Here is a 115343-nt window from a genome sequence, read left to right as displayed (position 1 = left end):
GAAATAATATGTTCTGGCAGTTGAACTATCAGAATTATTTCTTTTACAATAATGTCGAAATGGCGGCAACAATCAATAAATTGATTAAAGAATGCATGAGCACATCTATAACCAAAGATATTTTGGCCGATTTAACTTTAAAAGAATTATTGATTCGAATTATTCAAACGCAAACGGTAAAATCTCTAGACGAAGGAAAGTTTATAGAAAACAATAATCCCATTAAAGAGGTTACAGAATATATCAAGCAAAATCTAAAGGAGAATATAAGCTTAAAAACGTTGAGCGAAAAAGCCTGTATGAGTACCACTTCTTTCTATCGTTTCTTTAAACGTGAACTCGGCATGAGTCCGATTGAATATATTTTGAATGAAAAAATAAAATGTGCCAAAAATCTATTGAAGAATCCATCACTTCAAATTAATGAAGTCTGTTATTTAGCAGGTTTTGAAGACGCTAATTACTTCATCAGATTATTCAAAAAATACGAAGGAATTACTCCGAAACAGTATCAGTTACTTTATATTAATTAAAGGTGCTAAGGTGTTAAGGTTCTGAGATACTGAGATACTGAGATACTGAGATACTGAGATACTGAGATACTGAGATACTGAGATACTGAGATACTGAGATACTGAGATACTGAGATACTGAGATACTGAGATACTGACATACTGAGATACTGAGATTCTAAATTTTCAAACTTGAAAGCTGAAAACTGAAAACTGAGACTGAAAACTCTACTCAATCCTAGTCACTGGTTCCAAATCCTTTTCTTCTTCTGGAGTAAAAATTCGGTATTCAATTTGGAAAGTTTTCTTTAACGGTGTTTCCAGCGAAAAACCTCCAACACCAAAGGCATCGATTACGGTTAAAGTAAAATGAGCATGTTTCCAATATTCAAATAAATCTTTGTCTACCCAAAACTCTGTATCTTCAATAACACCAATACAAACGTCTCCCATTCTCTGGTAGTAACCTCCTTTTTCAAAACATTGCGGCTGCGTGCCTTCACAGCATCCGCCAGCTTGGTAAAACATTAGATCTCCATGTTTTTCCTTTAGAATTTTTATCAATTCTACTGCTTTTTCTGTGGCATCAATTCGTTTAATCATTGTTTTGTTTTAAATTTAAAAAAAGCAGCAAATTCAATTAAGAAATTTACTGCTTTGACATAACCAACTATTTAAGCTTTCCCTTTGCAATCAAACAGTAATTCGATTATATTTATAAATCAAAATTGCCTGGAGAAAGCTCGTTTAATGCCATTAAGATCTTATCTTAACGCCCCATACATTTCACTAACTCTATTCCTAAGAATTCTCCAGGGTTTTGATGTGTTATTCTTAGAAGAAACCTAATTTCTTTTTGTCATAAGAAATAAGCATATTTTTGGTCTGACGGTATTGACTCAACATCATTTTGTGGTTTTCACGACCAATTCCAGATTGCTTGTAACCTCCAAATGGCGCACCAGCAGGATAAGAATGGTACTGATTAATCCAAACACGGCCGGACTGAATTGCTCTTGGAACCTGATAAATTTCGTGAGCATCTCTAGTCCAAACCCCTGCCCCTAGACCATACATTGTATCATTGGCAATTTCGATTGCTTCTTCAGTAGTTTTAAAAGTAGTAACAGCCAAAACTGGCCCAAAAATTTCTTCTTGAAAAATTCTCATTTTGTTATGACCTTTAAACAAAGTTGGTTTAATGTAATAACCGCCTTCTAATTCACCTCCTAGTTTATTTTCATCACCTCCTGTTAGAACCTCTGCCCCTTCTTCTTTTCCTAATTTAATGTAAGACATGATTTTTTCTTTCTGAACAATTGAAGTCTGCGCACCAATCATAGTCGATTTATCCAATGGATTTCCAGCTACGATAGCTTCTGTTCTTTCAATTACTTTTTTGATGAACTTGTCGTAAATGTCTTCGTGAATTAATAATCTCGAAGGACACGTACAAATTTCACCTTGATTTAAAGCAAATAATACTGCACCTTCAACCGCTTTATCAAAGAAATCATCATCATGATCTGCTACAGATGGGAAGAAAATATTTGGTGATTTTCCGCCCAATTCTAAAGTAACAGGAATAATGTTTTCAGTCGCATACTGCATTACCAAACGTCCTGTAGTAGTTGAACCTGTAAATGCCGCTTTAGCCACTTTTTTATTGGTTACTAACGGACGACCTAATTCTGCTCCAAAACCATTAACAATATTTAAAACTCCCGGCGGAAGAATATCTCCAATTAATTCCATCAAAACCATAATCGAAATTGGCGTGCTTTCGGCTGGTTTTAAAACAATTGTATTTCCTGCTACCAGTGCTGGAGCAATTTTCCAAACTGCCATTAAAATCGGGAAATTCCACGGAATAATTTGTGCTACAACACCAAGAGGTTCACTTAAAGCAATAGAAACTGTCTGCGAATCTAATTCTGCAATCGAGCTTTCTTCGGCACGAATTACACCTGCAAAATATCGAAAATGATCTATAGCAAGCGGAATATCAGCTGCAAGTGTTTCGCGAATTGGTTTTCCGTTATCAATCGTTTCAACCGTTGCTATATATTCTAAATTGTCTTCAATCTTTTGTGCAATCTTATTTAGTAAAATACTTCTTTCAGTAACAGAAGTTTTTCCCCAAGTTTTAAATGCTTCATAAGCTGTATCTACTGCTAATTCTAAATCTTCTTTGCTAGAATGTGCTGCTTTTGTAAATACTTTTCCATCAATTGGAGAAAGCACATCAAAGTATTCTCCGTTAATTGGGGCAGTAAACTTCCCTCCAATATAATTATCGTATTTTGCCTTAAATTCAGGTCTTTTTGCTGTGGTGCTCATAATATTCTATTTTTGATTTATACCAAATTTAGGTGCATAAAAAGAAACAGAATAGCACTTTTCATTCATGTTGTAGCACAAAAATTACACATTTGATTTTTTTAGTTTATTATAATATTTAATTAGTAAAATTTTAGTAATAATTTTATCAAAAAAGCAGTAACAAGTATTTTTTTATAGATAAAAAACAGCAAGAAAAAACCAAATAATTTTTTCTTACTCCACGGCGCAATCCTTATATTTGTAACCTTATTCAAGAATAAAAAAGTTACAATGAAAATATCTTACAACTGGTTAAAACAATTTATTAAAACAGATTGGACATCTGAGCAGACTTCAGAATTACTTACAGATCTTGGTTTGGAAGTTGAAGTTGTCGAAAAATACCAATCAATTAAAGGAGGATTAGAAGGAGTTGTTGTTGGGCACGTTCTGACTTGCGAAAAACATCCTGATGCAGATAGATTGAAAGTTACTACAGTCAATGTAGGTTTAGAAGCTCCCATACAAATTGTATGCGGTGCTGCAAACGTGGCTGCAGGACAAAAAGTACCAGTTGCTACAATCGGAACTATTTTATACGATAAAGACGGTGCAGAATTCACCATTAAAAAAGGAAAAATCCGCGGGCAGGAAAGCCACGGAATGATCTGTGCTGAAGATGAATTAGGATTAGGAAACAGCCATGATGGAATTATGGTTTTGGCTGATGACCTTGTTCCTGGAACTCCTGCTTCTCAAGTTTTTCAAGTTACAAATGATGAAGTTTTTGAAATTGGATTGACACCAAACCGTGCCGATGCAATGAGCCATTATGGAACGGCTCGTGATTTAAGAGCGGGAATGCTGCAACGCGGCGTAAACGTAGAATTGATTACACCTTCTGTAAGCAATTTTAGAGTTGACATGCGTACGCTTAAAATTGATGTGAATGTTGAAGACAATCATTTAGCACCAAGATATTGCGGTGTAACTATTTCTGGAATTTCTGTTCACGAATCTCCAAGCTGGTTACAAGATCGTTTAAAAGCTATTGGATTAACTCCAAAAAATAATATTGTTGACGTTACGAATTATGTTCTTCATGAACTAGGACAGCCTTTACATGCTTTTGACGCTGCGAAAATCAACGGAAAAATCATTGTGAAAACTGTTGAAGAAGGAACTAAATTTGTTACTCTTGATGATGTTGAAAGAACATTACACAAAGAAGATTTAATGATTTGTGACGAAAAAGGACCACTTTGTATTGCTGGTGTTTTTGGCGGAAAAAAATCTGGAGTTTCAGAAGGAACAACGACTATCTTCCTAGAAAGTGCTTATTTTGATCCTGTTAGCATTCGTAAAACAGCAAAAAGACATCAATTAAGTACAGATGCTTCTTTTAGATTTGAAAGAGGAATTGACCCAACAATTACAGAATATGCTTTAAAACGTGCTGCCCTTTTGATTCAGGAAGTTGCAGGTGGAAAAATTACTTCTGATGTTGTAGAAGTGTATCCTAAAAAAGTAGAAGATTTTTCTGTTTTATTGAATTTCAGCCATGTATCTAAAATTATTGGACAGGAAATCTCAAAAGATACTATCAAAAAGATTTTAGTTTCTTTAGATATTAAAGTAAACAGCGTTTCAGATTCTGGTTTAGGTTTAACGATTCCTGCATACCGTGTTGATGTTCAGCGCGAGATTGACGTAATCGAAGAAATCCTAAGAGTTTACGGTTATAACAACATTAATTTCTCTAAGAAATTTAATGCGACAGTAGCGAATTCACCAAGAACTGAAGATTATAAAGTACAAAACGTAATTGCTTCTCAGTTGAACTCGCAAGGTTTCCACGAAATGATGGCAAACTCATTGACAACGGCTGCTTATGCAAAATTATCGACTTCTTTAAAAGAAGAACATAACGTTTCAATGCTTAATCCGTTGAGCAGTGATTTGGCAACACTTCGTCAGTCTTTATTGTTTTCTGGATTAGAAGCGGTTTCTTATAATATCAACAGAAAAAATTCGGATTTAAAATTATTCGAATTCGGAAAAACATATCATAAATATTTAAACGGATATGAAGAGCATAAACATCTTTCTTTATTAATTTCTGGAAACAGAAACAAAGAAAGCTGGACAAGTCCACAAAAAACAACAGATTTCTTCTTGTTGAAAGGATATGTAAAAGCGATTTTATCTCGTTTAGGAATTGAAAAGATTTCAAATACACCGGTTCAATCTGATATTTATTCTGAAGGAACTGCGATTACTTATAATAATGATATTTTGGTTGAAATGGGTGTTGTTAAAAAACCTATTTTGAAACATTTTGGAATCAAACAAGATGTTTATTATGCTGATTTTAACTGGGATTTGGTTTTAAAAATCATTACTGGAAAAATTAAGTATACTGAAATTCCTAAATACCCAGAAGTTCGTAGAGATTTGGCTTTATTAATTGATCAAAACACTTCTTACGAAAGCATTTTTAACTTGGCTAAACAAACTGAAAAAGCGCTTTTAAAAGATATTAATTTATTTGATGTTTATCAAGGTGATAAATTACCAGAAGGTAAAAAATCGTACGCTTTGAGTTTTACAATTCAAGATAACAGCAAAACGCTAACCGATGCTCAGATTGACAAAATCATGTCTAAATTACAACAAACTTTTGAAACGGAGCTTGGAGCAAGTTTGAGATAAGTTTTCTCTTCATATAAAATAAAAAACCCGACAGATTTAAAAGATCTTGTCGGGTTTTGTTTTTTTTTTGTTTCAAGTTTCAGGTTTCAGGTTTACTTTGAATAGGTTATACAGCAAAGAGCACTAAGGGTTTTTCGCAAAGGTTCACAAAGGCTTATTTAGCGTTAAATTTTTAATTTTTAATTGTAATTCTAAATTTTTAATTCTCATAAGTATTTGTGATAAGCTCTCATTAACTTCTCATCGTATTTATTGGTTTTATAAGCTGGACCATTATATTTTAGAGCGAAAGATGCCCAATTTTTATTTCTTAAAAGTGATAATAGATTATTTTTTTCAAGGAATAATCCGAAAGCTTTTAAATGTTCGCCTTCATTTTGATCCATTTTTTCTACAAATTCATCGATGCTTTGGTAACCAATTGAAAGTGCATTAAAACCCATTATCTGAAACAATCCCCACGAAGCCGAACTGTTGGCCGCATCTTTGATTTTTTTATCCTGACTTAGATTTCTAGCTTTTTCTAATCGCGTGTATTCTGCCGTCCCTCCAACATAATATTTTCTAGTATAGTTTTCAAATAGAATATCTTGATTATTGGAATTCATATAAGATCTCGGATTAATTCCTCTTTTCTCTAGTTCACGCCAAAAAATATGTCCTTCAAACAGAATCTTCGGACGCCCATCAATTAAAAACCCTTTTCCGTTGCTTTCGACTTCATTAACTGCTTTTACAACTGCCAATTCAAGATTAAACTGATTCGAAAAATCGATTAGATTTTGTTCTGAAAGTAATTTGGTATTTGGAGATAAACTATTCGTGTTCTTCGCAATAATTGCCGACCATGTTTTGAGCCCGACAACGCCGTCAACAACCAGATTATTTTTCAATTGAAAATCCCTGATTGCTTTATCTGTTGCTGTTCCGAAATAATCGGAAACAACTACATCATATTTTAATTTGGCTAAAAGTTCATTTAAGTAATAAACTTCTGGAGACTTTACTCCTGCTTTTATAGTTCTCATTATTTTTTATTTATGGTAATTATTGATGCTTTTGAGAAATCAAAAACTTCATTTTTTGTGGCCGTTAGATTGTCATTTTTGTCAAAATAATTGACTTTATATAAAATCAATGTATTATTGTTCGTTGTATTTTTAATAATAAAATTGAACAATATTGGTGTCGAAAACTCCGCTTTTAAACGTTCTATAGAAAATTTACTTCCCGTTTCCTGAACCGTTAAATCAATTGTAATTCTGCTTGTTGCAGCTGTCTGACTTTTGATTTGAACTTGGATGTATCTATTATACGCTGTTGACTGCGAAACAACCTGACTAAACTCGGAACTAATATTTTCTATGTTTTCAAAATCAAAATAAACATTCTTTAATTCGCTGGAAGCACTCGGATCAATTGCCGAAAAATCTAAAAGTTTGGTATCATTACTAATAAGCTGCGGATAATTTTTAAAAAACACACTATTCAGATACGTTGCGTTCTGATAGTAAACCAATAAAATAGAATTGAGTTTACAATTTGAAATCGATTGGTTGTTAATTTGTATTTTCTTTGCAGTATTATCAATTAACGTTTCTAAGATTTCGCCAATAGTCTGCTCAATATTTAATTCGATAATGCTGGAATCTTTAATTTCTTTGTATTTGAAATTAATATTGGCATATTGCGTAATCGTATTATTCAAGGCATTGATCATAATGCTTGCTTCAGATAAATTTTCGGTTGAAAGATTGAATAAAAAGTGCTTTCCATCTGTTGTAATATCGGATTGCTGCAAAAAATAATTGCCGCTTACTTCGTAATCTGCCGAGATATCATTTGGATAGAGAAATTGCACTTTATCAAAGTAATCAGCTGCATCGCCATCAATAAAATTATTCTGCAGCAAAGCAATTTTCAATTTTGCCAAATCAAAATCGGAAAGGTTTGGACCAATGGCAAACTGAAAACTGATTTTTGAAATTTCTTCTTCCGTGCCTGCGCCTTCTTCATAAGCATGAAAAATAGTCGAAATACAAGGCTTCATTGTATTTAAATCTTTCGATAAACTATAAATCTTAGAGATCAACAAAAATGTATTCGGCTGAACCATAGATTTGTAAATTGATAGTTTACTAAAATTAAAGCCTGTGACAAAAATTTGTTTGAACTGAGAAAAGTCTTCGTTTAGATTAAAAGGAATATTAACAAATCCGCCGCCAATAGTTTTGTACAAACTTGACGCAGGATCTGCACCAATTGGATAACTTACTGTTTTATTGATTTTGAGCAGAAAAGTACTTTTTACATATTCTTCCTGAACATCGGCTTTTATACTGTTTTCTCGTTGTATTTCAGATATAGCGACTTTAGGAGCGACTTTTATTCCTAAATCTGATCGTACCATTAACGGACTGCTTATAAGTGTCGCTTTAGGCTGTAAAACGGTTTTAGGCGAAGTAAAATCTTTTTTGATAACATCCTGACTTCTTAGGATTGAAATATCTCTCGCAAATAGAAAGTTTCTCTTTATTTTGGAATATCCTTTAAAATCAAAAAAAAGATCAATATTACATTTTAAGTCATTTAGGTTTGAAACTAAATTCAAGAAAGCAATTTTAACGGCTTCATCAATCAAATAAAATTGAATTTCTTGCGTTGCAGTGTTTACTATTCCATTTATTTTTATAAAATCACGATTTACTTTTAGGTTTAAAACTGCTTCTCTGAGGTTTAAAGTAATACTTTTTTGATTGGCCTGTAAAGTCTTGTTTTTGATGCTGTATTTCAAAGTTACTTTTCCCAAAAGTCCACCTTTATTTCCTGATTTGTCTGGAACATTTTCATAATAAAAAACGGTTCCGTTATTAGGTTCTATTTCAATTTGAGGAAAAAATAAAGTGATTTCATTTTTAAAATAATCCTTAAAGGAATCGTTCTCTGTAATGGCATTATCTCCTTCAATAAGAGGAAAATAATTTTCAATAATTGGAAAAACCAAAATAGGTTTTATGTCTATAGAATGAATGATAGGATGTTCGATTACCCTAAATTCATTTTCTTTTTTAATCGTCGCAGCAGTAAAAGCTGTACTCGGTTTGGAAGGTTCGAGATTGAATCGATTTAAGGGCACCAATTTGGTTCCTTCGAGTTTAAATGTATTTAAATCTGGCATGACTATTTGGTTTAATGATTAGTGACTTATGAAACAAAAGGGACGTAATGTCCCTTTTGTAAAATGTCTCAAAAAAATTATTCCATAAATGGAGCTCTGATTTTCTCGATATCAGCATTTTGAGCGTCAGTTCCCGTTGGAATTTCAAACAAAACATCTCCTTCTTGATAATCAATTTTGATGTAATCTGTTGAAATAGAAACTTTTTTAGATTTTTTTCCGATTTTGCCGCTACAAGTGTATTTCACTTTATATTCCGTTGGTTTAATAGTATAATCTAATTCATACCACGCTCTATACGGAATTGCATCTTCGAAATTATCAACAGTAAACTTGAATTTTTTAGACGACATTTTGTCAACTTTAAACGTTACTTCCATAGTATCACAATCATACAATTCCTCTGTTGACAAAGTGTAATTGATCATATTTTGGATTGGAAGCGGTACGAAGACTTTTGTTCCTTCAAATTCAAACTCTCTTGTTGTGTCTTTCAACTTGATTCTCTTGTCTTTTTCGTACATTACTTCCTGACGAACTTTAATCTTAGAAGAACCGTTGTTTTTTACAAAATCAAATACAAAAGCATTCTTTTCTTTTGATTTATCATTCCAAGTTGCTGGGAAAATTGCATCGATTTCTTTACCAGATCTGCTCGTATTTAATACGTACGGAGTTCCTTCTGGAGCGATCATTCTGCCAGAACTTTTCCAGATTAATTTTCCTTTAGAATCAGGATATCCAACTTCTATAGAAACTTGACTTACTGGGCTGTCATTGACAATATCGCTGTCTTTGTCCAATTTTATCAATCCTCCATTTAATGAAGCAATAACCTGAACTTTAGAAAAATCTTCGTCTAACTGAATTTCAGTAATATAATTTTTCAAATCTGCTTTTGCTTCTGCACCCGATTTTAAAGTCAGAGGAGTTAGATTCCCGCTGATTTTAGAATCTAAAACCTGAATAGCAGAGAATTTAATTTCATCTGTAAATTTAATTGCACGAATCTGGCTTCCAGACTTAAGATTCATTCCTACGCTGCCAAGTCCCATAAATAAACGGAAGAAACCATTTGGTTTTTCGGGAGATGAAACTGGTGTAAATTGTTTTTCAGGAGCGTCAAATATTTGTTTTTTTACTATTTCAAAAGCAAATTCTCGCTGTTTTTGCAGTAAGGAATCTTCAACCTTTTTCTTTTCTTCATTTGAAAACTGTTCATCTGTTATTACTTCACTTGTAATACCTCCTTCTGTAAGGATTTTTTCGTACTCATGTTCCCAGTTTAAATCAACAAATGACCAGCTTACACTTGTTTTAGCAGAAAAATAAGTATGTACTTTTTTAACGTCAACCGTTGTTTTAATAACTGTAGTTGGCATGTAAGCTTTGTACTTGATATTATTTTCTATAACAAGATTATTACTTCCAATTTCTAAGGCATTTTTTACCAATGAAGCGCTGTTTCTTCCCATTAAAATAGAAAGCGCATTATCTCCTAATCCAAAAGTAGTTCCTGCTCCTTCTCCTTGAATGTTAAAAGTCCAGGGATTGGCGCCTCCAAAAGGATTATTTGGTGATTTTTCGCCCACAACGTGCATCGCAATGTTGTTTTGTGTCAATTGAATTGGACGGACATTGGTCGAATTAAAATCTTTATCAACTCCAATTAAGAAAGAAAACAAGCCAAAAAGTGTTGAATTTCTGTGGTTTTTATAATCACTATTAAGTCTTGCTTTTAATTTATCGATTGCTTTTTTCAATAAAGCTTCAGGTAAATCAATTGTACTGGTCAAAGTCGTATAAGCGCCTGCTTCTTCTTCCAATCCTTCTGCACCAATTACTGTCGAAGAATCTCCTTCTGATTTAAATACCTGCATGGCAAACTTAAATCTCCCATCTGGATGTTTAGATAGTCTTGGGTACTTTGGGTAATAGTAAAACTGCATTGGCAATCCAGCATCTCTTAATAATATATTATTCGGATCTGGCGAAAAAAGAACTGCGAAATCTGCTCCATCTTCTTTTTCTAAAAGAATTTCTACTGTTCCGGCTCCTGCATGAGGATAACCTAGGGGTGTTGGTTGTGACATAATTTAAAAATTTAGTTAATTACTTAATAAGGTTTACATTTTTGAGTGCCTGTTTTTTACACGAAAACTGACGATGTAAAATTCTATTTTTATAAAATGTTACGTAACAGCACTTTAACCCATTTTTTTGAATAAATTTACCTAACGAAAAAAGGGTATATTTCCCCTTGTTCCAATTTTAGGTTTCAAATAATTTTGTCCCCAACAGAACTTCAAAATCCTGTTAACTAAATCCATAACCAATAAATTAATAAAAATCATGAAAAATCCTCCCGCAAAACCAAGTCAGTTAATTACTAAAGAATTTGCTAGACAATTAAATGTGAATTACAACAACAAAAGAGCTTCGCTTACAGCAAAAAAAACGCAGAAAGAAGATGCAAATGCTATTTGGTATTCTTTGGAAGAATTAGAAAACTACATTCACTACATCAAAACAAACGGAGCAAACGATGGATATAATGTAGACGGAATTCGTTTTTATTTTGGAGTTTATCCAGATGATGAAAAGCATGGCGAAAAAGCTGGATTAACAACTTTATTTTTGGTTCCAACTGGAAAAAAGATAGAAAACAATACAGCAAAAATTCAAAGTTTTGCTTTAGTACAAGAAGCCTCTTCTTCTGACATTCAAAGCCTTGAACCAATGAATTACGGAAACATCGGAAGACCACCAAGTTTATTATATTAAAACTATGTTTGAATTTTTAAGATCTTATATCATTTATCTGGCTTTATTATCAGGAATAGTTGGCTTGTTTTCAATGCCAAAACTTCCTGGTAATAAAGCTAAATTTTTAGTACTTTTAATCTGGTTTTCAATCATAACCGAAATTGTAGGCTACTATTTTACCCAATGGACGGGTTTGCTGAACTTTTATGTTTACAATTTCTACATGTTCGCCAGTTTTTCTGCCTATATTTTACTTTTAAGAGCCTTATTGACAAAAATTAACAACAGAACCTTAGCTGTTATTTTTCTAATCTTGTTTATAGTTTCTTTTTTCTTAAATATATTATATTTTAAAGAAGACATAAACCGTTCATTTACATACAGCTTTGCAATTGGTGTTTTATTAGTATTGATTTTATGCTGTTTATATTTGATTGAGATTTTTAATTCAGAAAAGATATTAAATTTTAAAAAGTCGGTTTTTTTCTGGTACATTTTAGGAATACTTGTTTTTCATGTTCCTTTTACTCCTTTTATGCTGGCTATCAATTGGTTTTTAATCAAACAAGACGAATCTATATTTAGCTTAGTATTATTCATTTTAAATTTTCTAGCACATAGCTGCTTTATAATCGGATTTATATGGAGCGAAAAGAAATACAATTATTAGTCATTTCCCTTGGTATTGTTTTCTTTACCTTGATTATCGTTATAGTTGTTATTTTCTTCTATTTTTTTAAGAAGAAAAACAACTTTGTGGTAGAGAGAATGGAAGCTGAATTGTATTTCCAATCTGAACTTGTTAAAACCAGAATAGAGATAAAGGATCAGACTTTATCTGAAATTAGTAAAGAACTGCATGATAATATTGGCCAGATTATTTCGGTCGCCATTATGCAGCTTAATATTTCGATAAGCAATAAAAACGTTCAGATTAGTGAACTTAAAGACATGAAAGTCGTTTTGGCTAAAGCTTTAGACGAATTGAGAATTCTTTCCCGCATTATAAACAAAGATAATTTACTTCAAAACAATTTTTTAGAAGCTATTCATCAGGATTTAGAAAGAATTAAGAAACTTAAAAAAATCAAATACAATTTTAATCAAATTGGAACAGTTCCAGCAATAAATGAAGAACATGAATTAATCATTTACAGAATTTTTCAAGAAGCGCTTCATAATAGTTTAAAACATTCTAGAAGCGATTTATTTGATGTGAATATTGAAACTACCGATTCCGTTTTTAAGTTACAATTGAAGGATTTCGGAATTGGATATGATCTCAAAAAATCAAATTCAGGATTAGGATTGAATAATATGAAATTGAGAGCCAAACTAATTGGTGCTGACTTAATTATGAATTCTGATAAAACTGGAACTAGTGTAACTATCGAATATCCTTTAACGCAAGACCATGAAAACTAACCCAAAAAATAAAATCATAATTGTAGACGATCATCTGCTTTTTTCGCAGTCTCTCGAATTGTTAATTAAAAGTTTTGGCGATTATGATGTAATCCAGCGTTTTGAAAACGGAAAAGTGTTTATTGATTATCTGGAAGAAAATAATACTGCAGAAATTGATCTTATCTTACTCGATGTCAATATGCCCGTTCTCGATGGACTGAGCACTATGAAATGGCTAAAAGACAATAGACCCGATCTCAAAGTAATTGCTTTATCTGTGAATGACGACGAGGAAATTATTATAAAAATGATTACGAATGGTGCCAAAGGTTATTTACTAAAAGATACTTCTCCCGAAATATTTAGGGAAGCAATAGAATGTGTAGTCGAAAAGGGCTTTTATTTCACAGAATTAGTTTCTGGAATGCTTATTAATAAGGTCAATAGCGACAATAGAAAAATCAATTTAAAAGAAAAAGAGATTGTTTTTATCAAACATGCCTGTACCGAAATGACCTATAAGGAAATTGCATCACAGATGTGTTTGAGTCCAAAAACTATTGACGGCTACCGAGAAATACTCTTTGATAAACTTGAAATAAAAACCCGAATCGGACTTGTACTTTATGCCATTAAGCATAAAATTGTTTTTGTATAGCTTAATAAGTTAATGCTGCAAAGAATGGATATTCTTTAATTTTTTCTCTTCCGTTAAGAAAAGTCAGTTCCATTAGAAAATTGCATTGTACAATTTCGCCTCCCAGTTTTTCGACCAATTCACAAACCGCCTTTGCAGTTCCGCCTGTAGCTAAAACATCATCGTGAATTAATACTCGATCGCCTTTTTGAATAGCATCTGTATGCATTTCTAAACTATCAAAACCATATTCTAACTCGTAAGAAGCAGAAATTGTTTCAAAAGGAAGTTTTTTAGGTTTTCTAACAGGGACAAATCCAGCATTTAATTCCTGAGCCAGCAACATTCCGAAGAAAAAACCACGAGATTCTGCTCCTACAACCTTATCAATTTTTTGTCCGTTTAAAGAATCAACCAAGATTCGCAGGCAATTTGTTCGTGCTTCGGGATTAATTAGTAACGGAGTGATGTCTTTGAATAAAATTCCTTCTTTAGGAAACCCCTGAATATCACGCACATAATTTTCAATCTTCATTTTTTTTTATTTTTCTGTTATTTTTTGCTTGTTTATCTCACATTTATACCTATATTTGCACCCGCAATAAGCAATCAACAAAGCTACAAAAAAATAGCTAATTGATAACAAAAAGGCCTCGTGGCGCAACTGAATAGCGCATCTGATTACGGCTCAGAAGGTTACTGGTTTGAATCCAGTCGAGGTCACTACTCGGGACAAAAGAAAAATATCATCTTTTGTCCCGTTTTTTTTTGCTCGTAATCTATTGTTTACCAAGTAGATACAGTTGACCATTTCATTGATCCGGGCGGTGCGGATTTTATTTTCTTGAAATGTGAAATTTTCGGGAAAAATTAAACCAATTAATTCTCTACAATCAGCTAAAGTCGCACTATCAAAGGCCTCACCTAGCTTTATAAGGTTTTCCAATCCTGTCGTCGTTAATTGCTCTATGCTGACCCTATCGTCCTCTACATTTCCAATGTCTTTTTCCAGCTTACTGATAACTGCATTGTATTCAATTTTCATTAAATTATAATCCTCAGCATCAATTTTCTCGGTAACTAATAAATTTCTTGCCACAGATAGTTTCTTCTCATAAACTGCAATCTGCTCAAGGGACTTCTTTTTTTCACTAGCTATTACTCCAGTATGCTCTCTATAACCTTCAAGCAAGACTGCTGTATACAGTTTCTTTACTTCTGCTAAAGGTTTAAATTTATTTAAATGCTCTTTAAATACTTTATTAGCTACTTCTGAGTTTATTCTCCATTTGCAATCTTTATCACAGTGATAATAGTAATAATATTTACTCCTTCCTTTGCATTTGCTTCCTGTTAACTTTTGACCGCACTGTGGGCAAAGAAAAAAACCCCGCAAGGGAAAATTCTCAATAGTTTTAACTTTCGGTCTGTATGTCCGTGCTTTACTGTCAAGAACATCCTGTACCCGATAAAACAATCCTTCGCTGATAATCGCCTCATGTTGTCCATTAACCCATTTTTCTTCTTCATCCTTGTATTTAGGAACAACTATTTTGCCGCAGTAAAGTGGATTTCTAAGAATCACCCACAAATTGCTCTTAGACAGCACAAGCCCTTTATCTTTTGCCATCTGATAAATAGATTCGGTACTGAAGACATTTCTTGCAACCTGTTCGAATATCCAAATAAGTTTTACCGCTTTCTCTGGTACAATCGCAATATATTTTTTTCCATCCTCAGTAATCTTATTTGCATATCCATAAGGTGCCATCCCCATATGTCTGCCTTCTTTCTTTCCGCGTCTAAGACCTTGAAAGGTGTTTAAAGCTCTGCGGTCATTTTCAACCTCGGGTGCAGCCAGATAAAATGCAAGCATCATTTTATTTTCCGGAACGCTTAGATCAAGAGGCTGTTCAATTGCCTGTGGTTCTACTCCTAATTTTCTTAGCTGATTAATCATCTGGTATGCGTCACCGGCATTACGGCTGAATCTGTCCCACTTCATAAAAAGAACCATATTAATTTTATTTTTATATTTTTTCAAATCAGCAAGAAATTTTTTCCATTGAGGCCTGTTAAAAGTCTTTGCTGAATGATCTTCATAAATTACATTGCGTATCTGTATTTGGTTTATGCTGCAATATTTTCTTAGCATTTCCTCCTGATTCCGTTGGGAGAATCCTTTTTCTGCTTGCTCGTCAGTACTTACACGAATATACAAATCTGCTATCTTACTCATTTTGTTTTATTTAAATGTTTCAACACAGCGATATTAGCAATTATTCTTAAGAAATACAAGATTTCCTGTGCTTGCTCAATTGTAACATCAAGCCCCTCAGATCGAAGCATTTGTAAAGCTTTTTCGGGCGTCAACTTTGAATTACTGTAGTCAATATCTTTCTCCATAATCACACTTTTGAAAATTCAAAAAATGTAATTTAAATACAGAAATGCTTTTAAAATACTGACTGAGGATATTTGGCATTAATTGGAAGTTTATTTCCTCCTTTAAGTAAAAATTGCATAAGTGAAATACTATATTCACTACATTAAAATCGATGGTATTCCAGAATTAAAAAAATCCATATTTTAATTCTTTTGTCCAGTAAATTTTATTTAAAACTTTCATAAATTAATTGATGCTTATAATAAGTTCTTGTCTTTGAGATCTCGAAAATGATCCGGCACGAAATACATCAAATTATTCAAAAAATAAATATAAATTCTCTCAACCTAAAATGTTTTACAATTTTAAAATAATGTCTTTGCTTTTTTGTAGTGTTTTATTTAATAACTTAGGAACTTAAATCACCTTAAATATGTCTGAATCAATTCTACCTAAATTGGAAGCATCTCGTAAAGAACTTTTAGATCTTGGATTGCGTAATACATTACTTAATTATAAGACTTCTAAAGTTAAAGGATTGCAGATTGTGCAAGAACAATCCTCATCCATTTATGACATTTTAGTGAGACAGAACAAAGGAATGACTTTTTTAGGACGCCCAGGCAAAGATGACGATGATGAATTATTAGAACTTCCGGAACTTACTGAGCCGGAAATGCAAGATGCTTATAATGATACCAGATTACAGACCAATGAAACAGAAGCCAAGCTTCAGACTAAAATACTAAATACGTATTATTTTGCTAGAACAAGCATTGAAGAGCAAGGTGTCAACACGTTATATCTTGCATTAGGAATACTGAATTGGTATGAAAAAGGAAATAGTGAAGATACAAGAAAAGCACCATTAATTTTACTTCCTGTAGTTTTGGAGCGTTCCAGTGCAAATGAACGTTTTCGTTTAAGGTACAGTGGAACTGAAATTGGAGCAAATCTATCATTGCAGGCAAAAATGATGGTAGATTATAACATTACTATTCCTGATCTCCCAGAAGAAGAAGAACTGGATCTTAAAACATATTACAACATTATAAAAGAACGGATCAGCCACATTGAAAATTGGAAAGTTGAAGAAGATACCATAGAATTAGGATTCTTTTCTTTTGGTAAATTTATGATTTATCATGATTTAGACAGTGAAAAATGGCCAGAAGATAAAAAACCATTCAACCATAATATTTTACAATCTTTATTCAATACTGGATTTAATGAACCTCAACCGTCAATTGGTGAAGAACATCATCTTGACAATGATACGAATGCGGATGAGCTTATGCAAGTCGTAGATGCCGACAGTTCGCAAGTTATTGCAATGCTTGCTGTGCATGAAGGGCGTAACATGGTAATACAAGGCCCGCCAGGAACAGGGAAGTCACAAACCATTACAAATCTTATAGCAAATGCTGTCGGAAATGGAAAAAAAGTGCTTTTTGTTGCTGAAAAAATGGCTGCTTTAGAAGTTGTAAAACGACGATTAGACAGTGTTAATTTAGGAGAAGCTTGCTTAGAATTACATAGCCATAAAGCAAACAAAAGAGAATTACATAATGAATTAAAACGAATACTTGATTTAGGTAGGCCAACAATGACTCGTTTGGAAGAGGAAATTAGATTTCTTCATCCTATGATAAACGAACTTAATCAATATTGTGCTTCTGTAAATTCTGAAATTTCAAAAAGTGGTTATTCAGCACAAGAAGTAATGGGAAATTTACTAAAAATAACAACTAATAATAAAGATTATAAATTTCCTAAAATACAAGTTGAAAATATTAGTGTATGGGATTCTACAAAGATGAAAGAAGTTGAACAGTTGGCTGAAAAAATACAGGTAAGACTAGAAAAAATTGGACAACCTGAGAACTTGCTGTTTTATGGAACTGATATAAAAATTTTCCTCCCAATAGATGAAGAAACCTCAAAAGATTTATTAGAAATTGTACTTAAAGATACAAATGAAGCAATAACTCTTATTACTTCCATTTCAAATTATGTTGAAATTAATCCGTCCACAGAAATAGATGATGTTAAGCTATTATTAAAAACTATAAGAACTGCAGCTGAGAATCCAGGCCTCACATCGATGAATATAACCGATTCTGCCTGGCTCAATAATCAAGCTGATATTGCCGAATTATTAGAAACTGGAATTCGACTAGAGGAACTGCATACACAATATGATAATTTAGTTATTCCAGAAGCTTGGGATTATGATCTGCTTGAAATAAGGCAAAATTTAATTGTACATGGCAGTAAGTGGTATAAATTTTTAATAGGAGATTATAAAAATAGTGCAAAAAAATTATCGGCACTTCTCACAACTCAGGTACCTTCAGATCTAAACACAAAATTAGAGTATGTTAATGCTTTAATGGAAGGAAAGCGTCTTACAGCCTCTCTCCTATCTTTAGAACCTTTAGCGCAAAAATTATTTGATATCAGATATCAAAAAAAACGAACAGACTGGCAGACTGTTAAAAAAGCAGTTCAATACCTACAAGAGGTACACCTTCTTATTCAGGATGACGTAATATCAAATACATTTCTATCCTTCCTTAGCAAAAATCAGGAGTCTTACGTTGCGGCTGACTTTTTAATTAATTTAGAGAATGCTTTAGAAAAACAAAATATTTCATTAAAGTCGCTTTTAGAAAAACTGGATTTAAAAGATAATCAAATACTAAATAAAAGTTTAGCAAAACAGCAAAGCTTAATAAAAAATTGGTTCGAAAATCTACCTGAGATCCATCAGGCTGTATCTTGGAACGTAATGAAAGAAGAGATTGAAAGAAATGGAGCCGATTATTTGATTAGAGCAGTTTATAACTGGCCCGACGCTGTTTTGCATTTAAAAACAGCTGTACAAAAAACTTGGTACGAACATTTGATTGAGCAGGCAATGAATAATAGTGCAGAACTTCGAAAATTTGAAAGATCAAGTCATGAAGAAGTCATCGAAAAATTTAAACGACTTGATGTACTTAATCAGTTCTATAATCGCGCCAAAGTTGCTTTTAAACATTGGGAAAGTTTACCAAAACAGGAAGGCGGCGGACAAATTAATGTACTTAAAAGCGAATTCAACCGCAAAGCCAGACATATGCCGATTAGGAAACTTATGCAGGAAGCGGGACTGGCAATTCAAGCAATTAAACCTGTTATAATGATGAGTCCAATGTCAATTGCAAATTTTCTCCCTCCAAATAGTATTGATTTCGATCTGGTTATTTTTGATGAAGCCAGCCAAGTACGTCCTGTTGATGCTTTGGGTGCTATTTTACGTGGAAGACAAATAGTTGTTGTGGGGGATACAAAGCAAATGCCTCCAACAAGTTTTTTTGACAAACTAAATACCGATACTGAAGATGAAGAAAACGTAACTGCTGATATGCAGAGCATCCTTGGAATGTGTGATGCTCAAGGTGCTCCTCAACGTATGCTGCGCTGGCATTATCGCAGTAGACATGAATCCTTAATTAACTTGTCAAACCAGGAGTTTTACGAAAATAAATTAATAATTTTTCCAAGTCCCGGATCTAAAAGCAAAATGGGTTTAGCATTTAATCACCTGCCAGATACTTATTATGACAAAGGTAAAACACGCACCAACCCTAAAGAAGCTGAAAAGGTTGCTGATGCTATTATTAACCATGCTATAAATAATCCGAAGTTGAGTCTCGGCGTTGTTGCTTTTAGCACTGCGCAAATGCAGGCTATTCAAAATGCACTTGAAGTAAAAAGAAGAAAAAATCCTGAAGTTGAAAGTTTCTTTAGGAGCCACCCTACTGAACCTCTTTTTATCAAAAATCTTGAAAATGTTCAAGGAGATGAACGAGATGTTATTTTTATTAGTATTGGTTATGGAAGAACGGAAGACGGTAAAGTACCTATGAGTTTTGGACCTCTAAATAATGAAGGTGGTGAACGAAGACTAAATGTTTTAATTACAAGGGCAAAAAGTAGATGTGAAGTATTCACAAATATTACAGCCAGTGATATGAATCCTGGACCAAATGCAAAATTTGGTATTCGGGCATTAAAAAGTTTTCTTTATTATGCACAGCATGGGAAGTTTGAAAGCGACAAGGAAGAAATAATAACTAAACCCCAGCCATTTGAGGAAATTATTGCTCAAAGTCTTCGCGATAATGGTTATATCGTGAGAGAAAAAGTCGGCTCTGCAGGATTTTATATTGACTTGGCAATAGTGGATAACGATAATCCTGGAAGATATATTCTTGGAATATGCTGCGACGGAAAGTCTTATGAAACTGCAAAATCAGCGAGGGATCGAGATAGATTAAGAACTATAGTCCTTGAAGGCATGGGCTGGAAATTATTTAATGTATGGAGTACTGATTGGTTCCGCAATCCCCAAGGAGAGCTAAGACTTTTAATAGAAAACATTGAAAATGCTAAAAATCAAGTTGAACATAATGATGCACTTGAAGAAGAATTAATGGAAGATTTAAAAAATCTTGTCCGAGAAGAGCCTGAAGAAATTGATAATTCAATCCCCCGCTATTTAAAAGCTTCTCTTCCTATTGAGGTTTGCCATCAAGAAATTCATACTTATTCCCTTGGAAAACTTGGAGCGTGGATACATGAAGTTGTCAAAGTAGAAAGTCCCGTTCATTTTGAAGAAATGGCTCGTCGAATTGCAGATGCAAATGGCATTTCAAAAATAGGAAGCCGTGTCAGAGCATCTATTACAGATGCAGTAAACTATGCTATTAGAACTGGCTTAATTAAAAAGAAAGATGAATTTCTTTGGAATTTTGAAGATCATTTACCAGTAATAAGAGATAGAAGTTTACTTAGCCCAAATTCAAAAAAATTAAGTCTTATTTCTGATGAAGAGATGAACTTGGCAATCATTAAAGTTGTTGAAAGTTCTATCGCTATTCAGCCGGATAATGCTGTTATCTTAATTGCGAAACTTTTTGGATTTGCAAGAGTTACTGAAGATATGCGAAACCATATTTTACTATCCATTATAAAATCAGTTAAATCTGAAATTGTAAAAAAAGATGGAGAGTTTTTAAAATTGATATAACAATTTAATTTAAATCTTAAAAACAATGCAAACTAGAATCATATAAACTGCAACCTAGATTATCCACTTGTAAAATTAACACCACTTTAATTTATCAAATATCATCTTGCATTCACTTAATCCGGCAATGTTAATTAATTCTTTTATATTTGTCTAACTTATTAAATTTAATAATGAAAATTTTTATTTCTCATTCGTCAAAAAACGCGAATTACGGACAAGCACTCGTAGATTTGTTGGTAGCGGTTGGTGTTAATAACGAACAAATTATATTCACCAGTAACGACGCATTTGGAATTCCTACTGGTCAGAACATATTTAATTGGTTGAGAGCTAGAATTACTGAAAAGCCATATGTAGTTTATCTCCTTTCTTCAGACTATTATTCGAGTATTGCCTGCATGAATGAGATGGGAGCCGCTTGGGTTGTCGAAAATGAACATACAATTATATTCACACCTGAATTCAAAGCTTCAAGCCCTGAATTCCAAAACGGAGCTCTAGACCCTAGGGAAATGGGATTCAAAATAAATAATCACGATAGAGTAACAGGCTTTATTGAAACTCTTCGCGTTTTATTTCCAATTTCGACCAAAGCCGTTTTTGTAAGTCAAAAAATACGAGAATTTATCGAAAAGGTCAATTCGTTCGAAGTTCCCAGACAAAGTTTACCAATTACACAAATTGTAAAAAATGAGAACCACGTAAATCCAATTATAACAACCATAAAAGAAGAAAAAATAATAGTTGAAAATTCTCCAAATAAAATAATTGACAGCAACAGCAAAACTTCACAAGTTGATAAGCTATTTAAGGATCTACAAGAAGGAAAGTTAAAGGATGAGGAGATAATCTTACTTCATTATTCTATTGACACCGCAAGATTCAAACTAGGAGTTGGATGGAAAAGTTCAGGTGAAATTGAAAATATCAAGACTTGGGAAGATGTTAATTCATTAAATTCAAAATTATCATTAGGATATGACGAAGTTATACGTCGTTTCGAGTTAAAAAAGTTAACTAAAGTTACTGAATTAACAAGTAGCAATAATCCGAGAGAGGTTGCGTTTATATCAGATTTAACAAATTTATTACTTGGACTACCTGAAGAAGGCAATTTAAAAATTAAAGAAGCTTTAGCGAGAAATGAAAGTGTAATTCCTAAATCTTGGAATATTTTTGAAAAGGAAGATGATTTACCATTTTAAATAGAAACTGCCTCTAATAGCACCTAATCGAATTCCTATTCTTGCATATTTAGCTTGATATAGATTCGGATTATCTTTATGATTTTGTTGAGTACAAAAACGATAAAAAACCTTTCCCTGAGGAAATTCTTTTAGAATTGGTTAATATAATAATAATGAAAACGAACTTAGAAAAGCTCAATATTTTGAATTATCAGATAACGATGAAAACTTATAGAGTGGCATCTGCGGATTTTCTCGTCTTTAACCATCAAACGCAGATAATCTCTCCGCAGAAGATAAACTTTCTTGTGAAACTTATCTAATCTCTATTTCTTCATCTTTTTGCTCATCGCTATTTATTTTTTCCAATAACCCAGTATAACTAGTCATTACGAAAACAACAAACAAACTGCAGGTTAAGAATATTGTTCCAAAAATCCAATTGAAGTTAAAAAAGATTGACGCAATTCCAGATATAGATAGAAAGCAACCAAAAAAATTACAAATCCACAAATACCAGATGTGAGCTCTAATTTTATATAGCCTTTCTAAATAAAGTGCAGCAATACTTCCAACTAAAAGTGGAATTGATATTGCGAAGCAATATAAGGCGATTGAAAGTTGTAGTGTATCTATTCTCTCATTAATTAACTGAATGATAATTACCATCGACGTACTTATTAACGCTGTAGCAATAAATAAGTTTTCTTGTTGATGTTTTTCTTTTACCTGATATTTTTTCATCTATATAATAAAGAATTTTATTAAACCTTAAATCGTTGAATAACTTTACGATCGTTATCAAACTTTATCAATTTGTAATTCGAATAGGAGCTAACATATTTGCAAAATGGACTCCGTGTTTATAATTATTTGTTTTTGTTGTAAATACTTGGTATTCCTAAAAACACTATAGCCACTCCAATAAAAAATAAAGTTTCAATTAAGACTGATTTTTATTTAATTTTTCCATTATTTAATTATCTGATATAGTTATTTTTTTTTGATTCTTTTTTCTCCAGATTGTGGATCGCTTGGCAGGAACGTTTGCAACTTGGCGAAGTTGTGAACTTCATAACTGGCTTATTTCGGCTCAGATAAAATTTCTTGCCAAACGCCCAAATGAATTTCCACAAAATTCACAATCTTGCCAAACGGCTGTTAGAGTAGTTATTTTAGTACGTGCACCAAATGATCTTTTATATCATAAAGATTCATTCCGAAATTTTGAGCATCTTCAGGTCGAACAGCAATAATCAATTTACTTGAAAATTTATGTTGCAAAGACGCTTTTGCAAATGATTCTGCAATTAAAGCAATCATCTTCTTTCTAGAAATTTTTACCCGCCCTCTACCAGTACCTATAACAGGTACAATAAGTTCTTGAAGCTGACCACTATTTCGTACATAATCCCATAATCCGTTTAATGAAGCATCTATTTCTGAAATAGTTGATGAAGCATTTCCACCTTCTCCCAGGGTGGACATCGCTGTAAAATAAAAAGTTTTCCCATGAGTATGAATTGGAATTGTAGTTCCAATCGGGTAAGGGGTTGTAGTGTTTAAAGCTGCAAGTTTTTCTTGTAAATTTTTAATTAATTCTATCTGATTTCCCGTAAAATACTTTGCAGTAAATTGACCTTGCAGACTATCAACTGCTATTCTTCCGCCTGCTACATCAGCTTCAAATTGAGTATTTGTACTTATCATAGTCGCGCCGCTGAGACTAAATAAGTCAGCAATACGAACATCAATTGAAAAGTCGTACTCTGGAAATGAAACTGAAATTGATTTAATGGGTCTTTTTAATAGAATCGAAAATATTACTGAAAGAACCATGAAGATAAAGAAAGCGTACGAACCATATTGATCACGGGTATACACTTTAAAAAAATCTAATGTTTCGGCAATAAGCCAAATAGTACCAAAAATGGCGAATATAGATTTAAGTCCCTCGAATGAAAAAATATAACGCCAATAGGCCGTGCTCAATATTGAGTTAAGAATGTATTTCATTTAATTTAGCATTTGTAGAAATAATGTCCAGCGTTACATTTTGTGTCAATCATGAAATCAGGATCATTAAGAGCCGCTTTTATTAGATCTTTTTTATTCGGTATATGCATGGTTGGAATGGCTTTCATGGAATCTCTAAATATGGGTAAGTTGTCCCATAAATCAGTTATCCTTTTATTTAGAACGTTCTGGTTGCAATTAATTATATCACTCTTCTCAGTGAAATCTGTATAAACAACTATGATAGGCAATTTCTGCGAATTTATTGCATAGTCTATTTCTTCTCTTATAGCACGAGAACTTTTCGTTAATGAACTTAAAAATAGAATAATGTTTTTTGAGTTTCTTATTCGTTCTCGAATTCGCGGTTTTAATGTTGTCTCCCAGTCACTGCTATCTCTTACACTATAAGTTGTATCATGCGCATTTTTAAAAGGAAAAGATGAATCATTTCCTTTCCAAGCCCTTAGCATATTATAATAAACAAAGTCTTTTGTTGCGTGTGCTCCAAGGCTACACTCGTCAAATGGCTCACTTACGTAGAAGGCCGAATAATTTTTGTCTCTCATGGTTAATGGTTTTGGTTGTTTTTAATGCACCTTAATATTATTCTTGCCATAAATGGATTACTGACATATGATTTCAGATACATGTATATCATTTATAAGTTTAAACATCAAACTTACGGAACCACTCTCCTTTTCTTTTACGGTTTTCCATAATAGCCTCATAATGCAAATTAGTTTTTTAACAGATATATAGACCCCGTATAAATACGTGTTTTTATAATTCAACTAAATAAAAAAAGATGCTTAAGCATCTTTTTTAAATCTTTCATCATCAAAAAAATCTTTCAATGTTATATCTAACATTTTACAAAATTTTTGAATTGAATATATTGTAACACCTCTTTTATTGTTTATGCTTTCCCATCTATTGATTACCTGCCTATCGATGTGATGTTTTTGAGCAAAATCTGTTTGCGAAAGACCAGTTTTTAGACGTAAAAACTGTATTCTTTCTGCAATTTTTTTTTGTAGTATAGTATCTTCTTTTGTTAATTCTGCCATACTGCAATTTTGGTAAATTTTCATAATATTCTGTAAACCACTTGGATTACAAAAAATATTTTTTATCTTTGGATAAGATTTGATTATTTATTTTAAATAATACATAATCATTTATTAAATTTGCGATTCTTCATAAAAAAAATTGAAGCATTCGCTTTGAATCTCGTATCAAAAAACTGGCGTTTTACATACCACGAGAGGATAAGTAAGATGCTCACGTCTTATTGGCGTGGGCTCACTTATTTGTGGTTGGGTGCCGCCAGTGCCTTTGATACGATAAGCTGAGTTCCGCGCCTTTTTTATGCCTTAAACTCTCTTATTATTCTTAGCAGTACTTCTTAATATTTAAGCTTTCGCATTTAAAGTCGAACTCTTTAAAACTTTATTCCGGTGTATTAAACAATTCTTCTTATGCTATTAAGCCGTTTACTTAATACATAAAAATGGCCCTCTACCAGCGACAAACTTGTATAGAGGACCGTAGCCAATCAAATCATATTTAACTAACCAATCCCAAAATTATGAATATTTTTTCATTTTCCATGGGTGGAAGAGCTTGTTATTGCCTAATTTTTATAGGTTTTCTTATGTCTTTTTCACCAATGTCTGCCAAAAATATCTCTCGGCAAGGCAATTCACTTTCCCAACAGCATATGGTTCAAGGCACTGTCACAGACGGTACTAATCCCCTGCCCGGTGTAACCATTGCTATTAAAAACAAAAAAAATAATGCCGTAATCTCCGATTATAGTGGTCAGTTTTCACTCACCTCCTCTCCTAATGACACACTTGTAGTATCTTATATTGGTTTTAAAACAATGCTTGTTCCTATTCAAGGACGCTCAGTTGTAAACATTATACTTTTCTATGATTCTACTACCCTTAAGGAAGTAAAAGTGAATGCCGGATATTATTCAGTCAAAGAAAGTGAACGAACAGGTAATATATCCCGTATTACCTCCAAAGATATCGAGACACAGCCTGTGACCAACGTGCTTGCTACTATGCAGGGCCGAATGGCGGGTGTGAACATTACACAAAATACTGGTGTTCCAGGAGGTGGATTTGACATTCAGATCAGAGGAAGAAATAGCATAAGAACAGATGCCAATGCTCCTTTATACATCATTAATGGCGTACCTTATGCTTCGGATGCTATCGGTTATACACAGACCTCAACAGTTTTTCCAACTGTAACAAGTCCATTAAACAGTATCGACCCCAACACAATTGAAAGTATTGAAGTGCTTAAGGATGCTGATGCAACTGCAATTTATGGCTCTCGCGGTGCCAATGGAGTTGTACTTATAACGACCAAAAAAGGAAAAGAGGGAAAGACTAAGTTTGATTTTAGTGCCTCAACCGGAGCAGGTTCAGTTACCCGTTTTATGAAATTAATGACCACAGACCAATATCTAGACATGCGGCGTCAGGCTTTTCGCAATGATGGAATAGCTAACTACCCTGCAGGAGATTATGACATCAACGGAACATGGGATCAAAATCGGTATACTCATTGGCAAAAGGAACTTATCGGCGGTACATCATTAATAAACGAACTGCGCGGAAATATTAGTGGAGGATCCCAGTACACGCAATTTCTATTTAGCGGAAGCTATTACACACAATCGACCGTATTTCCGGGGGATTTTTTATATAAAAAGGGAAACTCGCACGTGAATTTGAACCATAAGTCTAAAGATAACAAGTTTCGCCTTGTATTTTCTGCCGGATACACCATACAAAATAATGACCAACCAGCATTTGATCTGACTGCAACATCTACAACACTCGCGCCAAATGCCCCAGCCCTATACGATTCCTCAGGAAATCTTAATTGGGAAAACGGAACATGGAACAATCCTTTGGCCAACCAGCAGGCCGAGAATAAATCCACCACAAAAGATCTTGTAGCCAACACGGTTCTATCTTATGAAATAATTCCAAATTTGATTCTCAAAAGCAACTTTGGCTATACAGATTTACAGCATGTGGAAAGCCGTACGAACCCTTCCACGATTTATAATCCTTCTTTTGGAATAACAAGTGCCAATTCAACTTTATATCTCAATAACAGCAAACGAAGCTCATGGATTATCGAACCACAATTAAACTGGGAAAAAGAATTAGGTAAGGGAAAACTTGGAATTCTTTTAGGAAGTACTTTTCAGCAAAGGAACGCTTCGCGCTTATTTCAATCGGGATCTGGTTTTAGCTCCAATGCTCTTATTTATGATTTGGCCTCAGCAGCTAACCGTCAGGTTCAAATGAGTGATGAAACCATTTATAAATATCAGGCATTCTTTGGCAGAATCAATTACAACTGGAATGACCTATATATTGTGAACCTGACCGCAAGACGTGATGGATCAAGCCGTTTTGGTCCCGGAAATCAATTTGCGAATTTTGGCGCTGTTGGTCTAGCATGGCTTTTTTCTAATGAGAACTTTCTTAAAAACAGTTCCTGGCTGAGTTTTGGAAAAATTCGCAGTAGTTACGGGATAACTGGTAATGATCAGATTGGAGATTATCAGTTCTTGAACACCTATAACTCCTCGGGAGTCAATTATCAAAACATAATAGGGCTTCAGCCAACCCGTCTCTTTAATGCTGATTTTGGCTGGGAAGTCAATAAAAAATTGGAAGCTGCTTTGGAATTAGGCTTTTTAGCAGATAAAATTTTTATTACTGGGGCATGGTATCAGAATCGTTCTTCAAATCAATTGGTTGGTATTCCGCTTCCCGGAGCAACTGGATTTACACAACTGCAGGCCAATTTAGATGCTACAGTGCAGAATACAGGATTGGAGTTCACATTACGCACCGTTAATTATTCGAATAAAAATTTTAACTGGACCAGTAATTTCAATGTTTCCTTTTCTAAAAATAATCTAGTATCGTTTCCAAACTTAGCCAGTTCCAGCTATAAAAACACTTACCGAATTGGTGAACCACTCAGCATTTTACTGCGTTATAAATACACAGGGCTTGATCCCGTAACTGGAATTTACCAGTTTAAAGATGAAAATAACGATGGAAAGATTTCTTCTCCAGATGACAAACAAACTGTCATAAATCTTAATCCTGATTTTTTTGGAGGGTTTCAAAACCAACTGAGTTACAAGAACTGGAAATTGGATTTTCTTTTTCAGTTTGTTAAACAACAGCGTGAAAGTTACGCCGGAGTTGCAGGAATGATCAATCATCCAAATAGGTTCGTGAACAGTTGGCAGCAACAGGGAGATACAAGCCCTTATCAAATGCACACTGCCGGATACAATGCTGTTGCATTGACGGCACAATCCCTTTATAGTACCAGTGATGCAGTTGCTACTGATGCTTCTTTTATTCGTTTAAAAACTATAGCAATAAGTTATAATCTTCCTTTAAAATCGAAAGAGTTACAGTGTCTGTTTACAATAAATGGCCAAAACCTCTTGACTTTTACGCCTTATGAGGATGGAGACCCAGAAAGTACCATTGGATTTTTACCCCCATTAAAAGTAATTACTGCCGGAATCCAACTCACTTTTTAATTGATAAAACATGAAAACAATAGCAACAAAAAACATAGCACAACTTAAAATAGCCTCTAAAATAAATTTTTATATACTTATTTTAATGCTTTACTCCTGTGATTCATTTGTCGAAGTAGATCTTCCAAAATCGCAATTAACCAATACTGCCGTTTTCCAGAATTACACAACAGCCAATGCAGCAATGGCTGATATTTATGCCAAAATTCGCGACAAAGGTCTTCTTACCGGAACAGTTTCTGGTATTTCCAATCAACTGGGTTATTATACAGACGAACTTACTTTTTATGGTACATCTACCAATCCTGCTTTTGCGTTTTATAGTAATTCTGTTTTGCCTTCTAACACTACTGTAAGTACAATGTGGAATAATGCATACAATCAAATTTACGCTGTTAATTCAGTATTAGAAGGTATAGCTGTATCTGATTTTAGTACTACAGAGAAAGCTCAATTACAAGGAGAAGCATTTTGTATTCGCGGTTTGCTTCATTTTTATCTTACACAGCTTTTTGGAGACATCCCTTATATCGAAACGACCGACTACAAGCTGAATAGTACTGTAAAACGTTTACCGATCGATCAGGTTTACATTCATATCATAAATGATCTAAAAAATGCTGAACAGCTTCTTCCCTCCTCTTATTTAAGCTCAGAAAGAGTTCGTGTCAATTCATTTGTGGCAAAGGCATTGCTTGCCAGAGTCTATTTATATACAGGTAGATGGAATGATGCTGTTAAAATGAGTAGTGAAGTAATAGATAATAATTCACTTTATCTTTTTGAGGAAACAATAGGCAAGGTATTTTTAAAAGGCTCAACAGAGGCCATTTGGCAGTTTATGCCTTCGATAGCGGGAAAAAACACAGATGAAGCTATTCTGTTTACATTCACTTCAGGTCCGCCTCCAATGGTAGCTATGAGTGAATCTCTAATGAATTCGTTTACAGCAAACGACCTTCGCAAAACAAATTGGACAACAGCAATTACTACTGCAGGCAAAACCTGGTATTACGCCTCTAAATATAAAGAATCTAAAAATACTTCAGCGGCAAAGGAATATTCTATCATCCTACGCTTAACTGAACAATATCTTATTCGTGCAGAAGCAAATACACAACTTAAAAATTATCAAGGAGCCAGAGAAGACCTGAATAAAATCAGAAAACGTGCAGGTCTTTCTAATTCTGCTGTCAATACAAAGGAAGAATTTATGCAGACTATAATTGAAGAAAGACGAAAAGAACTTTTTACGGAATATGGTCACCGCTTTTTCGATCTCAAACGTACCAATAATGTCGATGCGGTTTTATCTGTAAAACCTGGTTGGGACAACGCTGATCGTTCATTGCCAATTCCAGAAAGTGAATTTATCGTAAACCCCAATTTATAGATTAAACCCAGATTAGCAATTGAATACTAGACACAATGAAAAAAGACTTTTATATAAACAATATATTACCCCGCCGAAAGGCATCTTTATTTTTAGTTTTTATTTTGCAATTAGCCGCCTATCCCTTCTGGGGACAGGGATTGCAAAAAAAAGTGTTGAATGTAAATGATTATTCTAAATGGGGCCAATTAAATCTGAATGAATTAAACGAAAACGGAAGATGGGTCAGTTATACTTTATCATACGAAAATGGTACTGATACTTTATTTCTGAAAAATACCAAATCAATGCTAACAAAGAGCTTCCCAGCCGGAACTAATGGTCGTTTTGTAAATTTTGATTGGTTTATTTTTCAAACTGCTAAGGAAGTGCAACTTGTAAATCTCAAAACAGGTTTAAAAGAAATAATTAAAAATGCGATACAATATGACTATTCGCCTAATACAGGAAAACTATTGCTTCTTTTGAGTCAAAATGAAAACCAAAGAACATTGCTTATTCGTAAACTGGATGGTACTGGCAAAGAGCAGATTGCATCAGTTGATAACTTTATGATGGATCCCGCGTTGCAAATGGTATTATACACTTCAAAAGCAGATACAAAGCATACAATTACACTTTTAGATTTTTCTAAAAAAAACAAAAGAACAATTTTAGGTAACAGTTCAGGTTCGTTTGATAATCTGGCTTGGCATCCAAAAGGAAAATCAGTTGCTTTTATGGAAATGCCTTTAAATCCATCAGAAAGCAAAATGGTTTTTTATTATGACTTACACGGCAATAAAATTTACAAACTTGATATTGATGTACAGCATGAACTGGGAGATTCATTGTCTATCACTGATAAAAGCCACAAACTAAAGATATCAGACGACATGCAAAAGGTCTTTTTTTCTGTAAAGCGAAAAACAAAACTACAAACAACTAAAGTAAGCTCTGAAGTACAATTATGGAACGGAAATGCTAAATGGATTTATCCTCTGGAAGAAAAAAGAAAGCAGTCTGAACAAACTTACCTTGCCCTATGGGAGCCTTTCAAAGATAATACAAGACTTCTTTCCAATGATACTCTACCTCAAATTATGCTGACGGGGGATCAGCGTTATGCCATACTTTCCAATAAAAAGCAATACGAGCCTCAGTATGATTATGAGAGTCAGCGAGATTTTTATATTATGGATTTATCTTCTGGAAAAAGTGAAGTGTTACTGAAGCAACATTCCGGCAATATGTTACGTACAACAGCCTCGCCAAACGGCAAATACATTGCTTATTTTGAACAAAAAAACTGGTGGATTTATGACATTTCAAAAAAGTCGCATACCAATATCACCAAAAATCTGAAATCTTCTTTTTTTCATAATGAAAAACAGTATCCAAATAATTCAGATGTTGATTCTAGCATTTTCTGGACAATGGATGGCAAAGAAATCCTGTTATGTGACAAATATGATATTTGGGCGATTAACACGGATGGATCTTCTGCTCGAAGATTGACATCTGGTAGAGAAACACAAACAAAATTCAGGTTAGCAGGTTACTCTTTAGTTCTTCCTGCAAGATCGAACTATGATGGGATAATATTTGATTCAGTCGATCTTAACAAAGGGTTATTATTAGAAGCGAGCAGTGTGAGGGGATATTCCGGCTTTTATAAATGGTCACCAAAATTAAATAAAAATCTTGTATATTCAACATCAACGCTTCTCAATCAATTTACTCAGTCGGCCGACGGAACTACATTTGTTTATTTAGAACAGAGATATGACGTTTCACCCAGATTGATGATTAAAAATCAATCTAATGATTCTTCAAAACTTTTAGTGCAAAGTAATCCACAGCAGGAAGAATTTTATTGGGGAAAAGCAAAACTAATCCACTATAAAAATACAAAAGGAGATTCGCTGAGTGGCATCATATATTATCCAGCACAATATAATAGTCAGAAGGAGTATCCCATGATTGTTTACATTTATGAAAAATTATCAAACGATTTTTATAAATATATTGCGCCTTCTGAATTAGAAGATAGAGGATTTAATATAACGACTTTTACTACTCAAGGTTATTTTGTTCTTCTGCCCGATATCTCATATCAAATAGGGGAACCTGGATTATCCGCAGCCGATTGTGTTGTCTCTGCAACAAAAGAAATGATAGAAAAAGAAAAAGTGCTACCTGATAAAATTGGTCTTATCGGACATTCTTTTGGCGGATATGAAACGAATTTTATTATTACACAAACTGATCTATATGCAGCTGCTGTTTCAGGAAGTGGCGCTTCAGACCTGAAAAATTTCTATCTTACAGTTGGAGCTACAGGCAGATCTAATATATGGCGTTTTGAAAATCAGCAGTGGCGTATGGGAAAATCATTGTTTGATGACCGTGAAGGTTATAATAGCAATTCACCCATTGAACATGCAGAAAACATAACAACCCCACTTCTTTCCTGGACAGGAGAAAGCGATAAACAAATGAACTGGAATCAAAGTGCAGCACTTTATTTGGCTCTGCATCGATTAAATAAAGAGCATATTATGTTAGTTTATCCAAAAGAAGGACATACTATTTTAAAACCTTTAAATCAGAAAGACTTATCGATGCGAATACATGATTGGTTTGACTATAAACTAAAAGATTTACCTCCTGCATCATGGATAAAAGATGGCTTGCAATAATGTATAAAATAGTAATGCAGTTCCAAAAGAACTGCATTACATTCCTATAATATACATTCCTAAAATAATTAATTATTAAGGACGATATACTACTTCTGAACAAGTGGTTTGACTTTGTTCATCCTTTGCAAATACCTGCTCTCCGGCAGGAAGATAAGAAACACGACAAACCTCATTTTCCTGATCTGAACAGGTAATAGGCATACTACATGGATTTTGAGGTGTATCTCGATATCCTAATATGATATCATCTGCTTTCTCTGCACTCTGCATCGATGAAGTGAAAAATGCTCCAGAAATTCCAAGTACAAAAATGGCCATCGGCACAGCTTTTTTTACAATTGTTTTCATAATATTAAATTTTAAAAATTAATGTGATCTACTTTTTTCTACAGGTGTTCGATCTGATTCCTGATACATGCGCTAGTATATTTTTAAGTGTATCATCATCCTTCTTCAGGTATATTTGTCATCTCATTTTTTAATTTATTGTTTACTTTATACATCACTAATTTGGTATCAATAAGAGCATATATATAGTCTGGAGTAACCAAGAAATTCCTAATTTTTTTTCCATCAATTCCATAAATATGGAAACTAAACAGGTATGTCTTTTTAATTAGATCATATACATCAATAACAGATGCCTGATCCCAGACTTTTCTTTTTTCATATCGACCTGGAACATTGGAATTCACAAAAAGAAGATGACCGCAGATGCTGCTAGCAGCATTTACACTAATGGTTGGAATTCCCATTGTACGTTCTGTTTTGTTTTTGAGATATGCTACTTTAATTTGTGCATGTGAAACGGTATCAATTGTGTTTCCTCGATAGTCCAATACCCCGTTTTGATCTGCCACTATATATTCATTTCTATAGCTGTATATGTATACAATTCTTTTCAGCTCTGTACTGTAATGTAACATACCATCCGTATCGAAAATGCCATCAATTTGCTTTTGCAATAACTGTGGCGCCATATTTGTCTTGGCTTTCTCTCCTGTCGTGAAAAAACCTAATATATTAGTATTGTTGCTGATTCCCCTAAATGCAATTGTACCACTATCAATCGGTATGGCGATATTGAAGTATGGCGATTTAGGCTTTTGTAATCTAGCCTTCCAATCACTTATATGACCTCTAAAAATCACTCGGGTTTTACCATCAATTACATAAAAGAAAGGAGGACGAACAGCTAGCCTGATCGATTTAAAAGTAAAACTGTCCCGATCTAATTTTACATGTATCTTTTGCTGTTGGAGTTTGAAATTCATAGATAATAAATATAACGGCACTGTTGAATTTCCTAAATATACTTGACTGTTTCCCGATCCTGCAAAATAATAAGAATTGTATTTTAAATCCACTGTATGTTTTAATGTAATAGGATGATGTGGATAACGCCGAATAAAGGGGTTTTGGCGCTGCATTATTTGCTCTGAAGACAGAAATAAAATTAGAACAATGACACTGTTTGCTAAAGCAACTAAAACTAACTTAATATTGTAGAATTCAATGAAATTGCTTTTATCTTTTACAAAGCTATTATGTAATGAAAGTGCTATGCCCCCTATTATCAAAAAGAAAACATTGAAGAACAAATGTTGCTGCCAACTCATTTTCTCCAGTATCCCACCACAGGAACATGGAAGAAATGAACTATAATTTAACATTATAAAAATGTATGCAGTAAACATTGCCATCAAGCAAAATCCAGCATATAATGCTTTCATTCTTGTCTTGGTAATTAACAGAAAAAAAACTATTAGAAACTCCACAATTAGTACCGTCCAAGAAATCCAGTCTGCAAACGCGCTCAATAAAGGAGACTGCCCAAGCTCCACCTGGAACTTTTCGAAATCCACGGCTTTATTTGTGGCTGCATATGCAAACAATAATAGATACAGCAGGCAAATTATCTCTACAAATTTTTTTTTCAATCCGATTTTCGTATTCAGTATCATAAGTAGTCGATTTGAATTCAACAATGTAAAATTCTGAATTCCAAAACCATAACACTTATACTATCGGGATCAAAAATTAATTATGAAGGATTAAAGTGATCCAATGGCAAAAAACCACCGGCTTTACCTCTGCCGAGTTCTTTAGGAGAAAATCCAAACTGCTTCTTGAATGATTTAGAAAAATTAGGATAGCTGTTAAAACCATTCATAAAGGAAATATTCTTCAGCGGAATATCGGTCTGCTCTATCATAAGGTAAGCCCTTTTTAGACGCTGCTCTGTATAAAACTTGTAGACGCTTGTATGGAAAAAATGCCTAAATCCGTCTTTGAGTTTAAAATCATTTGTACCGAACTGTCTTGCCAGTTCCTTAACAGATGGTAATGGTTCAGTCAAATTCGCCAGTACATAATCATAAACCCGCTGTATAAGGCGCGCATCAGTTTGTTTGAAATTAGAATGCCTGCTTAAATTAATTTCAAATGCTTCAGAAGCAGCTTCATTAACCTTGAGAAAGGGAGCCACAAAACTAAGTACGGTAAACTTACCATCCGATAATCTCGATACCGAACACTCGGCAGTTACAATCAGCTTTTTGAGTGTTATAAAATTCAGTGTAATGATTTCACCCGATAAAAGCATCTCTTCCAGTTCTTTTCTCTCAATGTCAGACATACTGCTGAAGTCATCGCTTAAGAAATCCTGTATCGGGCGTCTTAGCATTTCTGTTGCATTATAACCCAAAATTTCCAAGGCGCCTTGATTTACATTTTTTATAGAATGATTTTCATCTAAAATAAAAGTTGCAGGTGTTACCATCCTATGAGTAACATAGGGATTTACAAAACCGGAATGAAAGGCAGACTCTTTAAGTTCTTCTGCAACCATGTTTACAAGAACCACCAGAGTTTCAATTTCGTCGTCATAACTGCTAAGGGGAATATGACCATTGAAGTTGCCCCGTGCTATCTCAAATAACATCTTGTGCATGGATATTAGCCGCTGGCGATTGTGGGGTCTCTTCATCGGTCCTGATTTTATATATTTACTTCTGCCTAGTTAGATCTGTTTCTATAGAAAACTTTTAAGATAATCCATTGCCTCCTGCTCAACAGTAAAGATTCGGGTAGGTACAGAGGGCTTGTTGATTTCCAGATAAAAAGTGCTCATCGTCATTGAAACGTTTTCACTGCCAATCAATGCAACTGCTTTTGCAAGCAGAGATCCGGATTTAGCCAGATAGTCTCTGGCTGCTTTGTCAATCGAGACTATGCCCCTAGTATCACAAAACACTGGTAATTGTCTCTCATTTTGAAATGCGATCCTGTCAGCTACAACACGCATAGCTACTTCTAAATCAATTGCAGTATTGGGCTTGTATTCGAAAAAAAGAATTCCCTTTTCAATCCAAAATCTCGCATTTCGATTCTCATAAGATTCATGTGCCGCAATCATGTCCTATCAGTTTTTAAATAAAGGGTTGTAATTTAACAAAAATATAAAGATTAAGAAACATTGTAATTGTCAATTGTGGATTATTTCTTGCAAAACACACTGATTTGTTGTTAAATCGGGAATTACCCTTGCCAAATTGGGAGTAAAATATCTGTAAATAAAAGTACTTTCAATTTTTATAAGGAATTTTAGATGTCTGTTTTTCAGATATTTAAAAAATAATGATTGTAAAACTTAAAAACCTTATAGAAAATGGCAAAAATAAAGCACAACAATTTTATTGATACAGTTGACACCGTTTTTTCAAATGCAAGAGAAAAAGGCATATTACACCTTTACGCTGAAGGTGAATATCTTAATGGGCGAAGCATAAAAATTAACGGAAGCGAAATGCTCCATTTCGGAACTACAGGATATCTTGGACTGGAACAGGATAAAAGACTGAAAGAGGCCGCAATAAGCGCCATTACTAATTATGGAACTCAGTTCCCGCTTTCTAAAACTTATCTTTCCCATCCCTTATATGCTGAACTGGAAAGCAAGATTGAGCAGATGTACAGTATACCGCCAATCATAACTAAGAACAGTACCCTAGGACATATGGCAATCATCCCAACTCTGATAAGAGATGAAGATGCCGTAATTATAGACCATCAGGCGCATTGGAGTGTGCAGAATGCCTGTCAGGTTCTTAAGCTTAGGGGAATACCAGTGGAGATGATACGCCATAATAACCTCGAAATGTTGGAGGACAAAATTCGAATGATGCACCGCAAATCAGGGAAAATCTGGTACATGGCGGATGGTGTTTATTCAATGTACGGCGATTATGCGCCGGTACAGGAGCTGTTGAACCTTGCCAGAAAGTATCCGCAACTCCATCTCTATTTTGATGATGTCCATGGAATGAGCTGGAAAGGAAAAAATGGGACAGGTTTTATCTTTGATACTATTGGAACGTTGCAAGAAAATATTGTAGTTGTCAGCACGCTGAGCAAGACATTTGGTGCAAGTGGTGCCACATTTTTCTGCACCGATCGTAAATTACGTGAAAAGATTAAAACTTTTGGCGGTCCCCTTACCTTCTCAGCTCAGCTTGAACCTGCATCAGTTGCCGCTGCAATCGCATCGTGCGAAATACATCTCTCTGCCGAAATATATGAGCGCCAGGCTGAACTTGCCAAAAAAACAACACATTTCAGCGAGCTCCTTTCAAACAGCAGTCTGCCCCTAGTCTCTGATAACGACTCCCCCGTTTTTTTTCTGGGAATGGGGACACCCGCTACTGCTTATAATTTTACCAAACGCCTCTATTCAGAAGGTTTTTATCTCAACCTTGGTATCTATCCAGCAGTTCCTATAAAGAATACAGGAATCCGTATCACGATATCTGCGCATAATAAAATTGAAGATATAACAGATCTTGCCTGTGCAATGGATCACCACTTTCACAAAGCAGTTGAAGAAACCGGAAGCAGCGACCAAAAAATACGTCAGGCTTTTAGAATCGATATCAAAACTAAGCTTCCTGCTGTAAAACAGCAAACTGAAATGCTGCAGATTGACGAGACAACAACAATAGCGAACATAGACAAGCAGGAATGGAACAAATATCTGGGTGCTCATAATATTTTGGATTGGGAAGGAATACAGTATCTCGAGCAGACTTTCGCAAACGTTCAGAATCCAAGCAATAAATGGGATTTTTTCTATTATATTATCCGTGACCAGAACATGAAAGTGGTTTTAATGACCTACTGTACGTTGGGGATCTGGAAAGATGATATGCTGGCTACAGAATCTGTATCAAGGCACCTGGAAGAAATTAGAAAAACCGACCCCATGCATATGACTTCCAAAGTATTAAGTACCGGCTCATTATTTACTGAGGGGCTGCATTGCTATATCGACAAGGATCATCCTCTGGCAGAGCATTCAATGAGAATGCTATTAAATAAGCTTGAGGAATCATACAATTCGCTGGATGCCGACATGCTCGTTCTGCGTGATTTTGAAACTGAATTCCGCTGGGATGAAATGATAAGAAACCAGGGGTATTTTAGAATCGATATGCCGGAATCATGTGTTATTGAAAATAAAAACTGGCCCAAAATTGAGAATTATGGTTCCCTGCTTTCTACTCGTTCACGCCAGCATTTCAATCGGGAAATACTGCCATACGAAAAATTCTATGCTGTTGAAATAAAAGATTGCCTCAACAAAGAAGAACTAAACAGGGCGTACCAGCTATACTGCAACGTAAAGGAGCGCAACCTTGCTATAAATACCTTTACATACAAAAGGGAAGTATTTAAAAATATGAACAGCTGTCCAAACTGGGAGTTTATAATTCTTACCCTCAAAGATGCCCCTGAAAAGAATTTCGTTGGGATAATGTTCTGCTATAAAAATTCAGGAAAAGTATATGTACCAGAACTTATCGGGATGGACTATATTGCCGGAGACGGCTTTAACTTGTACAGACAGCTTTTGTACCAAACAATAAAAAGAGCACGAGAGCTTGAAATTGCACGAATCGATTTCGGCATATCAGCAAGTTTTGAAAAGAAAAAACTTGGCGCTTCTATAATACCGAAGGTTGCTTACATACAAGCCCGGGATAACTACGCTATGGAACTTATGCAGACACTGCAGAATGAAACCAATACCGTGCGCTGATATAATACATTTTAATTTTCAACGAAAAGTAACGTCATAATGTTTGTGGGCAGCAATGTCCATGCTTTTCCTTGTTCAAATAAATCTAAATTCTGTTGCCATGATAAGATCTACATGTGAGAACGCACTTCAGGTTATTCGAAAAGCAGAACAGGAATTCAGCTTAGATCCTGAACATATAATTGAAAAATCCTATCACATGACTACCGTGCTCCGAAACCTGCTTAGTACGGTTAAAAAAAATGTTTTAGAAAAAGGATTCTCAGATGAAAATGAAGAAATTAATTTTTTTAAAAGTATCAAACCCCAGATACTGGGAAAACTGATATTTTACAATAAAGTTTTCCGAATTGAAGCATCCTGCCCGGTTGTAAGCGGCAAAATGCATCATAAATATTTTTCCAATGAGCTCAACCTCCTGAAGCAGGAATATAAAGAGCACTTTTATAACACTGATTTTTATCGCTACTATCGCACGGGAAGAACCGAATGGGATCACCATTTTTTTTGCCGGGGAAAAATAGACCTTCATGAGGGAGTCAATAGTTTTGTATTTGAAATTGACACTCAATTTTCCACCTATTATGATTATAAGGTAGCCCGCATAATTGCTAACGAAATGCTCAATAGTTACCTCGTTTCTAAAATTGAACCTGACACCCAGCAGACCGCTATTTTTTCAGACGCAAATACAGCAAACAGAGACTTTTTCTGGACAGATTCAAAGAATGCACTGATCGAATTGATTTACGCACTTCACGCATCGGGAAGTATTTCTCATGGAAAAGCTGGTATCCGTAAAATAAGCATGGTTTTTCAGCTGCTGTTTAGGATCCAGCTCGGGGATGTCCATCATGCCTTTCATAGGATGAAAGACAGGACTGAAAGCAAAAGCATTTTTCTGGATCAGCTAAAATCATCACTTAAACAGCACATGGAAAAAGAGCTATAGAGACTTTTTAAACTTCAATTCTGTTGCCAATGAGGGGCAATTGGTATCAAGTAACTAATAACATACCATTACTTCTATATGTTCACCTGTCCCAGTAAATTAACAACTCATATCCTTTTTAAAACCGTTAAAACTTTCACAAAACTGCATTTTACATTGGCAGGCATTGGCAATGAAAAACTTTTGCCATTAGCAATTTTGCATCACTAATGTAAAACACACAGTCATGAATATAGACAGAATGGAATTCATTTCCTGGATGGAACGAATCATAGAACGTTTCGATCTTTTGAGCTCGCATATCAGTGAACTTGAAAAAAAACGCGGAAGTGTTGACGGCGAAGAGCTATTGGATAATCAGGATATATTGCAGATGCTTAAAATAAGCGGTAGGTCACTTCAGCGTTACCGATCAATCGGCAGGCTGCCCTATTATACAATTAGTGGAAAAATATATTATAAGCTATCCGATGTACACCAGTTCATCAGAGAAAGTATTAATGTCCGAATGCCAAAAACATACGCCAAGGAGTGAAAAATAAGGCCAATAGATTCCAGCTTTCAGTGAGCTCCTTTTCACCTTTTAATTTCGCAATGCAATTTAAAATTAAAGATCATGAGCGAACAAATTAAAGATTTACTAAATACTACTGAAGAGTTATCAGATATACTGCTGGTATTCGATAAAGAGAAAAAGAAAATCATGGCGGTAAAAGGCATTGACCCAAATGGTAATCTGGAAACCGTTGACCCTACCCACAAAAATCAGAATCAATTTATGCGGGTAGACAAGCACGGGGATGTGTTTTCAAATTTCTTTTCTAATTTTTTCAGCCAGCTGAAGAACCCCACTAATTTTTCGTTCTTTAAAATCCCTGCTCTGCTGGCTGTCGATACTTCAAAAGAAATGCAGAAACAGATAGATCATCCTACACCTGAAGGTGAGCAATTAATGAAACAGCACGAAGTAAAAGATTATAATCAAAAAAATGAAATTAATATGGAAACAGCACAAACAAATCCGGAAACAAGTGAATACAAATACAAACCGGAACAGATCGATTGGGAAACATTAAACCATTTGGGTTTAAGCAAAGAAAAACTTGAAAAAATGAGCCTGCTTGATCCGTTGCTAAAAGGATACAAAACAAATGAGCTTGTACCGGTAAGTCTTAATCTTGGTACTGCCGTCACCAGAATGGATGCTCGGTTATCGCTTAAACAAAATGATGAAGGACAGGTCGTATTGGCCATTCACGGCATCCGAAAAGAACCTAATCTGAATTATCCTTTTTTCGGTCACGAGTTCACCAAGGAAGATAAAGACAATCTGCTGCAAACAGGAAATATGGGACGCGTAGTGGATCTCACAAATCCGAAAAACAATGAGGTCATGCCTTCCATTATCAGTATAGACAGGCTGACCAATGAGGTGGTGGCACTGCGCACGGACTTCATTAAAATTCCCGATGAAATCAAAGGTGTAAAACTAAGCGAAGAGCAAAAACAAACTTTATTTGAAGGGAAACCGCTTCCATTGGAAGGTATGGTTTCCAAGAAAGGAACTTCCTTTGATGCATCTGTGCAATTCAATGCCGATAAACGTTTTGTTGAATTTCTCTTTGACAGAAATGACATTAACAGACAGACACAAGGAAATCAGCAGAACCAGACTCAGGGAGCACCAAAAAACTTTAGGGATAAAGAACTCGACAATGAGCAATATCAAAAGCTAAAAGATGGCCAGACGGTTTATATCAGTGGCTTAGTGGATAAAAAAGGGAAAGAATATAATGGATATATCACCTACAACAAGGAAACCAATAAAACAGATTTTTCATTTCAAAATCCAGATAAAATCAAAGAACAGATAAAACCTTCTGAAGCGCATAAAACACAGACCGCCGTCAATTCCGAAGGCAAAACTAATGAAGCTACCAAGGACATAAAGGAGCCTTTAAAATCAGGACAGACAAATCCTGATAACAAGAAACAGCAGGAACAACAAGAAGAATCTGACGCGCCTGCTAAATCAAAAGGGCGTAAAATGTAATAAGATATGATAACAATCATTACAGAAAAGCCCAGTGTAGCAAGGGAAATAGCCGTTATGGTCGGAGCCACAGAAAAAAAGGATGGCTATCTGACAGGTAACGGCTATTTTGTTACATGGGCACTAGGCCATCTTATAGGATTGGGAATGCCCGAAGATTACGGAATCACGGGATTTGACAAAGCATCACTGCCTATACTACCAAACCCTTTTTTACTGACCGTTCTAAAGGACAATAAAGATAAAGGCTGCTCTGCCGATACAGGAGCACTAAAACAACTGAAAATCATTGAAGAGCTCTTTAAGAACAGCGATAGCATTATCGAAGCCACCGATGCTGGACGTGAGGGCGAACTCATTTTTAGGTACATTTATCAATACTTGAAATGCAACAAACCCTTTAAGCGGCTTTGGATAAGCTCCCTTACCGAAAAAGCCATCAAACAAGGCTTTGATAATCTCAAAGACGGAAATGAATTTGACGGATTATATCTGGCAGCACAAGCCAGAAGCCGTGCCGACTGGCTTGTGGGAATCAATGCGACACAATCGCTCTGCATAGCAGCAGGAAATGGGGTTTATTCACTCGGAAGAGTGCAGACACCTACACTGGCTTTAATATGCAAACGCTATCTGGAAAACGCGAGTTTCCCTGTAAAAAATTATTGGCAGATACAGTTGTCACATAACAAAGAGCTGATAGATTTTAAAAGTATCTCAAAAATCAAATGGGAAGACAAAAAACTTGCCGGTGATGCGCTGAAAGCCATTCAGCGAAGCCAAACGGCAATAGTTACATCGGTAGCAACCAAAAACGTTACAGAGCAGCCACCTTTATTGTTCGACCTCACTGGCCTGCAGAAGGAAGCTAATAAAAAATTAAATCTTTCTGCCGAAGAAACACTCAATATTTCTCAAAGGCTTTACGAACAGAAGTTTATCACATACCCACGTACCGCAAGCAAATACATTCCTGAAGATATGTGGGCAGAAATTCCCAGTCTTGTCAGAGCTTTACAAAAGAGCAAAAACATTAAACAAAACTTATTTCAAATGAAATCGGGCCGTTTTAATAAACGTATCGTGAACGATTTGCGTGTTACTGACCATCATGGATTATTGGTTACTGATAAAATCCCATCAGCACTTAATACAAAGGAAAATGCGGTTTATAATATGATTGCCTTTCGATTACTCGAAGCCGTTTCACAACCCTGCATCAAAGAGATAACGGATCTCGAATTACAGGTGCTGTATTATGATTTTAACGCAAAAAGCTGTAAGATTATAGAAGCGGGCTGGCGTGCCATCAGAGGCAGTTTCTCCGATGATGATGCAGCACCAGTACTGGATTTGCCTCAACTGAAAAAAGACGATGATCTTAAAATAAAAGAAGCTTGCGTTTTGGAAAAGAAAACCAAACCGCCTGTACTTTATACCGAAGCAGGTCTTTTGTCTGCTATGGAAAGTGCCGGAAATAATGTTGAAAATGAAGATGAGCGCAAAGTTTTACAAAATATCGGTATCGGCACTGCAGCTACAAGGGCAGCAATTATCGAAACATTGTTTGCCCGAGATTATATACATAGGGATAAGAAATCTTTAGTTCCAACTGAGAAAGGATTAATGGTATATGAATTAGTCAAAGACCATAAAATAGCAGATGTGGCAATGACTGCCCAGTGGGAACTCGCATTGCAGAAAATCGAAAACAACCAATCAGATGCTGGAACATTTCAAAAGGAAATGGAAAATTACGCTTCATCTATTGCCAATGAATTGCTGCAGACTTCCATTGCCCAAACCAACCTGCCAAAAATCATTTGCCCAAAATGTAAAAGCCAAGAGCTCATTATACGCGACAAAATTGTGAAGTGTCCTGATGAAGCTTGCAGCTGGGTACACTTCCGCAATGTCTGCGGCGTGCAAATCGCTGTAGTCGATATTGAAAGCCTTGTCAGCAAAGGTAAGACTTCACTCATTAAAGGGATGAAAAGCAAGGCTGGAAAGATGTTCAATGCTTACATTGTACTGAACGATAATGCCCAAACTTCCTTTGAGTTTGCTAAAAATAAAAGCTTCAAAAGTAATGGAAAATAAGCATGAAATTAACACAATAGAAATCAGAAACCTTATTTATTCCATACGCGGAAAGCAAGTGATGCTGGACAGCAGCCTCGCTTCGTTGTATCAGGTGGAAACAAAGAACCTCAATAAAGCCATAAAAAGGAATATAGAAAGATTTCCTGCATCCTTTTGCTTTCAACTGAATAAAGAGGAAGTCGAAATCTTGAGGTTCCAAATTGGAACCTCAAGATTGAGTTACGGAGGGAGACGTTATTTGCCTTATGTTTTTACCGAACAGGGTGTTGCAATGGCTTCTGCCATACTGCGATCCCCTATTGCCATTAAGGTCAGTGTTGAAATTATGGAAGCTTTTGTAGAAATGCGTAGAATGCTTATTAGCAATGCATCTCTTTTTCATCGACTGGATAAGATTGAAATGAAACAATTAAAAGCCGACCAGAAATTTGAAGAGATTTTTAAGGCGCTGGAAAGCGATAAGCTCCATAGCGAAAAAGGGATTTTCTATAACGGGCAGGTTTTTGATGCCTATTCTTTTGTATCGGATATTATACGCAGTGCCCAAAGTTCCATTATCCTTATTGATAATTACGTAGACGATACAGTACTCACTTTATTGAGTAAACGAAGCAACAACGTCACAGCAACAATTTACACTAAAAGTATCAGCAGCCAGCTTAGACTTGATCTTCAAAGATATAATAGCCAGTACCCTGTAATCGAAGTTGAAATTTTCTCTGATGCGCATGACCGATTTCTAATTATTGACAACACAGAACTATACCATATTGGAGCATCATTAAAAGACCTAGGTAAAAAATGGTTCGCCTTTTCCAGAATGGATTTGGAAGTTGGCAGGATGCTGCAAATTTTAGCTATTTAGTACAATCTAAACAAAATATACTACGGATATAAAAACAAAAGACCTGTCTTATTTCAGGTTGTGCCTACAAGAATTATTGAATACCCTTAAAAGTTAATTGTTTTTTGGTGCAGGAAGAAACAATTAAAATCGATTCTATTGAGGTTCAGAAAAAGCTTGCTATACTCTTAAAAGACGACTTGATAACCAATAATTTATATAAGTTGAATTGCTTTTACTGCTGCTCTGCGATCGACTTTTGCTCCCAATATATTCTCATATGAAGTTTAAAATATATCCAATTATTGAACCACCTAAAACGATAAAAGCACTATTTATTTTTCTATAATTAAATGTTATGATAATACTTAAAAATGCGATTAATATAGTTCTCCAATCTATAATAGTTTCTTTTCCCATTTCTAAACAAATAGAAATTATGATTGCTATTGAAGCAACATTTACAGCGTCTAAAAAGGTTGAAAACATTTTAGAATTACGCATTTTTTTAACCAATGGATTTAATAGTGCAACAAAAATAAATGATGGTAAAAAAATGGCAATAGTTGAAATTAATGCTCCTGAAAAACCACTAATTTGATAACCAATAAAAGTCACAGATGAAAAGACCGGACCAGGCGTAAATTGTCCCACTGCAATTGCATCTATTAATTGTGTTCTTGACAAAAGTCCTGTTGCAACTAATTCTGCATCAAGAAATGCAAAAAGCACATAACCACTTCCGTATAAAATTGCTCCAATTTTTAAGAAAATTAAAAATAAATTTAAGTTTGTTTGTGAAATTAAATTGTTATTTTGTCCTTGAAAAAGTGTTAGCGGAATAAAAGCATTTATGCTTTTATTCGTGTTTTGTTTTAAATAATAAACCAGTAATGCAATTATTCCTGCACCAAACATTAAAATTATTTCATTATAATTTAGAAGTGAAAGCAGCAAAACCGTGCCTCCAATAATTCCTAATTGAATTGTTTTTAAAGATTTTTTTGCCAAAGGAAAAATTGCAGAAAGTATAATGGCAATAATGGCTGGTTTTATTCCATACAAAAAAGGTTTTACTTCTGGAACTTGGCCATATTCTTTATATAACCAAGCAAAAAATCCTGTTATGATTACAGCTGGAAAAATAAAACAAATTCCTGCTACAATTAGCCCTTTCCAACCTGCCTTTTCGTGTCCAATATGAATAGCCATTTCTGTACTATTTGGACCAGGAATTAAATTTGTTGCACCAATTAAATCAAGAAAATGTTGTTCGGTTAACCATTTTTTTTTGAAGACTACTTCATCTTGCATCATTGCAATATGAACTGCCGGACCGCCAAAACCAATAATGCCAAGTTTCAAAAATAATTTTGCAATTTCTTTTAAATTATTTCTCTCTTCCATTTGCATATAGTTTATTATCAATAGCCCAATTTCCTGAACCTTCAATCAAAAGGAAAATTCCACCGAGTAACATTGCCCAATCTGTTCTACTGCCGTGAAGCATTTCCCAAAAACCATCATTTTTAAGAACTCCTGCTTTTGTTGTTGCCATTGCAACAAGCATAATTATAATAAGTGGAATACTTGCTAAACGTGTAAAAAGACCAATTAGGATTAATGCGCCACAAAGTATTTCGAAAAAACCAACAAAACTGCCTAAAAATTCTGGCGATGGCAAACCTATTTTAGTAAATCTTCCTGCACCTAAAGTATCAGGAAATAAATATTTTTGTATTCCTTCGGAAAAAAAAACTGCTCCAACCATTAAACGTACTAAAATAGTTGTTTTTGAATTATCTGTATGTACTAATTTTTGCAACATAATTATTTTTTTATTTGAAAATCCTGATTAGAAAATGGCGGGTTTTTAGGAACTACTATTACATTATATTCGTGATTTGTAGCTTGATGACAAGAATTGCAAGAATTGGTTAAGTTTGTATAATTTCTCTCAAACATTTGTTTATTCTTTTTCAAAATAGAATTGCTCAAACTATCCATTGATAAATTAATCATTCCAATAGATTTGGTTTCTGTTCTGTCGGAACAATATTTTCGTATTCCTTCTAAATTTTCTTTGATTTCATTCATTTCAAAATCGGCTAATTTCCAATTTTGATTTTCTCCTGCAAACCAAAGTTTTGCATGGTGGATTTGAATGTTGCCCATAAATTCTCCAAATCCGGGTTTGTACGTTTTGGAAAGCTTGATTTCTAAACTATCAATTTGAGTTTGCAAAATTTTAGTTTTATCTTGTTGATGATTGCAAGAGGTTACGATTAAAAGTAAAAGGATTAATGTAATATACTTTTTCATTATAATAGAGAATTTGTTATTTCTATGCCTTTTCTCAAACTGTAGTTGCCAAATGTTATTAATACAACTAAATAAGGTGCTTTACGCCAAATTTATGGAGGTCCTGATTTTAGCAGTAAATATAATGTTTTATAAAATATCAAAAAGAGTTTTAAGTGATGGGAAATAACCTCTCTGCATTACGAATTGAAATATATTCGTATTTATATATTGCCTTTGGGCTTATCCTTTTGAATCAAATGCTGTAAGTCGGGATCATTCTTAATACGCTCCAATTCACTTTCTATAACGCAAACAATATCCTGTTTTATCTGCCGGTAATTAGTTTCTATTTGCAGTTTCATATTGTCTTCTCCTTGCTCATTCACAAAGCTTAAAATCTCTGGTATTTTTTGATATGCTTTGGTTTCAGATGCTACCTTATCATTGTCTACAACAATTTCAGCATGAAAGATTTTCTGCTCAATACGTTCATCAAAATTGTCCGATACAGCCCCAACAAAAAAACCTTGCGTCAGGGTGGATATTTTGGAAGCTGGTATAAGACTGTCCAATTGGGTAGATATTGAAGTCGATGTGTCATTACGGTTGATGCTCATACTCTGCCTTTTCTGCAATACTTTCCCGAATCGCTCCGAAAGGCTTTTTGCAGTTTCTCCGACCACTTGACCACTGAAAATATTTCCTACGGTATTCTGGATGACCTTGCTTTCCTTGTCGCCATAATCCCTTGTCAGCTGAGAATAATCCTGAAAGGCCAAACAAACCGCCACCTTATTGCTTCTGGCAGTTGCTATAAGGTTATCCAATCCTCTAAAATAAATGGTGGGCAGCTCGTCTATTATAACCGAACTTTTCAATTGGCCTTTCTTGTTGATGAGTTTTACAATTCGTGAATTGTACAATCCCAGTGCTGCAGAATAGATATTTTGGCGGTCAGGATTATTACCTACGCATAATATCTTAGGCTCCTTAGGATTATTTATGTCCAATGAAAAATCATCGCCTGTCATAACCCAATAAAGCTGCGGCGAAATCATTCTTGACAGAGGGATTTTTGCAGATGCAATCTGTCCCTGTAATTGGTCTTGTGCGCCTCCCTGCCATGCATCCATAAAAGGCGACAAATAGTTTTCCAAATCAGAATATGAGGTTAAAATGGTAAATACGTCTGAATATTTTTTATTCAACAGTTCAATAGCGTGTGGAAAAGTACAGTACTTACCGTCATCATAGATTTTCAGATACCAGATTATGGCTGCCAAAAGGATGATCGGGCTCTCGACGAAGAAATCGCCTTGCTTCTGTATCCATGACCTGTTGAGGTTCAGCATTATCGTATATGCTGCCTCGTAAGCATCTGAAATGTCAGTCATAAAGTCGGGATTGAGTGGATTGCAGCGGTGGCTCTTGCGAGGATCATCAAAATTTATCACGTAGAATTTCGGCTGAACTTTATACTTATCCTGATGCTTTAATAGGTGGTTGTATGCAATAGTGGAAAGATCATCAAATTTGAAATCGTAGATGTACATACTAAAACCTTTCTCAATCTGCTGTTTGATATAATTGTTTACGATTGCATACGACTTTCCCGAACCTGGCGTACCTAAGACAATCGTTGCTCGAAAAGGATTGACTATATTAATCCAGCCATTGTTCCATTTTCCTTTGTAATAAAACTTTGTTGGTAGATTGACGGAATACTCATTTTCCATCAATTTAGTTTCCTGCATAAAACTTTCGTTCTCGTTGTTGAAAACATCGTCCATGAGATTGTTGCGAAACAATCGGCTCATCCAGACTCCAGCTACCATTAAAGCAATATATCCTAAACCAGTGGTAAGGATATAAAAAATTGTCGCAATAGTTATTGATAGCTTTAATAAAGGTGTGTTAAGAAAAAACAGAACAAAACCAATTGCCAAAGCAATATAAATTTTAGCCCATGTTATTTTCTGATGCTTAACTCCCTTAGAACCCAAGCAGCTTAATGCCAATAATACTAAGGCAAATACTTTGGTATATAAAGTATGCGAGAACAATCCCGCGGTACGCTGAAAATTGCCTAATATTTTGTTGATTACTTCTAAATTCCAGCCGCGATCTATAAAGTAACCGTAGCAAAACCAATAAAGGTGCATCAGTACCAAAAGGATACTTACTGCCCGCATAAAAGCCATAATTTTGGCTAATCCTCTTAAATCATCTTCTCCCTGCATTATTTTAATTTTTAATGTTAGGGCATTAATTTAAAGGCTCTCACTAGCGGCTATAAAAATGTTGCAGGCAATGGCAGTACTAGGAAATGTTTGGCTGAATGCTACTTAATTACTTCTTTGTCCTTTTTCTTTTCTTCTTCATTCTGTTGGCAAAATTCTGTTCCTCGGAATCTTCGCCCTGAGCTTCGGGAAGCAAACCGCCTAATACCTCAATCAAACCATCTTCGTGTTTTTCAGCGGTATTCAGGAAGTCGAACAAATGATCAGGTTCCTCTTGAAGAAGATCTGCATCTTTTGATTTTATCATTTTCGATTGCAGTTCCAAAGCCTCTGCAATTTCCGGTTTAATGTTATTGTTCCAGTAATCATTAAAGGTGTTTGCTGAAAAGTCTTTTCCCAATCGTGAACCATTCCACAAGGTTTTAGAATTATGGTCTATAAAGGTGATTCCGTAAATACGTCCTGTTTCATTTCTGCGTAAAACTACATTTATGCCTTGTTCGCCTAGCTGTTTTTTAAAAGCCTGCTCCCCACTTGTTGATTGCAGGGCAATGGTAACGGCAGCTTTAATGGTTGGCTTTGCCGGGTGGTTTTTTAAAGCCTCTTTGCATTTCGCATAATACAATTCCAGAGCAGGTAGTCCTGCATTTTTTCCAAACACAGAAGCCTTAAAAGGGTGTCCAGCTCTTTCGCCTTTTTCATTTAAAGAAATATACAGTAAACCTTGCCGAATCTTTCCTTGTAATTCCCCTTCAACTTTTTCGGTGCCAACATTAAAAAGGGAAAGCAAAGCATTAAATTCTCCTAAAGTTTGGAATTGATAATAGTTAGCCAGGTGACGAACTACGGAAGCTATCTGACTTTTAACATCACCTGCCTTATAATCTACAGGACGGAAAACCTTGTCTATCTGTTTCTGCTCTTTATCTGTTGCAGGTATTAGTCCATATTTCCTTTCCAGTTCACGGCAGACGTTCATAGAACGCATTTTCTCATAACTATCCGAAATCTTTTTACCCTGTTCATCAACGCAGACCGATACAATATGGATATGGCTACGATCAATATCAGTATGTTTAAAAACCACATAAGGCTGCTCTCCGTAACCCATTTCCTGCATATACGCATCTGCCATTTCCATGAACCTGTCGTCACTTACTTTGTCCTTCGGATCGGGATTAAGCGAGATATGCAACGTATGTTTCTCTGTATTGCGGTTGGCAATGAGATAAGGAGTAAAAGATTGGGCTAATTGTGCAATGGAATAATTACCGCTAGAGGTTTCAATTATCTTATTGCCAAACAATATCTCCCCTTTTTCATTCTCAACTTTGAGCTGGTTGTAGGCTAAAGCTCCGTATAAATTTGCACTTCTTCCGATTTTTGCTATCATTTCTAAGGCTGTTTTTTCAGATATTTTGCGTCAAATTCTTCAGTTATCTGGATTATTTTTTGGCATAGTGCCGCCATTTCAGCAGTTTGTTTTTCCAATTTATAAAGAAAAGCCGCCGCTTTTTTCTCGGAAAAATGACGGTACAATAGCTTCACAATCTGGTTATAATTCACCCCTACGGAGCGGAACTGACTGTGAAACGAAGTCAACCGCATATAAAAATCCACTGTTCCTTTGTCTATTTTAATCGATTTCATCTCCTTGCTGAACAACAGCGAGGTGATAAATTTTGCTTTGTTGGGAATTCCCGATGTTTCAAAAAGCGATAAAAGTTTGGAATTTTCCGTATCTGTCAGACGAAATACGTAGCGGTGGATGCTCGGGTCGCTTTTGGGCGTGCGTCCACCCTTGCTTCTTTGGTTGTTATTGTTCTCCTTCATTATTTATCCATTATTAAATTTTATAAAAAATCTGACTTCGGAAGTTTTTTTCAGCCCCCGGCAAGGCAAGTTGTTTTGAGGCACTAACTCTGTTTAGAGTGCCTCAAAACACAACTTGCCGTGTTCTGGTGAACACAAAAATCCGCCCTTCGGGACGGATTAAATGTAACGGGGGAAAACGGCTTGAAGCCGTTTCATTATTCCACGTTTTTTCAGTAGTCGTTACATAAATCCTTTAATAAAAATTTATTTTACAAAGTAAATCCATGTTTATAAAAGGATTGTAATATCAAGAAGTACCAAACACTTCCTTTAAGCGACAAGCAATGCCACACCCATACAGTGCAATGAAAATGATTAGTCCTTTGTTTGAATGTTGGCAGGAGGACAATCAGCCCGTACTTCAGGACAAGTATATTGGGCCCATTCCAGATTTCATATCATCTGGTTTTCATGATTGCTAGAACGCAAGATGGCAACAATGCGGAAATATAGGAAAGCGTGACGGCATGCCGTGAGACTATCCTGAATTCCTGAAGGAGCGGTTGAAGGAATATAAGTAAGATGGAATTACCGCCTGACTAGATACAGGAATGAATCCAGTGATGCTGTACTTAAAAAAAGCAAGCAATCAGAAATGCCGGCCGGCATCCCTGACAGCTACCAGGTGCTAAATGGTAAGCTTGAAATCAGTGTGCCTCGAAAAATGTATTGCTAGGATATATAAACTTTAAATTATCAAATATGAACACAAAAAAGAAACCTCTGTTTATCGCCTTTTCTTCTCAAAAAGGCGGTGTTGGCAAAAGTACATTTACAACCCTTCTAGCAAGTGTGCTGCACTATCGGTTGGGCTATAACGTAGCCGTATTTGATGCGGATTTTCCACAGCACAGCCTTGTGAAAATGAAGGCAAGGGATTTGGCAATGGTAATGGAAAACGAAGCTTTGAAAAAGCTGGCATATAGACAGTTTACTAACATCAATAAAAAAGCCTATCCCATCATTCCGTACAAAGCAGACAGCGCATTAGAAGCAGCTCAAGAGTTTGTAAATGATTCTCCTACTCCCGTTGATGTTGTATTGTTCGACCTGCCCGGAACCGTTAACACGCCCGGCATCCTGAAAGCATTGGCAGGAATGCACCACATTTTTAGCCCGATCACGGCTGACCGTGTGGTAATGGAAAGTACACTGATCTTCACACAGCTTTTGCAGGATGTGATTATGAAAAAAGGAGAAACTTCCATAGAAACTATTAACCTGTTCTGGAACCAGGTTGACGGCAGGGAGAGCACGCCTTTGTATAAAGTTTATAACCAACTCATTGAAGAATTAGGTTTAAGCCTTATGCAAAGCCAAATCAAGAGCAGCACACGATTTCGCAAAGAAAGTGAAGTAGACAGCAAAACCGTTTTCCGTTCCACGATAATGCCTCCAGATGAACGCTTGATGAAAGCGTGTCAATTAGACCTGTTCATAGACGAATTTTTAAAAATTATTCAATTGTAGATTTTATGGAAAAGGAAAATAAGAGAAAAACCCCGCTGGACATTAATGAAGAACTCATGATGGACCTGATGGCTGACGGCGTCAAAAAAGAAGGGATACAGTTTCCGCCTGAACCAATTGAAGAGACAAAAAAGATAGATGTAAAACAGGAAGAGTCACTGTCGATTAAAACTATACAAAGGGAAAAGAACCGAGCAAAGAAAAGTGTTGACGGAAGCTATGGGGGCCACTTTTTGAAAACCCACTCAATGACCAAACGTGGAGAGAAGAGTATTTACATCCGTCAGGAATATCACGAACGTTTGTCCCGCATTGTTCAGGTAATAGGGAAAGATCAGATACCGCTGTATGCTTATCTCGACAATATTCTCGAACATCATTTTGAAATATTTGAGAAAGCAATTACTGAAGATTTTAATGAGAAGTTTAAACCCATTTTTTAATATTACGATTATGAAAAATTTATTTAAGAAAACCAAGCTGCCTGTACAAATCGGGCAATACAAAGACATTTTTTTACACCCGGCAGAATTTGTAGCGAGAAACGGTAAGTCGGTATATATCAGTGAGGATTTTCACAGGAAGATTTCACGTATTGTTTTTATCCTCGGCGATGGAAAAATCACAATCTCAGATTACATGTACAATGTGCTAAAGCAGCATTTTCAGGATTTTGGAGAGGACATAGAAACGTTGCATATTGAAAAACAAAAACCAATTCTTTGATTATGGAAAATGTTATTGTGATATGCCTGCTAATAGTTATAGTACTGCTTCTGCAGGACAAGATTGTCATTAAGAAAAGCTTAAAGCAACAGCAGACTAAAAAGGGAAAAATTAACCCAGACCTTCCGGATATTATGGGTCAGCCCAAACCTGTGAGAAGCCTTTCAGTTTCAAACAATGCCAATGAAAGCCAAATCGAGGAAACAACGGTAAATCCTTATAATTTTGACATTGAATACGACGAAAATGAAAACGTAGGTGTTCAAATTCCGCAGGAAGAGCTGGACGAAATTTTCGGTAATATGCCTGATTTCGAACAGGAAGAAGAAGAATGGAACAGGTACGGAATATCCGGGGCAGATGACGGTTTTGCCCAAGGGGTTACCTTCGAGGAACTAAGCTCCGTGGGGATGCTGCTTCAAAAAGATAAATTGGAGCACTCTCAACATGAAACAGCGACAGCTTTGGTTCAGAAAATACAGGGAACCGAATTATTCAGCCTGCTGGAAAATTCCATAGAAAGTGCTTCCCGAAAAATAGCCGAGCTATTGGACGGGAGCCTTTCTTCTGAAAAGGATTCCAGATCTTCCTATCTGCGGAACATTAATTTAAATGAATTTGATATTGGGGAGTATGTCTGAAAGGGCATACTCCCCTTTCTCATTTAACAAAAAACACTGAGAATAGCGCCACAGCTAGTCAACTGATTCCACAGACAGCCACTTCACTGCATGCATTCGATATTCATTACACTTTTGTTGCCAGAGCCCGCTTAGTGCGGGAATACAGTAACAATCTAAAGTGTTTCATTATGCAAAAACAAAGCAAAAAATTCCTGCCGTCAGTAATCATAGTACTGTCATCCTTAAAATTATCGGCGCAGGGAAACGGAACAGCAGGCATCACGGAAGCCACCCAAATGGTTACCTCCTATTTTGATCCTGCTACACAGCTCATCTACGCCATTGGAGCTGTGGTCGGTCTGATCGGCGGGGTTAAGGTGTACAATAAATTCAGCAGCGGAGATCCCGACACCTCAAAAACCGCGGCGAGCTGGTTCGGCGCCTGTATCTTCCTTATTGTCGCGGCTACCATCCTTCGCTCCTTCTTCCTTTAACCTTGCCTATGAATACTTACAACATCAACAAAGGCATAGGAAGAACAGTCGAGTTCAAGGGACTCAAGGCACAGTACCTGTTCATCTTCGCAGGAGGGCTGCTTGGAATACTTATCCTGGTCATGATTTTATACATGGCCGGGACCAGTTCCTATATCTGTCTTTTTCTCGGTACAGGCGGCGCCTCGCTCATTGTATGGCAAACCTTCTCGCTGAACAGAAAGTACGGGGAACACGGACTGATGAAAATTGGGGCAAAAAAAAGGCATCCCCGTTACATCATCTGCCGCAAGCCAGTACGACGTTATTTAAGGTCAACCGCTAAATCCAGCATTGTATGAGAAACGCAGCCAAGATCACAACACTGGAAAGCAGATTTCCGCTGCTGGCAGTAGAGAACAACTGCATCCTTTCAAAGGATGCGGATATTACCGCCTGCTTTGAAGTCCGTCTGCCTGAACTCTTCACGGTGGCTTCGGCCGAATATGAAGCGATTCATTCTGCCTGGCATAAGGCTATTAAGACCCTACCCGATTTTACGATTGTCCATAAACAGGATTGGTACATCAGGGAGAATTATGATCCTGAAATGGACAAGGATGTCCAGAGTTTTCTGGCCAGATCTTATCAGCGGCACTTTAATGAGCGCCCGTTCCTGAACCATTACTGTTATCTGTTTCTTACCAAAACCACCAAAGAACGCATGCGGATGCAGAGCAATTTCTCCTCACTGTGCAAAGGTGTACTAATACCAAAAGAAATCAGGGATAAAGAAACGGTTCACCGTTTTATGGAAGCCGTTGCTCAGTTTGAGCGTATTATAAACGACAGCGGATTTGTCAAAATCACCCGTATGAGCGAAGAAGACATCATCGGTGATCAAGGCAGACCGGGACTGTTGGAACAGTACCTAACCCTTTCAAAGGAATCAGGTACCTCGATGCAGGATATTGTGCTGGCCAGCGAAGAGGTACGCGTAGGAAATAACAGGCTGTGCCTTCATACGCTTTCAGACACAGACGACTTGCCTTCATCGGTATCTGCTGATACGCGTTATGAAAAACTGTCCACAGACCGCAGCGACTGCCGTTTATCTTTTGCAGCTCCTGTGGGACTGCTGCTGAACTGCAATCACATTTACAACCAGTACCTGTTTTTGGACAACAGTGAGGAGAACCTGCAGAAGTTTGAAAAGTCCGCCCGAAACATGCACTCGCTGGCACGCTACAGCCGCGCCAACCAGATCAACAAAGAGTGGATAGAACGCTATCTGAATGAGGCGCATTCCTTTGGACTGTCGTCAATCCGCGCAAACTTCAATATCATGGCATGGTCGGACGACCTGTCCGAAATCAAACAGCTGAAGAACGACTGCGGGAGCGCACTGGCCCTTATGGAATGCAAGCCAAGGCACAATACTACTGATACGGCGGCACTGTACTGGGCGGGTATGCCCGGCAATGCAGGAGATTTTCCAAGCGAGGAAAGCTTTTACACCTTCATTGAACCGGCATTGTGCTTTTTCACAGAAGAAACCAATTACCATGATTCCCCATCGCCATTCGGCATCAAGATGGCAGACAGGCTGACGGGAAAACCTATCCATCTGGACATTTCCGACTTGCCGATGAAACGCGGTATCATTACCAACCGCAACAAGTTCATACTCGGTCCCTCGGGAAGTGGCAAGTCTTTTTTCACCAATCATATGGTGAGGCAGTATTATGAACAGGGCGCCCATGTCCTGCTGGTTGATACCGGTAACTCCTATCAGGGGTTGTGCGGGCTGATCAATGGAAAAACCAAAGGCGAAGACGGGGTATATTTTACCTATACAGAGGACAATCCTATTGCCTTTAACCCTTTCTACACCGATGACGGGGTTTTCGATATTGAAAAAAGGGAAAGTATTAAGACGCTCATACTGACATTATGGAAACGTGATGACGAACCTCCCACCCGATCCGAGGAAGTGGCATTATCCAATGCCGTAAGTGGTTATATTGAAAAGATCAAGCGCGATGACGTCTTTCCGTCTTTCAATGGTTTTTACGAGTATGTTCAGGGAGATTACCGAAGCGTGCTGATAGAAAAACAGGTAAGGGAAAAAGACTTTGACATTGCCAATTTTCTTAATGTACTGGAGCCTTATTACAAAGGCGGCGAGTATGATTACCTGCTAAATTCCGACAAGCAGCTGGACCTGCTTTCCAAACGCTTTATCGTGTTTGAAATTGACGCGATCAAGGAGCATAAAATCCTATTTCCAATTGTGACAATAATCATCATGGAAGTGTTTATCAACAAGATGAGAAGGCTTAAAGGAGTCCGTAAACTGATACTGATTGAAGAGGCCTGGAAAGCTATTGCAAAGGAAGGTATGGCAAATTATATAAAGTATTTATTTAAGACTGTTCGGAAGTTCTTTGGCGAGGCCATTGTGGTGACCCAAGAAGTAGATGACATTATCCAGTCTCCTATTGTTAAGGAAAGCATCATCAATAATTCGGACTGCAAAATACTTCTCGATCAGCGCAAATACATGAATAAGTTTGATGAAATACAGGCCATGCTCGGACTGACAGACAAGGAAAAAGCGCAGGTGTTATCCATTAATATGAACAACGATGCATCACGTCTTTACAAAGAAGTATGGATTGGTTTGGGAGGAACGCACTCGGCAGTATATGCCACAGAAGTGTCCGCTGAGGAATATCTCGCGTACACGACAGAAGAAACAGAAAAAATGGAGGTGATGCAGCTTGCCGCTGAACTTGGCGGCAATGTAGAGCTCGCCATCAAGCAGATCGCCACTAGGCGCCGCGAACAGGAAAATCAATAATGAATAATCAATAACAATTTAAAAATCGATAACAATGAAAAAAATACTATTTATGGTGTCTGCGGCAATTATGCTTGCCTCGGCGCCATCAGCAAAAGCCCAGTTTGTGGTTACCGATCCGGCCAATCTTGCCTCGGGCATTCTCAACAGCGCCAACGAGATCATACAGACTTCCTCTACAGTCAGCAATGTCGTGAAAAATTTCAAGGAAGTCGAAAAGGTATACAAACAGGGCAAAGAATATTACGATAAGCTACAGGCGATTAACAATCTGGTAAAAGACGCCCGCAAGGTACAGCAGACTGTCCTTTTGGTGGGCGATGTATCGGAAATGTATGTGCAAAATTTCGGAAGGATGCTCAATGATCCCAATTTTTCTGCAAGGGAACTCACCGCCATTGCCAAAGGATATTCGGCGCTGCTGGGAGAGAGTACCGAACTTTTGAAGGAACTCAAGCAGATTGTCACCTCCTCGAGCCTGTCACTCAGTGATAAGGAGCGAATGGACATTATCGATCGTGTATACAAAGAGGTAAAAGAATACCACAGCCTAGTACGCTATTATACCAATAAGAATATATCGGTGAGTATCCTGCGAGCTAAAAAACAGAACAGCACCAAAAGGGTTCTTGAGCTTTACGGCACCCCAAACCAAAAATACTGGTAATATGGAATTCAATAATCTTCATGAGGCCCTTCGCTCGCTGTATGATGAGATGCTGCCACTGTCCGCCGATATGGCGGCGGTGGCCAAAGGACTGGCAGGACTCGGGGCGCTGTTTTTTGTGGCCTTGAAAGCCTGGCAGGCGCTCAGCCGCGCTGAACCTATTGATGTCTACCCGCTTCTTCGCCCTTTTGCACTGGGTCTCTGCATCATGTTTTTCCCGACGATCGTGCTGGGCACAATCAATGCCGTATTAAGCCCGATAGTTCAGGGAACACATAGCATTCTGGAAGATCAGGTATTGGATCTGAACGATCTTCAGAAAAAAAAAGACCTGCTGGAGCATGAAGCGATGATCCGCAATCCCGAAACCGCCTATATGGTATCGGACGCAGAGTTCGACAAGAAACTGGACGAGCTGGGCTGGTCGCCTTCGGACATCGGGACTATGGCTGGAATGTATATGGACAGGCAGACCTATCAGATAGAGAAAATAATAAAAGAGTGGTTTCGCAATCTGCTAGAAATACTATTTCAGGCTGCAGCGCTGGTGATCGACACCATACGAACTTTCTTTCTCATAGTGCTGTCCATCCTGGGGCCTATTGCATTTGCCATATCAGTCTGGGACGGATTCCAGTCAACTCTCACGCAGTGGATTACACGGTATGTCAGCGTTTATCTCTGGCTTCCCGTAGCGGACCTGTTCAGTTCGATGCTGGCCAGGATCCAGTCCCTGATTATTGAAAAGGATATCGAAATGCTTGCCGATCCCACTTTCATTCCCGACACCTCAAACACCGTTTACATCATTTTTATGATTATCGGCATAGTGGGCTATTTTACCATTCCAACAGTAACAGGCTGGATTATCCAGGCAGGCGGCGCAGGAAACTTTTCACGCAACATCCACCAGACTGCCATGAAATCCGGAAATATAGCCGGCGCAGGCGCAGGTTCGGCCGCAGGCAACATTGCCGGAAGGCTGGTCAATAAGTAATCAATAAACATTCAATAAAATGGAATTTAAAACACTCAGAAATATAGAAAACAGTTTTCTGCAAATCAGGCTTTATGCCATTGTATTTGCCGTGCTCTGTGCATCAGTGACCGGATACGCGCTTTGGAGATCGTATGGTTTCGCCGAGCAGCAGCGCCAGAAAATTTATGTCTTGGACAATGGCAAATCGCTCATGCTCGCACTTGCTCAGAACGCCTCGATCAACCGTCCTGTAGAAGCCCGAGAGCACGTAAGGCGTTTTCACGAGCTGTTCTTTACCCTGGCGCCCGACAAAAATGCCATTGAAAGCAATATGAAAAGGGCATTTAGCCTTGCCGATAAAAGTGCCTTTAACTACTACAAGGACCTTTTGGAAAAGGGTTATTACAACCGGATTATATCAGGCAATATACAGCAGCGTATCGAAATGGACAGCGTGGTATGCAATTTCGAGACTTACCCGTATGTAGTGCGGAGCTATGCAAGGCAGATTATCATACGCTCGAGTAATGTAACCAGACGCAGTCTGGTTACATCCTGCCTTCTGGTAAACTCGGTGCGCTCTGACAATAATCCGCAAGGCTTTAATATTGAAAAGTTTGCGGTGGTTGAAAACAGGGATATAGAAGTCATCGAACGCTAAAAAAAATCTTATGGAAGCATTATTAGATTTAGACACATTTGCGAGAATCCTGACTGAAAAAGGATTTAACGGCTATTTCCATACGCAGGGTGCGTACGCAGGAAAGTTAAAAGACAGCATCAGCGAATATCTTGAAAACTGCAAAAATGGAAAAGACAGTTTGCCTAAAGAGGACTTGCTGCTGACAGGCTACCTGCAATGGTCAGGCGAAGACAAGCCCAGTGTAAGATGCATTATGCTGGTAAAATACTTGAACGGTAAATTTTCTCTCAACAGAATGGAGGTGGCAAGGAAAGACCAATTTGGACAGCTGCTGAAAAAAACGGAACTGACAAACCTGTCTGTTACATCTGCGCCCAGCGCGTCGCAGGCAGTCGCCTTGGTCAATGATGAACAGCACCAAAAAACAGATAAATGTCCAAAGCGTTTTAAGCTTTAAGAACAAAAATAGCAAGGTTATGAATAAATTAAGAGCAAATATAAACCAATGGCTGGAAGGGCTTGACAAGAACTGGGAAGCAATGCCGATAAAAAGGCAGCATCAGGTGATACTGTACTTTTTTGCAGCCTATGTGCTGCTGACCGCAGTTGTCATTTTCAACGTATGCCGCGATACGGTATACGCAAGAAACAATATGGCTCTAGGACATATCGAAAGCCCTGCCTCGGCAGTGGGAAAAAGTCCAGCCTCTCTACAGGATACCCTGAAGCCAATTAAAAAAAAATAGGATTATGAAAGAAAATAAAAAAACGGTCAGCCTTCTCTCAGAAGAGGCTCGCCAAAACAGTTCCTCGTTTCTGCCTGATGAAAAAAAGACAACTGTTGAGCGTATTAAAAAACCGCTGATTTTCACACTTATGGGAATTGTATGTATCGGCTGTATGTATCTGATATTTAAGCCTTCGAGTGATAAAAAGCAGATCGAAAGCATTGGTCTGAACGACAGCGTGCCGCAGGCAAGCGGATCGGTACTGCAGGCAGACAAACAGAAAGCGTATGAACAGGAAATACTCGAGGACAAAGAAGAGCAAAAAAAGAACGCTTTAACCACGCTGTCCGATTACTGGAATGAGGATAACGCTGAGCAGAAACAATCACTGCCCGATGACGCGGAAGAAACTAACAATCCGGCGCTGAACACGTACCGTACTGCCCAAAGCACGCTGGGCTCATTCTATCAGCAGGACAACGGAGAAACCAAGGAACTGCGCCGACAGCTTGAGGACCTGAAGCAGGAGCTCGCACAAAAGGAAATTCCCAAAGCGGCCACGGTTGATGACCAGCTGGCACTTATGGAAAAATCCTATCAGATGGCAGCCAAATATCTTCCCTCAGGCTCCGCTTCTGTCGAGCCTGCAGACAAAAAGACTACAGTAGCAAAGGTAGAATCAGAAGAGAAGATTTTTTCGGCACTGGTTCCTGCAAAAAAAAGCAAAGTCTCCTCGCTGAATCAGCATCCGTCCGATAGCACTTTTCTTGCAGAATGGAACACGGGCAGAGGGTTTAATTCTGCAGGTTCAATGCAAGAAACACTTCAGCCAAGAAACAGTATCAGGGCCTGTGTGCACCAAACACAAACTATTATTGGCGAGGCAGGTGTTTCCCTTCGTCTTTTAGAACCTGCAAGAATTTCAGGCCGTATCATAGCAGCGGGTGCAATGGTCACGGCAAATGCCAAGATTCAGGCAGGCCGCCTGCAGTTGAAAGTCACTTCCATCGAATTGGAGGGCTTCATTATTCCGGTAGACATTACTATTTATGACCTTGACGGCCAGCAGGGAGTTCCGGTTCCTTATTCTGCCGAAAGAAGTGCCCTGACTGAAATGGCGGGCAACATGAGCCAGCAGTCCGGCACGAGCCTTATGATGACAAAGTCTGCAGGACAGCAGGTGGCCGCTGACCTGAGCCGCGGGGTGGTTCAGGGCATCTCAGGCTATTTCGCCAAAAAAGTGAGGACGCCTAAGGTGACCCTAAAGGCAGGACATCAGGTATATCTGGTTTCCAAAAAATAACAGCAATATAAAATCAATTAATTATGAAAAATCAATTTAAAATATTTTGGGCAACAGCCCTTTTAATAACCTATTCATTAGCCGCATCTGCGCAGGAAAACGAAGCCGCGAGCCTTGATTTAGGAGCGATAACGCCGTACCATATGCAGGTTACCTATGACAAAACTTCCCATCTTATTTTCCCCTCCGCTATCCGATACGTGGATCTTGGTAGTGGATACCTGATTGCCTCAAAGGCCGAGGATGCTGAAAACGTCCTTCGTCTCAAGGCATCTGTCCAGACTTTTGAAGAGGAAACCAATTTTTCGGTGATTACCGAAGACGGCCGTTTTTACAATTTTAACGTGCGCTACAGCGCCAGCCCGACTGCCCTGAGCTATGATCTTATGGCGATGCAGAAGAACTTTGACAAAGTCAGTGCAAGCGATGTTCTTTTTGAGGAGCTTGGAAAAACACCGCCTTCACTGGCAGGAATGATCCTGGAAACTATTTACAAAAACAACAAGCGAATCGTAAAGCACATTGCATCGGAGAGTTTCGGCATTCAGTTCAGCCTAAAGGGCATCTATATCCACAATGGCAAGTATTATTTCCATACGCAGCTTGATAACCAAACCAATGTACCTTTCAGCATTGACTTTATGATTTTTAAGGTGATCGATAAAAAAACAGCCAGACGAACTGCCACCCAGCAAAGACCGATTGTGCCGCTCCGCATTTACAAAACCCTTGATGAGATTCCCGGAAAAGCCACAGACCAGAATGTGTTTCTATTGGACCAGTTTACAATAGCAGATGACAAACTGCTTCTAATTGAGATTTTTGAGAAAAACGGAGGGAGACACCAGACACTCAAGATTAAAAATTCAGATCTGGTAAAAGCCAAGGTGATAAACAGTATGCACCTTAAATTTTAACAACTATTAAAAAATTTAGAAATTAAAAAGTATTACAGCCCGAAGCATTGCTTTGGGCTGTTTTGTTTACTGAGCTTAAGTCCTTCCTGCAAATACATTGCATAACTCAATTAACGTTAGTATCTTAGCATTGAGCTGCAAGAGCCAAAACCTATTTTGGCAATAAAGGATTTAACTTGTATTGTTATGCATAATGTTATTGACCGCACCAACAGGTTTTATATCGAAATGTCAAAGCAGGTACTTTCTGAAAAGGAATATGATTTACTTCAGAAACTACTCATTGATAAGATGCCCCTGAGCCAGGCGGCAGAACAATACGGGGTAACATCGGAATATGTGCAGGAGCTCTACGAGAAAACCTGCAATAAAGTAAAAGCAGCAACCGAACTGATATGTGACGATTATTACAAGAAAAAACTTCAGGAGTTAAAGCGCGAATTAAATCCAAATCCCAGCCCCTCGCAGATCAGAAAAGAAAAAGCAGAAAAAGACCGGCAGGAACCGCTTTACCGCAGTTCATTTACTTTCAGCAGAAGACTGCGAAGTGTAATGGAAGCCTTAGAGATCAAAACTATTGGAGATCTTGCCGATATTCCGCTAAAGGATTTTCAGCATTTCAGGGGATTTAAAATAAAGTGTAAAGAAGAACTCATTGCCTTTATCGAGTTTGAAAACATTGCCTATCTTTTCAAAGGCTTTTCGCGCTGGAAAAAAGCGCCTATTGTACAATTAAAATAAAAGCCAGTACAATAAAGCGGTCTTCTTTTGCTTCTTTTCTTTGGCCGCCCTCGGAAAGAAAAGAAGTCCGCCCAAAAACAGCAAAAGGGATGATAAGCATCCCTTAAAAAAAACGCAGTGGGTCTGGTAAAATAGCGGGCACTGCATTTTGGCAGAGTCGCTCTACCGATTAAACGCAAAAAGACTTTCCCGACCAAAGGAAGGGAGTGTCTTTTTGTCGCCCGATTTCGGGCTTATCCCACCCCAATGGGCTGTGACCGAAAATCTTTCAGATTCAGAAAAAATCCACGGTTCTCTGTCATTCCCTCTCGAAACAGATTCCACAATAGCGAGCATCCCATCTGTGCCAAAGCGGAATTGATAAACAAATCCTGCTTTTCAAGCGCCTCGGCAAGTGAACAGCTTGGCGTGTCATCCTGCTGATCAGATTGATTTAAGAGTTCCTCAAATTCCTCGGTCACAAACGGCAGGCTCGTCACGGTTTCAAATTTTTCGGACTTAGGCTGTGGGATTTCCCCAACAGTGGAGAGTATGACCTGCCCTGTATACTGGCTGTTGCCAAAATCCATCCAGTACTTCGGGTCGTCCCTGTGATGCCTTTGGTTACTGTTTTTTAAAATATCGGCTATGTCAAAACGGGACTTCACGCTGTCCGTGCACGTGATATAAATTGATGCCTTTGCATTGGCGGGCAGTTTGCAGAAACCGTCCCTTTCAAATTTTACGGTTTCCGCTTTCCAGTTTGTACCCGTAAAACGGTTGGCTCGGTTGGTAAGTGCCACGGATTTATACAGTCCGACCTCGCTGGGCGCAAAACGCTGTCTGCCAAGGTTGGCATTTGTGATAATATCATCATCCCAAAGGCGAACCGAAAACCCTGCATGCCCGAGCGCTGTAAGGCTGTGGTTCATTTCCATAAGAGCGGTTAATACCTTTGAGCCTGTACCGCCTGCCCCGATAAGGTTAACCGCTATTGGATTAGTCGGGTTTATCAAATAAGGGTCTGTAAAATGCATTTTGGTTTTCTCGGTATTCATGACAATAGGTTTTTAAGTGTTTTGTTATTCTTTTTCAATACTGCTGTGGGAAAGGCTTTGCCTGTCGAGATTAAGTCTTTCCACAGGCTGACGCAGTTGCCTTTTACGGGGCTGTTCTCTCCCATCAGGTGGCTGAAGTAGCTGTTGAAAAAATAATCCTCCCACGCCCTTGTAAATTCCTCCACCGATGCAGAGTTTTTAATATCGATACTGACCGAGCCCATACATACCCTGCCATCCTCATAGATATTGAAAAATGGCGCATAGTACAGTGTTGTTTTCTCCGTGGGTCTTCTGTTGCTTAAAACGGCAAATACCCTAAGGCTGTTTTTATTTGCCTGCCAGATCATGGACGGCACAAACCCCTGACCGCTTGGAATCCCCAAGCCCTCTATAAAATAAAGCGGTCTTTTTTGGGATTTGGTGTACCATATCACAGCGCCTTTGTCCCTGCTTGGATTGATGTGCAGTATAGTGGTTGGCAGAATCCCGACGGGTTTTAAAAAAGCAGACTGCTTCTGCTTTTCGGTTAGAAGCGCTTTGGCGAGCGCCCCTGCTTCACGCTCTGTGAGCGGATGCGAATTGATAGGCGTGCCGTTTCTATCCATATCAAAATGCTCTACATATACTTCTTTATCTAAACCTTTACTTTCATAGAAAACAAGGGCGGATTTCGGGTGGTAAAGCGTTCCGAAATTCTCTGTTATATCAACTGCATTATTCATTTTCTTGGTATTTATAATTATACAATAAAGCGCACAACTCGTCCAAAAGGGCAAACAGCAGGCTTTCAAAATCAAGGCTGTTTTGGGGCAGTTCTTCTCCGTCAAAACATTTTAAAATCATCGGCTCATCCATTGCACCGTACTCGTTAAACTCATTGTTGATGCTCTCTTCAATGCTTTCATAAAGCCATCCTTTGGTATCGGAGATAAAGGAAATATACTTTTCCATCCCGATGCCTTCGCTTTCGGTTTCCTCTTCATCCCCGTCGGGTGTCGGTGCATTTCTAAAAATACTTTCATTGGGATAGTCGCTGTATAACTCAAAAGCTTTTCGGGCTATATCCCTGCACTCGGCATCAAAGACATCATGGCATTTAAAGCGGTGTAAACGCTTTTTAAACACTGCTAAATTCATGCGGTTGAAAATTTTCTTTTCCACACAGTCGCCAATCATTTCCGCCTTGTCAAATTCCCGCACATACCTTTGGTTTTCTTCCCTGTCCTCGTCCTGCTCTGTCCAGTCTCGGTGCATCTCATAGAGCCAGTAGAGATAACTGCCCTGCTGTCTGAAATACGGAATATCGGCGCTATGATACAGATACGAGCAGACCGATAAAAGCAGATGCGCATTCTGTTTGTGCTTCGATTCTCTGAGCATTTGATAAATAGGTTCAATGGGGATATAATAGAGCGTTGTGCCTGTGCTGTATTTTTCCTCGCTGAGCAGATACGTTCTGTGGCTGTCCTGCAATAACCGCAGTTCAGAAAAGTTTCCCACACTTTTTTTGAGCTTCTCTTCCAAATCCCATACAGCCAATGCCATATTATAGGGATATTCAAAATGAGAGGTTGGCATCGGCACAATGCGGTAATGCCCTGCTAGGCTGTCAAGAGAGCTATAAAAATCGCTTTCCATTTTGGAAATATCCCCACAAGCCTGTAGCGTTTTACTCTTTTGTAGTCTGGGCAGAAAAGAAACCTTTAGAAAACCATCGGTAGCATCCCCGCAGGTACTGACCTTGGTTTGTCTTTCTGCACCTCGCCTGTGTCCTTGGGTCTCTGCATCCAACCCATAAACCCTGCGAGCTGTGCGTGAAGCTGTTTTTGTCTTTTTCGCTCGGGCAGTTGCACTGTTCCCGATATGATTGTCTGTTGCATAATTCATGGCTTTAAATTTTGGTCAGCCTTTTGTTCCCATTACCGTTTCAAATCGGTACTCGACCGCATCGTCCCTGATGGCGGGGGTTGATATTTTGGCGGTGGTCAGTATCGGATAGGTCGGGGCATAAAAATTCAGTACTGCTTCGGTGCTCCATCTCGGTTCGGGGTCGGAAAGCCTGATTTCCTGCCCTTTGTCTTTGAGTATAAAAACCCGCTGTAATTGTGCTCTTAATAACATGATTTCATATTTTTAAATTAATATTCTACTCTTCTGCTTCGGGGTCGTCCTCCCAGTATTCCGTTTCCTCGGTGTCCATTTCTTCTCCGTAAATGTCTTGCTCCTGCGTTTCGGGGTCTTCCTGCTCCTTATTGCTGTGTTCGGGAAAAAGCGCCTCTCTTGGCGGTTCGGGCTGTACTTTGTCATTGGTATTGCCGAATAAATCAGGCGCAAATTTTGCCGACAGTTCGGATTTTCTTTTGCGTATCTCCTCCGCTTTCAAGGGAAACTCATGTATTTCGGGCACTTTTATCCATGCCTCACGAAATTTCCCTTCTTTTTCCAGTTCGTGGGCTTTTGTCATGGCATCGCTGAATTTTTTGTCTTTGGCTTCGGATTCCTTTTTTTTGCTGTCGGCTTTTTCCTTCTCCATTGCCGACTGCTGTTTTGTCTGCTCGAGCTGTTTCATATAGCCTTCCATGTCGACCATAAGACCCGAGGCGGACTGCATGGGCGCTGTGATATTCTCAAAAAAACCGCTGTCGAGTTCCTCGGCTGTTCCCCGCAGATTTAAAGGCGGTATGCTGTGCTTTGCAGTGTCCCCGCACGCCTCGTTTTGGAGCATGACAAGTACGATAAGCCTGTTTTCTGCTCCTTTGGCTATTGTAATATGCAAATCCCCTATAATCTGCAACTGCGCTATCTGATTGAAAAAATTGGTGTTCATTTGATTAAAATTTAAATTGTTATTTGCTTCCTCTCTATGCTTCCGTATTTATAATTCCGATAGGAATTATACTTTTTACAAGGCTGTCACGTTCTCGCAACAGCCTTTGTTTATCTGCTGTCCTAATTCAGGTTTAGGATTTCCGCACCATCTGCCTGAAAACCCATGCATAAATCAAATGCCTTTTGGGCTTTTCCCTGGGCTGTGCCTCCCATAACAATCGACTGCAGTTTGGCTTCATCGTCCTTGTATTTGCGTACATTCTGATAGTAGCCCGTCACGCCATTGTACGCCCCGAAAAGTGTGCCTTTGGTTGTGTCCATCAGCTGTGATTCGCTCGCCATGGCATAGGCAAAAGCATCCTCTACGGTATTTTTAAACACGGTAGACATTTCATCCTCTGCCCCCTTTTTGATTAAAGCGAGTGTTTCGGTATTGGGGCATAATGCCAATTGAATCAGTTTTTTAACCTCCCTGTCTGTTACTTTAATTTTAGCCCACTCGTTAAAAATTCCCTCTAACTGCGTGCTTAGTTTATCTGCCAGTCCCATTACTTTATGGGCATCGTCAAGTCGCTGTTTAGCGCCTGATGTATGGCGGATACGCACCACGTTGCTCATGGAACGTAGCGAAGCGTTAAGGGTATTTTGGCATACGATGCGTATAGGCGTAAAAGCCGCTGTGATGCTTCCGCTCCCATCGTGCGAGGTAGTCAGGAAAATGTATTTTTCCGTTACGTCATCCCCATTACCCACACGGATATAGTCAGGCAGTTTGGCGGTAATAAAGATGCGTTCACCCTGCCCGAGCGCCCCTGCCGTTTCGTACAGTATACCGTCACCGCCCCCGACAATCGCATCAAAAAAACTGAACGCCTCACGGTTCTGTACGATATGGTAGTCTTTCCCAACTACTCCCAAAACGGCATTGCTGTCGGTACGGATGGTGGCAAAACAGTCAGGGACTGCCAGTTCGGTACTGCCCACTTCAATACCCTCACGGGTTACGATAATTTCAGAACCCTTGCTGTAAAGCGGGCTTTTTGCCACCTGATAATCAAGCCCTGCGTGTTTAATGGCTTCGGAGCTTGTCGGGTACTGCTCCACGATCTGCCCAAGCCCGTGCCATGCTTTTTCCTTTACGCTGAAAAAAGAGTAGTTGCCTGTCTTGCTGTTATAATTGATATTATGTGCCATGATATTTGATTTTTAAAGTTTGAAAATAGAATTGTTTAGACCCCTTTACTGCCTGATGTTAAAACGGGATGTTGTCCTCAGGCTCTTTTAAGGTGGCTTTTTTGCTTTCTCCCTGTACCGCATTCAGCCCAGTTTGAACCGCCTGCCCATTTTGAACTGCTTGCGCACCTTCGGGCTTCTTCCCGCCCCCGTGCAGTTTGATATTCGACGTATTGAAATTAAGCCCCGCGCGAGGCTCCCCGTCATTCCCTTTCCACGCCCTTGCGCTTACCATCCCAGTGAGTTCCACCACCGTGCCTTTGGTCAGCCACTCGGCAACCCTTGGGCTTATCCAGTAGGCACACTCGAAAAAGGTGGTCTGCTCTACCCTGTCGCCTTTTTTGTTTTTGTAGCTCTCGTTGATGGCTACCGAAAAATTTACTACCTGTCTGCTGTCTGACAAGGTGCGTACCTGCGCATCTTTTGTCACTCTTCCTGTAATGTTCATGATTCCTGATTTTTAAATATTTATTTACTTTTATTTACTCTACTGCTCTTAGTTCTATAGTTCCTTGTACCCCTTGTATCTTTTTACATTCCTCGAACCCAAAAAACCAAACTCCAAAAGTCCGACATCACACCCGCAACCCACCGCCTTAATACTTTTCATCTTCCCGCCACACCGCCTTTCTTTCTATCGCCCCGCCCTGTTTACTTTCTTTTCCTGCCCCGCATTTTTACTTTTTACTTTTTTTACTTTTCTTTTTTTGAAATTTTATTCGGCAATGAGAGCAGGCGCTGTTTTGTTTCATCATGGCGTTTTCAATATTTCAATTCTCATTTCTGACATTTTTTTTTATTCGTCTAAAGAGCCGCAGTATGCTATGTTTTGTTTCATGAGCATAAAAAGGTGAGTGTCCGGCAAAAGCAAGGCTCCGGCAAAAAATACAACCCGCATGGGTGGAGATTTTTTGGCAGGACCTGAAAGACCCGGCCTTGCTTTTGGGTAAGGACACGGACTACCTTTGCTCCTGAAATAAAAACAGAAGCATACCGTGTCTTTGATAAAAAGCAAAAGGGAAGCAACGGGGATACTAGGGATAAAGAGCAGTCAGGAAGAAAAACAGTAAGCACTGTGGTGAATTCGAAAAACAGTCCTGTGAAACCGGTCACTGCTGCAGAAACCACAAGCCGGAATTAATTACTGAAAGAACAGCCGCACAGCTGAAAAGATTTGGTATTTCTTCTTATATTCGCTTAAAAATCTTACGAAAGGCAATTAGCCAGCTATAAAAGTCGTATTGGAGTCATTTTATGGCCTGTATAGATTAACAGCAAATAATTTTCTTAAACAATACCCTAGTTAAATAATAATAAAAAAATGGAAGACGAATTTAAAATATGTTATAAATGCTCAAATAATGAAGCCCTTCAAGAGGAAATAATAAAAATGGGGCAAACCATTGACCAATGTGACTTCTGCGATAACAAGAATTTATTCGGATTAGATCAAGACTCTTTAGAAGAAATCAAGCCTTATCTAGAGGCCTATGTTGCATATTACTATCCGCAAGAAGATTGGGATGGCCGTTACGGCACAAGAAACTACCTAGAAACTCTCTATGAGGAAGAATTATTCTTCAGCTGGAAAAAAATAGAACAAAATGAAAAATACGAATTATTGTATTATTCAATTGAGAATAACGATTTCAAGACACTAATTCTTGATGACCATTGGGCCAGTCCCTGGGCCTTAGTTAATCAGGAACACCATACATTGTTAAACTCTTTGACCCGTGAAGATAATTTTAAAAATAAATTACAGGCAACAGCCGAGTTAATCAGTAATGCTGAGTTGATGCTTAAAGACAAAACAGTTGAAATAGCTGGTTACAGGTCTAGAATTGGATGCAACCAGGCTCCAGGCGAATTTGGAAGGATTGTTAATGTTCCCTATGACAAAAAGGATATTGGCGTAGCCCCAAAAGATGCAATCAGTTCGGGCAGAGCCAACAGGGCTTTCTGCGGATTCCTGTATTTATCCGAAGATATTGATACAAGCGTTTTGGAAGTACGCGCCCAGAAAGGTGATCTGGTATCGGTTGGAGAATTTCATTCCAAAAGTCCATTACGCATTTTCGATCTTACCAATCCAGATATTTGGAAGTTCAAAGAAAACTATAGAACGGTAAGACAATTGGAGTTGATTTCCGCGATCAATTCATTATTTTCAAAGCCGATAGGCAATGGCAGTAATTCCATTTACCTTGACACTCAGCTTATCGTTGAAGAAATAATCAGAAAAAACTATGATGGAATCTGCTTTCGAAGTTCTTTTTCCGGCAATAAAAATTACACGCTTTTCAATTCAGATTTAATGGAAGAACAATCAGGTAAAGGAAAAGTCCTTAAAGTTGATAAAATGGCATTGACATTATCGGAAGATAAAGACGATTTTTGGGATTGATTCTGTTCTATTCATTAATTTGCTGATCAGAATAAAATATGGTTATAAAATTTTTAATCTTATTGTATTGAAAAGAAAAGCAGAATTTCTAAAGATGCTCGGGCACGCCCGCTATAATGCCAGAACTTTAGCGATCCGCAAACGAGGTCTTAACACTATTATAACATCAAACGAAAAACGATTTAAAAGAGCAATTATGGCTGATCTGGAAGATTTTATTCAGCAAAATGAATGCGTTTACAAAGCGGAGCGCTATGCTGTCCGCGACAACGGAGCGGTACTGCGCCATCCACTTCAGGGAAAGCGGCCCCGGCCAACGGACAGCAAGTGGACTTTTGGAAAACTAAACATAAAGACGGGGTATTTAGAAATTGCTTCCGAGCGCATTCATAGAATAGTTGCAACTGCTTTTCATGGGGAACCGCCGACAAGAGAGCATGTAGCCGACCATATTGACACAAACAGACAAAATAATCGGCCAAGCAATATACGGTGGGTAACAAGACTGGAAAACATTCTTCTGAACCCTATTACAGCAAGACGTATTGAACTTACCTGTGGAAGCGTTGAAGCGTTTCTTGCCGACCCATCAAAATTCCGCGACAAATTCCGGGAGCCAAACTACGAATGGATGTGTGCTGTTTCAGTTGACGAAGCTCAGGCAAGCTTAAAACGGATGCTGGCTTGGGCAAAAAGCGACAAGCCATTACAGGGAGGTTCGCTGGGAGAATGGATTTTTGGCCGAGAAATTGCTGAGAATCTGGCTGCTCCAAGACCCAATTACATATTATCCAAGACACCGAATGCCGCACAACGGATTGTTTTCAACTTTGAGGATCAACCAAACGAATATCCGAGCACTCCGCAAGTCTTTGAGGGCGACCCATTGGCAGCTTATAATGAACGTCTTATCAAGGGAGCAACTTTTTTCCGAAACCATAACGGAGAATACGTAGTTTTAAAAAGTGGATTTTCTAGAGACAAGGAAACCTTATATGTACTTACAAGGGCCGATTATGTATATCGAGAACAAAAAGATGGAGACTGGAAGCCTGTACCAATAGCTGAACTTCCAGAAAAATTTTCTGATAATGATCTGGATCATTCACTTGCGGAAGTAACCTACGGAGATGGTTTATTTATACATGGAAAGGCCGAGACGGGTTTCCATCCAACAGAGGAGTTAGAAGAATTATTCGATAACTTAATACAAGGATTATAGATAATACATTAATTGTTGTTAAACAAGAAAAGATAACGTAGAGCAAAATGCCTAACCGTTAACAGCCATTTGGCGCAATTTCACAGCAAAACTTAAAAAATAACAATGAAAGTAGAAGACTTTTTTTATAACAGTTCGTTTTTAGACCTGTATGTTTTAAAACCTTTGTGGCATTTTCGTGATACTTGGGATTTATCTTGGGACAAGAACACCAAAAGATACATTGTTGAAAACGATAGTTTTGGCAAAGAATTGAATGACCTAATAACGGAGTTGGAGAATGTCAGTCCTCCTGACAACTATCACGAAAACGAAAATAAACTTGCAGAATATGTAGCCTCAAGGTTAAATTGGGGGATTAAAAAAATCAATAATCGCTGGACAGAAGCTGATTACAAGCTAATTCTCGAACAAGGCGGGTTTGGTGATATTGATGAGAAAAATTTAGTATCAGCAGCTTCCGGAAGAATTCATGCCGCATTAAAATTTGGACAGAATCATTTTGATGAAATGGAAGAAGGGCACGCTGTAATACTGTCAAATATTCTGTCGATAATTTTGTACCATAGAAACAAGGTCTAACAGCCGTTGCGGAATAGATTGTTTAGCTAAAACCGGTTTTCGCTTTTCTGCTGCGAAGTCATACATTAGCCAGAAACTAATCAAGAAGCCTGCACTACGCCACATGCCATAACGTTAACAGTAATACAGAAAAAAACAATGGAAATAATAGAAACAACGAGAGCAAATGTAATTGAAAAAGCTGTTGAATTTGAAGAATTAATATCCCATCTGCTTTCAATGTTATTAGAAGTTGATAAAAATGAGTCAATATCTTTTGGACACAAAAATATTGCTTTAAGCTTTAACGCTAAAATCAACTTATTGATTGATTTAAAATTTATTCCAAAAGAAATATCTAAAGACTTTCAGCTTTTTGCTGAAATTAGAAACAAGTTTGCACATGTTCTGTATGTTGACTCTTTTGTAAAATGTTTTGAAATAATAGAAAGAAGAGATTACTTTCTAAAGAAAGCTTCTGACGATATTTTGAAAGTCGACAAAAATGATGAAGCAGTTTATTTAGCAGCTTTTGATCTTCTATGTTTTGAACTTGGAATTTGGTTAAGAGTTACCCTGAAAATGATATCCGATAAAAAGTCACAGGATTTAAACAAGACCGGAGCAATAGAAATGATTAGGGGCTTTATTCAATATAATCCCGAAAGGAGAGAAAAAGAATTAGATAACTTTATAAAAACAATACAGCCTGTAATTGATAAAATCATTCCTGATGAAGAGTTTTTAGAAGAGTATAAAAGATTATTGAAAGAAGCTGAAGAAGAATCAAAATAGAAATGAGTCTACTTTAATACCTGCTATAGAAAAAATAACAGCGGAACAATTAATATCAAGTGAAGAACAGCAGTTGCTAAGATCCAAAAGCTGCAGTCTCTTCCTGTTCAAACACTAAGATTTTTCAATACAAAATAAGTTTAATAGAGGGAATATTACATAAATCTTACTAATCAATATTCTTTTGACTAATCAAATTTAATTAAATCCTATGAAATTAATTGACAGAACGGATATAGAAGACTGGGCAGATAAATATGAAGGAAAAGGCTTTTTTCCCTACCTGGTTTCAAAACTGGTTTATTTTTCGACCCTGCCCGGGGCGCAGATTAATATTCCCTATGGAAGCGCTGTCTATCTTCCGGGCTGGGATGGGGTAATTTATTCCGATCAGAAGAGGCCTTATGTACCTGCCGGCAGATCTTTGTGGGAATTCGGGACAAATAAAGATTTCAAATCTAAAGCTGATGAGGATTTTGATAAAAGAGCAGAGAAACCCTTAGGATATGATGCATCTGAGTGTACCTATGTCTTTGTAACGCCAAGGGTCTGGGCAAAAAAGGATGCTTGGAGGCTGGAAAAATTAAGCCAGAATTTATGGAAGGACATCCTGGTGTTTGATGCAGTCGATCTGATGCAGTGGCTTGATCAGTCCGGTCCTGCAGCAATCTGGTTTGCCAGGGAAATAGGAAAGGCTCCAATGGAAGGCGCTTTGGACGCAGAACAGTTCTGGACAGAATGGTCCATCGGAGAAGCAGGACAGCTTCCTCCCAAGATCATAACTTCCGGCCGCGGAAATGAAGCTGGCCAACTCGGCGATTTTCTTAACGGGGATCCCAGCATCATCACTATTCAAGCCAAAACCAAAACCGAGGCACTTGCATTTATAATTGCCGCGGCAGATAATTTTGAAGAAAACCAGAAACAGCGTTTTTTTTCAAAGACAATGGTAGTTGAAAAAGAAGAAAGCTTCAGGACCCTTTCTATGAATTATGTAAAGACCTCTTTAAACCTGATTGCTAAATTCGATGATAAAACCCTTGTAGGCGCTGCTGTGTCGCAGGGCCATCACGTGATTATCCCTGCAGGGGCAGATGACACGCTAACCCCCAAGAGCATTATCCTGCCCACAATCAGCAGAGAGGGCCAGGTAGAGGGTCTGGCAGAAATGGGGCTTGCCAGAGAAGTAGCCGAACGCTACAGCAGGGAAGCCGGCAGGGATATCAATAAACTGAGAAGGCTATTGAAATTTATTGACAATAAGGCTCCGTGGTATAAGTCAGAGGACATACGCGAAATTATCCCTGCCCTTATTCTTGGGAGATGGAATATCCATAATCCGGGCGACTGCGAAATCCTGGAAAAACTGTCTAAAATGCCTTTTGATGAGTATCTGGCGGTATTATACCGATGGAGGGACTTGGAGGACTCCCCTATACTTCAGATCGGCGGTACATGGAGGCTCACTTCCCCTCTTGATCTTTGGAACAGCGTATCGAAATATATCAGCAGGGATGACCTTGCAATTCTTGCAGAATATTTCCCCGCTGTCTTTACCGATGCCGGAAACAGCGGCGAGACACACATGATACAGATAACCTATTCCTTCACACCTCCAAAAAAGTACTCCCCATGGGCTCGTGAAGGGCTTGTCCAGACACTGATCCTGCTCAGCCTGTATGGAGAAGCTATAAACCCTGCCTTCCTTTCCAAACCTGAAAAGTGGGTGGATCAGGTGGTCGACAGTCTATTGTTCGATGCAGATGCCGCACTATGGAGAAAAACCAACCAGAAGCTTCCCCTGATTGCTGAGGCATCCCCGAAAAGCTTCTTCAGGGCAGTGCAGAATTCGCTGCAAAAAGACGAACCTGAGATTATGGGCATGTTCAGTACAACAAGAAGCTTTTTGGGCGAATCCAGCAGCCACACCGGGCTGCTATGGGCACTGGAAGGGCTTGCATGGCTGCCCGAATATCTTTTTCAGGCAACAGATATATTATTAAAACTGGCTGAAATGGATCCAGGAGGAAATCTGAGCAACAGGCCGGCCAGAAGCCTGGCTGACATTTACAGACCCGTGTATCCCCAGACAACTGCATCTCTTGGCGAGCGCATGGAAATGTTGAATGCCGCAATCAGTAAAAATCCAAAATCCGGATGGGAGCTGTTAAGAAAGCTCATGCCTAGATACCATGATAACTGGACTCTCAACAGCAAGATGAGATGGCGTCTTTTTGATAAAAGCACCGAATCAGCCAGTTCCCCTGAACAGACCAATTCCGCATTCCAGGCCGTTTCGGATATGATGCTGGAACTGTTTGATGGCAGTGATGAGAAGTTAGCGGACATCATTAGACATTCATCTGAAATGAGATCTGCCCAGGAACGTGAAAAACTACTGGTTTTTATCGAGGAAAATTATCCGCGAATACCTAAAGACAGTACTCTGTCTAGAGATGAAACAAGAAGAATACTGCACCTGCACCGCTCCGCACCCGATGCCGACTGGACTCTCAATGAAGAGATTCTTTCGCGCTATCAGGCGGTTTATAACGCTCTCGAACCCGAAAATGTCACCGCAAAATACAGATGGCTCTTTGAGTCATCACAGGTGAATTTCCCGCATGGCAGCCAGGAGACCGACGATGATGAGAAGGATGAATCCGACTATAATACAAGAGTTCTAAAAGCCCGAACTAAAGCCATTCATATTTTATCGGCCCAGATAGGAATTCAGGGAATTACTGCAATGGCTGATTCGCCGGCGATAACCGGCACACTGGCATTTAGCCTGTCCAGGATTGAACAGACAATAGATGAGACCATTTATATAGTTTCAACATTAAAAAATGAATATGCAAATACAAATTTTGTAAGCTTATATATAGCGGCTAAAACAGCTGCGAAAGGACTGCAATGGCTTTTTGGGCTTTGCTGTGAACTGGAAGATCTTAAGCTGGACGATAATCAGCAGTATACGCTTTTCAGCCAGGTGGACCACTCACAGGAATTATGGGACCATATCGAATCAAAGAGCGAAAGCTTAAATACGACATACTGGCTCTCGATCCCCCCTTATTTCTACCGCACTACAGCTCAGGAAAGCATAGCGGCCATAAATAAGCTGATGGAGCACAAAAGGTTTAAAAGCGCTCTCAGGGCAGCGAGACACATTAAAAAAGAACTATCCACCCAGATGATCGCTCAAGTACTGCAAAGGACTGCAACAGAACAAAGCATAGATAATTTTCTTCTGGAGCCGCATGAAGTCACCGGCCTTTTCAAAGAAGTTGCATCAAGGGATGACATAACAAAAAAAGAAATGCTCGATCTGGAATGGCTGTATCTTCCGGTGCTCAATTCCTACCATTCAGACTACAGCCCCAGCCAATTGTACGGCGAGCTGGCAGAAAACCCACATTTCTTCGTAGATGTGCTCTCATGGCTCTATATGCCTGCTGATGCTGAAAATATCGAGCCTAAAAGGAAAAATATCCCTGAAGAGAATCTGAAGCAGCTCGCACATCAGTCTTACGAGCTGTTGGACAGCTTTAAAAAGATTCCGGGTGTCCGTTCTGATAATACAATTGACAATGAGGAAATGAACCTGTGGATTACCCAGGTCAGGGACCTAGCTCAAAAGGCGGGCCGCATTGAAGCTGCGGACAGGCATATCGGAATGCTTCTGGCCTATTTTCCAGAAGAAGGCAATGACTACTGGCCACCGGATGAAATCAGCACTATAATTGAGCGCATAAACACCCCCAGCCTTAAAGATAACTTTGCTGTAACCGTTACAAACAAAAGAGCTTCTACAGGCAGAGGAGTCTTTGAGGGAGGAATAATAGAAAAGAACAATGCTGCACATTTTCACAAACTTGCCGATCTTCACAAATACAGGCATCCAAACCTATCTGAAATTTTTATCCAAATTTCGGAAAATTATTTAAACACCGCAGGACATCATGATAATCAGGCTGAACGTGACCAGATGGATTATTAATGGAAAAAAAGCAAAAGAGAAGCAATTGGAATACGGCAGATAAAGAGCATCAATAAAGAAGTGCTGCCGGATTCAGCATGAATTCCAAAAACTGGCTCCCGAAGTTGCATAGCATTGCAGAAGACGCAAGCTCAAATTAATTAGTAATACCTATTGCCACGCAGCTCAAAAGATTTGGTAATTATTCTTATATTCGCTTAAAAACCTTACCAAAAACATAACCCCAGCTAAAGCTGTATCGGCGCCATTTTATAAACGATATAAATTACTTGCGGGAGAGCTAAATTAAAACCTAATTAATAAATGAAAAAACTAATCTATTATCCAAACTTTGAATCTCATGATATAAACTGGCTCAAGTTTGCACTTTTATATATAGATAACTTTAGTCCAATAATTCCAGACACTGGAATGGGTTTCCTATCAAAATTATACAGAAAACTGCAATCTGAAACCGATTTATTGAACCTGCAACCCCTTGGTACTGGTGCCGGAATGAGAGCAACAAGCAAGGCTATTGATTATGTAACTAAAGTTTTGGAAAATCCTCATTTATTTGCTGATGAATTACATTCACCAAATATTGTTAGAAATTGGATCAATAGAGAACAGCAGAACTACACCCTGTTTGACGAAAAGTATGTTTCGGAATGGAAATGGTTCTGCCAGCGAAACGGTCTGGCAAAAGATTCTAAAAACGGAATTGATATTTCTAGAAGTTTAGGTGAAATATATATGACTTTTTTAGCACAAGAAGAAGCTTACGAAAAAGAGGCTTCACCTATAACTGACAATAGATATTTAGATAATTTGTCTATGGCTATAAGGTCAAAAGATGTCACTAATGACAATAAAATAGAAGTTGCCAAAAGCATAATTCAATATAATCTGCCCTTAGACTTTTCTAAAATTAGCATTGATAAAGTAATTGAAATTAGAAACAAACCTGATTTTAAAGCCAGACAGTCTGCCTTTCAAAGTGAATTGGATATGATGTACGATAAAATTGGAAAAGGTATCAGTCCCAATGAGTTTAGTGATTCTTATAAAAAAAACTTTGCAGATTGGTCAGGTGAATTAGCAGAATATGGCATTGAAGCTGTTGCTTGCGGATTATCTGCATATATCCTTTTAGAAAATACAAATGCAACCACCGCAGAATATATAAAAGAAGCTTTAGAAGTAGGTTTAGTGATATGTGCAGGAAAAAACATAGTTAAAAATATTAATAAGAATCACGAAAGAAAGTACTGCAGGCAGTATTTAACTGAATTACAGTCCGTAAAATAGGAAGTTCACAATAACTGCCGCATGAAATTATATTTTAGACTGAATTTGAAGATGTTTTTGTATTTGGAAAATTTATGTTTAATCGAAAAATCCCGCATCTTTATTCCTAACCTTGCCAAGTGTCAGAACGTTACGTGATATTTTGCCAAAGTATAATTCAAAAACACAGCTTTTAAAACAAACTAAGAGAATGAACAACTATTCGCATAATTATTTTGGCAAAGATTTAGATGAATTGACTTATGCAGATATATCGGATTACTTTGCCTCAGAGAAAGAAGAATCAGATAAGATTGAATTCAAAGCGTATCACGCGCAATATGGAAATTTCAATAAAAATTTTGAAGGAGCTGCAAGAGCAATCTGCGCATTTTTAAACTCCAATGGAGGCATATTGATTTGGGGCGCACCATTGGCAAAAAAACAAGGTGATAGAACTATCTTTCAAGGTGAACTATCACCGGTAATGGAATTAATAGAGAAAGATTCTTTAATAAGCAGAATCTCAGACTCCATAACACCGCTGCCTGTAAATGTGAATGTTAAAATAATAGAAAACAATAATCTATACTTATATATTTTTGAAATACAGCAAAGCAATTACAGCCCGCATCAATTTAAAAATACCTATTGGGCGAGACTGGATGGACAAACCAAACCAGCACCGCATTACCTGGTAGAAGCATTGTTTAGAAAAATCTCATTTCCTCAAATCGAAGGTTATATTGCATTTGACAAATTTGGCAATTATGATGCTGCAAGAGTTTATCTTGATATCACTGTTTACATTCTAAACTTTTCTGAACTACAAAATGAGTATGATGTCGAGTTCAGTTTAATCTGTCATGAGGCTGTCTTTGAAGGCTCATTTAAGAACATGGATGCATGGAAATATTATTCTTTGGGCGGACATAAATACGAAAGCGGAAATTACATTAAAACGCTGCATTTTGGAAAACCAGAAAGCATTAATGAAAAAATCGTCTTTAATCTAGATGAGCTAAAAGAAAAAAATAATGGCAATATACATATCTCATTAATTTTCGGCGGGAAAAATTCTCCATTAAAATCCTCGGAGTACAAATTGAATTTTAATGTAAATAATATTTCTCAAAAAAACCCTGATATTATAGAATTCAGTGCTGAAAATATATTTAGTTCTGAAAAACAAAGAATTTTAGGAACCACTAAAGAAAACTTACTTAAAACTTTACTTAGCAGATAAAACAGCAGGTAACAACTACAACGGATTTGGGCAATTGGCTCTTTCTACAGATGTTCACGGCCATTTAAAAATTTAATGATCAATTAAAGAAAAACCTTTTTTTAATAAATGAGAAAGTCAGCAATTTAAAACAATCTTAATATTTGCCTGCAACTCATAGATTTTATTCAAGAATCCGGTTATGGTTTCCAGCAATTGTAAATGTTTTTTTGTGGTGACCATAAAAAAGTAAATCAAGACTTTCACAAACAATAATTTCAATATTCATTATGCCTAGAGACGAATTTTCAGCATCCACCAAAAGATACCTTGCGCAAAGCGCCGGCTATCTATGCTCGATTTGCAGCAAACTTACTGTTGGGCCTTCTAGTGAGAGCGGGACGGCAGTAAGCTTAACCGGTCAGGCCGCTCATATTTCTGCCGCATCAGGCGGAACTGGCAGCAGAAGGTATGACAGCAGTCTAACTCCCCAACAGCGCAGTGCTGCAGATAATGGAATTTGGTTATGCAGTGACCATGCAACTTTAATTGACCGTGACGAGAAAAGATTCACAATTGAATATCTTAAGGATATCAAACAGGCGCATGAAGAAAAAATAAGACTAAAGCAGTCAGGGTTAAATGTTGAAAATGGGCTTATTACCAAAATTGAACTATCAAATTTTGGAAAAATCGATAAAGAAGTCACATTGAATTTTACTGACCGAAATATCATTTACGGAAACAATGGAGTTGGAAAGTCTCTTGTACTTGAATTAATTGCATCTCTTTCAGATAAATCATATCTGGATAGATGGACTAGTTCAAGCCGGCCAAAGGTAAATTCCTTCTGCAATATTCATTATTTTAAAAATAAGTCAAATAAATTCAATATTTCAATTGACCGCCAAGATAAGCTATCATACTCCTTCAACAATGCTTCGATGCCATTTCTTCTCCCAACTATGTCAATTCTTTACATAAGCAAAAGTTATTGGGACCACCTCAGTGAAATGCCTTCAAAAGAAAGAGATGAAAAATCAAATATTTCACTAGTTTCATCATACTTCAAGCTGACAGAAAATGAACTTATTAATATTATAGGCTCAATAACCAAAGATAAAAAGCTTTTTTTCAATGATATCGACTATGATAAGGAAAGTAACGACATCATAGTAAAATTTAATGGACCCAGAAATGACTTTTACCGTCCTTTTTCATCTTTATCTCATGGTGAAACTCTGCGGGTAATTCTAGAGATAACAATAAAAATTGCACACTATTATTCAAAATTTAATTCGACAATTTTATTGATTGAAAAAACTGGTTTCAGCAGTATTGACTATGCTGGAATTAACGTGTTGTTAAAAGCGATTCATAATGAAAAACAAGATTTTCAATTTTTCTTGGCATCAATAAACATAGATGATTATAATACTGAAGGTTTTAATGTATATGAGCTTTCGATAACAGATAGTGGAAACGTGCTGGCTTTCCTAAAAGAATTAACATAAAAGATTTGTAAACCATTTATGAAATTATCATTGATAAACTAAAAGCCGAAACATACAAAATAGATTTCATGTTTTTAGCCCCGATAGCAGTGGAAATCCTTCTGCGCCGGGGTTCGGCGCAGAAGATTGCAACGCATAGCGGGAAAAAGCTCCAAAAAAACAATATCAAACCAAAAAAAATCAAATACAAAAATCAAATACAAAAATCAAATACAAAAAACAAAATCAAACAAAATCAAACCAATAACAAAATCAAACCAATAACAATATCAAATCCTAAAAAAAAACATTAAACCTAAATATAATATCAAAAACAAAACAACGTCAAACCCAAAAACAATACTAAACACACCCCACTCCCCAAACCCTCCCGCAGCATACCACCATCATCCCCCCTCACAACCACAACCACCACACTCCAACTTCCCTGCACCCCACCCAGCCGAAAATTCTGAATAAACCCAAAACCGCCCCAAACCGCCATCCCCCGAACCTTCTGTAAAACAAGGAATTTTAAATTTTGTTGCTATTTGTAACATGTAAAAATTTAAAAATGTTCTTATCTGTACTAATTTTGTCATGTATAAAATGATAAAAGAGTATGGAAAGGTCCATTGTACATATCGATATGAATACGTTTTTCGTGTCCTGCGAAAGACTGGCCAATTCAGAGCTTCATGGCATACCGCTGATTATCGGGGGCGGTGACAGGGGTGTTGTGGCCTCGTGCTCCTATGAAGCCAGACGATTAGGCGTGCGCTCTGCCATGCCCATCCACATGGCCATGAAACTATGCCCGCAGGCCAAAATCATGAAAGGCGATATGGAACTCTACTCCAGGCTTTCCCACGACATTACAGAGATCATCCAGGAAAAGGCGCCCGTGGTGGAAAAAGCCAGCATTGATGAATTTTATCTGGACATTACCGGCATGGATAAATTCTACGGCAGCTACAGATGGACTGATGAGCTGGCACAGCGCATCACAAAAGAAACAGGACTTCCCCTCACCTTTGCGCTTTCGGTAAATAAAACCGTTTCGAAAATCGGAACCGGCGAAGGCAAGCAGAAACAGAACCTTGAAATACCCGAACATTTGGTACAGTCCTTTTTGAATCCGCTCTCCATTAGAAAAATCCCGATGGTCGGCCAGAAAACCTTCGAGCTTCTTTCGCGAATCGGAATCCGAACCATCCAGACACTCTCTGAAATGCCTGCCGAATCCCTGCAGCAGATGATCGGCAAAAACGGAACCGAACTCTGGAAAAAAGCCAATGGAATTGACAACAATCCTGTGGAACCCTACACGGAAAGAAAGTCAATTTCAACCGAACATACCTTTTCTCAGGACACCATTGATATACTAAAATTGAACAGAATCCTGCAGGGCATGGTGGAGAAACTCGCCTACCAGCTGCGCGCAGAAGAGTGGCTCACCTCAACGGTGACCGTGAAGATCAGATATGCCAATTTTGATACCGAGACCAAACAGTCTAGAGTTCCGTACACCTCAGCGGATCATATTCTGACCCAGACCGTCACTGATCTCTTTACCAAACTGTATCAGCGCCGAATGAGGTTGCGTCTTATCGGAGTCCGCTTCAGCGGACTGGTCAGGGGAACATACCAGATTGACCTTTTCAATGATACCGAGGAAATGCTGGCACTCTATCAGGCTATGGACAGAATGAAGACCCGTTACGGCTTTGATGCCGTAATGAGATGCGCCGTCGCCTCTTTCAAACCCAATACTAAAGACGAAATTTTAAAACGCAAAAAATAAATCATGTACCTCAACTGCCACTCTTTTCATTCGCTGCGCTACGGCACCATTCCGCTGGATGATCTGATAAGACAGACAGCGGATTGCGCTGTCACGGCGGCAGCCTTGACCGACATCAATACCGTTACAGGGATTTATGATTTTATAAAAGGCTGCGAAGCTTTAGGCATAAAACCGCTTGTTGGGATAGAATTCCGCTGCAGGCATAAATTTCGCTATATCGGTCTGGCCAAAAATGCTTCAGGACTTGCCCAGATGAACCGTTTTCTGACCGATCATAATTTCAGCGGAAATCCCCTGCCGGAAAAAGCCCCGGCTTTTGAATCGGTTTATTTTATATATGCTCTGGAAAATGCGCCGGCAGAGCTCGGCGAAAATGAATATATCGGCATCCAGCCTGACCAGCTCGGCAGGCTTTTTATGCCTGAGCTTAAAAAAAGGATTTTCAAAATGGTCGTGCTTCAGCCGGTGGTATTCCGCACTAAAAGGGAATACAACCTGCATAGGATCCTGCGCGCTGTTGACCTCAATGAGCTTCTGTCCAAGCTCGATCCTGATGACTGCTGCAGAAAATCCGATATGATGATTCCCGAATCGGAACTTATCGGGCTGTATAAAGATTATCCCGAGATCATCCAGAATACACGGTACATCATCGATCACTGTAATTTTAAGTACGATTTCGAGAGTCCAAGAAACAAAAAGCATTATACCAAAAATAAAAAGGGGGATATTGCCCTTTTGACCACTCTGGCCGAAGAAGGTCTGGTCTGGCGTTACGGAAGACATAACGCCGAAGCAAAAGCGCGTGTGGAGAAAGAGCTTAAAGTCATCAATGATCTTGAATTCAGCGGCTATTTCCTCATTACCTGGGACATCATACGCTACAGCAGCAGCCGCGGTTTCCTGCATATCGGAAGGGGTTCGGGCGCTAACAGCATTATTGCCTACTGTCTGGGAATTACGGACATCTGCCCTTTGGAGCTTGACCTGTATTTCGAGCGCTTTCTGAATGAAAACCGCAAAAGCCCTCCTGATTTTGATATCGACTGGTCGTGGAAAGAGCGTGATGTGATTCTGAAATACATCTTCGACCGCTACGGTTATGAGAATGTGGCTTTCTGCGGCACCAATGTGGAATTCAAATACCGCTCAATTTTCCGCGAGGTCGGCAAGGTATTCGGACTGCCCAAAGACGAGCTGGATATGCTGGCAAAAAATCCCATGAAGCTCCACCAGACCAACTCCATTGTCAAACTGGTGCAGCAATACGGTCTGATGCTCGAAAAATATCCCAATATGAGAAGCATGCATTCCTGCGGAATCCTGATCTCGGAAGAGCCGCTGACCAATTATACGCCACTGGAAATGCCACCGAAAGGATTCCCGATAGTGCTCTTTGACATGCATACGGCAGAGGATATCGGTTTTGATAAATTTGACATCCTCAGCCAGAGAGGCATCGGGCATATTGATGACACGGTAAAAATAATTGAGCAGAACAGAGGAATACGCATTAATATCCGCGACACGAGAATATCAAAAAACGAACAGTCCACAAACGTGTATCTTGCTGAGGGCAGGACAATCGGATGCTTTTACATCGAAAGCCCAGCGATGCGAGGACTTTTACGCCGTCTGAAATGCGATAATTATAAAACTCTTGTGGCGGCATCATCGATTATCCGCCCGGGAGTGGCGCAGTCGGGAATGATGAAGGAATACATCTTCCGACATAACAACCCGTCAAGATTTGAATATTTTCATCCTGTTTTTGAAAAAGAGCTCGGAGAAACCTATGGCATTATGGTGTATCAGGAGGACGTGATAAAAATTGCCCTGCATTACGGCGGGCTCTCAGCCGCCGACGGCGATATCCTCAGACGTGCCATGTCGGGCAAGGGACGCTCAAAAGCCGCACTTCAGAAAGTAAAGGATGATTTCTTTATTGCAGCCGCGGCAAAAGGGCATCCCGAAGCGCTGAGCCAGGAAATCTACCGCCAGATCGAATCCTTTGCAGGCTACTCTTTCTGCAAGGCGCATTCTGCCTCCTATGCCGTGGAAAGCTACCAGAGCCTATATCTGAAAGTGCACTACCCTATTGAATTTATGGTTGCCGTCATAAATAATCAGGGAGGATTTTACCGTACTGAAATCTACGTGCACGAAGCCAGAATGGCCGGCGCTGTTATCCATACCCCCTGCGTGAATAAAAGCGGATATGAAACCGCGCTTTACGGCAGCGACATTTATCTGGGCTTTATGCACCTGCAGGGACTGGATTCCAAACTCTCGCAGTTCATCGCTTTTGAGCGTGAGAGAAACGGCGTGTACAAGTCACTGGAGGATTTCATAAACCGTGTTCCTATGGGCATCGAGAATGTAAAGGTGCTTATTTTTATAGGCGCTTTCCGCTTTACGGGAAAAACCAAAAATCAGCTGCTGGTGCAGGTAAGCCTTTTGATGAATAATTTCAAACCTGAAAACCGCGGGCTTATGCTCATTGAACAGCCTGCCAAAGAATTCAAACTGCCTGTTCTGGAGCGCTCGGTATTTGAGGATGCCTTTGATGAAATTGAGCTTCTGAATTTTCCCGTTTCCTGCACCGTTTTTGATCTGCTGCAGACAAGACACCGAGGGGATGTGATGGTGCGCGACCTCTTAAAATACCATAAAAAGCAGGTACGTATGCTGGCGTATCTTATTTCAACCAAGCAGGTGCCGACCAAAAGGGGCAATATGTATTTCGGAACATGGATCGATAATGAGGGAGCCTATTTTGATACTGCACATTTCCCTGATAGTCTGGCAAATAATCCATTTCAGGGAGGAGGCTGCTACCTGCTTTTGGGAACCGTGGAAATTGACTATCATTTCCCAACCATCACCATTTCCAGAATGGCGAAAATGCCTTTTATCCCTGATCCAAGATATTCGGACTCGGAAAAAAGGTATACCACGCAGCATAATATCAAACAGGATATCAGCAGCACCCATCGCCAGCCTTATCCGCAGGAGCATGAAATTAATCTACCGCGCCACAGAATGAAATTTTGAATATTTATTTATTTATTTATTTATTTATTTATTTATGCAATGTCCTAAGAATGAATTAAATTTGATAGAGGAGTAAAAAAAGAAACAGAAAAACAAGCATACAGCACATCAGTTTTCTGCTGTTTCTTTTCCAAAGTTCTTGTTTGTGCTTCTCATTTTCATTTAAAAGTCTTTCAAAGCGCTCAATAGAAATCACTATCAGATAAAGAAACGCATGAAGAAGAGCACAATCAGCTAAACATACTAAAGCCGGCTTAAAGCTGGCTTTTTTTGGCGGCGCAGACACTTCAAGGCATAACAGCACATCCCTAAGTTTAATTGCAGCCTGTAGCTATACATCGGATTGCATCGCAGATTTCGAACGCGCTCATCGGTTAGCCTGCAAAATAAGTGATTACCCCTATTCCGCTAAAAATCACTTTATGTACATTTGCTTCCACAACATCAAATAGTCTTTTATGTCTAAAAAAAACAAAGCAGGAGAAAAAAAATTCATAGATCAAATGCTGAAACTCACTTTCAGGATTTGCCATTGGAACGATGATGGTACATTAACGGGAAGAAGCTCCGGTTTTCTCTACAGAAAATCCCAAGACTCGCCAGTTTTGGTAATTACCGCCGGACATGGAACACCGCAAAAAGGTTCATTTATTGAAACAAAACATGTTCACGATAACAAGACTGCCGTAATTAGCACAGGCGAATTCAAGATTTTTTATCAGGAGGGCGGAATTGATTATGCTTACAGTGTTCTCCCTTTAGAGTTTGCACAAAATAGTGAAACTCCAAAAATGTCATTTGAATTTATCTGCTATCAGGGAGCATTTGTACAAGCAGTTAAAGACGAAGCCTACGGTTTTGCCGTTTTAAATAATTTCGAATTTTTAAAATCTGGAGATCAATTGCTTTTACCTCAGTATTTATGCCATGAATTGTATTTAGAACTTGAAAAGCAGGACGATCTGTTTAATTATTTCAAACCTTCGCGGGAGATTAATCCACACGAATACTACGAAGGAGCAAGTGGAAGTCCAATAGCGGATCCGGAGGGTAAAATCTGCTCAATCTTAATCGGAGGCACTGATCCTATTGAATTATTAAGAGCATTTAGGCTAGATAACATTGAATTACCTGAAAATTAGTCCTATTCGAAAAAACGTAACCAACTTCAGTTAAATTTTTCTCTTTAGTCCAACATGATTCAAAACAACTGAGAACTTCAATGTTCAATTGAAAACAAATCGATTACCTAAGATGACAAAAAAAATGGAATTAAATGAAATCATGCAGATTGCCAATGAAACAATTCTGCAAGTAAAAAGAATATTAAAATTTGGTTCTGGAAGTATTATTGAGGATATTCTACAGTCAGATTCTGAAAGTCTAGGACGGTCAGATTATGCTCGAGATATGTATGCCGAAGAAAATCAAGACGATTTCAGTGAACTTAAGAAAATCACGCTCCGAGCTGCCGCCGCCGAAATAGCAATGGGAGGCAACTGCCACGAATCCGCATCTCTCGTTTTTTCTTATCTTATGGCAAATACTAAAAATTTAAAAATCCAGCTTTGTCGAGAAAGAATGGATGATTGTCCAAGCGATTTTCATGTTTTTACAAGAATAATACTTGATCAAAGTACTTGTATTATTGCAGATGAGTGGGGTTCCAATCCCACGGCTTATATATCACAAACTAACAGTACATCAAAAGATATAATGCACGAAGATATCACCGATGAGAGTAATGCATTATATTTTGAATGTATAGAAATTTTAAAAAAAGGTGAATGTTATCTATTTTGGCAAAGACGAGAAAGGGAAAACAAAGATCCTCTAGTCAATGTCTATAAGACTTGTGATAACTTAGAACACTTAGCATCAGATAAATATATAGGAGGCAGAGGCAAAAGAGCTTATAATGATCCAACGCCATAAGAGAATAAATATCGGAATAGTTCTATTTGAAACTAGGTGCTGAATCGGTGCACTTATTTCTAACAGAAAATGTAAAACACTGTAAGAAAACCATGCTTAAGTTCGAAACATTACTAAGCAATTTTATTATCGGTCTACTGAGTTTAAAAAATGAATTATCTCTGAGTGGATTAGAATGTGCAGTTTTGCAAAGTCAAAACTCGCCACACTGCTCCCCTAGCCCCGATAGCAGTGAAAATCCTTCTGCGCCGGGGTTCGGCGCAGAAGATTGAAACGAATAGCGGGAAAAAGCTCCAAAAAAAATACCAAACCAAAAAAGAATCAAATACAATATCAAATACAATATCAACCCAAAAACAAAACACAGCCCGCTCCCCCCAAACCCTCTTTCATCACAACACATCCATTCCTCCTAACAACAACAACAACAACAACAACAACAACAACAACAACAACAACAACAACAACAACAACAACAACAACAACAACAACAACAACAACAACAACAACAACAACAACAACAACAACAACAACAACAGCAAAAGCAAAAGCAAAAGCAGTGAAAAGAACAATAAAAAACCTTACAGGCTATCTGGCAGAAAACCCAAAAAAACTTTTCCTTATTGACTCCGCAGGAGCGGCCCTGACAGCATTTCTGCTGTTTATAATACTGCGGCACTTCAGCGAATATTTCGGAATGCCCAAAACCGTCTTGGCCTTCCTTTGTAAAGCAGCAGTCTGTTTCTGTATTTATTCGGCTGTGTGCTTTCTTCTTTTAAAAAGGATGCAGACACTGTTTATAAAAATTATCGGCCTTGCAAACCTGCTCTACTGCGCTGTGGTAATCGGACTTGTGATTCAATACCGTGATCCGCTGACCATAATCGGGACAGCCTATTTTCTGGCTGAAACGGCAGTTATCTGCGCCCTTGGCTGTATAGAGCTCAGGGCGGCAGAAGAAATAAAAAAAAGGGCATCCGGGGGCTGAACCGCATTTACAGGAAAAACTTTCTTCTGATCATCAGCTTTCCTTTACCGGCAGGGGGTCTTCTGCCGGTCTGAAAAGGACATACTGCCCCCAATAACTTACGGCAGAAAAACAAAAATGGAAAAATCAGAAAACCCTGCGGCAGGATCCGAAAAAATCTATCCAGAATCTTTCATGGACAGTATTGCGGTGCAGGTATGCAGATTATAAAAAAATGCTGGGAGCTGTTAAAAGAAAGCATTATTCCCGCCCAAAAAAGAGATTCCGATCCGAGCCTTGAATTACAGGACAAGGCAAGGCAATAATATCCTGATTCTGCAGTTTAATACCTATGCCGTGCAGAGCGCGGCCAATTAAGCGATCAGAAGATTCATAAAACAGCTAATCTGCTGCATTTCAAAATACCGGCAGTGCCCGGCTGATAATTTAAATAAACATTTTTTGGAAGATTATGTTTATGGACAGGCCCGTCTTTATAGATCTATACTGACGGGTTTTATTTTTTCCGCCCCGCAGGACAATCCGCGCGATATGCCACCGCCCCCTTGACAGGACAGCACTTTTTGCCTAATTTTGCCCCATGAACCCTGAAGAGATAAAAAGATATTTTGAGCATAATCCCCCGCCCAAAGAAGTAAGGCTTACCGCGTGGGCCAATATCACCGATACGCAGGTATTTCTGAGAAGCTGCTATTTGACCATCAGAAACTTCAGCGGCCCTGTTGACCGCTGTCCCGCCTTCTGGCACCTGAGGGATTTCTACCTGCTGATGAAAAAAACGCCCCGGCAGCCGGCTGCAGAAGAGAATCCTGCAGGGGAAGAAAATACCACCGGGCAGGCAGACCAATAGCCGTCATCCTCTAAAGTCCAGCCGGGCAAAATGCTGCTGTGCGGCTAACCGGGGCAGAATGCCAGCATCTGCTGATATTAATCGGGACAGCCTGTTTTTTGATTGAAACAGCAGTAATCTGCATGCTGGTCTGTACCTGAGGGCTGCATCTTTCTTAATCCGGATAACGACCATAGCCTGATAACCATAAAAGGTCTTATGCGGATAAACAATAAGACATTATGAAATTAACTTTCCTGAAATAAAACATTTTTTTCCGGACCAAATAAACCGGTCCTGGCAGGATCAGCATCACTGAGCCTTACGATATTTGCTTCAAGGGAGCCCTTCTGAAATCCAAAGGCGGGATGCCTTCGTATCTTTTAAAATATTTTACAAAATAGGAATCATCATCAAAGCCCAGAGAATATCCAATTTTACTGATATTCCAATTAGTGTCAAGGAGCATTCTTTGCGCTTCTTTTATAATCCTTTCGCAGATAATCTCCGAGGGGCTTTTATCTGCCAATTCTCTGGTAAGGCCCGATAATGTCCTTGATGATATCTGCATTAGTTCTGCATAATCAGAAACTTTAAGGTCTTTTTTATAATTTTCTTCTACCAGATCAACAAATTTTATTAATTGCTGCTGCTTTTTATCCTTAGGTGAAATCCGTCGCCCATCAAGTGCAGCCGTTTTTTTCCATCTGTAGTGAAGCTGAATAAGAAATGCTTTGAGGTAAGACCTTAATAGCTCTTCATGGCTGTTTTGATTTTTATCTTCTAATTCATTTTTGATCAGCTGTAAATATTCATCTAAAATAAAGGCATCCTCTGCGGTAAGTGAACAAGCAGGCTGAATGTGTGTATCGGGCAGGCTGTGTCCCGAAAAAAACGCGGCATCCCTGCTGTCCCGGATCAGAAACTCTTCATTGAACTGAATCAAAACCCCGCTGTAACCGGTATTTCTGTCAAAATAATGATTATCATTTTCAGTTAGAAAAAAAAGAGTGTTCCGGTCAATATCGCAGGCTTTAAAATTGACAAAATAGCGGCCATTTCCCTTTTTAAACCAGATGATCTGATAGTGGTTCGCGGCATGGGCTATCCTTCTTTTCTTATCGTATTTTTTTAAATAAGCCTCAATCTGGTAAAGGGAAAACCTCGGCACATTATGCTGGTACCGATTCAGATGATACTCAGCGGCATCATTGGGCCTGTGGTTAATTCTCTGCATTGGTGTGGATTAAAAAATTATTGCCGCCTGAGGGTAAAACCTGCATTGATCAATGAGGTTTTACACTGTGCATCTGCTGGTTCTCACTTTTTATCTGTATTACAACCTTACCTTTAGCGCGCCCGCTTTCTACATACTCCAGGGCCTGGTTGGTCTGTTCAAAAACAAATACTTTATCTACTACTGGTCTAATAATTCCATTTTCAATAAGTTTTGTAATTTCCTGCAGCTGGCTTCCTTCAGCTCTCATAAATAGAAAACTAAAGTTCACACGCTTCTTTTTAGCCTTATTTCTTACACCAAAACTAAGCAGGGACATAATTATGCTCAAATGCCACGGCAGTCCTATCTCTTTTGCAAACTCAGGTGTCGGCGGTCCTGAAATGGAGACTGCCTTTCCGTGAGGTTTTAAAACGTTTAATGATTTTTCAAGTGTTTTCTGATCCTGGCTGTTCAGAACAACATCATAATCTTTAAGCATATGCTCAAAATCATTGGTTTTATAATCAATAAGTATATCAGCACCGAGGTTTTTCAGCAGTTCAAAACTTTTTGCACTGGCTGTAGTGGCAACGACTGCACCTAAGTGTTTTGCCAGCTGTATCGCTATGGTTCCAACACCTCCTGAACCTGCCTGGATAAATACTTTCTGACCCTTTTTCAAACCCGAAAGCTCTACCAATGCCTGCCATGCCGTGAGCGCAGCCAGCGGAATAGAAGCCGCCTGGTTCATAGAAATGTTTTTGGGCTTGAATGCCGCATCTTTTTCATTCACGGCAATATACTCGGCAAAAGTCCCTGCATGGTAATCCGCTGGGCGGGAATATACGTGGTCCCCGACTTTAAATTTTGTGGCATTTTTACCTGTTTTGACCACAATACCCGCCACATCATGCCCCAGAATCATAGGCATTTTATAGGGAAGCATCAATTTAAACTCTCCTGTTTTTATTTTGGAATCCAAAAGATTAACCCCTGCGGCATAGACTTCAATTAAAACATCATTATTGCCCACAGCTGGATCTGGAACATCTGCAAGCTGCAGACCTGCTTTAGTATATTTATTTATTATAAATGCTTTCATATTAGTTTTTTAAAAGCTGATGGCTTTTCTTAGGGTTAATTAATCTAAAGGCTGTTTTTGGAAAAAACCTGTTAACCAGGCTGAAGAGTTTCGCATCGCCCACGCGTATGGTATAATTTTCCTTCTCAAGCCCGTCTATAAGTCCTTTTACCATTTCCTGAACCGATATTTTTTTATCTTTCCGGTCTGCGGTCATTTCTGTGGCAACAAGCGGCGGGATCAGTTCAAATATTTTTACGTGACTTCCTATTATCTTCAAATGCTCACGAAGCGACACGGTGTAGAAAGCCAGCGCGGTTTTAGAAGAAGAATAGGTGGCTTCAATCAATGACGGGGCCTGACTGAGTATTGATGTTGTATTTATTATCGCGGCTTCTTTTCTGGACTGCAACATGTCCATAAACAGGTTATTAAGCCTTATAACGCCTATGTAATTGACCTGCATTTCGTAAGCGGCACCTTCAATATGTCTGTCACTTGGGATACCTAAATTTGACGGCGGTGCAAGTACGGCGGCATTATTGTATAAAATGTCAATACCTCCGAGTTCTCTTACTTTGTTAAAAAGAAATTTTGCATCTTCTTTATCTGCCGCATCACTTTGAATTGCTGTGATGGCTGGATATGCTTTTTTAGCGGCATCCAATTTGGCCTGATTTCTTCCCGTAATGATTACTTTGGCTCCGAGTGCCAAGAACTGTTTGGCCGCTTCAAACCCAATACCGGAAGCGCCTCCGGTGATCAATATCGTTTTGCCTTTTATGTCCATAATGGTTTATTTAAAGAATTGTTTAGAATCGCCAACCGGAACATCAAACTGATTTTTTTCAAGAGCCAAAAACAATTCATCTGCAACCTGGTCCGGCGAAATGCCCTGTGCCCCTCCTATCTCAGCTGAAAATTCAGTATTGACCAGCGGGGGATAGACTTCATAGATTTGAAGATTTTTCTCTTCTTCATAAGTGGATCGGAGTGCGGCGGTATAACTGTGAAGTGCCGCTTTAGAGGCTCCATAAGTTGGAAGCAATTTATGGCTTGCAAATACGGCAATAGAAGAAATATTAACAACCGCAGATTCTTTTTTCTGCAGTAAGTGCGGCAGTAAAAGCTCCGTGAAATGAATTACGCTCAAATAATTGGTATTCATCTCTATTGCGGCTTTCTGGTGGGCATTTAAAGTTTCACTTAAAAGATAACTGAACGCTGCACCGGCATTGTTAATGATTAGATTTACTTCCGGGTAATGCTCTTTTAACTGTTCCGCAATTCGAATTCTATCGGCTTCCAGAGATAAATCCCCTTGTATAGCCGCTGCATTATCCAATTGTTTTAAAGCACTCTGCAGACGTTCTCCACTGCGCCCGTTAATTATTATTTTATTGCCTGAGCTGCTTAATTTTTTTGCAACTGCCAATCCTATACCGGCACTTCCCCCGCTAATGAATATTGTATTGCCTGCTGTTTTCATTTTTATTTCTATTTAAATTATTTTTTATTCTTTAGTTATCAAATTAATCAATTCTATTTTTAGACTTTTTAGTATATTTTAAAATAAACTTTTTGGTATATTTTTAATCAAAAAAAAATTATAAGACGTATTGTTCCAATTCAGATTTTAGGCTTTTCACAAGTCCCTGCATTGGTTTTGCCGTCCCCATAACTCTGCACATTACAATACCGCCTTCAACCGAAGCTGTCAATTTAAACGCAAAGACCGCAGGATCAAGTTTACTTGAAAATTCACCCGTATTGATTCCTTCCTGCAGCAGAGCCGTTAATTCCTGCTGGCCGCTACGGACTACTTTGGCTACTTTTTCTTTTATAAGAGGATAATTGTCATCTGCTTCCACCGCAGTATTAAATATCGGACAGCCTCCGGAAATATAAGTTTCGATTGGGTTTTTGTAGAAATCTAAAAATGCAGACACTTTACCTTTTATTGTTTTAGCCTGGTAAACTGCCGCCCTGATTCTATCTGAAACCATTTTTAAAGACAAATCAATCACCTGCTCGGATAAATCTTCTTTATTTTCAAAATGGCCGTAAAGACATCCCTTTGTAAGTTTTGTAGCTTCCAGGACATCATCTATATTCACCCCGGATATCCCCTTTTCATTATAAAGCGGCACCGCGGTTTCAAGTATAAATTGTTTAGTTCTTTCAGCCTTACTAAGCATTGTAAATTAATTAGGGCACAAATATACCAAAAAGTATATTTTAAAAATTAAAATTAACAATAATTTAATTTTTATAAAATCTCAGCATAAGAAAATAAAACGATAACTTCTTATTATAAAGGATTCAATTATAGGGAAATTAATTCAGCCGTTTCCAACTGTCAGAAAATAATAATTTTTCAGCCAGTAGGATGACAATTTAGGGGTCATAACCGGCAGGGTATAAATATATCTTTTGAGTTTTTTCGCATGGGCAAACCCCAGCAGCATTTCTTTATAGGTAAGGATATCGGGTCCGCCGATATCAAAACTTTCGTTATAGGTTTCAGCATTGAGCAGCGAGCGGATTAAAAACTCCAAAACATCGGCAATGGCAATAGGCTGGCATTTGGTGTTGAGCCATTTCGGGGTAATCATCACCGGGAGTTTATGGACCAGATCACGTATGATTTCAAACGAAGCGCTTCCCTACCCTGCAATAATTACCGCCCTGAGTGTGGTGGCCGGGGTTCTTCCGCTTTTTAAAATTTCTTCTACGGCTTTTCTGGAAGATAGATGTCTGGATAAAGATTTGCCGCTGGCAATACCGCTTAGGTAGATGATCTGTCCGGCCTTTGTTCTGTTTATTTTATTCTTGAAATAATGGGCAGAAATACTTTCCAGCTCATCATAATTAGCCGCTCCGGACATGGAATGAATGAGATAATAGGCCGCATCGATATCATCGGGAATTTTCTCTACGCTAAGCGGATCCAAAAAAATCAACTTCGAGAAGCTGGATGTTTTCTGCGTGTTTTTGGGGATAGTAAAACGTGCTTTTATCTCTCACGCAGCAGACCGCTTCGTATCCCTGATCCAGCAGTAAAGGCAGAAGCCTTTTGCCGATATATCCTGTCGCGCCTGTCAATAGAATTTTCATCTATGCTCAATTATATTTTAAAACTCACCAGGCCATAATCCATCTGAAAAATCTGGCCCGAGATTGATCCAGCCGCTTTAGAGATCAGATAATCTGCCATCTGCGCCACTTCCTGGGGTTTTAAATAATTTTTAAGCGGATGGCGCTCTAACATATTTTCTTTCATGCGGTCATTTCTGAGTATCGAAGATGATAATGATGTTTCTGTAATGGTCGGCGCAATGGCATTAATGCGGATAGCCGGTGCCAGCTCTGCGCCCAATGATTTCACAAGTCCCTCTACACCGCCTTTTGCGGCGGCTGTACTGGCATGATAAGGCATCCCGAGTTTTACCGCTATGGTGCTGAAAAGGACAATGGAGGGATTTGCTGCTTTTTTTAAAGCCGGCAGATAGTGCTGAATGGCTTTTACCGCGCCGATGACATTGATTTCAAAGTCACTTCTGAAATCATCGGCACCCAGACTTAAAATAGGTTTCAGGTTTATAGATCCCGGACAATAAATAAGCGCATCGATACTTTCAATTTCTGGAAGGCTGTCATGGAGAATATCTGCCCTATGATGGATCAAATCAGGATGTGAAACTTCAGGCGGAGTCCTGCTGATATTAAAAACCTGCTTTTTTTCTAACTGCTGCAGCAGTATTGCGCTTCCAATCCCCCTGCTGCCCCCGATAACCACTATTTTTTCCATTGCGTAAAATTTAAATTAATGTGCCGCTTTGCAATAGCAGCTTGCAAGAAGCTGTATTTCATTATAAAGATAGCCATTGTTTAACTTTCATCAAATAACATTAAACAAAAAAAATCTAATTAATTACCAGATTCTTTCACTAAAAGGGTATGCATATGGCAAGAATCCATCCTGGATATAATCAGCTGAAAATGTTTTTTGCTTTTTTGATCCATTTGCACGCCCATCCTTAAGATGCAAAAAACAGTACTGCTGTCGGGGCTCAAAACAATAAAAAATAAATCAAGTGCAGCAAATCAAAAATATAAAGGTCTTTATAGTAAAAAAAATGATAACTCAGATTTAAAAAAAAGCGGCCGCTGAAAACTTACCCAAAGTCAATTCTGTTTGTCTTTTTTCTGATTATTTTTATAATGCACAAGCAAAAATGTATAATTTAAAAACAACGCTAATGAAAAAAATCACCGCTATTACAGCATTACTCATTACACTGTTCACCGCACATTGCGCAGATGCCCAGAAAAATGCAGAGCAGCTTTTAAAGGACTTCCAGCAATTGTCCGGAAGCTGGACCGGAAGCCTGACCTACCTTGATTATTCATCCGGCAGACCCTATACAATGGCGGCTGACATTGAGGTTAAAAGGATCAATGATTCCAATGAATTTGAATTCATCAATACCTACCCTAAAGAGAAAAGCGCCAACTCGACCCAGATTATCAGCATTTCAAAAGATGGGAAATACATTGGAAAAGAACAGGTAATCTCAAGAACTGAACAAGCCGGTGGCCGGATACAGATAGTAACCCAAAGACAGGGAAAAGACGGCAATGATAATAAACAGGCCCTGATCAAACAAACCTATACAATAAGCGGCACCTCATTTTCCATGCGAAAAGAAGTTCTCTTCTCGGGAGAAAATAAATGGATACTCAGACATGAATATGCCTATTCAAAAAAGTAAGCCGTATCTATTAATGGGCCATTTTATTAATGAATTTTAGACCTGTTTATATTTCAGTAAACTAAGGTTTCAATCCGGAATACTATATGCAATTGACCATGCTGAGCACTCGAAATTAAATTCTGCAGCTTATTGCATCAACGGACATAAGATTCCCGGCAGTATCTCTTGAAGTTCCTGGATACCTGCCGGCTTTGATATATATTTTACCGATATATTGTTCCTGTAGAGCCATGGCAGCATTACCTGCTCGGGAGGTGTCGAAAGCATAATGACCTCAATATGCTTTAAGCGCTCTGCCTGCTGCATGCGCTTAATAAATTCCAGTCCGCTTATCATGGGCATATTATAATCTAAGAATATGATATCAGGCAACTCTTCTAAAACCTGCAGCTCTTCCCATGCTTTAAAGGGATTATGCATTGTACGGCAATTGACTTCGCTGCTTAGCGTGCTGAGAGCCTCAATAAAAAAAAGCGTATCATCACTGTCATCATCAATGAGAAGTATATTCTTGTATGGCATATATAAATTTATTTTTTTTGCTTCCGCCTGAGACAATGGTTAGCATTATAACCCTGCAAAAGTATCCAAAAGCACTTATAATTACTATTTATTTTCAATGATCCTAATACAGACTTACACCTGCTTTTTAAAGGCAGCACATAATAAGGGCCAGCCCCGATAGCAGTGAAAATCCTTTGCGGCGGGGTTCGCCGCAAAGATTGTAACGTATAGCGGGAAAAAGCTCCAAAAATAAAGCATTCTATAATGGATAAAAGCCATACAGTAGAAAAAGCAGCCGGCTTCGGGTATGAATTCCTTAGGAGTCCCCTTGTGATATGTTCTTTTCCGAAACAAAAAATAATTTTCTGACCGGCCTCAATAAAGCTTTGGCCCAGTGCAGAAGGAATACTTTCTTGAGCACCAGCACAAAGCCTGCAAAAGAACTCGGTTTCTGCACATAAAGGTCCGCCCCCTTCCCAAAGGCATCTTCAATGTCTGAAGGATGGTCCCAGGTGGAGAGCATAACGGCCGGGATGTCCCGAAGCTCATCGTCTTTCTTTATTTCTTCCAGCGCCTTCTTTCCGTCTTTAACGGGCATATTGACATCTATAAAAATAATATCCGGATCACCCTGGGATTCATCCCTGAGGGTATCGAGGAGCTCCTGCCCATTTTCCACGGCCGTTACCTCAGAGGAAATCTGCGCTTCCTGAAGGGCATCCAGGAACAATTCCTGGTCCTCGGTGTCATCCTCGGCCAGCAGGATCTTTACAGGCTCTTTTTCATTTTCCCCCTCAGGGGCCGTGCTGGAATTATCGGAACTTATCATATTGGAGGGGTTTTTACCTGTCAAATGTAGGGCAAAAATGCTTAAAAGATTTCCATTGGCCGATAATATTGAAAGCAGCGGGATATCCGGCACATAAGGGCTCCTCAGATCATCATTCCCAGCTGTGCATTATGAAGTAAAAACGGGCTTTTCGGATTCTTTGGCGCCAAAACAAAAAAATGCCCGCCTGTGTACAGCAGACGGGCATGGGTAATAATCCTGGTCAAATTGAGTTAAGCCGGTTAATCTATTGTTATGGCCTCAGAGAGGTTCTCACTGCTGATAAAGGCCGCTATATACTGCCGCACTTCATTTTGTTTATCTGACTGGGTCTCAAAAGTGTTGAGATGATACTGCTGGTCCTGGTCCATGATGTGGATAATCTCGGTATAGCCTTTTGAGATGAGGCTTCCTTTTAATTTAATTACCCTGAGCTGCTGGCGGGGCTCCAGATCCTTTTTCACCCTGAATCGTACTTGTTTGTGCATTGTAAAAAATTCCGTTTATAAACCGCTGTGATTATAAATCAAATATAGTGATTAAAAAGGCTGCCCGGTCATGCCTGAATGTTAAAAAATATCCCGCACGGCCTAAAGCGCAGTGCTTTGCTGCTTTAAGGGCAGCACGACCGTAAAGACGGCCCCCTTGTCCTTTTCCCCTGATGCTGTGATGGTCCCCCCGTGGCGCTCCGCAATCTTTCTGCAGAGTGACAGCCCAAGACCGCTGCCTTCGTACTGGTCCTTGGAATGAAGGCGCTCAAAGGCTGTGAAGATCCGCTCGCTGTATGCCTTATCAATGCCGATTCCGTTGTCCTGAATGCAGACCTGCACCAGATCCCCGCCGCTGCCCTGAACCAGACTGCTGCTGATAATGACCTTTGGAGGAATTTCCGCCCTTGAAAACTTAAGGGCATTGTGCACCAGGTTGTAGAAAAGCTGCTGGATCAGGATCCTTGCCCCTTGAATCTCAGGGAGCTCAGAGCTGATAAGGACCGCATTTTTCTCCTGTATGACCAGTTCAAGGTCGGTCTTGATCCCTTCCAGGATCCTGTTAAGGTCAATGCGCTCCACGGGCTGTTTTTTCTTGTCTGCGGCGGAATAGGCCAGTATGCCTTCAATGACATTCTGCATCCTGTGGGCGGAATGTTCGATCTTTCCCACATACCATTCCAGCCTCTGGCTGAAATCGGACTGCATTTCATCGCGCATCCGGCTGATAAAGGTTTTGACCTTGCGCACCGGCTCCCTGAGGTCATGGCTGACCAGATTGGCAAAATGCTGCAGATCGTCATTGGAACGCTGGAGCTCCTGGGTAGTTTCGCGTGCCTCCTTTCGAAGCTGTTCCTCCAGGGTCTTCCGGCGGTCTATATCCTCGATAATGCCGGTGATTTTAACCGGCTTCCCGTTCTCATCTCTGATTATTTTACCGGTGATATTGGTCCATCGCAGCGATTTGTCCTCATTTATGATCCTGGCCTGATAGGAAATCACTCCGCTCTTCTGGGCATCAAGGTGGGCTTTCTCACGCACTGCTATATCATCGGGATGAAGCTTTGATATGATCTTTTCATTTGTAATGGTATCTTTTATATCCCAAATAGAACTGAAGTTGCCCGAAGTCGCTATGGACTGGCTCAGCAGGTCTATTTCGTAGGTGCCCATCCCCGATGCCTCAACGGCCATGCGAAGCTGCTCTTCGGAACTCTGCACTTTTTCCTTTGCCAGATGAAGATCGGTGATATCCATCCCAGTGTTCATCACCCCATAGACAAGTCCCTGCTGATCGAAAAGGGGCATAAAGCAGTAATTGAAATAAAAAGTCTTCTGCTGCCCGTCCATTACAATATCCACCCTTTTATCCTTGGCATGAAATGCGCTGCCGGTTCTATAAACCTCAAGGGCCTGTTCAAAAATGCGCTGCTTCCCAAGCTCGGGAAGCACCTCAATATAGCTTCGGCCCAGCACCTTATCGCCTTTGCCCCAGGTTTTTATCATCGCCAGATTGGCCAGTTCTATCTTTAATTCACTGCCGGTATACACCCCTATGGGCAGCGGGGCATTATCCACTATATCTCTTAAAAGCTGTAAAGTTCCTTCCATGGCTGCAGTCTATTTTTAAAACGAATATACAGGTTTTTAATGCCCGGGATGTTACATGCCGCTTTAAGATTATTCCACAATTTCCACCGCAGAGGCCTGCCTTTGTCTTTACTGCAGGCTTTAGGGGGAATAAAACAGATAAAAAAACAGCCCAGGAAAAATGCAGGGCGGCAAAATGCGGCACGGCGGCCTAAAAACGTAATCTTCCATTTTACACTTCCATCTGTTTTTTTTTAATGCAGTGCGGGCTGCTTTAAACCGCCGCCCGGATCAATTCAGGCCGCATCAGCGCAAAAGCAGACCTCGGTCCGCCTGGGGATCTTCCCAGTCCATTTCCACTATCCTGCGTATCAGGGATTTCAAATCCCTGTACAAGACGGGCTTGACGGCATAAGAATCTGCCCCCATACCAAGGGCAAGCTCCACCTGGCGGGGATTTGACGAGGTGGAAAAAATGATAACCCTGATGTCTTTTATATCTTCTCTGCCGCCGCGTATTTCTTTAAGGCATTCAAAACCATCTTTTAAAGGCATCTGCAGATCAAGAAGGATAAGGTCCGGGAGCGGGCCGGCCGGCGCAGAGAGGGCATCGGTCAGCGCTTTGCCACTTTCAAAAAGCCTCAGGCCCTCCACAGGGAACATCTCATAGAAAAGCTCGGCAAAAATTTCCCTGTCATCGGGATCATCATCGGCAAAATAGATATTTTTCATAGTTTCTGGCACAATACGCCCCATTTTATCGGTAGGGCAGTTAAGCAATGTTCGAATTTAAAAAGTCATATCTAAAATCTATATTGACTTAAAACTTTAAAAATATCTGACTATGCAAAAGATTATTAACAGCTCAATATACGCAATTTTCCCGGCCTGTGAAGAAAAACGGGGCCCCTAACTGCAGCCAGTACTGTTTCCCGCAGGTTTTTTAAGCCCCTGCTGCCTGCTGCCAGCCTGCGAAGAACCGTATTAGAGGCCCCCGAATTTATTTTTATAGACATTGAGCTCCCTGTCGGTTTTTTCCAGCAGTTTCTCCAGAAGGGCAATTTTGTCCGTGTAGAGCCTGTTTAAAGCGCTGTGCTGCCCTGCAGCGGCACTGCTTTTAAATCCGGGGTCCAGGTACCCGCTGATGTCAAAGCTTATGATGTTTCTCACATCCATTTCAAAGACTGCTGCAATTTCTTCCAGCTTTTCAAAACTCACACTGCTTGCGCCTTTTTCAATTTTGCTGTAGCCCGCCTGGGTCATATCAAGCCTTAAGGCCATATACTGCTGGGTGTAATTTTTAAGCTCTCTCAGCGTTTTTATATTCTCATTTATTCTGCTGTACATAAATTTGGATTTTACTGTGTTAGATTCACTTCTCCGGTCGGGCATGCAGGATCAGAGATGACTGCAGAAAAATAATTCACGAATCTCTCCTGCAATAACAAATGTCGACCCTTTGGGCTGTTTTGCCATGTACATGCCCCAAAGGGTTTTAGCTGTCCCGAAAACAGACCCGCAGGCTCCAGAGCCAAAAACACTGCACCGGCGGCAGTGCGCTAAAAACAGCTATACGGGCCGGCTGCCTCTTTTTGGAGGCCGGCTGCCAAAAACAGCTGTCTTTTTTTATTGAAAAATAAACAAAAAAATAGAATTTTCAGGATTATGAGCAGTCCATTATTTATAATCGATGCTCTGCTGTTGGAAAAATTACGAAAATTATTAAAGGCAATTGATAGAAAAGCTGCACTATTTTATGCGTTCAGCGGGCAGAAAACAAATGTATAGTAAAAATATTATATTTAATTAAATGTAATATGGGCCGCAGAAGACCAATTATGCCTTTAAACCTGCTGCCAAAAGTTAATAAAAGCACAATTTATTTATTTTTTACCCTTTACCGCGTTTCAATAGACTACATTTGGACAAATTAAACAATTAAGATGCAGGAAGGTACAGTAAAATTCTTCAATGAAGAAAAAGGATTCGGATTTATAACGCCAAATAACGGAGGAAACGAAATTTTTGTCCATGTTTCAGGCCTATCGGAAAATATCCGTGAGAATGACCCGGTGAGGTACGAGGTAAAAGAAGGCCAAAAAGGGCCGAACGCAGTAAATGTAGTGAAAGCCTAATATACTATAAAAACCACTTTGAAAAAGCATCTGTACATCACAGGTGCTTTTTTTTATAAACCAATGCAGCAGCCATTTTCGATACTTGCTAGATTAATTTTTTAAGCATTCCCCCGAATATAAAACCATGAAATGGAAGCACGCAATACCAGTAGAGCCTGCCTATGAGTCCTCTGGGCTTAAAGGTTGCGGCCTGATATAAATCATTATTAATGATCTTAAATTCCAGCCAGGCCTCACCGGGCAGTTTCATTTCGGCGTATAAAATAAGTTTTCCCTCCGCTTTGTCCGCATAGACCACACGCCAGAAATCCAGCGCATCCCCGGGATGAAGCTCATTTTTATGGGTCCTTCCCCTTCTAAGGCCCACACCTCCAAAAACCTTGTCGATAAATCCCCGCAGATCCCAAAGCCAGTCCGCATAATACCATCCCGTTTCTCCGCCTATGGCCCAGATTCTGCCGATTGTATAATCTCTGTTCCGCACTGCTTTTTTCCTTCTGTCAATAAAGCAGCCCTTTTTGGGCACCTTAAGATAGTGGGAAACATTTCCCTTGAACCGGCCGCTTATAAGGGAATCTTTCCAGCTTGAAATTACCGCATCCCAATTGATTTTTACCAAAGCCTTTTCAAGGGCCTCTTTGTAAGGCATTGGGTTTACGCCCAGCAGCGCATTGATGCGGTTATCTCTGCAGACCACCTCCACCTTCATGCTGCTGACCAGTGCCGAAGCAAGCCTAAAGGAAACGGAGGTAACAAAATAAAGCCAGTAAGACGATAATTTTGGAGTCATCACCGGCACGGTAAAAATATATCTTTTTAGTTTTTTAGCCCGGGCAAACCCCAGCAGCATTTCTTTATAGGTCAATATATCCGGACCGCCGATATCAAAACTCTCATGATAGGTCTTTTCATTGAGAAGTGAGCGGATCAGAAACTCCAGCACATCGGACACCGCTATGGGCTGGCACCTGGTATTGAGCCATTTTGGGGTGACCATAACAGGAAGTTTATCCACCAGGCCGCGTATGATTTCAAATGAGGCGCTTCCCGAGCCCACAATAATACCTGCCCTTAATGTTGCCGCCGGAACCCTTGATGCATTTAAAATATCCTCCACTGCTTTTCTGGAAGACAGATGCTTTGATAAATTCCGGCCATTTACAATACCGCTGAGGTAAATAATCTGACGGGCAGCCGTCGCATCGATCCTGTCTGTAAAATTCTGCGCGGCAATACTTTCCAGTCTATCATAATCAGAGCCAGAACCGGACATGGAATGGATCAGATAATAGGCGGCATCAATATCATCAGGTATAGCCTCCAGGCTCTGCTTATCGAGAAAATCAGCTTCGATGAGCTGAATGCTTTTTTCAGCCCCCTCAGGATAATAAAACCTGTTTTTATCCCTCACGCAGCATACCGCTTCATGCCCTTGGCCGATTAAGATCACAAGGAGCCTTTTTCCAATATATCCCGTGGCGCCGGTCAAGAGAATCTTCATAATTATCTTTTATGATTTAAAACTCACCAGTTTGTAATCCATTGAAAAAACCTGTCCAGATATTGAAGCCGATGCCCCGGAAATAAGATAGCCAGCCATTTGGGCAGCTTCCCGGGGCATTAGGTGATTTTTCAGCGGATGGCGCTGGATCATATTTTCTTTCATACGCTCATTTCGCAGAACTGCCGCTTAAATAAAGAGCAGTATCCAGCATTAAAGATAGTTATTTTGTTTAATATTTTTTAAAAATAATTAAACAAAATTAATACGCAGTTTTACTTCGCCGGATGGCATAAATGGAATAAAAACATAAGAAAAGCAGAGAAGTCCTTAGATGAGCTGCCTTGAAATAATCAGGGCAATAAAAAACATACAGCTTATCGCCGCATATTTAATGCGCCCCCATTAATTGATCCAGTTTTTCTTTCAGCAGGGCTGCAGAAAACGGTTTTAGGATATAATCATTTATATATTCGCATCCAGACTGCTGGCTGCTGCTAAAATCAACCGATGCGGTTAAGGCAATAATCGGAATGGATGCCTTTGCCTTATCAGGGAGATTTCGTATCATCTGCGCCGCTTCAAAACCATCCATCAGGGGCATGTTTATATCCATGAGCACAAGATCATAATCATTGGAAATTACAGCATCCAGTGCTTCTCTTCCATTACGGGCTATAACCGGCTGGATATTCCACTTATTGAGAAGCTTTTTAATGACCATAATATTCACTGCATTGTCCTCTGCAGCCAAAACCCTCAAAGAACTTATATCTTTTTCACTGGGAAGGCTCTTAAAATCGCCGCCGGAATCCGCGCTGGTGATCATTTTAAAAGCCAGCTCAAAACTCAATTCCGCCCCATGCCCTTCACTGCTTGAAATTTTCAAAACACCGCCTTTAAGGCTGATCAGCCTGCTGGCAATAGTGAGCCCCAGACCTGTACCATAGAACTGCCTGTTTGATTTGCTGTTTTTCTGCACAAAGGGATCAAGAATCTGATGCTGCTCCTCAGGCGAAATTCCTATGCCGGTATCTCTGACGATAAACAAAACAGTCAGCTTCTCCCTATCCCTTTCAGAGATTGCCGCTTGCACTGCAACACTGCCCTGGATGGTGAATTTGACGGCATTTCCGACTATATTGAACAAAATCTGTGAAAGCCTGTCTTTATCGCCCAGTAATTTTACGTTTTCAAGACCCGGATCGCATTGAAGGTCAAACCCAATATTTTTTGCCTGAGTTTCAGCAGCAAATGACCTGTAAATATTTTTCAGAAGCAAATCCAGCCGAACCCCGTCATTTTTAAGCACTACCTTATCAGCATCTATTTTATTAAAATCTAAAATGTCATTAATGATAAACATAAGGTTCTGGGCAGAGAAACGCAGCACTTCCAGGTTTTCCCTGTCTGCGGGTTTCAAATCCGACATTGCCAATAATTCAGCCATACCTGCAACGGCATTTAAAGGTGTGCGCAGTTCATGGGACATAGTGGAAAGAAAGTTGGTTTTGGCCGATGCAAGATCCTGGGCGTCTTTCAGCGACTGCTTCAGGCTCAGGCTGAGCTGGCGCTCCCTCTGGTTTGTTTTTTTAAAAGCATCAAAAAAGAAATAATGGACAAACAGCAGGCTGAAGAAATTGTAGACAAATAAGAAATTAAAAGCTCTCATGTTTAAATTCAGATCAGCCTGCATCAGATCAATGCCTGTATAAGGAGCCAGAAAAACCATTGCCGTTACAGGCACTATATTGGCAAGCGAATAAATAAGCCCCCAGCGGGTGCCTAAAATATAATAGGCAACCGAGATTATAATCAAAATATACTGCAGGGTCACTAAATTCACTCCCTGCCTTAATGTTACAATGGCCGACCATATCAAAATACTTACAATCCATATGTATGCATGGCCAAGAAGTCTCCACGAAAACCCGCAGAACAGAAAAATAAGCAGTGCCGTTAAGAAAAGCAGCAGCAAGGCACTGCGCCAGATATAAAAACCCTCAGCCTGCCCAAGGAGCAGAAAAAGTGAAATGATGCGCTGAAAAATGAATAAAATCAATATTACAGCCAATAGTTTCATTCTTGCCCTATTGAGTATTCCCTGCTCGCCGGCCAGGGCAGATCTGTAATTCAAAATTAAATATTGGTACATTTTATAGAATTAATTTATCAGATAGATTTACCTTACAGGCTGCTGCATTCTTATAAATTTCTATCTTCCCGATAACATCAAAATCAAGATTATATGCAGCCATAGATTCATAATTATCATCGGTAAGGGTGATGATCTGGACTTGAGCCATCAAATGCTCTGCGCCCGGTTTTGGATTCTTTGATAAAATAAGATAAAACGGCAGATCGCTTTGAGACACGGGATTCTCTGAAGGGAGATCCAATCCTTCTGCACCGGCCTGCCCGATAAAACACGAACCGGGAAAATTAAGCTTGTTCCGGTCAATAAAACTCTTGAAATTCTGGAGTTCTGCCTGGTCAAAGCAGACTCCCTGCAATCTTAAATCAGCTGCTTTTTCAAGTTTAAACCATTTAATATGCAGGAGCAGCCTTTTAAAATTAAAACTGTATTTAAAATAAGCCAGCTGCGTATTTAGGGTATACATATTGACTTTATAAAATAAATTTAACAATTGATCTGATCTCGCCGCTATCGTGTCCTTCTTGCTGCTATGCAGGCATTAAAAATAAAAAAGCACTAAAGCAGGTAAAAAAGAAGCTGAATCCCAAGCACTAACTTAATATAATTTTATGCCTGAAAACAATACAAAACCAAATTTAGAATCATTCTAATGCTTCTGTTTTTAATAACAAAACCCATCTCCAAGTAATCTTATACAGGCTGAAACAGGCATATGATCCTTACGGCACGGGCAAAAGAACTATTGGGCAAGACTTGAAAGAAAAATTTAAAATTTAGTGAAAATAGTGATCCTCTGGGTTAAAATATCCAAACTGTATCCGCATTTTCCAGGGAACTTGAAATACGAAATCAGAAATCCAGCGGCCGATGCGGATTGCTGATCTCAAATTTTGAAAAATTGGCATTACATTAACACTATATTTTAGCAGCAGGCGTTTTCGGGGTTTATATTTGCATTTCTACACTATTTTATTCGGCACAATGTTCAAAAAACAGCTAATCAAAGCAAAACAGATACTAATGCTCGGACAGCGGCAGCTCTCCCGCAAACAATTTATTTTTCTCTCAAGCGTACTTATCGGCATTACGGCGGCCTTTGCGGTAATCTTTTTAAAGGCCTTCGCCCACTGGGTATATTCATTTGCAACCTATATCAACGCAACATTAAAATTGAGTTTCATAAACAGCCTTCTGCCTGTTGCCGGTATCCTGCTTACTGTTCTGGTAGTGAAAAAAGCATTGGGCGGAACCCTGGAAAAGGGGACTTCCCAAATATTGTACATAGTGGCCAGAAAAGCCAGCATTATCCCTAAAAAGCAGATGTACGCCCAGATTATGACCAGTTCGCTGACCGTCGGACTTGGAGGGTCTGCCGGGCTGGAAAGCCCTATCGTGATCACAGGGGCCGCATTCGGGTCCAATTATGCCCAGCAGTTCAGGCTGAGCTATCAGGAGCGCACGCTGCTGATCGGATGCGGGGTGGCAGCCGGCATTGCCGCCGCATTCAATGCACCGATTGCCGGGGTTCTTTTTGCCATCGAGGTGCTGCTTGTCGATGTGACCATTTCGGCTTTCACCCCTATAATGATCGCTGCGGCCACAGGTGCGCTGGTTTCGGCTATCGTACTGAATGAAAACATACTGCTGGCTTTCCGCGAAAAACAGACCTTTGACTACCATAATATTCCCTTCTATGTTTTGATGGGGCTTTTTACGGGCTTTACAGCAGTGTTCTACGCCCGCAATTTTTTAAGGACCGAACATGCCTTTGCGCATTTAAAATACGGCCCCTATAAAAAAGCCCTTATCGGCGCCTGCATACTGGGGCTTATGATCTTTATATTCCCCACCCTTTTCGGAGAAGGTTATGAAAGCATCAAAACCCTTGCAGATAAAGATCCCGGAAGGCTGCTTGAAAACACCCTGTTTTCAGGTTTCGCTTCCAACGACTGGATGCTGCTGGGCTTTGTCGGGGCTTCCATGCTGCTCAAAGCTTTTGCTTCAGGCATAACATTGGGAAGCGGCGGCAACGGGGGGAATTTTGCCCCTTCCCTCTTCCTGGGCTCATATGCCGGATATTTCTTCTCAAAACTTTTAAACCTCTCGGGCCTTACCGATCTGCCTGTAGGCAATTTTACCCTGGTGGGCATGGCCGGCATACTGAGCGGTCTTTTTCACGCGCCTCTGACCGCCATTTTCCTTATCGCGGAAATAACCGGAGGATACGATCTGATGATCCCCCTGATGATTGTCGCCTCGGTAAGTTTTGCCGTTTCCAAACGTTTTGAAAAGCACTCCCTGGATGTAAAGAACCTGGCCAGAAAAGGAAATGCCTTTACCAGCAATAAGGATGCTAATATCCTCTGCACCCTTGAGATTGAAGACCTGATAAAAAAAGATTATCTGACCGTGGAACCCGGCCAGCCGCTTGCAGACGTCGCCGGGCTTCTGGCACATTCCGACCAGGTGATTTTTGCAGCCCTCGATAATGGCAATGAGCTTCGGGGACTGGTATACTTCAATGACATAAGGGAAGTGATTTTCGATAATCTGAAAACAGAAAATATTCTGGTCAGGGATATCATGACACAGCCCGTGCAGCCCGTGCATCTTTTTGACAGCATGGAAACGGTGATGAAAAAATTTGAGAAAAGCGGCAAGGTCTTTCTCCCGGTGCTCAAAAACGGAAAATATTACGGCTTTATAACCAAGTCAGACGTTCTGGAATCCTACCGCAACAGGCTCAAATCAATGATTTTCGAATAGGGGCTTCATATGACAGATCGGGCGCCCCTGCGCTATCTTTTTCCTATTCTGTTATCAATTAGCAAAATTAGCCTTATCTTAGTGATGCGCGGGGCAATAAAAGCAATGAAAACTTTTGAATTTTAAGATTATGAAAATACTGACAGATCTGCTGAACCTTCATGAAGGGGAGGACGACAGGGCAAAAACACTCGAAGCCGTTAAGAAAAACATCACCTTCAAAGGTGCCAATCTCTGGATTCTGGCCTGCGCCATAATTGTCGCATCGGTCGGGCTCAATGTAAACTCCACCGCGGTGATTATCGGAGCCATGCTGATATCCCCTTTAATGGGGCCGATAGTAGGCGCCGGGTTTGCTTTGGGCATCTATGACTTCTCTCTGCTTAAGAAATCACTTAATAACCTGCTTACGGCAACTGCTGTAAGTCTTGCGGTATCCGCCCTTTATTTTTACATGAGCCCCTTTAAGGACGTGCAGTCCGAACTGCTGGCCAGAACCGCTCCCAATATTTACGATATCCTGATAGCCTTCTTTGGAGGACTCGTGGGGGTTATTGCCGTGACCAGGTCCGAAAAAGGGAACCCGATTCCCGGTGTGGCCATTGCAACAGCGCTTATGCCGCCGCTCTGTACGGCAGGTTACGGACTGGCAACCGGACAGTGGAAATTTTTTCTGGGGGCTTTCTACCTCTACAGCATCAACTGTGTCTTTATAGGTATCGCCACCTTTCTGATTATAAAATACCTGAACTATCCCCCCGTAAAGCAGATAGATGAAACCCATCAGAAAAGGGTCAGATACATCATCGCCTTTCTGATCACTGTTATGCTGGTGCCCAGCAGCTATCTTGCCTATTCGCTTTACAGGGAACAGCAGTTCAAAAAAAATGCGGATCTTTTTATTGAAAATGAATTTTCCGCCAAAGGATATACCATCGTCTACAGAAAGACGGACTTCAACCCTAAAAACAAAAAGCTCGAACTGGCCTTCCTCTCAAAACGCTTTTCTGAGGCAGAAATAAAAGACCTGGCCCAAAGACTCAGCCGGAACAAATACCTTGCCGGCACACGGCTGCTGATCCGCCAGGACAGCACCGACCGTTTCAATGCCTTGAAGGGAGATATCCTAAGCCAGATCAAAAGCAGCGAAAATGAAATGAACCTGAAAGATGTCAGGATCATGCAGCTGGAGAAAGAACTGGCCGCAAAGAAATTTGACAGCCGCCAGATCCTCAAAGAAACCCGCGCGCTCTACCCTGCCGTCAATTCATTATCGATCAGCAGAAATACCCTTGTAAGCCCTAAAGACAGCATTACTTCGATAACGGCTGTTATCTATGACGCGTCAAAAGACCTTTCCAGAACCGACAGCGAAAAACTGCAGAAATGGCTCAATGAGCGCTTATCGGTAAATGATGTGGAACTCTTCCGCAGGCACTAGGCTCACTAAAGTGTCATTTTCTGTTTTCTGCTGTACAGCCTCAGGATGGAGAAGCCTGTGATGCCCGCCGCCGTGGAGGCGGCCAGTATGGCAAATTTGGCTTCATTCTGCAGCAGCGCATCGTCAAAAGACAGTAAAGCAATAAATATGGACATCGTAAAGCCTATTCCTCCCAGCAGTCCAAGTCCGAGCACATGCACCCAGGTGACAGATTCGGGCAGTGCGGCTATTTTCAGCTTTACCGACAGCCACGACATGATGAAAATCCCGACAGGCTTGCCCAAAAAAAGGCCCAGGCCTATGCCAAGCCCCAGACTGCTGAAAAGCCCTTCTATCATTGCAGATTCAAAAGTAATATTGGTGTTGGCAAGCGCAAAGACAGGCATGATCAGAAAATTGACAGGACGTGCAAGGGAATGCTCCAGTTTTTCAAGCGGCGACTCGGTATCGTCTTCATTGGTTGGTATGGTCATCGCCACCAGCACCCCGGCTATGGTCGCATGGATGCCGGAATGATGTATAAAATACCAGATCAATATCCCCGGGAGCAGATAAAACAGCAGGTTTTTAACACCTGAGCGGTTAAAAATGACCAATAAGACCAGCAATGCTCCCGCATAACCCAGATACATAAAGCTGAGCTCCGAGGAATAGAATAAGGCTATCACTAAAATTGCAATCAAATCATCGACAATCGCAAGGGCGGCCAGAAAAATCTTCAGGCCCGAAGGCACTCTGCTGCCCAAAAGCGATAAAATTCCAAGTGCAAAGGCGATATCGGTAGCCATAGGAATGCCCCAGCCTTTAGCCGTTTGGGGATCCGAGGCATTAAAAAATGCGTAAATGAGGGCAGGGACCGCCACCCCTCCCGCCGCGGCCAGAACAGGCAGAACCGCATGGGAAAAAGAGGAAAGCTCCCCTTCTATAACTTCTCTTTTTATCTCCAGCCCGACCATCAGGAAGAAAACCGCCATCAGCCCGTCATTGATCCAAAGCCCTGCAGGATATCTTAAATGAATCCAGGCTGTATTGAATCCCAGTTCAAAGTTAAGCATCCCTTTAAAAGCTTCCGACCAGCCAGAATTGGCAATGGCCAATGACACCAGCAGGGAGATTATCAAAAAAATGCCGCCTGCCGAAGAGGAGCGGAAAAAATGAGCGAATATTTTTAAGTTGATCAGTTTTGTCATATTTACAAATTTAAAACTTAATTACTGTTATTCCAATCGTAAAATGAAAGATATCATCAAGGCTGATCCAGAAAATCTCAGCCATATCCGGATCAAACCATTGAATATAAATAATACGAGCTTCAAAAAAGCTTCTTTAAATTTTAACAGAGGAATTTTTCTGCTGCTTTTTCCACGTTAATAAAATTTAGAATCATTCTACTGGTTTTCCGTTAACAGGGAAAGATATTTTGAATTAATTTTAGTTTGAATTAAACCGATGAAAATGAATGCTATTGATAAAGAGTCGCTCCAGGATGTTCTTAAAAGCATAGATGAAAAAATTGACCGGCTGAACAGACAAAAAATAACGGCTTTAATTGAATCGCTTGGCCTGCTTGAAAGAAATGATATTTCCAAAGAATATCTGAACTGGGAAACGGTGCTCATAGTGGTTCCAAGCCGGAGTATTTTTAATGAAATAAAAAAATATAAAGATCTCATCTCTGGGGTTGCACTGGCCATTAATCCCAATGCAGCCCAGATTCATATCTATGATTTTGCTCTTTGGGATAAAAGCACCAGGAACAAAACAAAATTTCAAATCAGGGAACTGCTCAAAACAAATTTTGGAGGCACCGAAAAAACCGCTGAAAAGCGTGACTGGGTCAAACTGTTATTCAAATAAAAAATGCACATCGAAAACCATTACATCAATAGAAGCGGCTGGTTAAGGGCAGCGGTCCTTGGGGCTAATGACGGGATTTTATCCACCACCAGCTTAGCAATCGGCGTGGCGGCCGCAAGTGTTTCCAGAGAGCCGATCCTGCTGGCAGCGGTAGCCGGACTTGCTGCAGGCGCGCTTTCTATGGCGGCGGGTGAATATGTATCTGTCAGCTCGCAGGCAGATATTGAGCAGGCAGACCTGAAAAGAGAAAAAACAGCACTTCAGACCGCCCCTGAAGAAGAGCTTGAAGAACTTGCGGCGATCTACACCCAAAGGGGGCTCAGTGAAGAACTTGCCAGAGCGGTCGCTGTGCAGCTGACGGCTTATAATGCCCTTGAAGCCCATGCAAGGGATGAACTCGGGATCAATGAAATTACCCAGGCCAATCCATTTATGGCTGCTTTTGCATCAGCAGTTTCCTTTACCATCGGCGGATTATTTCCTCTTCTTGTCGCCATTTTTGCCCCTATAAATCAGATGGTCTTCTACCAGTATGGCTGCTCTATCCTGTTTCTGGCATTTTCCGGCTTTTTGGCCGCAAGGGCCGGAGGGTCAAAAATCTTCACTGCAGTGCTCCGCATCTGCATCTGGGGAACTTTTGCGATGGCCGCATCGGCGCTGGTCGGCTATATATTCGGGGTGCAGACTTCATAATTTTTTTTCATTTAAGATTTAAGCCAATCTTAAGCAATTAGAAAAAATAAGAAACCGCTCAATTCGTTATTTCGTATATATCCCCAAAAAAAAAACTGCAAATGAAGCTCATTACATTACTGCTGCTGGTGACGGTTCTGCCCATAAATTGGGAACCTGACTTTGCTAATGCAAAAAAAACTGCAAAAGAAAAACATGAATTAATCCTGTTGAACTTCTCGGGCTCGGACTGGTGCAGCCCCTGCATTGCAACACGCAGGGACTATTTTGAAAGTCCCGGCTTTACAGCTATGGCAAATGAAAATTTAGTACTGGTCAATGCTGATTTTCCCAGAAAAAAGAAAAATATGGGATCTGCACAACAGATTAAACGAAATGAAGATTTAGCGGAAATCTACAACAAGGAAGGCAGCTTTCCCTTAACGCTGCTTCTGGATGCTGAGGGCAGGGTAATCAAAACCTGGCATGGAAAACCCGAAAAAACACCCGATGAGTGGACTGCCGAAATAAAAGCGATCTGTGAGAGCCGAAAATAACATTCCAAAAACACAGAAGTATTCCCAGTCCCTAAAACTGATGGGAAACAGCTTTACCATTACCGTTGTGGCTGAGAATCAAAGGACGGGTAATGGGTACATCAATCTGGCCGTTGACGAAATACGGCGGATCGAAAAACTTCTGACTACCTATAAAGAGGACAGCCAGACCAATCTGATCAATGACAATGCCGGAATCAGGCCCGTGAGTGTAGATCTGGAAGTTTTTAATTTAATTGAAAGAAGCATCGGGATTTCGGCAATTACCCAGGGCGCTTTTGATATCTCTTACGGGAGCATTGACAAAAGCCTTTGGAATTTTGACAAATCCATGGCTAAGCTCCCCGATGTCCGTACAGCACTTAAAATGGTGCATCTTATCAATTACCGCAATATTATCCTGGACAGGGAAAATACCGCGGTATATCTAAGGGAGAAAGGCATGCGGATCGGTTTTGGAGGCATTGGAAAAGGCTATGCTGCAGAAATGGCCAAACAGGTGCTTTTAAGACACAATGTACAGAGCGGCATTATCAATGCCAGCGGTGACCTCTGCGCCTGGGGACTGCAGCCAAACGGGCAAAAATGGACCATCGGCGTGGCCGATCCCGAATGGCCAAACGCTGCATTCTCTTATATGGAAATATCCGACAGGGCTGTGGCCACCTCGGGCAATTATGAAAAATATATAACAATCGACGGCAAAAAATACTCCCATACCATTGACCCAAAAACAGGACTGCCGATAACCGGGATAAAAAGCGTGACCATCATAGCTCCGAACGCGGAATTTGCAGATGCCATGGCCACGCCTATAGCCGTTATGGGCATTAAAGCAGGACTGTTTTTAATAGATCAGATACCGGATCTATATTGTATCATCATAGACGAAGGCAACAAAATTTACACTTCAAAAAACATTAACCTGAAATGAGAAAGCCAAAACAAAAAAGCCTGAAACTGCTCTGCAGCATTGCTCTAACAGGCATTCTGCTATGCTCCTGCTCCCCGGTAAAGGAATACCAGAAGGGAAAAATAAACGATTCTGAAATGGTGCTTTCCAACAGAAAAATCGAGAAGACAGAACTTAGTTTTCAATCCTACCGAGAGGGAGCTTCCGGGGCAAATTCAGGAAAAAGCGGCGGCGGATGCGGCTGCAATTAACAGCAAAATCAAAAATCAAAAATGAAAAGAAAATTCATTACCGGATTTACCCTGCTGATGCTCTTTCAGGCAAGGGCGCAGGATACTGCTTCTGATTCCACGTCCTATAAGAGCAGGAAATTAAAACTCGAAGAAGTGAACCTTGTCTCCAGCTATTACAAGCAGGACGGGAACAATTCTGCCGTTACCGGGGGCATCGGATCCGAGCACCTGACCGATATAGCCAACACCATCGATGTGAAACTGGTAAAATACGGACAGACCGGAATCAGGCATACCTTTGATATAGAAGCCGGAATTGACCATTATACTTCCGCCTCTTCGGATATGATTGACTTGAGCGCCAATTCATCGGCCTCTTCTTCAGACAACCGCTTCTACCCTTCGCTGAACTATTTAAGGGAAAATGAACAGAAAGGCAGA

Annotated in this window: 105 protein-coding genes and 1 tRNA gene (2 of these 106 cut by a window edge); 57 read left to right on the top strand and 49 right to left on the bottom strand. The window is 39.1% G+C overall.

Going from position 1 to position 115343, the window contains the following annotated elements; translation table 11 throughout:
* A protein-coding gene (locus QMG60_RS15725) for an AraC family transcriptional regulator (protein WP_134141356.1) crosses the window boundary here: on the top strand, nt 1-533 show its 3' portion. 391 nt of this gene lie to the left of the window's left edge; only the last 533 of its 924 coding nucleotides appear in the window; its start codon lies off the left edge, out of view; its stop codon occupies nt 531-533.
* Between the two features lie 207 nt (nt 534-740).
* On the opposite strand, the gene QMG60_RS15720 is transcribed toward QMG60_RS15725, so the two are convergent.
* Nucleotides 741-1115 carry a DUF779 domain-containing protein gene (locus tag QMG60_RS15720; protein ID WP_057118068.1) on the bottom strand — a complete coding sequence of 125 codons (375 nt, stop codon included), beginning with the start codon at nt 1113-1115 and terminating at the stop codon, nt 741-743.
* A gap of 231 nt (nt 1116-1346) precedes the next feature.
* On the bottom strand, nt 1347-2852 hold the full coding sequence (locus QMG60_RS15715; protein ID WP_281865598.1) for an aldehyde dehydrogenase family protein: 1506 nt from the start codon (nt 2850-2852) through the stop codon (nt 1347-1349).
* A gap of 273 nt (nt 2853-3125) precedes the next feature.
* On the opposite strand from QMG60_RS15715, the gene pheT reads away from it, so the two are divergent.
* Entirely contained in the window at nt 3126-5546 is a 2421-nt protein-coding gene (pheT, locus tag QMG60_RS15710) for a phenylalanine--tRNA ligase subunit beta (RefSeq protein ID WP_134141358.1), read from the top strand.
* A 206-nt stretch (nt 5547-5752) separates the two neighbouring features.
* Here pheT and QMG60_RS15705 read toward each other — a convergent pair whose 3' ends face one another.
* From QMG60_RS15705 to QMG60_RS15695, 3 genes are all read right to left on the bottom strand, one after another.
* Nucleotides 5753-6574 (bottom strand): N-acetylmuramidase family protein, encoded by an 822-nt coding sequence (locus QMG60_RS15705; RefSeq protein ID WP_281865597.1) that lies wholly within the window; start codon nt 6572-6574, stop codon nt 5753-5755.
* The gene (locus tag QMG60_RS15700) at nt 6574-8724 is read right to left on the bottom strand and encodes a hypothetical protein (protein WP_281865596.1); all 2151 of its coding nucleotides are present in this window, start codon (nt 8722-8724) and stop codon (nt 6574-6576) included. The genes QMG60_RS15705 and QMG60_RS15700 overlap by 1 nt, the downstream gene beginning before the upstream one ends.
* Nucleotides 8725-8801: 77 nt before the next feature.
* Nucleotides 8802-10817: a hypothetical protein gene (locus tag QMG60_RS15695; RefSeq protein ID WP_281865595.1), complete on the bottom strand. Its 2016-nt coding sequence runs from the start codon at nt 10815-10817 to the stop codon at nt 8802-8804.
* 259 nt (nt 10818-11076) lie between these two features.
* On the opposite strand from QMG60_RS15695, the gene QMG60_RS15690 reads away from it, so the two are divergent.
* Genes QMG60_RS15690 through QMG60_RS15675 form a run of 4 tightly spaced genes read left to right on the top strand, consistent with a single transcriptional unit; the run spans nt 11077 to nt 13555 of the window.
* Nucleotides 11077-11508, top strand: a complete 432-nt coding sequence (locus QMG60_RS15690; RefSeq protein ID WP_057118074.1) for a hypothetical protein — start codon at nt 11077-11079, stop codon at nt 11506-11508.
* A 4-nt stretch (nt 11509-11512) separates the two neighbouring features.
* Nucleotides 11513-12160 carry a hypothetical protein gene (locus tag QMG60_RS15685; RefSeq protein ID WP_281865594.1) on the top strand — a complete coding sequence of 216 codons (648 nt, stop codon included), beginning with the start codon at nt 11513-11515 and terminating at the stop codon, nt 12158-12160.
* The gene (locus tag QMG60_RS15680; RefSeq protein ID WP_281865593.1) at nt 12133-12915 is read left to right on the top strand and encodes an ATP-binding protein; all 783 of its coding nucleotides are present in this window, start codon (nt 12133-12135) and stop codon (nt 12913-12915) included. The genes QMG60_RS15685 and QMG60_RS15680 overlap by 28 nt, the downstream gene beginning before the upstream one ends.
* Nucleotides 12905-13555: a response regulator transcription factor gene (locus tag QMG60_RS15675; RefSeq protein ID WP_281865592.1), complete on the top strand. Its 651-nt coding sequence runs from the start codon at nt 12905-12907 to the stop codon at nt 13553-13555. Before QMG60_RS15680 ends, QMG60_RS15675 begins: the two co-directional genes overlap by 11 nt.
* A 1-nt stretch (nt 13556) precedes the next feature.
* Here the strand turns inward: QMG60_RS15675 and QMG60_RS15670 are convergent, their stop codons facing one another.
* The gene (locus tag QMG60_RS15670; protein WP_281865591.1) at nt 13557-14069 is read right to left on the bottom strand and encodes an adenine phosphoribosyltransferase; all 513 of its coding nucleotides are present in this window, start codon (nt 14067-14069) and stop codon (nt 13557-13559) included.
* A 114-nt stretch (nt 14070-14183) separates the two neighbouring features.
* On the opposite strand from QMG60_RS15670, the gene QMG60_RS15665 reads away from it, so the two are divergent.
* Nucleotides 14184-14257: transfer RNA gene (locus QMG60_RS15665), tRNA-Arg, on the top strand.
* Here the strand turns inward: QMG60_RS15665 and QMG60_RS15660 are convergent.
* Together QMG60_RS15660 and QMG60_RS15655 are read right to left on the bottom strand one after the other, a co-directional pair.
* Nucleotides 14223-15773 carry a recombinase family protein gene (locus QMG60_RS15660; RefSeq protein ID WP_281865590.1) on the bottom strand — a complete coding sequence of 517 codons (1551 nt, stop codon included), beginning with the start codon at nt 15771-15773 and terminating at the stop codon, nt 14223-14225. The two genes, QMG60_RS15665 and QMG60_RS15660, sit on opposite strands and share 35 nt — an antisense overlap.
* Complete coding sequence (locus tag QMG60_RS15655) at nt 15770-15940, bottom strand: hypothetical protein (RefSeq protein ID WP_281865589.1); 171 nt, start codon at nt 15938-15940, stop codon at nt 15770-15772. Before QMG60_RS15655 ends, QMG60_RS15660 begins: the two co-directional genes overlap by 4 nt.
* A gap of 413 nt (nt 15941-16353) precedes the next feature.
* Between QMG60_RS15655 and QMG60_RS15650 the strand changes: the two genes are divergently transcribed.
* Nucleotides 16354-20997: a DUF3320 domain-containing protein gene (locus tag QMG60_RS15650; protein ID WP_281865588.1), complete on the top strand. Its 4644-nt coding sequence runs from the start codon at nt 16354-16356 to the stop codon at nt 20995-20997.
* Between the two features lie 173 nt (nt 20998-21170).
* Complete coding sequence (locus QMG60_RS15645; RefSeq protein WP_281865587.1) at nt 21171-22205, top strand: toll/interleukin-1 receptor domain-containing protein; 1035 nt, start codon at nt 21171-21173, stop codon at nt 22203-22205.
* Between the two features lie 297 nt (nt 22206-22502).
* Here QMG60_RS15645 and QMG60_RS15640 read toward each other — a convergent pair whose 3' ends face one another.
* The 4 genes from QMG60_RS15640 to QMG60_RS15625 all read right to left on the bottom strand — a co-directional run bounded on the left by QMG60_RS15640 (nt 22503) and on the right by QMG60_RS15625 (nt 25273).
* Complete coding sequence (locus tag QMG60_RS15640; RefSeq protein WP_281865586.1) at nt 22503-22931, bottom strand: hypothetical protein; 429 nt, start codon at nt 22929-22931, stop codon at nt 22503-22505.
* A gap of 426 nt (nt 22932-23357) precedes the next feature.
* A complete protein-coding gene (locus QMG60_RS15635) occupies nt 23358-24203 on the bottom strand; it encodes a macro domain-containing protein (protein WP_281865585.1) in 846 nt (281 codons plus the stop codon).
* Nucleotides 24204-24208: 5 nt separating this feature from the next.
* On the bottom strand, nt 24209-24772 hold the full coding sequence (locus QMG60_RS15630; RefSeq protein WP_281865584.1) for a TIR domain-containing protein: 564 nt from the start codon (nt 24770-24772) through the stop codon (nt 24209-24211).
* 243 nt (nt 24773-25015) lie between these two features.
* Nucleotides 25016-25273, bottom strand: a complete 258-nt coding sequence (locus QMG60_RS15625; RefSeq protein WP_281865583.1) for a helix-turn-helix transcriptional regulator — start codon at nt 25271-25273, stop codon at nt 25016-25018.
* A 587-nt stretch (nt 25274-25860) separates the two neighbouring features.
* Here QMG60_RS15625 and QMG60_RS15620 point away from each other — a divergent pair.
* The 3 genes from QMG60_RS15620 to QMG60_RS15610 are packed head-to-tail and all read left to right on the top strand — an operon-like array spanning nt 25861 to nt 32883.
* Nucleotides 25861-28809, top strand: a complete 2949-nt coding sequence (locus tag QMG60_RS15620; RefSeq protein WP_281865582.1) for a SusC/RagA family TonB-linked outer membrane protein — start codon at nt 25861-25863, stop codon at nt 28807-28809.
* A 10-nt stretch (nt 28810-28819) separates the two neighbouring features.
* Nucleotides 28820-30202, top strand: a complete 1383-nt coding sequence (locus QMG60_RS15615; protein WP_281865581.1) for a RagB/SusD family nutrient uptake outer membrane protein — start codon at nt 28820-28822, stop codon at nt 30200-30202.
* A gap of 35 nt (nt 30203-30237) precedes the next feature.
* A complete protein-coding gene (locus tag QMG60_RS15610) occupies nt 30238-32883 on the top strand; it encodes a prolyl oligopeptidase family serine peptidase (protein WP_281865580.1) in 2646 nt (881 codons plus the stop codon).
* A 75-nt stretch (nt 32884-32958) separates the two neighbouring features.
* On the opposite strand, the gene QMG60_RS15605 is transcribed toward QMG60_RS15610, so the two are convergent.
* The 4 genes from QMG60_RS15605 to QMG60_RS15590 all read right to left on the bottom strand — a co-directional run bounded on the left by QMG60_RS15605 (nt 32959) and on the right by QMG60_RS15590 (nt 36304).
* Complete coding sequence (locus tag QMG60_RS15605) at nt 32959-33234, bottom strand: DUF6520 family protein (RefSeq protein ID WP_281865579.1); 276 nt, start codon at nt 33232-33234, stop codon at nt 32959-32961.
* A 95-nt stretch (nt 33235-33329) separates the two neighbouring features.
* Nucleotides 33330-34850, bottom strand: a complete 1521-nt coding sequence (locus tag QMG60_RS15600; RefSeq protein ID WP_281865578.1) for a MauE/DoxX family redox-associated membrane protein — start codon at nt 34848-34850, stop codon at nt 33330-33332.
* An 80-nt stretch (nt 34851-34930) separates the two neighbouring features.
* Complete coding sequence (locus tag QMG60_RS15595) at nt 34931-35875, bottom strand: helix-turn-helix domain-containing protein (protein WP_281865577.1); 945 nt, start codon at nt 35873-35875, stop codon at nt 34931-34933.
* A gap of 45 nt (nt 35876-35920) precedes the next feature.
* Nucleotides 35921-36304, bottom strand: coding sequence for a hypothetical protein (locus tag QMG60_RS15590; protein ID WP_281865576.1), 384 nt, complete (start codon nt 36302-36304; stop codon nt 35921-35923).
* Nucleotides 36305-36556: 252 nt separating this feature from the next.
* Between QMG60_RS15590 and QMG60_RS15585 the strand changes: the two genes are divergently transcribed.
* The 6 genes from QMG60_RS15585 to QMG60_RS15560 all read left to right on the top strand — a co-directional run bounded on the left by QMG60_RS15585 (nt 36557) and on the right by QMG60_RS15560 (nt 44956).
* The gene (locus QMG60_RS15585; protein WP_281865575.1) at nt 36557-38983 is read left to right on the top strand and encodes a bifunctional aminotransferase class I/II-fold pyridoxal phosphate-dependent enzyme/GNAT family N-acetyltransferase; all 2427 of its coding nucleotides are present in this window, start codon (nt 36557-36559) and stop codon (nt 38981-38983) included.
* 100 nt (nt 38984-39083) lie between these two features.
* On the top strand, nt 39084-39935 hold the full coding sequence (locus QMG60_RS15580; protein WP_281865574.1) for an RteC domain-containing protein: 852 nt from the start codon (nt 39084-39086) through the stop codon (nt 39933-39935).
* 226 nt (nt 39936-40161) lie between these two features.
* Nucleotides 40162-40470, top strand: coding sequence for a helix-turn-helix domain-containing protein (locus tag QMG60_RS15575; protein WP_281865573.1), 309 nt, complete (start codon nt 40162-40164; stop codon nt 40468-40470).
* Between the two features lie 81 nt (nt 40471-40551).
* Complete coding sequence (locus QMG60_RS15570; RefSeq protein ID WP_281865572.1) at nt 40552-41988, top strand: DUF3945 domain-containing protein; 1437 nt, start codon at nt 40552-40554, stop codon at nt 41986-41988.
* A 6-nt stretch (nt 41989-41994) separates the two neighbouring features.
* A complete protein-coding gene (locus QMG60_RS15565; protein WP_281865571.1) occupies nt 41995-44088 on the top strand; it encodes a type IA DNA topoisomerase in 2094 nt (697 codons plus the stop codon).
* Nucleotides 44078-44956, top strand: coding sequence for an ORF6N domain-containing protein (locus QMG60_RS15560; RefSeq protein ID WP_281867939.1), 879 nt, complete (start codon nt 44078-44080; stop codon nt 44954-44956). The genes QMG60_RS15565 and QMG60_RS15560 overlap by 11 nt, the downstream gene beginning before the upstream one ends.
* Before the next feature lie 255 nt (nt 44957-45211).
* On the opposite strand, the gene chrA is transcribed toward QMG60_RS15560, so the two are convergent.
* The 6 genes from chrA to mobA form a co-directional block, all read right to left on the bottom strand.
* Entirely contained in the window at nt 45212-46342 is a 1131-nt protein-coding gene (gene chrA / locus QMG60_RS15555) for a chromate efflux transporter (RefSeq protein ID WP_281865570.1), read from the bottom strand.
* Nucleotides 46326-46763 (bottom strand): DoxX family protein, encoded by a 438-nt coding sequence (locus QMG60_RS15550; RefSeq protein ID WP_281865569.1) that lies wholly within the window; start codon nt 46761-46763, stop codon nt 46326-46328. The genes chrA and QMG60_RS15550 overlap by 17 nt, the downstream gene beginning before the upstream one ends.
* A gap of 2 nt (nt 46764-46765) precedes the next feature.
* Nucleotides 46766-47257 (bottom strand): lipoprotein, encoded by a 492-nt coding sequence (locus QMG60_RS15545; RefSeq protein ID WP_281865568.1) that lies wholly within the window; start codon nt 47255-47257, stop codon nt 46766-46768.
* Between the two features lie 203 nt (nt 47258-47460).
* Entirely contained in the window at nt 47461-49479 is a 2019-nt protein-coding gene (gene mobC / locus QMG60_RS15540; protein ID WP_281865567.1) for a conjugal transfer protein MobC, read from the bottom strand.
* 109 nt (nt 49480-49588) lie between these two features.
* The gene (mobB, locus tag QMG60_RS15535; RefSeq protein ID WP_281865566.1) at nt 49589-50872 is read right to left on the bottom strand and encodes a conjugal transfer protein MobB; all 1284 of its coding nucleotides are present in this window, start codon (nt 50870-50872) and stop codon (nt 49589-49591) included.
* Nucleotides 50873-50874: 2 nt separating this feature from the next.
* Nucleotides 50875-51312 (bottom strand): conjugal transfer protein MobA, encoded by a 438-nt coding sequence (gene mobA / locus QMG60_RS15530; protein WP_281865565.1) that lies wholly within the window; start codon nt 51310-51312, stop codon nt 50875-50877.
* Nucleotides 51313-52056: 744 nt separating this feature from the next.
* Between mobA and QMG60_RS15525 the strand changes: the two genes are divergently transcribed.
* From QMG60_RS15525 to QMG60_RS15455, 15 genes are all read left to right on the top strand, one after another.
* On the top strand, nt 52057-52824 hold the full coding sequence (locus QMG60_RS15525) for a ParA family protein (RefSeq protein WP_281865564.1): 768 nt from the start codon (nt 52057-52059) through the stop codon (nt 52822-52824).
* A 5-nt stretch (nt 52825-52829) separates the two neighbouring features.
* Entirely contained in the window at nt 52830-53267 is a 438-nt protein-coding gene (locus QMG60_RS15520) for a DUF3408 domain-containing protein (RefSeq protein ID WP_281865563.1), read from the top strand.
* A 10-nt stretch (nt 53268-53277) separates the two neighbouring features.
* Entirely contained in the window at nt 53278-53550 is a 273-nt protein-coding gene (locus tag QMG60_RS15515) for a DUF3408 domain-containing protein (protein WP_281865562.1), read from the top strand.
* Between the two features lie 2 nt (nt 53551-53552).
* The gene (locus tag QMG60_RS15510; RefSeq protein WP_281865561.1) at nt 53553-54191 is read left to right on the top strand and encodes a conjugal transfer protein TraD; all 639 of its coding nucleotides are present in this window, start codon (nt 53553-53555) and stop codon (nt 54189-54191) included.
* Between the two features lie 170 nt (nt 54192-54361).
* On the top strand, nt 54362-54667 hold the full coding sequence (locus tag QMG60_RS15505) for a DUF4134 domain-containing protein (protein ID WP_281865560.1): 306 nt from the start codon (nt 54362-54364) through the stop codon (nt 54665-54667).
* Nucleotides 54668-54675: 8 nt separating this feature from the next.
* Complete coding sequence (locus tag QMG60_RS15500; RefSeq protein WP_281865559.1) at nt 54676-55008, top strand: DUF4133 domain-containing protein; 333 nt, start codon at nt 54676-54678, stop codon at nt 55006-55008.
* On the top strand, nt 55005-57509 hold the full coding sequence (locus tag QMG60_RS15495) for a TraG family conjugative transposon ATPase (RefSeq protein ID WP_281865558.1): 2505 nt from the start codon (nt 55005-55007) through the stop codon (nt 57507-57509). The genes QMG60_RS15500 and QMG60_RS15495 overlap by 4 nt, the downstream gene beginning before the upstream one ends.
* Nucleotides 57510-57543: 34 nt before the next feature.
* Nucleotides 57544-58176, top strand: coding sequence for a DUF4141 domain-containing protein (locus QMG60_RS15490; RefSeq protein ID WP_035680836.1), 633 nt, complete (start codon nt 57544-57546; stop codon nt 58174-58176).
* Nucleotide 58177: 1 nt separating this feature from the next.
* Nucleotides 58178-59173 (top strand): conjugative transposon protein TraJ, encoded by a 996-nt coding sequence (traJ, locus tag QMG60_RS15485; RefSeq protein ID WP_281865557.1) that lies wholly within the window; start codon nt 58178-58180, stop codon nt 59171-59173.
* Between the two features lie 19 nt (nt 59174-59192).
* Nucleotides 59193-59816: a conjugative transposon protein TraK gene (gene traK, locus QMG60_RS15480; RefSeq protein ID WP_281865556.1), complete on the top strand. Its 624-nt coding sequence runs from the start codon at nt 59193-59195 to the stop codon at nt 59814-59816.
* Between the two features lie 10 nt (nt 59817-59826).
* Nucleotides 59827-60255, top strand: coding sequence for a hypothetical protein (locus tag QMG60_RS15475; RefSeq protein WP_281865555.1), 429 nt, complete (start codon nt 59827-59829; stop codon nt 60253-60255).
* A gap of 19 nt (nt 60256-60274) precedes the next feature.
* Nucleotides 60275-60544, top strand: a complete 270-nt coding sequence (locus tag QMG60_RS15470) for a nitrogen regulatory IIA protein (protein WP_281865554.1) — start codon at nt 60275-60277, stop codon at nt 60542-60544.
* 4 nt (nt 60545-60548) lie between these two features.
* Nucleotides 60549-61829 (top strand): conjugative transposon protein TraM, encoded by a 1281-nt coding sequence (gene traM, locus QMG60_RS15465; protein ID WP_281865553.1) that lies wholly within the window; start codon nt 60549-60551, stop codon nt 61827-61829.
* Between the two features lie 23 nt (nt 61830-61852).
* A complete protein-coding gene (gene traN, locus QMG60_RS15460; RefSeq protein ID WP_281865552.1) occupies nt 61853-62746 on the top strand; it encodes a conjugative transposon protein TraN in 894 nt (297 codons plus the stop codon).
* 186 nt (nt 62747-62932) lie between these two features.
* Nucleotides 62933-63487: a hypothetical protein gene (locus QMG60_RS15455; protein ID WP_281865551.1), complete on the top strand. Its 555-nt coding sequence runs from the start codon at nt 62933-62935 to the stop codon at nt 63485-63487.
* Nucleotides 63488-63720: 233 nt separating this feature from the next.
* On the opposite strand, the gene QMG60_RS15450 is transcribed toward QMG60_RS15455, so the two are convergent.
* The 7 genes from QMG60_RS15450 to ssb form a co-directional block, all read right to left on the bottom strand.
* Nucleotides 63721-64524 (bottom strand): PRTRC system ThiF family protein, encoded by an 804-nt coding sequence (locus QMG60_RS15450; RefSeq protein ID WP_281865550.1) that lies wholly within the window; start codon nt 64522-64524, stop codon nt 63721-63723.
* Nucleotides 64521-65249 carry a PRTRC system protein B gene (locus QMG60_RS15445; RefSeq protein WP_281865549.1) on the bottom strand — a complete coding sequence of 243 codons (729 nt, stop codon included), beginning with the start codon at nt 65247-65249 and terminating at the stop codon, nt 64521-64523. The genes QMG60_RS15450 and QMG60_RS15445 overlap by 4 nt, the downstream gene beginning before the upstream one ends.
* Nucleotides 65242-66414, bottom strand: coding sequence for a hypothetical protein (locus tag QMG60_RS15440; RefSeq protein WP_281865548.1), 1173 nt, complete (start codon nt 66412-66414; stop codon nt 65242-65244). Before QMG60_RS15440 ends, QMG60_RS15445 begins: the two co-directional genes overlap by 8 nt.
* Before the next feature lie 15 nt (nt 66415-66429).
* Nucleotides 66430-66648, bottom strand: a complete 219-nt coding sequence (locus tag QMG60_RS15435; protein WP_281865547.1) for a PRTRC system protein C — start codon at nt 66646-66648, stop codon at nt 66430-66432.
* Nucleotides 66649-66673: 25 nt separating this feature from the next.
* Nucleotides 66674-67354, bottom strand: coding sequence for a PRTRC system protein E (locus QMG60_RS15430; protein WP_281865546.1), 681 nt, complete (start codon nt 67352-67354; stop codon nt 66674-66676).
* 122 nt (nt 67355-67476) lie between these two features.
* Nucleotides 67477-68550, bottom strand: a complete 1074-nt coding sequence (locus QMG60_RS15425) for a DUF932 domain-containing protein (protein WP_281865545.1) — start codon at nt 68548-68550, stop codon at nt 67477-67479.
* Between the two features lie 58 nt (nt 68551-68608).
* The gene (ssb, locus tag QMG60_RS15420) at nt 68609-69037 is read right to left on the bottom strand and encodes a single-stranded DNA-binding protein (protein ID WP_281865544.1); all 429 of its coding nucleotides are present in this window, start codon (nt 69035-69037) and stop codon (nt 68609-68611) included.
* Between the two features lie 873 nt (nt 69038-69910).
* Between ssb and QMG60_RS15415 the strand changes: the two genes are divergently transcribed.
* The 14 genes from QMG60_RS15415 to QMG60_RS15350 all read left to right on the top strand — a co-directional run bounded on the left by QMG60_RS15415 (nt 69911) and on the right by QMG60_RS15350 (nt 90198).
* Entirely contained in the window at nt 69911-70996 is a 1086-nt protein-coding gene (locus QMG60_RS15415; RefSeq protein ID WP_281865543.1) for an RES family NAD+ phosphorylase, read from the top strand.
* 67 nt (nt 70997-71063) lie between these two features.
* Entirely contained in the window at nt 71064-72218 is a 1155-nt protein-coding gene (locus tag QMG60_RS15410) for an HNH endonuclease signature motif containing protein (protein WP_281865542.1), read from the top strand.
* Nucleotides 72219-72323: 105 nt separating this feature from the next.
* Nucleotides 72324-72800, top strand: coding sequence for a hypothetical protein (locus tag QMG60_RS15405; protein WP_281865541.1), 477 nt, complete (start codon nt 72324-72326; stop codon nt 72798-72800).
* Nucleotides 72801-72938: 138 nt separating this feature from the next.
* Nucleotides 72939-73574, top strand: a complete 636-nt coding sequence (locus tag QMG60_RS15400) for a hypothetical protein (protein ID WP_281865540.1) — start codon at nt 72939-72941, stop codon at nt 73572-73574.
* Between the two features lie 211 nt (nt 73575-73785).
* Entirely contained in the window at nt 73786-77577 is a 3792-nt protein-coding gene (locus QMG60_RS15395) for a hypothetical protein (RefSeq protein WP_281865539.1), read from the top strand.
* A gap of 303 nt (nt 77578-77880) precedes the next feature.
* Entirely contained in the window at nt 77881-78867 is a 987-nt protein-coding gene (locus QMG60_RS15390) for a hypothetical protein (RefSeq protein ID WP_281865538.1), read from the top strand.
* A 190-nt stretch (nt 78868-79057) separates the two neighbouring features.
* On the top strand, nt 79058-80092 hold the full coding sequence (locus QMG60_RS15385) for an ATP-binding protein (protein ID WP_281865537.1): 1035 nt from the start codon (nt 79058-79060) through the stop codon (nt 80090-80092).
* Nucleotides 80093-80361: 269 nt separating this feature from the next.
* The gene (locus QMG60_RS15380) at nt 80362-81585 is read left to right on the top strand and encodes an AAA family ATPase (protein WP_281865536.1); all 1224 of its coding nucleotides are present in this window, start codon (nt 80362-80364) and stop codon (nt 81583-81585) included.
* A 601-nt stretch (nt 81586-82186) separates the two neighbouring features.
* Nucleotides 82187-83368 carry a DNA polymerase IV gene (dinB, locus tag QMG60_RS15375; RefSeq protein WP_281865535.1) on the top strand — a complete coding sequence of 394 codons (1182 nt, stop codon included), beginning with the start codon at nt 82187-82189 and terminating at the stop codon, nt 83366-83368.
* A 3-nt stretch (nt 83369-83371) separates the two neighbouring features.
* Complete coding sequence (gene dnaE, locus QMG60_RS15370; RefSeq protein ID WP_281865534.1) at nt 83372-86425, top strand: DNA polymerase III subunit alpha; 3054 nt, start codon at nt 83372-83374, stop codon at nt 86423-86425.
* A gap of 458 nt (nt 86426-86883) precedes the next feature.
* Nucleotides 86884-87567 (top strand): hypothetical protein, encoded by a 684-nt coding sequence (locus tag QMG60_RS15365; RefSeq protein WP_281865533.1) that lies wholly within the window; start codon nt 86884-86886, stop codon nt 87565-87567.
* Nucleotides 87568-87691: 124 nt separating this feature from the next.
* Nucleotides 87692-88360, top strand: a complete 669-nt coding sequence (locus QMG60_RS15360) for a hypothetical protein (RefSeq protein ID WP_281865532.1) — start codon at nt 87692-87694, stop codon at nt 88358-88360.
* A 268-nt stretch (nt 88361-88628) separates the two neighbouring features.
* Entirely contained in the window at nt 88629-89348 is a 720-nt protein-coding gene (locus QMG60_RS15355) for a hypothetical protein (protein WP_281865531.1), read from the top strand.
* Nucleotides 89349-89928: 580 nt separating this feature from the next.
* Nucleotides 89929-90198, top strand: coding sequence for a hypothetical protein (locus QMG60_RS15350; RefSeq protein WP_281865530.1), 270 nt, complete (start codon nt 89929-89931; stop codon nt 90196-90198).
* Between the two features lie 301 nt (nt 90199-90499).
* Here QMG60_RS15350 and QMG60_RS15345 read toward each other — a convergent pair whose 3' ends face one another.
* The 9 genes from QMG60_RS15345 to QMG60_RS15315 all read right to left on the bottom strand — a co-directional run bounded on the left by QMG60_RS15345 (nt 90500) and on the right by QMG60_RS15315 (nt 96288).
* Nucleotides 90500-91414: an AraC family transcriptional regulator gene (locus QMG60_RS15345; protein ID WP_281865529.1), complete on the bottom strand. Its 915-nt coding sequence runs from the start codon at nt 91412-91414 to the stop codon at nt 90500-90502.
* Nucleotides 91415-91463: 49 nt separating this feature from the next.
* Complete coding sequence (locus QMG60_RS15340; protein ID WP_281865528.1) at nt 91464-92498, bottom strand: NADP-dependent oxidoreductase; 1035 nt, start codon at nt 92496-92498, stop codon at nt 91464-91466.
* Nucleotide 92499: 1 nt separating this feature from the next.
* The gene (locus QMG60_RS15335) at nt 92500-93267 is read right to left on the bottom strand and encodes an SDR family NAD(P)-dependent oxidoreductase (protein ID WP_281865527.1); all 768 of its coding nucleotides are present in this window, start codon (nt 93265-93267) and stop codon (nt 92500-92502) included.
* Between the two features lie 6 nt (nt 93268-93273).
* Nucleotides 93274-93966 carry an SDR family NAD(P)-dependent oxidoreductase gene (locus tag QMG60_RS15330; protein ID WP_281865526.1) on the bottom strand — a complete coding sequence of 231 codons (693 nt, stop codon included), beginning with the start codon at nt 93964-93966 and terminating at the stop codon, nt 93274-93276.
* A 118-nt stretch (nt 93967-94084) separates the two neighbouring features.
* The gene (locus tag QMG60_RS15325) at nt 94085-94675 is read right to left on the bottom strand and encodes a TetR/AcrR family transcriptional regulator (protein WP_281865525.1); all 591 of its coding nucleotides are present in this window, start codon (nt 94673-94675) and stop codon (nt 94085-94087) included.
* Nucleotides 94676-94819: 144 nt separating this feature from the next.
* Nucleotides 94820-95092, bottom strand: a complete 273-nt coding sequence (locus QMG60_RS22700) for a hypothetical protein (RefSeq protein WP_348773900.1) — start codon at nt 95090-95092, stop codon at nt 94820-94822.
* 51 nt (nt 95093-95143) lie between these two features.
* Nucleotides 95144-95431, bottom strand: coding sequence for a hypothetical protein (locus tag QMG60_RS22695; protein ID WP_348773899.1), 288 nt, complete (start codon nt 95429-95431; stop codon nt 95144-95146).
* Complete coding sequence (locus tag QMG60_RS22690; RefSeq protein WP_348773898.1) at nt 95418-95594, bottom strand: NAD-dependent epimerase/dehydratase family protein; 177 nt, start codon at nt 95592-95594, stop codon at nt 95418-95420. The genes QMG60_RS22695 and QMG60_RS22690 overlap by 14 nt, the downstream gene beginning before the upstream one ends.
* Before the next feature lie 10 nt (nt 95595-95604).
* Nucleotides 95605-96288 (bottom strand): SDR family oxidoreductase, encoded by a 684-nt coding sequence (locus tag QMG60_RS15315; RefSeq protein WP_281865524.1) that lies wholly within the window; start codon nt 96286-96288, stop codon nt 95605-95607.
* Between the two features lie 451 nt (nt 96289-96739).
* Between QMG60_RS15315 and QMG60_RS15310 the strand changes: the two genes are divergently transcribed.
* Nucleotides 96740-97252, top strand: coding sequence for a hypothetical protein (locus QMG60_RS15310; protein ID WP_281865523.1), 513 nt, complete (start codon nt 96740-96742; stop codon nt 97250-97252).
* A 129-nt stretch (nt 97253-97381) separates the two neighbouring features.
* Here QMG60_RS15310 and QMG60_RS15305 read toward each other — a convergent pair whose 3' ends face one another.
* The 6 genes from QMG60_RS15305 to QMG60_RS15280 form a co-directional block, all read right to left on the bottom strand.
* On the bottom strand, nt 97382-97777 hold the full coding sequence (locus QMG60_RS15305) for a response regulator (protein WP_281865522.1): 396 nt from the start codon (nt 97775-97777) through the stop codon (nt 97382-97384).
* A gap of 298 nt (nt 97778-98075) precedes the next feature.
* Nucleotides 98076-98588, bottom strand: a complete 513-nt coding sequence (locus QMG60_RS15300) for a response regulator (RefSeq protein ID WP_281865521.1) — start codon at nt 98586-98588, stop codon at nt 98076-98078.
* 242 nt (nt 98589-98830) lie between these two features.
* Complete coding sequence (locus QMG60_RS15295) at nt 98831-99076, bottom strand: hypothetical protein (RefSeq protein ID WP_281865520.1); 246 nt, start codon at nt 99074-99076, stop codon at nt 98831-98833.
* Between the two features lie 102 nt (nt 99077-99178).
* The gene (locus tag QMG60_RS15290) at nt 99179-100687 is read right to left on the bottom strand and encodes an ATP-binding protein (protein ID WP_281865519.1); all 1509 of its coding nucleotides are present in this window, start codon (nt 100685-100687) and stop codon (nt 99179-99181) included.
* Between the two features lie 285 nt (nt 100688-100972).
* The gene (locus QMG60_RS15285) at nt 100973-101398 is read right to left on the bottom strand and encodes a response regulator (protein WP_281865518.1); all 426 of its coding nucleotides are present in this window, start codon (nt 101396-101398) and stop codon (nt 100973-100975) included.
* 252 nt (nt 101399-101650) lie between these two features.
* Entirely contained in the window at nt 101651-102013 is a 363-nt protein-coding gene (locus QMG60_RS15280; protein ID WP_281865517.1) for a helix-turn-helix transcriptional regulator, read from the bottom strand.
* A 596-nt stretch (nt 102014-102609) separates the two neighbouring features.
* Here QMG60_RS15280 and QMG60_RS15275 point away from each other — a divergent pair.
* Nucleotides 102610-102801 (top strand): cold shock domain-containing protein, encoded by a 192-nt coding sequence (locus QMG60_RS15275; protein ID WP_281865516.1) that lies wholly within the window; start codon nt 102610-102612, stop codon nt 102799-102801.
* Nucleotides 102802-102889: 88 nt separating this feature from the next.
* Here the strand turns inward: QMG60_RS15275 and QMG60_RS15270 are convergent, their stop codons facing one another.
* The 4 genes from QMG60_RS15270 to QMG60_RS15255 form a co-directional block, all read right to left on the bottom strand.
* Nucleotides 102890-104305, bottom strand: a complete 1416-nt coding sequence (locus QMG60_RS15270) for an SDR family oxidoreductase (RefSeq protein ID WP_281865515.1) — start codon at nt 104303-104305, stop codon at nt 102890-102892.
* 9 nt (nt 104306-104314) lie between these two features.
* Nucleotides 104315-104470 (bottom strand): hypothetical protein, encoded by a 156-nt coding sequence (locus tag QMG60_RS15265; protein ID WP_281865514.1) that lies wholly within the window; start codon nt 104468-104470, stop codon nt 104315-104317.
* A gap of 226 nt (nt 104471-104696) precedes the next feature.
* Nucleotides 104697-106388: an ATP-binding protein gene (locus QMG60_RS15260; protein WP_281865513.1), complete on the bottom strand. Its 1692-nt coding sequence runs from the start codon at nt 106386-106388 to the stop codon at nt 104697-104699.
* Between the two features lie 73 nt (nt 106389-106461).
* A complete protein-coding gene (locus QMG60_RS15255; RefSeq protein ID WP_281865512.1) occupies nt 106462-106926 on the bottom strand; it encodes a hypothetical protein in 465 nt (154 codons plus the stop codon).
* A 518-nt stretch (nt 106927-107444) separates the two neighbouring features.
* On the opposite strand from QMG60_RS15255, the gene QMG60_RS15250 reads away from it, so the two are divergent.
* Both QMG60_RS15250 and QMG60_RS15245 read left to right on the top strand, forming a co-directional pair.
* Entirely contained in the window at nt 107445-109229 is a 1785-nt protein-coding gene (locus QMG60_RS15250) for a chloride channel protein (RefSeq protein ID WP_281865511.1), read from the top strand.
* Nucleotides 109230-109359: 130 nt separating this feature from the next.
* A complete protein-coding gene (locus QMG60_RS15245) occupies nt 109360-110670 on the top strand; it encodes a DUF389 domain-containing protein (protein WP_281865510.1) in 1311 nt (436 codons plus the stop codon).
* 5 nt (nt 110671-110675) lie between these two features.
* Here QMG60_RS15245 and nhaA read toward each other — a convergent pair whose 3' ends face one another.
* Nucleotides 110676-111860: a Na+/H+ antiporter NhaA gene (nhaA, locus tag QMG60_RS15240; RefSeq protein ID WP_281865509.1), complete on the bottom strand. Its 1185-nt coding sequence runs from the start codon at nt 111858-111860 to the stop codon at nt 110676-110678.
* Between the two features lie 265 nt (nt 111861-112125).
* Between nhaA and QMG60_RS15235 the strand changes: the two genes are divergently transcribed.
* The 6 genes from QMG60_RS15235 to QMG60_RS15210 form a co-directional block, all read left to right on the top strand.
* Nucleotides 112126-112527, top strand: coding sequence for a hypothetical protein (locus tag QMG60_RS15235; RefSeq protein ID WP_281865508.1), 402 nt, complete (start codon nt 112126-112128; stop codon nt 112525-112527).
* 3 nt (nt 112528-112530) lie between these two features.
* Complete coding sequence (locus QMG60_RS15230; protein ID WP_281865507.1) at nt 112531-113220, top strand: VIT family protein; 690 nt, start codon at nt 112531-112533, stop codon at nt 113218-113220.
* A 101-nt stretch (nt 113221-113321) separates the two neighbouring features.
* Nucleotides 113322-113756, top strand: a complete 435-nt coding sequence (locus QMG60_RS15225; protein ID WP_281865506.1) for a thioredoxin family protein — start codon at nt 113322-113324, stop codon at nt 113754-113756.
* Nucleotides 113740-114690: an FAD:protein FMN transferase gene (locus tag QMG60_RS15220; RefSeq protein WP_281865505.1), complete on the top strand. Its 951-nt coding sequence runs from the start codon at nt 113740-113742 to the stop codon at nt 114688-114690. Before QMG60_RS15225 ends, QMG60_RS15220 begins: the two co-directional genes overlap by 17 nt.
* A complete protein-coding gene (locus tag QMG60_RS15215) occupies nt 114687-114920 on the top strand; it encodes a DUF4266 domain-containing protein (RefSeq protein ID WP_202002438.1) in 234 nt (77 codons plus the stop codon). Before QMG60_RS15220 ends, QMG60_RS15215 begins: the two co-directional genes overlap by 4 nt.
* 21 nt (nt 114921-114941) lie before the next feature.
* Nucleotides 114942-115343 carry the 5' portion of a DUF3570 domain-containing protein gene (locus QMG60_RS15210; protein WP_281865504.1) on the top strand. 783 nt of this gene lie beyond the right edge of the window, so the window shows 402 of its 1185 coding nt (coding positions 1-402); the start codon lies at nt 114942-114944; its stop codon lies off the right edge, out of view.

Origin of the sequence: Flavobacterium sp. GSB-24, from assembly GCF_027924665.1 — a bacterium.
Lineage (GTDB): Bacteria > Bacteroidota > Bacteroidia > Flavobacteriales > Flavobacteriaceae > Flavobacterium.
Note: the sequence above shows the minus strand (reverse complement) of the source record. Positions and strands in the feature narration are given on the sequence as shown.

What these genes read in the sequence shown, in the direction of transcription:
- QMG60_RS15720 (WP_057118068.1), bottom strand. Translation starts at nt 1,115, where the DNA reads ATGATTAAACGAATTGATGCCACAGAAAAAGCAGTAGAATTGATAAAA.
- QMG60_RS15715 (WP_281865598.1), bottom strand. Translation starts at nt 2,852, where the DNA reads ATGAGCACCACAGCAAAAAGACCTGAATTTAAGGCAAAATACGATAAT.
- pheT (WP_134141358.1), top strand. Translation starts at nt 3,126, where the DNA reads ATGAAAATATCTTACAACTGGTTAAAACAATTTATTAAAACAGATTGG.
- QMG60_RS15705 (WP_281865597.1), bottom strand. Translation starts at nt 6,574, where the DNA reads ATGAGAACTATAAAAGCAGGAGTAAAGTCTCCAGAAGTTTATTACTTA.
- QMG60_RS15700 (WP_281865596.1), bottom strand. Translation starts at nt 8,724, where the DNA reads ATGCCAGATTTAAATACATTTAAACTCGAAGGAACCAAATTGGTGCCC.
- QMG60_RS15695 (WP_281865595.1), bottom strand. Translation starts at nt 10,817, where the DNA reads ATGTCACAACCAACACCCCTAGGTTATCCTCATGCAGGAGCCGGAACA.
- QMG60_RS15690 (WP_057118074.1), top strand. Translation starts at nt 11,077, where the DNA reads ATGAAAAATCCTCCCGCAAAACCAAGTCAGTTAATTACTAAAGAATTT.
- QMG60_RS15685 (WP_281865594.1), top strand. Translation starts at nt 11,513, where the DNA reads ATGTTTGAATTTTTAAGATCTTATATCATTTATCTGGCTTTATTATCA.
- QMG60_RS15680 (WP_281865593.1), top strand. Translation starts at nt 12,133, where the DNA reads ATGGAGCGAAAAGAAATACAATTATTAGTCATTTCCCTTGGTATTGTT.
- QMG60_RS15675 (WP_281865592.1), top strand. Translation starts at nt 12,905, where the DNA reads ATGAAAACTAACCCAAAAAATAAAATCATAATTGTAGACGATCATCTG.
- QMG60_RS15670 (WP_281865591.1), bottom strand. Translation starts at nt 14,069, where the DNA reads ATGAAGATTGAAAATTATGTGCGTGATATTCAGGGGTTTCCTAAAGAA.
- QMG60_RS15660 (WP_281865590.1), bottom strand. Translation starts at nt 15,773, where the DNA reads ATGAGTAAGATAGCAGATTTGTATATTCGTGTAAGTACTGACGAGCAA.
- QMG60_RS15655 (WP_281865589.1), bottom strand. Translation starts at nt 15,940, where the DNA reads ATGGAGAAAGATATTGACTACAGTAATTCAAAGTTGACGCCCGAAAAA.
- QMG60_RS15650 (WP_281865588.1), top strand. Translation starts at nt 16,354, where the DNA reads ATGTCTGAATCAATTCTACCTAAATTGGAAGCATCTCGTAAAGAACTT.
- QMG60_RS15645 (WP_281865587.1), top strand. Translation starts at nt 21,171, where the DNA reads ATGAAAATTTTTATTTCTCATTCGTCAAAAAACGCGAATTACGGACAA.
- QMG60_RS15640 (WP_281865586.1), bottom strand. Translation starts at nt 22,931, where the DNA reads ATGAAAAAATATCAGGTAAAAGAAAAACATCAACAAGAAAACTTATTT.
- QMG60_RS15635 (WP_281865585.1), bottom strand. Translation starts at nt 24,203, where the DNA reads ATGAAATACATTCTTAACTCAATATTGAGCACGGCCTATTGGCGTTAT.
- QMG60_RS15630 (WP_281865584.1), bottom strand. Translation starts at nt 24,772, where the DNA reads ATGAGAGACAAAAATTATTCGGCCTTCTACGTAAGTGAGCCATTTGAC.
- QMG60_RS15625 (WP_281865583.1), bottom strand. Translation starts at nt 25,273, where the DNA reads ATGGCAGAATTAACAAAAGAAGATACTATACTACAAAAAAAAATTGCA.
- QMG60_RS15620 (WP_281865582.1), top strand. Translation starts at nt 25,861, where the DNA reads ATGTCTTTTTCACCAATGTCTGCCAAAAATATCTCTCGGCAAGGCAAT.
- QMG60_RS15615 (WP_281865581.1), top strand. Translation starts at nt 28,820, where the DNA reads ATGAAAACAATAGCAACAAAAAACATAGCACAACTTAAAATAGCCTCT.
- QMG60_RS15610 (WP_281865580.1), top strand. Translation starts at nt 30,238, where the DNA reads ATGAAAAAAGACTTTTATATAAACAATATATTACCCCGCCGAAAGGCA.
- QMG60_RS15605 (WP_281865579.1), bottom strand. Translation starts at nt 33,234, where the DNA reads ATGAAAACAATTGTAAAAAAAGCTGTGCCGATGGCCATTTTTGTACTT.
- QMG60_RS15600 (WP_281865578.1), bottom strand. Translation starts at nt 34,850, where the DNA reads ATGATACTGAATACGAAAATCGGATTGAAAAAAAAATTTGTAGAGATA.
- QMG60_RS15595 (WP_281865577.1), bottom strand. Translation starts at nt 35,875, where the DNA reads ATGAAGAGACCCCACAATCGCCAGCGGCTAATATCCATGCACAAGATG.
- QMG60_RS15590 (WP_281865576.1), bottom strand. Translation starts at nt 36,304, where the DNA reads ATGATTGCGGCACATGAATCTTATGAGAATCGAAATGCGAGATTTTGG.
- QMG60_RS15585 (WP_281865575.1), top strand. Translation starts at nt 36,557, where the DNA reads ATGGCAAAAATAAAGCACAACAATTTTATTGATACAGTTGACACCGTT.
- QMG60_RS15580 (WP_281865574.1), top strand. Translation starts at nt 39,084, where the DNA reads ATGATAAGATCTACATGTGAGAACGCACTTCAGGTTATTCGAAAAGCA.
- QMG60_RS15575 (WP_281865573.1), top strand. Translation starts at nt 40,162, where the DNA reads ATGAATATAGACAGAATGGAATTCATTTCCTGGATGGAACGAATCATA.
- QMG60_RS15570 (WP_281865572.1), top strand. Translation starts at nt 40,552, where the DNA reads ATGAGCGAACAAATTAAAGATTTACTAAATACTACTGAAGAGTTATCA.
- QMG60_RS15565 (WP_281865571.1), top strand. Translation starts at nt 41,995, where the DNA reads ATGATAACAATCATTACAGAAAAGCCCAGTGTAGCAAGGGAAATAGCC.
- QMG60_RS15560 (WP_281867939.1), top strand. Translation starts at nt 44,078, where the DNA reads ATGGAAAATAAGCATGAAATTAACACAATAGAAATCAGAAACCTTATT.
- chrA (WP_281865570.1), bottom strand. Translation starts at nt 46,342, where the DNA reads ATGGAAGAGAGAAATAATTTAAAAGAAATTGCAAAATTATTTTTGAAA.
- QMG60_RS15550 (WP_281865569.1), bottom strand. Translation starts at nt 46,763, where the DNA reads ATGTTGCAAAAATTAGTACATACAGATAATTCAAAAACAACTATTTTA.
- QMG60_RS15545 (WP_281865568.1), bottom strand. Translation starts at nt 47,257, where the DNA reads ATGAAAAAGTATATTACATTAATCCTTTTACTTTTAATCGTAACCTCT.
- mobC (WP_281865567.1), bottom strand. Translation starts at nt 49,479, where the DNA reads ATGCAGGGAGAAGATGATTTAAGAGGATTAGCCAAAATTATGGCTTTT.
- mobB (WP_281865566.1), bottom strand. Translation starts at nt 50,872, where the DNA reads ATGATAGCAAAAATCGGAAGAAGTGCAAATTTATACGGAGCTTTAGCC.
- mobA (WP_281865565.1), bottom strand. Translation starts at nt 51,312, where the DNA reads ATGAAGGAGAACAATAACAACCAAAGAAGCAAGGGTGGACGCACGCCC.
- QMG60_RS15525 (WP_281865564.1), top strand. Translation starts at nt 52,057, where the DNA reads ATGAACACAAAAAAGAAACCTCTGTTTATCGCCTTTTCTTCTCAAAAA.
- QMG60_RS15520 (WP_281865563.1), top strand. Translation starts at nt 52,830, where the DNA reads ATGGAAAAGGAAAATAAGAGAAAAACCCCGCTGGACATTAATGAAGAA.
- QMG60_RS15515 (WP_281865562.1), top strand. Translation starts at nt 53,278, where the DNA reads ATGAAAAATTTATTTAAGAAAACCAAGCTGCCTGTACAAATCGGGCAA.
- QMG60_RS15510 (WP_281865561.1), top strand. Translation starts at nt 53,553, where the DNA reads ATGGAAAATGTTATTGTGATATGCCTGCTAATAGTTATAGTACTGCTT.
- QMG60_RS15505 (WP_281865560.1), top strand. Translation starts at nt 54,362, where the DNA reads ATGCAAAAACAAAGCAAAAAATTCCTGCCGTCAGTAATCATAGTACTG.
- QMG60_RS15500 (WP_281865559.1), top strand. Translation starts at nt 54,676, where the DNA reads ATGAATACTTACAACATCAACAAAGGCATAGGAAGAACAGTCGAGTTC.
- QMG60_RS15495 (WP_281865558.1), top strand. Translation starts at nt 55,005, where the DNA reads ATGAGAAACGCAGCCAAGATCACAACACTGGAAAGCAGATTTCCGCTG.
- QMG60_RS15490 (WP_035680836.1), top strand. Translation starts at nt 57,544, where the DNA reads ATGAAAAAAATACTATTTATGGTGTCTGCGGCAATTATGCTTGCCTCG.
- traJ (WP_281865557.1), top strand. Translation starts at nt 58,178, where the DNA reads ATGGAATTCAATAATCTTCATGAGGCCCTTCGCTCGCTGTATGATGAG.
- traK (WP_281865556.1), top strand. Translation starts at nt 59,193, where the DNA reads ATGGAATTTAAAACACTCAGAAATATAGAAAACAGTTTTCTGCAAATC.
- QMG60_RS15475 (WP_281865555.1), top strand. Translation starts at nt 59,827, where the DNA reads ATGGAAGCATTATTAGATTTAGACACATTTGCGAGAATCCTGACTGAA.
- QMG60_RS15470 (WP_281865554.1), top strand. Translation starts at nt 60,275, where the DNA reads ATGAATAAATTAAGAGCAAATATAAACCAATGGCTGGAAGGGCTTGAC.
- traM (WP_281865553.1), top strand. Translation starts at nt 60,549, where the DNA reads ATGAAAGAAAATAAAAAAACGGTCAGCCTTCTCTCAGAAGAGGCTCGC.
- traN (WP_281865552.1), top strand. Translation starts at nt 61,853, where the DNA reads ATGAAAAATCAATTTAAAATATTTTGGGCAACAGCCCTTTTAATAACC.
- QMG60_RS15455 (WP_281865551.1), top strand. Translation starts at nt 62,933, where the DNA reads ATGCATAATGTTATTGACCGCACCAACAGGTTTTATATCGAAATGTCA.
- QMG60_RS15450 (WP_281865550.1), bottom strand. Translation starts at nt 64,524, where the DNA reads ATGAATACCGAGAAAACCAAAATGCATTTTACAGACCCTTATTTGATA.
- QMG60_RS15445 (WP_281865549.1), bottom strand. Translation starts at nt 65,249, where the DNA reads ATGAATAATGCAGTTGATATAACAGAGAATTTCGGAACGCTTTACCAC.
- QMG60_RS15440 (WP_281865548.1), bottom strand. Translation starts at nt 66,414, where the DNA reads ATGAATTATGCAACAGACAATCATATCGGGAACAGTGCAACTGCCCGA.
- QMG60_RS15435 (WP_281865547.1), bottom strand. Translation starts at nt 66,648, where the DNA reads ATGTTATTAAGAGCACAATTACAGCGGGTTTTTATACTCAAAGACAAA.
- QMG60_RS15430 (WP_281865546.1), bottom strand. Translation starts at nt 67,354, where the DNA reads ATGAACACCAATTTTTTCAATCAGATAGCGCAGTTGCAGATTATAGGG.
- QMG60_RS15425 (WP_281865545.1), bottom strand. Translation starts at nt 68,550, where the DNA reads ATGGCACATAATATCAATTATAACAGCAAGACAGGCAACTACTCTTTT.
- ssb (WP_281865544.1), bottom strand. Translation starts at nt 69,037, where the DNA reads ATGAACATTACAGGAAGAGTGACAAAAGATGCGCAGGTACGCACCTTG.
- QMG60_RS15415 (WP_281865543.1), top strand. Translation starts at nt 69,911, where the DNA reads ATGGAAGACGAATTTAAAATATGTTATAAATGCTCAAATAATGAAGCC.
- QMG60_RS15405 (WP_281865541.1), top strand. Translation starts at nt 72,324, where the DNA reads ATGAAAGTAGAAGACTTTTTTTATAACAGTTCGTTTTTAGACCTGTAT.
- QMG60_RS15400 (WP_281865540.1), top strand. Translation starts at nt 72,939, where the DNA reads ATGGAAATAATAGAAACAACGAGAGCAAATGTAATTGAAAAAGCTGTT.
- QMG60_RS15395 (WP_281865539.1), top strand. Translation starts at nt 73,786, where the DNA reads ATGAAATTAATTGACAGAACGGATATAGAAGACTGGGCAGATAAATAT.
- QMG60_RS15390 (WP_281865538.1), top strand. Translation starts at nt 77,881, where the DNA reads ATGAAAAAACTAATCTATTATCCAAACTTTGAATCTCATGATATAAAC.
- QMG60_RS15385 (WP_281865537.1), top strand. Translation starts at nt 79,058, where the DNA reads ATGAACAACTATTCGCATAATTATTTTGGCAAAGATTTAGATGAATTG.
- QMG60_RS15380 (WP_281865536.1), top strand. Translation starts at nt 80,362, where the DNA reads ATGCCTAGAGACGAATTTTCAGCATCCACCAAAAGATACCTTGCGCAA.
- dinB (WP_281865535.1), top strand. Translation starts at nt 82,187, where the DNA reads ATGGAAAGGTCCATTGTACATATCGATATGAATACGTTTTTCGTGTCC.
- dnaE (WP_281865534.1), top strand. Translation starts at nt 83,372, where the DNA reads ATGTACCTCAACTGCCACTCTTTTCATTCGCTGCGCTACGGCACCATT.
- QMG60_RS15365 (WP_281865533.1), top strand. Translation starts at nt 86,884, where the DNA reads ATGTCTAAAAAAAACAAAGCAGGAGAAAAAAAATTCATAGATCAAATG.
- QMG60_RS15360 (WP_281865532.1), top strand. Translation starts at nt 87,692, where the DNA reads ATGGAATTAAATGAAATCATGCAGATTGCCAATGAAACAATTCTGCAA.
- QMG60_RS15350 (WP_281865530.1), top strand. Translation starts at nt 89,929, where the DNA reads ATGAACCCTGAAGAGATAAAAAGATATTTTGAGCATAATCCCCCGCCC.
- QMG60_RS15345 (WP_281865529.1), bottom strand. Translation starts at nt 91,414, where the DNA reads ATGCAGAGAATTAACCACAGGCCCAATGATGCCGCTGAGTATCATCTG.
- QMG60_RS15340 (WP_281865528.1), bottom strand. Translation starts at nt 92,498, where the DNA reads ATGAAAGCATTTATAATAAATAAATATACTAAAGCAGGTCTGCAGCTT.
- QMG60_RS15335 (WP_281865527.1), bottom strand. Translation starts at nt 93,267, where the DNA reads ATGGACATAAAAGGCAAAACGATATTGATCACCGGAGGCGCTTCCGGT.
- QMG60_RS15330 (WP_281865526.1), bottom strand. Translation starts at nt 93,966, where the DNA reads ATGAAAACAGCAGGCAATACAATATTCATTAGCGGGGGAAGTGCCGGT.
- QMG60_RS15325 (WP_281865525.1), bottom strand. Translation starts at nt 94,675, where the DNA reads ATGCTTAGTAAGGCTGAAAGAACTAAACAATTTATACTTGAAACCGCG.
- QMG60_RS22700 (WP_348773900.1), bottom strand. Translation starts at nt 95,092, where the DNA reads ATGATTACCCCGAAATGGCTCAACACCAAATGCCAGCCTATTGCCATT.
- QMG60_RS22690 (WP_348773898.1), bottom strand. Translation starts at nt 95,594, where the DNA reads ATGAAAATTCTATTGACAGGCGCGACAGGATATATCGGCAAAAGGCTT.
- QMG60_RS15315 (WP_281865524.1), bottom strand. Translation starts at nt 96,288, where the DNA reads ATGGAAAAAATAGTGGTTATCGGGGGCAGCAGGGGGATTGGAAGCGCA.
- QMG60_RS15310 (WP_281865523.1), top strand. Translation starts at nt 96,740, where the DNA reads ATGAAAAAAATCACCGCTATTACAGCATTACTCATTACACTGTTCACC.
- QMG60_RS15305 (WP_281865522.1), bottom strand. Translation starts at nt 97,777, where the DNA reads ATGCCATACAAGAATATACTTCTCATTGATGATGACAGTGATGATACG.
- QMG60_RS15300 (WP_281865521.1), bottom strand. Translation starts at nt 98,588, where the DNA reads ATGATAAGTTCCGATAATTCCAGCACGGCCCCTGAGGGGGAAAATGAA.
- QMG60_RS15295 (WP_281865520.1), bottom strand. Translation starts at nt 99,076, where the DNA reads ATGCACAAACAAGTACGATTCAGGGTGAAAAAGGATCTGGAGCCCCGC.
- QMG60_RS15290 (WP_281865519.1), bottom strand. Translation starts at nt 100,687, where the DNA reads ATGGAAGGAACTTTACAGCTTTTAAGAGATATAGTGGATAATGCCCCG.
- QMG60_RS15285 (WP_281865518.1), bottom strand. Translation starts at nt 101,398, where the DNA reads ATGAAAAATATCTATTTTGCCGATGATGATCCCGATGACAGGGAAATT.
- QMG60_RS15280 (WP_281865517.1), bottom strand. Translation starts at nt 102,013, where the DNA reads ATGTACAGCAGAATAAATGAGAATATAAAAACGCTGAGAGAGCTTAAA.
- QMG60_RS15275 (WP_281865516.1), top strand. Translation starts at nt 102,610, where the DNA reads ATGCAGGAAGGTACAGTAAAATTCTTCAATGAAGAAAAAGGATTCGGA.
- QMG60_RS15270 (WP_281865515.1), bottom strand. Translation starts at nt 104,305, where the DNA reads ATGAAGATTCTCTTGACCGGCGCCACGGGATATATTGGAAAAAGGCTC.
- QMG60_RS15265 (WP_281865514.1), bottom strand. Translation starts at nt 104,470, where the DNA reads ATGAAAGAAAATATGATCCAGCGCCATCCGCTGAAAAATCACCTAATG.
- QMG60_RS15260 (WP_281865513.1), bottom strand. Translation starts at nt 106,388, where the DNA reads ATGAAACTATTGGCTGTAATATTGATTTTATTCATTTTTCAGCGCATC.
- QMG60_RS15255 (WP_281865512.1), bottom strand. Translation starts at nt 106,926, where the DNA reads ATGTATACCCTAAATACGCAGCTGGCTTATTTTAAATACAGTTTTAAT.
- QMG60_RS15250 (WP_281865511.1), top strand. Translation starts at nt 107,445, where the DNA reads ATGTTCAAAAAACAGCTAATCAAAGCAAAACAGATACTAATGCTCGGA.
- QMG60_RS15245 (WP_281865510.1), top strand. Translation starts at nt 109,360, where the DNA reads ATGAAAATACTGACAGATCTGCTGAACCTTCATGAAGGGGAGGACGAC.
- nhaA (WP_281865509.1), bottom strand. Translation starts at nt 111,860, where the DNA reads ATGACAAAACTGATCAACTTAAAAATATTCGCTCATTTTTTCCGCTCC.
- QMG60_RS15235 (WP_281865508.1), top strand. Translation starts at nt 112,126, where the DNA reads ATGAATGCTATTGATAAAGAGTCGCTCCAGGATGTTCTTAAAAGCATA.
- QMG60_RS15230 (WP_281865507.1), top strand. Translation starts at nt 112,531, where the DNA reads ATGCACATCGAAAACCATTACATCAATAGAAGCGGCTGGTTAAGGGCA.
- QMG60_RS15225 (WP_281865506.1), top strand. Translation starts at nt 113,322, where the DNA reads ATGAAGCTCATTACATTACTGCTGCTGGTGACGGTTCTGCCCATAAAT.
- QMG60_RS15215 (WP_202002438.1), top strand. Translation starts at nt 114,687, where the DNA reads ATGAGAAAGCCAAAACAAAAAAGCCTGAAACTGCTCTGCAGCATTGCT.